At 46.1% G+C, this 91,475-nt stretch carries 64 protein-coding genes; 35 read left to right on the top strand and 29 right to left on the bottom strand.

The annotated features are described in order from the left end of the window. Positions 1-352: 352 nt before the first annotated feature. The 4 genes from psb27 to QUA25_RS08455 all read right to left on the bottom strand — a co-directional run bounded on the left by psb27 (position 353) and on the right by QUA25_RS08455 (position 6,340). On the bottom strand, positions 353-751 hold the full coding sequence (gene psb27 / locus QUA25_RS08470) for a photosystem II protein Psb27 (RefSeq protein WP_333037005.1): 399 nt from the start codon (positions 749-751) through the stop codon (positions 353-355). Positions 752-899: 148 nt separating this feature from the next. Next, positions 900-2,153, bottom strand: coding sequence for a DNA replication/repair protein RecF (locus QUA25_RS08465; RefSeq protein WP_333037004.1), 1,254 nt, complete (start codon positions 2,151-2,153; stop codon positions 900-902). Between the two features lie 296 nt (positions 2,154-2,449). Next, positions 2,450-5,272, bottom strand: a complete 2,823-nt coding sequence (locus QUA25_RS08460) for a cation-transporting P-type ATPase (RefSeq protein ID WP_333037003.1) — start codon at positions 5,270-5,272, stop codon at positions 2,450-2,452. A 942-nt stretch (positions 5,273-6,214) separates the two neighbouring features. Further along, positions 6,215-6,340 carry a hypothetical protein gene (locus tag QUA25_RS08455; protein ID WP_333037002.1) on the bottom strand — a complete coding sequence of 42 codons (126 nt, stop codon included), beginning with the start codon at positions 6,338-6,340 and terminating at the stop codon, positions 6,215-6,217. Positions 6,341-6,730: 390 nt separating this feature from the next. Between QUA25_RS08455 and QUA25_RS08450 the strand changes: the two genes are divergently transcribed. The 6 genes from QUA25_RS08450 (at position 6,731) to QUA25_RS08425 (ending at position 11,320) form a co-directional block, all read left to right on the top strand. Continuing rightward, a complete protein-coding gene (locus QUA25_RS08450; protein WP_333037001.1) occupies positions 6,731-7,249 on the top strand; it encodes a phycocyanin subunit beta in 519 nt (172 codons plus the stop codon). A gap of 102 nt (positions 7,250-7,351) precedes the next feature. Continuing rightward, positions 7,352-7,840, top strand: coding sequence for a phycocyanin subunit alpha (cpcA, locus tag QUA25_RS08445; RefSeq protein WP_006631256.1), 489 nt, complete (start codon positions 7,352-7,354; stop codon positions 7,838-7,840). 149 nt (positions 7,841-7,989) lie between these two features. Continuing rightward, positions 7,990-8,805, top strand: coding sequence for a phycobilisome linker polypeptide (locus QUA25_RS08440; RefSeq protein ID WP_333037000.1), 816 nt, complete (start codon positions 7,990-7,992; stop codon positions 8,803-8,805). 193 nt (positions 8,806-8,998) lie between these two features. Further along, positions 8,999-9,868 (top strand): phycobilisome linker polypeptide, encoded by an 870-nt coding sequence (locus QUA25_RS08435; protein WP_333036999.1) that lies wholly within the window; start codon positions 8,999-9,001, stop codon positions 9,866-9,868. 101 nt (positions 9,869-9,969) lie between these two features. Then, on the top strand, positions 9,970-10,254 hold the full coding sequence (locus QUA25_RS08430; protein WP_333036998.1) for a phycobilisome linker polypeptide: 285 nt from the start codon (positions 9,970-9,972) through the stop codon (positions 10,252-10,254). Between the two features lie 226 nt (positions 10,255-10,480). Continuing rightward, positions 10,481-11,320, top strand: coding sequence for a HEAT repeat domain-containing protein (locus QUA25_RS08425; protein ID WP_333036997.1), 840 nt, complete (start codon positions 10,481-10,483; stop codon positions 11,318-11,320). A 5-nt stretch (positions 11,321-11,325) separates the two neighbouring features. On the opposite strand, the gene QUA25_RS08420 is transcribed toward QUA25_RS08425, so the two are convergent. Further along, positions 11,326-11,508: a hypothetical protein gene (locus QUA25_RS08420; protein WP_333036996.1), complete on the bottom strand. Its 183-nt coding sequence runs from the start codon at positions 11,506-11,508 to the stop codon at positions 11,326-11,328. Positions 11,509-11,526: 18 nt separating this feature from the next. On the opposite strand from QUA25_RS08420, the gene QUA25_RS08415 reads away from it, so the two are divergent. Beyond that, positions 11,527-12,153: a HEAT repeat domain-containing protein gene (locus QUA25_RS08415; RefSeq protein ID WP_333036995.1), complete on the top strand. Its 627-nt coding sequence runs from the start codon at positions 11,527-11,529 to the stop codon at positions 12,151-12,153. On the opposite strand, the gene QUA25_RS08410 is transcribed toward QUA25_RS08415, so the two are convergent. Next, positions 12,142-12,435: a DUF2103 domain-containing protein gene (locus QUA25_RS08410; protein ID WP_190661665.1), complete on the bottom strand. Its 294-nt coding sequence runs from the start codon at positions 12,433-12,435 to the stop codon at positions 12,142-12,144. The genes QUA25_RS08415 and QUA25_RS08410 overlap by 12 nt on opposite strands. A gap of 100 nt (positions 12,436-12,535) precedes the next feature. Next, positions 12,536-13,003 (bottom strand): response regulator transcription factor, encoded by a 468-nt coding sequence (locus QUA25_RS08405; protein ID WP_333036994.1) that lies wholly within the window; start codon positions 13,001-13,003, stop codon positions 12,536-12,538. Between the two features lie 428 nt (positions 13,004-13,431). On the opposite strand from QUA25_RS08405, the gene QUA25_RS08400 reads away from it, so the two are divergent. After that, entirely contained in the window at positions 13,432-13,758 is a 327-nt protein-coding gene (locus QUA25_RS08400; protein WP_333036993.1) for an antibiotic biosynthesis monooxygenase, read from the top strand. On the opposite strand, the gene cas6 is transcribed toward QUA25_RS08400, so the two are convergent. Continuing rightward, entirely contained in the window at positions 13,759-14,640 is an 882-nt protein-coding gene (gene cas6, locus QUA25_RS08395) for a CRISPR-associated endoribonuclease Cas6 (RefSeq protein ID WP_333036992.1), read from the bottom strand. A 191-nt stretch (positions 14,641-14,831) separates the two neighbouring features. Then, entirely contained in the window at positions 14,832-15,914 is a 1,083-nt protein-coding gene (locus tag QUA25_RS08390; RefSeq protein ID WP_333036991.1) for a class I fructose-bisphosphate aldolase, read from the bottom strand. 224 nt (positions 15,915-16,138) lie between these two features. Here QUA25_RS08390 and QUA25_RS08385 point away from each other — a divergent pair, with 224 nt between their 5' ends. Then, positions 16,139-18,769, top strand: coding sequence for a M1 family metallopeptidase (locus QUA25_RS08385; RefSeq protein ID WP_333036990.1), 2,631 nt, complete (start codon positions 16,139-16,141; stop codon positions 18,767-18,769). Between the two features lie 288 nt (positions 18,770-19,057). After that, on the top strand, positions 19,058-19,474 hold the full coding sequence (locus tag QUA25_RS08380) for an NUDIX hydrolase (protein WP_333036989.1): 417 nt from the start codon (positions 19,058-19,060) through the stop codon (positions 19,472-19,474). Between the two features lie 195 nt (positions 19,475-19,669). Here QUA25_RS08380 and QUA25_RS08375 read toward each other — a convergent pair whose 3' ends face one another. From QUA25_RS08375 to petC, 6 genes are all read right to left on the bottom strand, one after another. After that, positions 19,670-20,152 carry a hypothetical protein gene (locus QUA25_RS08375; protein ID WP_333036988.1) on the bottom strand — a complete coding sequence of 161 codons (483 nt, stop codon included), beginning with the start codon at positions 20,150-20,152 and terminating at the stop codon, positions 19,670-19,672. Positions 20,153-20,203: 51 nt separating this feature from the next. Then, positions 20,204-21,256 carry an FAD-dependent oxidoreductase gene (locus tag QUA25_RS08370; RefSeq protein WP_333036987.1) on the bottom strand — a complete coding sequence of 351 codons (1,053 nt, stop codon included), beginning with the start codon at positions 21,254-21,256 and terminating at the stop codon, positions 20,204-20,206. Positions 21,257-21,571: 315 nt separating this feature from the next. After that, positions 21,572-22,018, bottom strand: coding sequence for a photosystem II protein PsbQ (gene psbQ, locus QUA25_RS08365; protein ID WP_333036986.1), 447 nt, complete (start codon positions 22,016-22,018; stop codon positions 21,572-21,574). A 111-nt stretch (positions 22,019-22,129) separates the two neighbouring features. Further along, positions 22,130-22,981, bottom strand: a complete 852-nt coding sequence (locus tag QUA25_RS08360; protein ID WP_333036985.1) for an alpha/beta fold hydrolase — start codon at positions 22,979-22,981, stop codon at positions 22,130-22,132. Positions 22,982-23,086: 105 nt separating this feature from the next. After that, positions 23,087-24,076, bottom strand: coding sequence for a cytochrome f (gene petA, locus QUA25_RS08355; RefSeq protein ID WP_333036984.1), 990 nt, complete (start codon positions 24,074-24,076; stop codon positions 23,087-23,089). A 165-nt stretch (positions 24,077-24,241) separates the two neighbouring features. Further along, entirely contained in the window at positions 24,242-24,784 is a 543-nt protein-coding gene (gene petC / locus QUA25_RS08350; protein WP_242717315.1) for a cytochrome b6-f complex iron-sulfur subunit, read from the bottom strand. 214 nt (positions 24,785-24,998) lie between these two features. Between petC and QUA25_RS08345 the strand changes: the two genes are divergently transcribed. Next, positions 24,999-25,316, top strand: coding sequence for a DUF3067 family protein (locus QUA25_RS08345; protein ID WP_333036983.1), 318 nt, complete (start codon positions 24,999-25,001; stop codon positions 25,314-25,316). A 410-nt stretch (positions 25,317-25,726) separates the two neighbouring features. Next, on the top strand, positions 25,727-26,035 hold the full coding sequence (locus QUA25_RS08340) for a carbon dioxide-concentrating mechanism protein CcmK (protein ID WP_332957925.1): 309 nt from the start codon (positions 25,727-25,729) through the stop codon (positions 26,033-26,035). A gap of 203 nt (positions 26,036-26,238) precedes the next feature. Here the strand turns inward: QUA25_RS08340 and QUA25_RS08335 are convergent, their stop codons facing one another. The 4 genes from QUA25_RS08335 to QUA25_RS08320 all read right to left on the bottom strand — a co-directional run bounded on the left by QUA25_RS08335 (position 26,239) and on the right by QUA25_RS08320 (position 32,625). Beyond that, positions 26,239-27,636, bottom strand: a complete 1,398-nt coding sequence (locus tag QUA25_RS08335; protein WP_333036982.1) for a calcium-binding protein — start codon at positions 27,634-27,636, stop codon at positions 26,239-26,241. Positions 27,637-28,306: 670 nt separating this feature from the next. Then, positions 28,307-29,152 carry a twin-arginine translocase subunit TatC gene (gene tatC, locus QUA25_RS08330; RefSeq protein WP_333036981.1) on the bottom strand — a complete coding sequence of 282 codons (846 nt, stop codon included), beginning with the start codon at positions 29,150-29,152 and terminating at the stop codon, positions 28,307-28,309. Between the two features lie 176 nt (positions 29,153-29,328). Continuing rightward, on the bottom strand, positions 29,329-30,273 hold the full coding sequence (locus QUA25_RS08325) for an NAD(P)-dependent alcohol dehydrogenase (protein ID WP_333036980.1): 945 nt from the start codon (positions 30,271-30,273) through the stop codon (positions 29,329-29,331). Between the two features lie 177 nt (positions 30,274-30,450). Next, entirely contained in the window at positions 30,451-32,625 is a 2,175-nt protein-coding gene (locus QUA25_RS08320; protein ID WP_333036979.1) for an EAL domain-containing protein, read from the bottom strand. Positions 32,626-32,870: 245 nt separating this feature from the next. Here QUA25_RS08320 and QUA25_RS08315 point away from each other — a divergent pair, with 245 nt between their 5' ends. The 4 genes from QUA25_RS08315 to QUA25_RS08300 all read left to right on the top strand — a co-directional run bounded on the left by QUA25_RS08315 (position 32,871) and on the right by QUA25_RS08300 (position 40,244). Continuing rightward, positions 32,871-36,731, top strand: a complete 3,861-nt coding sequence (locus tag QUA25_RS08315; protein ID WP_333036978.1) for a PAS domain S-box protein — start codon at positions 32,871-32,873, stop codon at positions 36,729-36,731. Between the two features lie 361 nt (positions 36,732-37,092). Continuing rightward, positions 37,093-37,851, top strand: coding sequence for an SDR family oxidoreductase (locus tag QUA25_RS08310; RefSeq protein WP_333036977.1), 759 nt, complete (start codon positions 37,093-37,095; stop codon positions 37,849-37,851). A gap of 136 nt (positions 37,852-37,987) precedes the next feature. Next, entirely contained in the window at positions 37,988-39,085 is a 1,098-nt protein-coding gene (locus QUA25_RS08305; protein ID WP_333036976.1) for a DJ-1/PfpI/YhbO family deglycase/protease, read from the top strand. 454 nt (positions 39,086-39,539) lie between these two features. Then, positions 39,540-40,244: a rhomboid family intramembrane serine protease gene (locus tag QUA25_RS08300; RefSeq protein ID WP_333036975.1), complete on the top strand. Its 705-nt coding sequence runs from the start codon at positions 39,540-39,542 to the stop codon at positions 40,242-40,244. Positions 40,245-40,500: 256 nt separating this feature from the next. Here QUA25_RS08300 and QUA25_RS08295 read toward each other — a convergent pair whose 3' ends face one another. From QUA25_RS08295 to QUA25_RS08285, 3 genes are all read right to left on the bottom strand, one after another. Beyond that, positions 40,501-43,455: an Ig-like domain-containing protein gene (locus tag QUA25_RS08295; RefSeq protein WP_333036974.1), complete on the bottom strand. Its 2,955-nt coding sequence runs from the start codon at positions 43,453-43,455 to the stop codon at positions 40,501-40,503. Between the two features lie 34 nt (positions 43,456-43,489). Beyond that, positions 43,490-46,801 carry an Ig-like domain-containing protein gene (locus QUA25_RS08290; RefSeq protein ID WP_333036973.1) on the bottom strand — a complete coding sequence of 1,104 codons (3,312 nt, stop codon included), beginning with the start codon at positions 46,799-46,801 and terminating at the stop codon, positions 43,490-43,492. Between the two features lie 380 nt (positions 46,802-47,181). Next, the gene (locus QUA25_RS08285; RefSeq protein WP_333036972.1) at positions 47,182-49,392 is read right to left on the bottom strand and encodes a recombinase family protein; all 2,211 of its coding nucleotides are present in this window, start codon (positions 49,390-49,392) and stop codon (positions 47,182-47,184) included. A 52-nt stretch (positions 49,393-49,444) separates the two neighbouring features. On the opposite strand from QUA25_RS08285, the gene QUA25_RS08280 reads away from it, so the two are divergent. Together QUA25_RS08280 and QUA25_RS08275 are read left to right on the top strand one after the other, a co-directional pair. Beyond that, positions 49,445-50,806: a proton extrusion protein PcxA gene (locus tag QUA25_RS08280; protein ID WP_333036971.1), complete on the top strand. Its 1,362-nt coding sequence runs from the start codon at positions 49,445-49,447 to the stop codon at positions 50,804-50,806. Positions 50,807-50,854: 48 nt separating this feature from the next. Then, the gene (locus QUA25_RS08275; protein WP_333036970.1) at positions 50,855-51,082 is read left to right on the top strand and encodes a hypothetical protein; all 228 of its coding nucleotides are present in this window, start codon (positions 50,855-50,857) and stop codon (positions 51,080-51,082) included. A gap of 281 nt (positions 51,083-51,363) precedes the next feature. On the opposite strand, the gene rodA is transcribed toward QUA25_RS08275, so the two are convergent. From rodA to QUA25_RS08260, 3 genes are all read right to left on the bottom strand, one after another. Then, on the bottom strand, positions 51,364-52,623 hold the full coding sequence (gene rodA, locus QUA25_RS08270) for a rod shape-determining protein RodA (RefSeq protein ID WP_333036969.1): 1,260 nt from the start codon (positions 52,621-52,623) through the stop codon (positions 51,364-51,366). Between the two features lie 316 nt (positions 52,624-52,939). Next, positions 52,940-53,287 carry a VOC family protein gene (locus QUA25_RS08265; RefSeq protein WP_190661613.1) on the bottom strand — a complete coding sequence of 116 codons (348 nt, stop codon included), beginning with the start codon at positions 53,285-53,287 and terminating at the stop codon, positions 52,940-52,942. 61 nt (positions 53,288-53,348) lie between these two features. Further along, positions 53,349-55,760 (bottom strand): tetratricopeptide repeat protein, encoded by a 2,412-nt coding sequence (locus QUA25_RS08260; protein WP_333036968.1) that lies wholly within the window; start codon positions 55,758-55,760, stop codon positions 53,349-53,351. Positions 55,761-55,974: 214 nt separating this feature from the next. On the opposite strand from QUA25_RS08260, the gene QUA25_RS08255 reads away from it, so the two are divergent. The 5 genes from QUA25_RS08255 to QUA25_RS08235 all read left to right on the top strand — a co-directional run bounded on the left by QUA25_RS08255 (position 55,975) and on the right by QUA25_RS08235 (position 58,310). Next, positions 55,975-56,181 carry an NfeD family protein gene (locus tag QUA25_RS08255; protein WP_333036967.1) on the top strand — a complete coding sequence of 69 codons (207 nt, stop codon included), beginning with the start codon at positions 55,975-55,977 and terminating at the stop codon, positions 56,179-56,181. A 29-nt stretch (positions 56,182-56,210) separates the two neighbouring features. Next, positions 56,211-56,399, top strand: coding sequence for an NfeD family protein (locus QUA25_RS08250; protein WP_333036966.1), 189 nt, complete (start codon positions 56,211-56,213; stop codon positions 56,397-56,399). A 79-nt stretch (positions 56,400-56,478) separates the two neighbouring features. Next, positions 56,479-56,661 carry an NfeD family protein gene (locus QUA25_RS08245; RefSeq protein ID WP_333036965.1) on the top strand — a complete coding sequence of 61 codons (183 nt, stop codon included), beginning with the start codon at positions 56,479-56,481 and terminating at the stop codon, positions 56,659-56,661. Beyond that, positions 56,662-56,850, top strand: a complete 189-nt coding sequence (locus QUA25_RS08240) for a hypothetical protein (RefSeq protein WP_333036964.1) — start codon at positions 56,662-56,664, stop codon at positions 56,848-56,850. 266 nt (positions 56,851-57,116) lie between these two features. After that, the gene (locus QUA25_RS08235; RefSeq protein ID WP_333036963.1) at positions 57,117-58,310 is read left to right on the top strand and encodes a response regulator; all 1,194 of its coding nucleotides are present in this window, start codon (positions 57,117-57,119) and stop codon (positions 58,308-58,310) included. A 194-nt stretch (positions 58,311-58,504) separates the two neighbouring features. On the opposite strand, the gene QUA25_RS08230 is transcribed toward QUA25_RS08235, so the two are convergent. After that, positions 58,505-58,840 carry a hypothetical protein gene (locus QUA25_RS08230; RefSeq protein WP_333036962.1) on the bottom strand — a complete coding sequence of 112 codons (336 nt, stop codon included), beginning with the start codon at positions 58,838-58,840 and terminating at the stop codon, positions 58,505-58,507. A 168-nt stretch (positions 58,841-59,008) separates the two neighbouring features. Then, a complete protein-coding gene (locus QUA25_RS08225) occupies positions 59,009-59,470 on the bottom strand; it encodes a transposase (protein WP_333036961.1) in 462 nt (153 codons plus the stop codon). Positions 59,471-59,715: 245 nt separating this feature from the next. On the opposite strand from QUA25_RS08225, the gene QUA25_RS29445 reads away from it, so the two are divergent. After that, a complete protein-coding gene (locus tag QUA25_RS29445) occupies positions 59,716-59,835 on the top strand; it encodes a polysaccharide deacetylase family protein (RefSeq protein WP_445242225.1) in 120 nt (39 codons plus the stop codon). On the opposite strand, the gene QUA25_RS29440 is transcribed toward QUA25_RS29445, so the two are convergent. Both QUA25_RS29440 and QUA25_RS08215 read right to left on the bottom strand, forming a co-directional pair. Beyond that, positions 59,821-60,027, bottom strand: coding sequence for a hypothetical protein (locus QUA25_RS29440; protein ID WP_445302057.1), 207 nt, complete (start codon positions 60,025-60,027; stop codon positions 59,821-59,823). The genes QUA25_RS29445 and QUA25_RS29440 overlap by 15 nt on opposite strands. 123 nt (positions 60,028-60,150) lie before the next feature. Beyond that, entirely contained in the window at positions 60,151-60,726 is a 576-nt protein-coding gene (locus QUA25_RS08215) for a hypothetical protein (RefSeq protein ID WP_333036960.1), read from the bottom strand. Between the two features lie 122 nt (positions 60,727-60,848). On the opposite strand from QUA25_RS08215, the gene QUA25_RS08210 reads away from it, so the two are divergent. The 11 genes from QUA25_RS08210 (at position 60,849) to QUA25_RS08160 (ending at position 91,338) form a co-directional block, all read left to right on the top strand. Further along, the gene (locus QUA25_RS08210) at positions 60,849-62,012 is read left to right on the top strand and encodes a GuaB3 family IMP dehydrogenase-related protein (RefSeq protein WP_333036959.1); all 1,164 of its coding nucleotides are present in this window, start codon (positions 60,849-60,851) and stop codon (positions 62,010-62,012) included. A 507-nt stretch (positions 62,013-62,519) separates the two neighbouring features. Further along, entirely contained in the window at positions 62,520-62,843 is a 324-nt protein-coding gene (trxA, locus tag QUA25_RS08205) for a thioredoxin (protein WP_006631199.1), read from the top strand. Between the two features lie 189 nt (positions 62,844-63,032). Beyond that, positions 63,033-64,100: an LOG family protein gene (locus QUA25_RS08200; protein WP_333036958.1), complete on the top strand. Its 1,068-nt coding sequence runs from the start codon at positions 63,033-63,035 to the stop codon at positions 64,098-64,100. Positions 64,101-64,286: 186 nt separating this feature from the next. Beyond that, complete coding sequence (locus tag QUA25_RS08195) at positions 64,287-65,492, top strand: urease accessory protein UreH domain-containing protein (RefSeq protein WP_333036957.1); 1,206 nt, start codon at positions 64,287-64,289, stop codon at positions 65,490-65,492. Beyond that, complete coding sequence (locus QUA25_RS08190) at positions 65,467-65,940, top strand: hypothetical protein (protein WP_333036956.1); 474 nt, start codon at positions 65,467-65,469, stop codon at positions 65,938-65,940. The genes QUA25_RS08195 and QUA25_RS08190 overlap by 26 nt, the downstream gene beginning before the upstream one ends. Positions 65,941-66,322: 382 nt before the next feature. Further along, complete coding sequence (locus QUA25_RS08185; RefSeq protein ID WP_333036954.1) at positions 66,323-67,765, top strand: cytochrome ubiquinol oxidase subunit I; 1,443 nt, start codon at positions 66,323-66,325, stop codon at positions 67,763-67,765. An 8-nt stretch (positions 67,766-67,773) separates the two neighbouring features. After that, positions 67,774-68,787: a cytochrome d ubiquinol oxidase subunit II gene (cydB, locus tag QUA25_RS08180; RefSeq protein WP_333036953.1), complete on the top strand. Its 1,014-nt coding sequence runs from the start codon at positions 67,774-67,776 to the stop codon at positions 68,785-68,787. Between the two features lie 499 nt (positions 68,788-69,286). Next, on the top strand, positions 69,287-74,665 hold the full coding sequence (locus QUA25_RS08175) for an AAA family ATPase (RefSeq protein WP_333036952.1): 5,379 nt from the start codon (positions 69,287-69,289) through the stop codon (positions 74,663-74,665). A 161-nt stretch (positions 74,666-74,826) separates the two neighbouring features. Next, positions 74,827-80,214: an AAA family ATPase gene (locus QUA25_RS08170; RefSeq protein WP_333036951.1), complete on the top strand. Its 5,388-nt coding sequence runs from the start codon at positions 74,827-74,829 to the stop codon at positions 80,212-80,214. A gap of 300 nt (positions 80,215-80,514) precedes the next feature. Beyond that, the gene (locus tag QUA25_RS08165; protein WP_333036950.1) at positions 80,515-85,881 is read left to right on the top strand and encodes an AAA family ATPase; all 5,367 of its coding nucleotides are present in this window, start codon (positions 80,515-80,517) and stop codon (positions 85,879-85,881) included. Positions 85,882-85,971: 90 nt separating this feature from the next. Next, complete coding sequence (locus tag QUA25_RS08160; RefSeq protein WP_333036949.1) at positions 85,972-91,338, top strand: AAA family ATPase; 5,367 nt, start codon at positions 85,972-85,974, stop codon at positions 91,336-91,338. Positions 91,339-91,475 lie beyond the last annotated feature (137 nt).

The following is a 91,475-nucleotide window of genomic DNA, read 5'->3' as shown; positions in this document are numbered from 1 at the left end:
TTAATTGGGTCAACAGGTAAAAGATGAGTAATTTGACTCATTGACAATAGTGCTTTTAGCTTAACTTGTGAGTAATGACCGCTGCTATGTTATACAAACTTACCTCTGCCTAAGTGTTTGCGCGCAGGAACGCGCCTTCGCGGACTCAAAAATAAAGGGGGTAAAAAGCCCGGATTTGATATCATATCCAGTTCGATCTTTCAGTATTTTTTCTCTAAATGCTGCATAAAAAAGCGCCTGGATACAGTGGGCGCTAAAAGCAGTTGATATTTCTACTAAAAATTGTTAACACTCAAATATCAAGGATGAAAGATGAATTATTAAAATTTATCCTCGATCCTAAATTTTGAGATTAAGCTCCTCTGTTAAGAGCAGCTTCAATCTGCTGAAATTCTGACTCAAGACGCTTTTTCAATTTTTCAGGAACGGGACGGTTTGGATAGGAACTGTAATGTCCGGCCAAAGAGTTTAATGCCGTCCGCATTGTCGTGAAAGAGGCCAGCTTGGTAAGAGCGGGATCGCGGCGGTATTCAGCAAAAAAATCGTTGATACTTGTGCGAGCCTGGGCTTGAGCGGCTGCTTTTTCCGGCGTGCCCTCTGGCAAAGTGAGCGCTGTTCTCAAGCTCTTCACTAATGCTAATGTGTCTTGGCCATAATCTCCACTCAGAGTGGCCGGAACATTGGTACAGCCCGCTACGCCGATGACAACAACTAATACCAGGGCTAACAGACGGGAAATGTAATGCTTCATAAGGTTTAGAAAAATGGAAGCGAAAGCGGCAATCAAAATTAACCTTTATCCTATCTCGAATTGAGCTAATAATGCCACTTTATACAATTTTTTTGTTTCAATACCATGAAACAGAAAATTTGTCAATCTAAAATCTAAAATCTAAAATCTAAAATTGATTGATTTGTCCAGCAACGACGGAGAGAATTTGGGTTTGTCGCAGCCACTGAGCATCAAAAGCGCCTAGGTGAGTTGTAGTAATCAGAGTTTGAAATCGTTCTTGAATTGTTTCTAAAAGTTGATTTTGGCGGCTCAGATCGAGTTCTGCAAGTACGTCGTCGAGCAAGAGTAAAGGCGCTTCGCCGACGACTTCTTCAATAAGCTGCAGTTCGGCTAATTTTAATGCTAATACCAGAGTTCGCTGCTGACCTTGGGATGCGTATTGACGAGCTGGGGTATTGTTAATTGTAAATATAATGTCGTCGCGGTGGGGGCCGACTAAAGTGGTTCCTTGAAACTGTTCTGCGATCGCTCTTTTTTGAATTTTCTCTAAAAATGCTTGTCGCACTCCTTCGAGATTATCTTTAGCGATTAATTCCGCCCCTACTTCAATATTAGCATCGTATTTCACATCTAAAACTTCGGCAGAACCGCTAATTGAACGGTGCCAATTTCGAGCTAAAGGCATCAAACGCTCCAAAATTCGATCGCGCCTGCGGATGACGCGAGCGCCCGCTGTCGCCAACTGCGCGTCCCACAAAGCTAATTCCGACCGGGGAATTGGGAATTGGGAATTGGGAATTGGGAATTGGGAATTGGGGATGGGTAAGTCTTCTGTATTTTCCGGTTCGGGACTTTCGGGTGTCATAAATCGCATCTTGTCAAAACTGTCGGAAAATTCAGCTTTGCGGATTTCTTTAGAACGTTTCAATAGAGCGTTTCGCTGGCGCAAAATTTGGTTGTACTGCTGCAAAATGTGAGCGTAAATCGGTTCTAACTGGATGACTAGGCGATCGATCCAATTGCGCCTTCCTTCGGGTCCGCCGCGCACTAAGTCCAAATCCAAACAAGAAAATTGCACTACATTTAAGACACTCAAAAAGTCTAAATGGCGACGCAGCGGTTCACCGTTGATCTTCAGTGTTCGACGCGCCGCAGAGCGAAGAGTTAAAGCTAAGTCGATCGCTCCGGTTTGACGTTCGAGTGTAGCATCAATTTGCCCGATCGGCTTGGAGTCGAGTATTAAATCGCGATCGCGCCCTACCCGGTGGCTTTTTAAGGTAGAAAGCAACTCTACCGCTTCTAACAAGTTAGATTTTCCTTGCGCGTTATTTCCTACTAAAATGGTTTTGGGAGCGTCAAAAGCTACCTTTTGATCGAAATAGTTCCGAAACTGCCGTAGATGCAGCGTTTTTAAATACATAATATTAGTAATTGGTAATTGGTAATACAGCCATCGTAGGGTGCACGACCGGGCGCACCTTACAGGTTGTCAACCGAGCGCTTTTACGATTGCGATTTTCGCCGCTCGTGGCCCTCTCAATGACATTATAACGAAGTAATAAATGTTTTATTGTTACACAATCTCTTTAGTCTTCATAGCGATGACTTTGGCAGTGTTCCAGGGGTTGAAACCCCTGGCGGCTGTACTTAAGAATATTGCGTGCGAGGGTGCTAGCTAATAATGAAACCTCGCTAATTCTTAGTCAGCCGTTAACACTATTTTCTAGATTTGTAAAAGCGCAAAAACAGTTTTTCCATTTCAATCCACACAAACATCAGGGCGCTGAAACCGAAGCAAACCATCAATTCAAACGCCGTCAAATAATGAGTGCCGAAAAATGCTCTCAGCGGCGGAACGTAAATCAGCATCAATTGCAGAATAGTAGTCACAATTACAGCCCCCCACACAAAAACATTAGTGAAGGGATTTAACTCAATAGTTAGCTGAGTGTTAGACCGAATTGCGATCGCGTGACCCATTTGTGCCAAACAAAGAGTTGTAAACACCATTGTTTTCCAAGCCTCGGGATCTCCAACATGGTTAGGGCTGGTGGTATATCCGTAAGCCCAGGACATCATTGCGATCGTCAAAATTGCAAAAATAATCCCGATCCGAATCATGTAAGAACCCAAACCCCGCGCAAAAATACTTTCTCGCGGACTGAAAGGAGGCTTTCTCATCACGTTCGGTTCCCCCGGTTCCACGGCCAAGGCCAAAGCGGGAACGCCGTCTGTTACTAAGTTCATCCACAAAATTTGGAGCGGCGTCAGCGGCACTCCTCCCAAACCCATTAAAGGTGCGGCCGCAATTGTCAACACTTCGCCGATGTTGCTGCCCAAAATGTATTTAATAAAGCGGCGAATATTGCTATAAACCACTCGCCCTTCTTCAGCGGCGGCGACAATAGTTGCGAAGTTGTCGTCGAGGAGCACCATATCGCTAGCTTCTTTGCTGACATCGGTGCCGGTAATCCCCATGGCGATGCCGATATCGGCTTGTTTCAAGGCGGGGGCGTCGTTAACGCCGTCGCCGGTCATTGCGACAAATTTGCCCCAACTTTGCAAAGCTTGGACAATCCGCAATTTGTGTTCCGGGGAAACGCGGGCGTAAACGCTAACCTGTTCGACTTGCTGTTTGAGTTCTTCTTGGCTGAGCTTTTCTAATTCTTGACCGGTGAGAACTCGATCGCCCTCTGTTGCAATACCTAAATCGTAGGCGATGGCTTTTGCTGTCAACTGGTGGTCTCCTGTAATCATCACCACCCGAATGCCAGCATTGCGGCACTTCACCACTGCTTCGCGCACTTCCGGGCGGGGGGCGTCCAGCATACTGACGAGTCCCAGCCAAATCATGTCTTGTTCGCTGGTTTCCTCAGAACCTTCGGGGGGCAAGTTTTCCCAGAGTTTGTACGCAAAGCCGAGGACTCGCAAACCGCCGCTTGCCATGTTGTTGTTTTCGACGAGGATGCGATCGCGCATTTCCTGGGTTAAAGGTTGTACTTGATCGCCGACTATAATGCCTTTGCAGCGCTCCAAAGTCAACTCTGGAGAACCTTTGGTCAGCATCAAATAATTTGACTGCTGTCCTTCTGCTGCGGGAAATCCCGAATTTCCCGATCGGCCCGGCACTTCGCAAATTACGCTCATCCGCTTGCGTTCCGAAGAAAAAGGAAATTCCGCCGTCCGCGGCAGCAATTGAGACTGTTTTTCCTTATAAATGCCTGCTTTTCCCGCTACACACAGCAGAGATCCTTCTGTGGGGTCGCCTAAAATCTGCCATTCTTGCTGTTCTTGTTGCAATACGGCGTCGTTGCAAACTGCACAGGCAATTAATAAAGATTCGAGTTCTGGATATTCCTCTAAATTATTAATTTTGGCCGATGTCAGGCGATCGGTAAAATCTCCGATCGGGGCATAGCCAGATCCTGCGACGGCGACAGTGCAGTCGCCCGTAGACACTAGCTGAACTACCATTTTATTTTGAGTCAGAGTACCTGTTTTGTCAGAACAAATGGTAGTAACCGATCCCAAAGTTTCTACCGCAGGCAGTTTGCGAATCAGGGCGTTTCGCTTCACCATCCGCCTAGTTCCGAGTGCCAGAGTAACTGTCACGACTGCTGCGAGTCCTTCGGGAACCACAGCCACAGCCATGCTTAGAGAAACTTCTAACAACTCTTCCCACCTGCTGGTATCGAACCCGATGCTGCCGTTTTGGAAGGTAATCATGCCGCCGATGACGACAATTGCGACTAAGCTTAGGGCTCCGGAGACTAGAACATTTCCCAACTGGCTCATCCGCTGTTGCAGGGGAGTCGGTTCGCTTTCTACTGACTGAAGCATGGTGGCAATTTTGCCCAGTTCAGTTTGCATTCCAGTGTTGGTGACGATCGCCTTTGCTCGTCCCTGAACAACTTCTGTCCCTTGAAAAATTAGGTTGAGTCGATCGCCCAAGGAAGCATCTTCGGGAAGTTCTAGCTCTGCTTGCTTGGTAACTGCTAGAGCTTCTCCTGTCAAAGCAGATTCTCTGACTTGCAGATTTGATGTTTCGATCAAGCGTGCGTCTGCTGCTATTTTTACCCCAGCCTCCAACAGCATCACGTCTCCGGGTACGAGTTCCTTGGCTGCTATTTCCGAAGTTTTGCCGTCCCGCACGACTCTGACTAGGGGGGAAGCGAGGTTTTTGAGTGCTGCGAGGGCTTTTTCAGCACTTTGCTCTTGGAAATAGCCGAGAATGCCGTTGAGTATGACGATCGCAAAAATGGCGATCGCATCTTTGGGAAAAGTATTCGACCGAAAGTCCAAAAAACCCGAAATCACGGCCACACCCATCAGCATCAACAACATGATGTTGGTGAACTGATCGACAAAAATCGACCACGGACTGCGGCCTCCTGTTTCTTCGAGTTCGTTGGGGCCGTATTGCTGCAAGCGTTCTGACACCTGTTTGCTGCTCAAGCCAGCGTCTTTGTTGCTGCTTAGCTGCTGGAGAGTTTGGTCAATTGCTACGGTGTGCCAAGAAGAGGGAGAATTTGAAGACATAAATTACGATCGTGGGGCATAAAGGTGGTTGCGGCCGGACAGCTACAGCCGATCGATCTGGCTGATTACAGTAAGAGAGTTTTAAGTTTTGAGTTCTGAATAAAAAACTGTTTAACTTGGGACTGGTTTTGGGCGGTTCGATGCCGGGGAAGCAAAAAGCTTTTAACTTCAATGCGTCTGGCTGCTCGATCGCGCCGTTTGTAGGCCTACGGCTGATAGCACCTATCCACCTTACCAAAAATAATGGGTTTAAAGCCCCGTCCTTCTAGGACGGAAGCCCAAGCAGTGATTCTTGGAATCTCCGCGCGTTCACGCCGGGAAGGATGTCAATACTAAAAATTAGCAATTACTTCGGCTATTAAACAGAAAAGAAGCCGAGAGCAAGAGTGATTTTAGTCCCGGGATGCAAGGGTGCGCTGCAGGTTAAAACCTACCTTAAAAAAAACGTAATAAAAGGTGCGTATCCGAACTCATCTATTTCCCTGTTTAATTTTAAAAGAAAGAGGGCGCTGCGGTAACAGGTCTCGATCGCCTCTGTTGATTTTCTCCCTATCTACAATGCTCAGCTTCCCACACGCTTCCGTGCGACTAGCCTCATTGAAGCAGAACACATAACAGATATATAGATGAAGAAAGTTTTTTGGCAACCGCAGCGGGGGACATAGTAGATGCTTGGTCTGGGGTCAAGTCCAAGGACTCCCCAGACCAAGCATCCCCGCGTTATGAAAGACCGGGCCCGGTCTTTCCACTTCCAACGGCTGAGTTTTGTCACTAAATGCTGATATTTCCGGTAAAAGCTGAGGCTGTGGCGAGGGGGTTGACAATCTTTTGGATTTTCCCCACACCGAATTCTGCAGAGATCCTGACATTGGGCAGAATTTTTGCTTTTTTGCCTATTCCCCCAGCCTTCTTTTACCAAAACTTTAATTTACTTAACACTTCTTAACAATTCCACTTTTCCAGAGAAAGCCAACAAAGGCGATCGGCCCACGGGACGGTTCCGGGCGCTTCTACCGCCACGGCAGGGCGATCGAAGCAAACTCTGCGTTTTTTGTTCTCATCTCGCATCTACCCTCAGAAGGAGATTTGTCCGCACTTGCACCCCAAATATTTACCTTCTTAGAGAGATAAGTTTCTGTAATAATTTGTAATAAACAAACGCAGGCGAGCGTTGTATAAAGATTATCAGAGGGTTGAAACGACAGGCCAAAGTTAACAAAAACCCTGATTGACAAGGTTTGTCGCATCTCATAAAAGGTGTAAAATTTTCTAAGGTTTCTTAAACCTCCGTTGCAATGTAACAATAGTGCAGGTAGCGGAAAGGGAGAGATCGATGGGACCAGCAGATTAGCTGGCATCAAATTTCAACCCTTGCAGGCACTCGTAGCCTGAACAAATTTAACTTAACGGTTTTATACCGCAACCAAACTCAATTAACTCAAATAGGAGAGTTCTTTCATGTTTGACGCATTTACAAAAGTGGTTTCCCAATCTGACGCTCGGGGCGAATTTCTAGCTCAGGGTCAACTAGATGCTCTCAGCAGCATGGTTTCCGACGCCAACAAGCGGATTGACGCAGTAAACCGCATCACCGGCAACGCATCCAGCATCGTAGCCAATGCAGCTCGCACCCTGTTCGCTGAACAGCCTCAACTGATCGCTCCTGGTGGCAATGCTTACACCAACCGCCGCATGGCAGCTTGCTTGCGCGATATGGAAATCATCTTGCGCTACGTCACCTATGCAACATTTGCAGGCGACGCCAGCGTTTTGGACGACCGCTGCTTGAACGGTCTGCGTGAAACATACCAAGCTCTGGGAGTTCCCGGTGGCTCAGTTGCAGCCGGCGTGCAAAAAATGAAGGAAGCAGCAATCGCGATCGCTAACGACCCCAACGGTGTTACCCGTGGTGATTGCAGCTCGCTGATGTCTGAAATCGGCAGCTACTTCGACCGCGCTGCTAATGCAGTCGGCTAAAAATAGCCAAGCGAACCTTTCTTGTAAAGAAGCGAGCATCGCATTTTTGCAAACAATCATTTTTGTACAAAAACAACACAACATTAGGGAGAAACCAGAACAATGAAAACCCCTTTGACTGAAGCAGTAACCGCAGCCGATTCTCAAGGCCGTTTCCTGAGCAGCACTGAACTGCAAGTCGCCTTCGGCCGTTTCCGCCAAGCAGCAGCAGGTTTGGAAGCAGCCAAAGCTTTGACCGCCAACTCTCAGCGCTTGATCGACGGTGCAGCTCAAGCTGTGTACAACAAATTCCCGTACACGCAACAAATGCAAGGCCCGAACTACGCTTCTACCCCAACCGGTAAAGCCAAGTGCTCTCGCGACATCGGCTACTACCTGCGGATGGTAACCTACTGCTTAGTTGCAGGCGGCACCGGTCCGATGGACGAGTACCTGATTGCAGGTGTTGACGAAATCAACCGGACATTTGAATTGTCTCCTAGCTGGTACGTTGAAGCTCTCAAGTACATCAAAGGCAACCACGGTCTCAGTGGCGACGCTGCAACTGAAGCGAATTCCTACATCGACTACGCAATCAACGCTCTGAGCTAGATTTGCGTGATGCCCGGAATTGTAAGCTGCTGTTAGCTTAAGTGTTAGCGGTTGTTTAGAATTCCGGGCATCTGCGATCTAAGCCTAGTTTTGCAAATACTTTTTTTAAGCAGTTTTCAGTTTTTAAAGCAAAAAAGGGAGAAGCGAAGATGGCGGGATTAGGTGCTGCAGAACGGTTGGGAATAAAAGCATTTGAAGAAGCGGGACGGGTAGAACTGCGTCCCCACTGGACGCAAGACGATGCGAAAGCAGTAATTCGCGCTGCTTACAGCCAAGTTTTCGGCAACGAGTATTTAATGTCGAGCGAACGACTTACCAGTGCTGAATCTCTGCTGATGCAAGGGCAGATTTCAGTGAAAGATTTTGTGCGGTCAATTGCACATTCCGAAACTTATCGGAAAAAGTTTTTTTATCCGAACTCGCAAACGCGGTTAATTGAGCTTAATTACAAGCATTTGTTGGGCCGCGCTCCTTACGACGAGTCGGAAATTGCTTTCCACGTTGATTTGTACAATGCAGAAGGCTACGAAGCTGAAATCAATTCTTACATTGACTCAGTTGAGTATCAAGAAAATTTTGGCGAAAGTGTAGTGCCTTACTATCGCGGTTTCGCGACTCAAAGAGGTCAAAAAACCGTCGGTTTTAACCGGATGTTTCAACTGTACCGGGGTTTTGCTTCTAGCGATCGCTCGCAAAACCAAACCCAAGCCCGGCTGACTTGGGAAGTAGCGAGAAATATGGCTTCGCCGATACACACAGCCTCCACCGGAAAAGCCCTTGGCGGGACTTCCGGCGGTTCTCGCGGCCAACTCTACCGAGTCACCGCAATGCAAGGTGCGGCTAAGTTTTCGCCCCAAGTGCGCCGGACTACTACCGAATATCTCGTGCCTTACGAGCAACTTTCGAGCCGCTTGCAGCAAATCAACAAACGTGGCGGCAAAGTGGTAAGTATTACCACAGCTTAAAGTTTGTGTATTGACGTTTTTTTGAAACGTCTTTAGCAAAGTAGGACTAAGGCTAAAAAATTCTTCAATTTTATGTGTATAGGTAAGGTGTGCAGTGTACACCCTACTTTGAGGCATATTATCCTTAGTCCTAAAAATTTCAAGTGCAACCAAGCATTAAACTTTTGTCATTAATAATTTAGGAGAAAATCTGGTGGCGATTACGACAGCAGCGTCCAGACTGGGAACATCCGCATTGAGCGATGCGCCGAAGGTAGAACTGCGCCCGAACTACACCAAAGACGACGTTGAAACTGTGATTCGTGCGGTTTACCGTCAGGTGCTGGGCAACGACTATTTAATGAAATCCGAGCGACTTACCAGTTCCGAGTCTTTGCTGCGGGACGGCAGTTTGACTGTACGAGAATTTGTACGGGCTGTAGCTAAGTCAGAACTGTACAAAACCAAGTTTTTCTACAACAGCTTCCAAACTCGGACGATCGAACTAAACTACAAACACTTGCTCGGTCGCGCTCCCTACGACGAATCTGAAGTAGTTGAACACTTAGATTTGTACCAAACACAAGGCTACGACGCTGATATTGATTCTTACATCGATTCAGTAGAGTATCAAGAAAACTTTGGCGAAAGTATCGTGCCTTACTACCGCGGCTTTAACACCCAGCGCGGTCAAAAAACCGTCGGTTTTACCCGGATGTTCCGGTTGTATCGCGGCTATGCAAACAGCGATACATCTCAACTAGAAGGCAATAACTCTCGCTTAGCTGTCGAACTCGGCACTAACACCGCTACGCCTGTAGTCGGTCCCTCCGGCGGTAACGAAGGTTGGGCATATCGGCCTTCTGCCAGAAACGTAACTCCCAGCAGCACTTTCGGCGGCGCGGCAGCTTACGGCAAAGAAGGGCGGCTGGTGCGCGTGGAAGTTTCGGGCATTCGCACGGGCGGCTATCCCAGCGTGCGCCGCAGCAGCAAGGCTTTCATCGTACCTGTGGAGGAGTTGTCCTCGCAAATGCAGAAATTTCAACGCCTGGGCGGGAAAATCGCCAGCATTACTCCAATTTAGTCAGTTGGCAGTTGGCAGTTGGTAGTTACTAGCTTCTAGTCAACAGTCAACAGTCAACAGTCAACAGTCAACAGTCAGAATTACCAATTACCAAGAAGCTTATGTTGGGTCAAATTGTAGCTGGAAAAAGTGGCAATACAGCTTCGGCTGGTCGCTGCTTTCGGTATGAAGTTGTCGGCTTGCGCCAAAGCGATGAAACAGATAATGTGGATTATTCGATTCGATCGAGCGCGAGTACATTTATCACCGTGCCTTACAATCGGATGAATCAAGAAATGCAGCGGATTACTCGCATGGGCGGGAAAATTGTCAGCATTCATCCTTTAAACGCGGGTGCAGAATCATCCCATGAATCATCCCATGAATCATCGGGCGATCACCAATAGTTTGGTGGGAGGGGCGATGAAAATCGCTCCGACAAAAGCTAGAAGGGGCGATGAAAATTGCTCCTAGACAAACAAAGTCCACTCCAAGCGGACTAAGAGTTAATGTAACCCGCCCAGGCGGGTTTTGTCTGTTTAGTAGCGATTTGAATCGGCGAGTGTCCCTAACCCTTGCTGGATAGCAGCGATTTAAATAGCCGAATAACTAATAACTAATAACTAATAACTAATGACTATGAATTATTACGAATCCGACTCACCGCCGGCGGGTGTAGCTGAGGGCGAGTCTTTAACAGTTGAACAGGCGATCGCAAATTTGCACTCCCAAGATTACAGTCTCCGGTATTATGCTGCGTGGTGGGTGGGCCGATTTCGAGTCAAGGAACCGGCAGCTATTGCAGCTTTAATTGCCGCATTGGAAGAAGAGTCAGAACAAACAAAAATCGGCGACTATTCCCTATTACGAAATGCGGCGCGGGCTCTGGGTAAATTGGGCGACAAACAAGCCTTACCGGCTCTGATTCGCTGTTTGGAATGCGCCGATTATTACGTGCGGGAAGCGGCGGCTCAAGCTCTAGAAATGCTGGGCGATATCGATTCTATTGAGCCGCTAATGAAGCTATTGGATGGGGGCGTAGCTGTGGCTGTACGAGTGCCAGGAAAATCGCACCTCGTGCAACCTTACGACTCGGTAATTGAAGCTTTGGGAACGCTGAAAGCCACAGAAGCAATACCCCTAATTTCACCTTTTTTGGAACATTCTGTGGAGCGGGTACAGTACGCTGCGGCGCGGGCGATGTATCAGTTAACTGGAGAGCGGGTTTACGGAGACCGGTTGGTAAGTGCTTTGAATGGGGATAATTTGCAGTTGAGACGATCGGCTTTGATGGACTTGGGGGCGATCGGCTATTTGCCGGGAGCGCAAGCTATTTCTGAAACTTTAGCAGAAAATAGCCTGAAATTGATTGCGCTCAAAGGAGTTTTGGAGCATCACCTCAATCAACAAGAATCTCTATCTTTGTCAGATGAAGCTATCCAAGTTATGAACTTAATGGATAGTTTACTTTAAAAAAATTAGTTCACAACTGCAATAGGATTGCTGTAGCGATTCTCAATTGTCTGCCGTATATTCAGGAGACAGCACATTTCAGGACAGAGCAGTGCTGTTTCCCTACCTATGTTGATGAGAATGTTGGTGGGTGAGGTGGCAAAAAGTTCGATCGCGCGATCGACCCAACCTACAATTAAAATGGTCACGGTAAAGCTTACAAATACATGGCATTAGAACTAATTCAGGCTGTCGAACAAGCAGATTCTTCCGAAGGCTTGTTAAACGCAGTCAAAGCACTGGCGGCGACTCCCTCAAAACAAGCAATTCCTACCTTAATTACAGTGCTCGGTTACAACAACCCAGGCGCCGCTGTTGCCGCCGTGGATGGGCTAATTCAGCTCGGAGAAGCTGCGGTGCTGCCGCTTCTAGAACAGCTTGACGGCTACAATTACGGGGCGAGAGCTTGGGCTGTTCGGGCTTTGGCGGGAATTGGCGACCCCAGGGGTTTGGAGATTTTGCTCGATGCGGCGGCGAATGACTTTGCTTTGAGCGTGCGGCGGGCAGCGGTTAGGGGTTTGGGGACGATTTGCTGGGAACTGATGCCGACAGAACAAATTGCAGATGCTCAACTTCGCGCTGTGAAAACGCTACTGCAAGCGTCCCGAGATCCAGAATGGGTGGTGCGCTACGCAGCAGCGGGGGGTTTGCAAGCTTTGGCGGGTGCTGCGACTGTTAAACCGGATTGGTTAGCGGAAGTTTCGGCCAGACTTGAGGAAATCACCCAAAGCGATGAAACTACTTCAGTTAAGGCTCGGGCTTTGCTTGCTAAGAAAATATTGTCACTTGGCTAGGGTTTGGGCGATAGTCTCTTCCAAGTCCCCTTGACTGAGAGTGGTTAATATAAAGACTTCTTGTACGGTTTTGCCCTGTCTGGCAATGATTTTAAATCCCCCGCGGATGGGTACTGACACTCTTAATGTCATGCGGGGGATGTGTCCTTTAACTTTGTTGATGACGCCCGGAGTGACAGTTTGAATTCCCATTTTTAGGGTGAGGCGCTCTAAAATTGGTATCAAACCGGGAAGGTGGGTAGAGTGATTCCAAACTAGGCGGCCTTTGGGTTGTGCGTGCATAAATATTTAACCAAATTCAACATACCCAGTCTAAGCCACCCCTGGCTGGAACCAATTTGAAATTCCCTCAACTTGTCTATCAATAACGTTACTGTGAGCGTCATTGCCAGCAAACCGAGGCAATCTCAAACCGAGATTTTTGATTCCTGGCGCGCAAGCTAAGATTTGATGCCGCAGAATTGTCCTGTACTTTTTGATGTTGTGGGTTGGCAACTGTCGGTTTTTCTAGTTGAGTGGCGATCGCCGCGAGCATTTCTGCGAGGCTGCAAGGTTTCTTGAGATAGCCGTCTGCTTTGAGTTCCAGGGCTTTTTCCATTTCGGAACCAGTCATAAAAATAAACGGAATGCTGGCGGTTGCAGGGTGCGATCGCACGGCTGCGAATACTTCTAAACCGTCGAGTTCCGGCATCATGACATCAGACAAAATTAAATCGGGAATTTGGGCAGCTAACTGGATACCAACTTTTCCATTTTCGGCGCCGACAGCTTCAAAACCGTGCGAGTCCAGAAGTTCTAATACCGTTTCTCGGATTAAGTTATCGTCTTCAATTACTAATATTTTTTTCATTTGTTTGAACTCGCTCTTTACGTTGTTTGTATGGCTGTGTTATAATTGTTACAAATTAGTTTTAAATAATTCAATAGGGTTATTGCAAAAAACCGCTTTTGACTGGCAAATTTTTACGGCTTTGTGTCTGCTCGCAGCTACGCACAACACTTGAGTTATCAGCAGCTTTACCCGGTGTACTAGCGCTAGAATTCGCTTCGGCGTACCTAGGATTGTGAAGGTCTAAAATCAGCGATTCAACAGTTTATTTAATAAAGATTCTAGCCGCCTGACTCAAAAAGTTTCTATTTGAGTGGCGATCGCAGTTACGTGTAATTAATAAATCCGCCGATGAGCTAAGCGCGAAACTCCAAGCTGTGCAGTTCACAAATTTCGGGCGATCGGGTAAAATATAACTTGCTGTATCGCTATTAAGTGAGGAAAAAGATATGTCAGAATTTCTAGACTTTCTCAGACATCAGTTTGCCTACGTTGCCATTGGCGAATTTAAACCGGGAAAATTTGAAGCTGCAGAACAACTTTTTGAAAAAGCCGTTGCAACTTATGCCACAGGTTTTAAGGGAGCCTACCTGCTGCAATTGCCCAATACAGACAAAGGTATTGCCATCATTTTTTGGGAAAGCGTAGAAGATATGGCAGCCAATCAAAGCGAAGCTTATCAGGAAATATTGAAGCAGATGACGCCTTTGTTTGCGAAAATACCAGACACAAATGTTTATGAAATTGTCAGTGAAATTCAGCCCAAAACTGAATAATTAAAAAACCTGCAACCTGCGCGTCATTCCCATACCCATCGGCGTTTTTCGCCCGACTCCGCTGTAAAGCGCAAAATCTGCTAAAGTGTTAATTTGCTTGATAGTAGCAGGAGCTATATCTCCCATAATTCGGTAACTAATATCGCCGACGCAGCCAATAAATTTACTGCGAGAATCTGTACAAACTTCTGTTCGGATATCGAAGAAACTCGGGAAAATAGCTTCTGTGAAATTAGGTTCGATCGCAATCCTGCTGTACTTGTTCCAGCGATTCGCTAAACTGCCGAAAATACTTTCTCTAGTTGGCATAGCACTATCGTATACCCCTTGCCGAAAATTAGTAGGAGTGCAAAAAGTAAAAGCAATTTGGCGCTCAGTTTCGGAAGCTCTATCGAACAATTCGGCGTAAGTACAAAAGTTTACCCAAGGCTGGTTTGATTGCGGTTGGCTCAAAATATTAGTAATGTATATATTTGTCGGCCCGAGATGCCAAGGACTCTCGAAATTAAGTTGCTGCCAAAGTTGAGTTAGGCGATCGAACAAACCGTCATCCAGCAGAGAAATTCGCCACCAAATCGGCGTATTTTCCTGAATTGCTTGTTTGTGTTCCCATTGTACAGCCTGCGAAATTGTGCGCGAAGCAGGAGGCAAAACTCTCTTTTGCGGCTGTGGCGTACTGCTTTTGTAAGGCTCTTTTCTCCTTACTTGGAAAGGGCTTAAAGTGAAAGCTTTTTCCTGAGATTGGTCGTGCAGGTACGCGCTCAAATCGGTGTCTACAGCACTCACAAGGTTCAAAAATAAAGCGTGGAGATGCCGCCCCGTTAAAAACTGGGATGGAATTGGCGCGACTGGTCGCAGGTTTAAAACAAGGCTGTAGGGCATTTTTAAATTTATATACGGTGTCTGTATAGACGTTCAGCTAGTATTAATACTACAGCTAAGTTGCAACTTAAATTAAGGAATTTAAATCACATAAGGTGCACAGTGTGCACCCTACGTTTACGACGATTTGTGGGTCGTGTCCACCTACGTTTAGGTTGTAATATTGAGGCAAATCTCTGTCGGGTAAGTTTTTAGGCGATCGAGATTTCTGGCGACAAATAAACGTCTTGGATGGCGTGGAACAATTTTACGCCTTCTTCAAAGGGACGCTGAAAAGTTTTGCGACCGGAAATTAAGCCGCAGCCGCCAGCGCGCTTGTTGATTACCGCTGTGCGAATTGCTTCTGCAAAATCGCTTTTCCCGGAAGCACCGCCGGAGTTAATTAAACCCATCCTTCCCGCATAACAGTTGAGCACTTGATAGCGAGTTAGATCGATCGGGTGATCCGTTGTCAAATCAGAATAAACTCGCTTGTCCGTTTTGCCGTAACTGTGATCACTTGCTTTAGCAACTGCTGCATAGCCGTTGTTGCATTCGGGCAATTTCTGCTTGATAATATCAGCTTGAATTGTCACTCCCAAGTGATTTGCTTGCCCGGTCAAATCTGCTGCAACATGATAATCTTTGTCTTGTTTAAAGATATCGTTGCGGAGATAGCACCACAAAATTGTCGCCATTCCGTATTCGTGAGCGTGGGCAAAAGCTTGACTGACTTCTTGGATTTGTCGCGTCGATTCGGGAGAACCAAAATAAATTGTTGCTCCGACTGCAACTGCTCCCAAATTCCAAGCTTGTTCGACGGTCGCAAACATTATTTGGTCGAATTGATTGGGATAAGTTAGCAACTCGTTGTGATTGAGCTTGACAATAAAAGGGATTTTATGCGCGTATTTGCGAGATACGCTTCCCAAAACTCCCAGCGTTGTCGCGACCGCATTGCAGCCAGCAGAAATTGCTAATTTAATGATATTTTCGCTGTCGAAATAGATGGGATTCGGTGCAAAAGAAGCGGCGGCCGAGTGTTCGATTCCTTGGTCTACCGGCAGGATGGATAAATAGCCGGTATTTGCCAAGCGTCCGCTAGAATAGAGTTGCTGAAGCGATCGCAAAACTTGGGGAGAGCGATCGGTTTGAGCAAAAATGCGATCGACCCAATCCGGGCCCGGCAGGTGCAACAAATCTTTAGAAACTTTCGCTTGATGGGTGAGCAAGTCTTCGGCTTCGTCGCCAAGCCAAGATTCGATCGAACTGGGAACTGATAGTGTAGCTGTCATACAGATTTCCCTCTCAATTTCAATTGCAGGCTGATGATTGCAGACATTAACCTTGCTGATATTGTAGCGAAAAAATCATATTTTCCATCCCTTCAACGCTAGACCCAGTTTTTAACAAGTTAGCGACAACAGCAGCTAGGACGCGCTACTCTATAATAAGCTGGCAGTTCAGCCGGATCTGCGCTGCCAGCGATCGCCGATCGACTCACAACTTTGCCATCACAATGTCACACACTTACTTTGATTCTGAAAACGCTCACAAATCCTTCGAGATGCCCGGTGCCAGGCCCCACTACAACCCCGATCGCCCCGGTCAAGTAGAGCATATTTTCCTCGACTTAGTGCTGAATATTCCCAAACAAAGCTTTCGCGGCACTTGCAGCATCCGCATCAATCCAATCCGCAGCGGCATTGACAAATTAACCTTAGATGCGGTCAACCTGAATATTAAATCAGTAAAAGTCGGCGAAATTGAGCAAAATTTCGACAGCGATGGCGAAGTGCTGCAAATTCAACTACACGAACCAACCGAAGCTTACCAACCAATTACAATTGCGATCGAATACTCGGTAGAAAAACCTCAGCGTGGCCTTTATTTCGTCGGCCCGGACAAACACTATCCAAACAAACCAACACAAGTTTGGACTCAAGGCGAAGACGAAGATTCCCGCTTCTGGTTTCCCTGTTTCGACTATCCTGGACAACTCGCTACTTCAGAAATTCGAGTCCAAGTTCCGAGACAACTATTTGCTATTTCCAACGGCGAATTAATTAGTACAAAAAACGAAGGCGACGATAAAATTTATCACTGGTCTCAAACCCAGGTACACCCGACGTATTTAATGACATTAGCAGTCGGAGATTTTGCCGAAATCAAAGACGAATGGAACGGCAAACCAGTTAATTATTACGTGGAAAGAAGCCGCGAAGCAGACGCTAAGCGCAGCATGGGCAAAACGCCTCAAATGATTGAATTCTTCTCTCAAGCATTTGGCTATCCTTACCCTTTTCCCAAATACGCTCAAGTCTGCGTCGATGATTTTATCTTCGGCGGTATGGAAAATACTTCGACAACTTTGCTAACAGATAGGTGCTTGTTAGATGAACGTGCCACCCTCGACAATCGAGGTACTGAAAGCTTAGTTGCTCACGAATTAGCTCACCAGTGGTTCGGGGATTTAGTAGTAATTAAACATTGGTCTCATGCTTGGATAAAAGAAGGCATGGCTTCTTATTCCGAGGTGCTGTGGACTGACAAAGAATACGGTAAAGAAGACGCGGCTTACTATATGTTAAATGAAGCCCGCAATTATTTAGCTGAAGATAGTTCCCGCTACCGCCGCCCGATCGTTACTCACGTTTACCGCGAAGCAATCGAATTGTACGATCGCCATTTGTACGAAAAAGGCGCTTGCGTCTATCACATGATTCGCGCCGAGTTGGGCGACGAATTATTTTACAAAGCAATTCACACTTTTGTGCGGGATAACGCTCACAAAACTGTAGAAACCATCGATTTGCTCAGGGCGATAGAAAAGGCTACTGGCCGCAATCTCATGTTTTTGTTTGACCAGTACGTTTATCGCGGGGGTCATCCAGATTATAAAGTTGCTTATTCCTGGGATGGCGACAGCAAATTAGCAAAAGTGACTGTCACCCAAACTCAGGTAAAAGACAGCAAAAATGGCAACGGCAACAGCAAAGATGTATTCGATTTGAAAATCCCGATCGGCTTCGGTTACAAGCCAGACAAAGAATCAGACGATGACAGTTGGGCACGTTCAAACCAGAACCTAAAAACTTTCACCGTCCGAGTGCATGAGCGCGAGCAAAGCTTCTATTTTCCCCTAGAAGAGAAGCCGGCGTTCATCAGTTTTGATGTCGGCAATAAATACTTAAAAACTGTTGCGTTAGAGTATGGAGTTGCAGAACTAAAAGCTCAGTTGCAATTCGATCCAGACCCAGTTTCCCGGATTTACGCTGCCCACGCTTTGGCGAAAAAGGGAGGGCTGGAAGCGGTGAAAACGCTGTCAGAAGTTCTCAAGAAAGAGCCGTTCTGGGCAGTACGGGCCGAAGTTGCCGGTCAGTTAGTTGAAATTAAACTCGACCAAGTTTTTGAAGGTTTAGTAACTGGTTTAAAAGATAAAGATGCTCGTGTTCGTCGCGCTGTGGTGAATGCGCTGGGGAAAATCCAAACTCACGAAACTTATAAAGCGCTGAGGTCGATCGTGGAAAAAGGCGACGACAGCTATTACGTAGAAGCAGCAGCAGCGAGTGCTATGGGCTCCATTGCAGGGGCTAACCCCGACGAAAAACCGACCGACGAACAGGTACTGAAAGAGTTAAAATTGGTGCTGAAAGAGCGTCAGGGCTGGAATGAGGTAGTGCGATCGGGTGCGATCGCCGGTTTGGCGCAGATGAAAACTTCTGAAGATGCGCTGAATCTAATTTTGAAATACACAGCCGCCGGTACTCCGCAAGCTTTGCGCTTGGCTGCAATTCGAGCTTTGGGCACAATTTCGACTGGTCAAACGAAGGTCAATTTAGAACGGATTTTGCAGCGATTGGCAGAATTATCTAAAGAGACGTTTTTCTTGACTCAAGTCTCTGTAGTAGTGGGATTAGGACAAATGCAAACTCGCAAAGCAATTCGCATTTTGCGTTCTTTAGCTGACCAAACTCCCGATGGCCGCGTTCGCCGCATGGCTGATGAAGCTGTGCAAAGAGTGCAGAAAAATGTTGGTTCTGATGCAGCGGTAAAGCAGTTGCGGGAGGAGTTAGACCAGGTGAAAAAGGAGAATCAAGATTTGAGGAGTCGGATGGAAAATTTGGAGGCTAAGGCGAAGAAAGATTAGGTGTAAAACCCCAGACCGGCGCAGATAAAGGCAGATATTGGCGATCGGCTTTTATCTGCTTGTCGGTAGAGGATTGTGCGCGGTTATTATAATAATATTATTGTTCAGTGGGAGTGCATGGGAATTTCCTCTTTTCGACAAGCAGGAAAAGCCAAATATGTTTATTCTCCACTTTATTGCTGTCTTAACTTGGGAAGTGTCGAGACTCAGGATGCTGTTTTTATTTTTTAGTTGTAAACCGTTCATGAGGTTACAGCAGCTTTTGTAGCCACAAATATTGCCGAAATCATGAGTATAAAAATCGCTTTACTGGTTGATCAATCGGGGGTAATTCCCTATCGCATTCAAGACGGACAAATTGAAGTAATGCTGATTACTTCTTCGGCTAGCAAGCGCTGGGTGATTCCCAAAGGATTAATTGAACCTGACATGACTCCCCAAGATTCCGCTGCCAAGGAAGCTTGGGAAGAAGCAGGTTTGTTGGGTAAAGTGTTCCCGGATTTGCTGGGAACTTACGAGTATCAAAAGTCCGGCTACACTTGTCAGGTAGAAGTATTTTTAATGCAAGTGCAAGCTGTTCTAGAAATTTGGCCGGAAGCTAGCAGGAGAAAGCGACAGTGGGTAAGTATTCCTAAAGCAATTAAGCGGGTTAATGAACCGGAACTCAAACTCATTTTAGCGGATTTGCCGAATAGGTTCTGGTGATTCAGTCAGGGATGTAGCACCTAATTATCTAATGTGCGCCGAGGCGCATATTACCGCCATAATTCGCGCGTCAAACCACTTTTTGGTCTTAGTATAAACTTGTAGGGTGCGTCCGTAAGCTAAATTTTTGGAAAATCGAGCTATGATTACTGACGTACCCTACAAACTTATGATATCAGTGTAAAAAGTTTCCCCTTAAGCGTTAGCTGAGAGGAAAGGAATGCTTTCGGCTAAGTTATCCTTAACTTCAACTCCCTGTTTTCTCGCCCAAAACTGACTCAAAAAGTGAATTTGTCGCAAGCCGACAACTAAATTTAAACCGGGTACAAAAATCCACCAAACTGTTAGTGGCTCTTTGATTCCTTCTTGACGGTACAATTCGTTAACTGTCTTGTAAAGTTTGAACTGCACGATGTAAATCCAAGCAATACCCAGGAAGGAAAACCAACCAAACCATCCGGGAACGTCAGGGTCGAATATCCGCAAAGCTTGGGGGACGGCTACTCCTAAAACAAAGGGAAGCAAGCAAAGGGTTCCCGACCAACCGCTGCCGTTATAGCGACGCAATTCTTCTTGAATAATCCATTTGTACCATCCGTAATATAGCAGCAAGCTGACTCCAGACAGCAAAATTACTCGCCACAAAGAGCGGGGTTTACCTAAAGGTTTGTCGGACATATTTAGCTGTAAGATATGAATTGCTATCTTGATTGTATTAACATTTATTAATTATTGCAAAATCATTTCTCGAATCGATCGCGCGGTTGCAGGGGCCAGCAGAACACCGTTGCGATAGTGGCCGCTGGCGATCAAAACGCGATCGTTACCGGGAAGCGTCTCGATAATTGGGGCCGGCCGCCCTTCCGGCCGCGGGCGCAATCCAGACCATTTCCTGATGATTTCAGCTTCTGCTAAGGCGGGACAAAGTGATCTCGCCCTCGCCATCACTTGCCCCAACATATCAGCATTCGGCTGAATTTCCCCGCCATTTTCGGAAAACTCCACCGTCGCCCCCACCCAAAATTCCCGATCGCCCACAGGCACAATGTGAACGTCATCGCAAGTAATTACCGGCCTAAAATCTGGGTTTCCTAAAGGCTTAGCCGATCGCAAATGCAGCGCTTGTCCCAACACCGGGCGAATGTCAACCAACTGATTTAACGATGCAGTCACAGCAGCAGAACCCAAACCAGCAGACACAATTAGTCGATCAAACTTTAAACTAGCAGCAATCTCCGCTGCTTCAACGGGCACGCCAAACTCAAAAATCACCCCATTTCGTTCAGCAGCATCAACCAAAGCCAAAGTTAGCGCCGTCGGATCGACTTGCCGGTCTTGAGGCGAATAAATCGCAGCAATAATCTTATCATTTAAATAGAGATGAGGGCAGCGATCGCGCACTCGTTCCACATCCCAAAGTTCCAATTGCCAACCTTGAGAACGGCGAGTTGCTATCAATTTTTCCCACTTACTTAAATCCTCTCCCTCCGAACAAAGCATTAAAATTCCTTGTTTGTTAAAAGGAATTTTTCGCCCCGTAACTGCTTCCAATTCAGGAATCAAAGTTTCGTAGCGCTGAAGGCTGGTTTCCCTCAACTGCCAATTTCTACCCTTAGTTTTGTGGCTGATAACTCCCATCAAAACACCGAGTGCAGCGCCAGTAGAACCTTGTGCCGGCGGCTGTTTGTCGAACACAGTAACTTTCAGTTGGGGCAATTGACTTAGTTCAAAGGCGATCGAAGCCCCAACAATACCGCAACCAATAATTGCAACGCGAACCATTCAATTTTAGATTTTAGATTTTATATTTTATATTTTATAGAAGTTTTTCGTAGGGTTCTGAGCGCAAAGCGTGTCAAATCAACAGTAAAACCCTCTGTTTTTATCGTTTGTGTCAAAGTCTAGATCCCCCTAAATCCCCCTTAATAAGGGGGACTTTGAATGCTCTGCCCCCCTTTTTAAGGTGGAGTTTGAATACTCTTTTCCCCCCTTACTAAGGGGGGTTAGGGGGGAGCTAGACTTGACTACAAGCGATATTTATTATGGGTTTCAGTCTTAATTTGACACCCATCAATTGCCAAGCCTACAAACCCCAAGCTATGAAGCTTTAGGAATTAGCTGCAAGAAGGTATCGAAATCATTGACAGCTTTTTGATAGCTGGCCGTGACTTTTGCATAGTCAAGCTCTTTAGCAGCAAGATCAATGTTAACCAAATCGGTAAACAAACTCTTAGTTAAATCAACAGCTTGTTGTTGAGCACTAGGCAACAAACTCGCAGAGACGGTTTTCATGGTGTTCCGCAAGTCGCCTAGAGGCCCGTGAATGTAAGTTCTGGTATCAACCCAATTCCGTTTTTGAATTAGGGTGCCCAGTTTATCCATGCGCGAGCGGAACTCTGTCAGAGTAGGAACATAGCGCTGAATTTGCTGGGTCTGGGCTGCTGTGTAAGTCGTTGGAACTTTTGCTTCGACACTGCTGCAACTAACCAGAAATGCCATCAAAAACGCCATCATCAAGGCAAAAATTGAACGGGGACGAGTCATATCGATTTTAGATTTTAGATTTTAGATTTCTCGTTCTCAGGCTCTGCCTGGAAATGCAGCTCGGCGAGGAGCTGGTTCACTGACCTAGCACCGAGAGTTATGTACAAAATATTATTTTACCTCCTGGCGGCGCAGAAAAGTTATCACAGCATCGCCAACTTTTTCTGACCAATGTTCTTGAGGATAATGCCCCGCTTGTTCCAGTGTGACTAACTCTGCATTTTGCAGGGAACCGACTAGCTTTTTAGCAGGTTCAACACTCAGCCAAGGATCTGTCAAACCCCACACAAATAAAGTTGGTCGAGTCCATGCTTTCAAGCCGGATTCAATTTCGGCCATTGACTGGGGCAATTGAATATTGCGGACAGTATTCATCAGGGATCGACCTGCATCCGAACTCTTCAAAAACGGGCGGCGGTAAACATCTAAATCCTTGTCTGATATTGTCTGCCGGCTGCCGCCTTCGAGAGTTCTGTCAACCAAAAGCGGGTCTTGCGTCATCATGTCGCCAATAAAAGGCAGCCCCAACTGCTGCATTTTCCAAGGCAATTTGATATCTGGTGAAACTGGTGTATTTATGATGGCTAAACGCTCAATTTTATCGGGATTGCGTAAAGCGTATTGAATGCCGGCTGAAGCTAAAAATCCTTGGACAACGAGGGAAAAGCGCTCTAATTCTATAGCTTGAATAAAGCCAGCGAGGGCGTCAACAAAAGCATCGGGAGTGTAGGCAAAGTCGCGCTTGTCTGGTTTTGCCGATCGCCCGTAACCCACCCAATCAGGGGCGATCGATCTAAATCCCTGGGCCGCCAAATCCGGCATCATTACAGTCCAGGTAAAACTCTGGGACGGCAAACCGTGCAGCAGCAGTACGGGCGGTTTACCAGTTTCGTTAACCGGATTTGTTTCCCGATAAAACCATTGCAGCGGGCCTACTTCAACTATTTTCTCATCAATTGACATTATTTTACTGGTTATTTATCAAACAATAAGGCGGGTATTCCCCGCCCTACTTACCTAATAGTTGGGTGTACACAGAGTACCTTACCCAACTAATTACAGCCGCGTTTAGAAATTCATTTCAGCAGCTTGAACTTTTTCGACCTGTTTCTTCTTGAGAACGAGCATAATTTGAGCCAGCATGGTTATAGCCACGAAAGCCATCAATCCTTTAACGCGATCGGCACTTTGCAGCACAATCTCCACGTCTTTTTGACCGAAGCCGCCCACATTAGGATTGTTGGTCAAAAGTTCGCCTGCTGCAACTGTTTGTCCTTCGGAAACAATCAGTTCTGGGCCTGCAGGAATCGTATCAACAACCGCTGCACCTTCGGCAGGTTGAATTGTCACTTGATAACCGCCATCTTCAGGTTGAGCAATCTTAGAAATGGTGCCAGCTACCGAAGCATTGTAAACAGTATTATTGCTCTTTTCGCCAGTAGGATAAACCTGACCGCGGCCGCGGTTGCCACCAACATAAATTTGGTATTTGCCGTAGTGAACCGACTTGTCTGTTTCCGGATTCGGCGACAAAACGGGGAATACCAATTCTTTGTATTGTTCTCCCGGCAGTGGGCCCACTAAAACAATATTTTCTTGGGTTTCGCTGTAAGGTTGGAAGTAAAGATCGCCGACTTTTTCCTTCATTTCTTCGGGAATTCTGTCAGCGGGAGCAATCTTGAAACCTTCGGGCAACATCACAACTGCGCCGACATTCAAGCCGGTTTTGCTGCCGTCGCCGCCAACTTGTTGAACGTTAGTATCGTAGGGAACTTTGACAATAGCTTCAAACACCGTATCTGGCAAAACAGATTGCGGTACTTCAACTTCAGTCGGTTTTGCACCGAGGTGACAGTTAGCGCAAACAATCCGGCCTGTTGCTTCGCGGGGAGTAGCGGGTGCTGTTTGCTGAGCCCAGAAAGGGTAAGCAAATGCTGCTTGGGGAAGTGCGATATCGCTGGTGAGGAAAAATCCTGCAGCTGCGATCGCAATTAAGGCTGTTTTCGCGATCGTCCTGGCACTGCGGCGAAATATCGCAGATAAATTAGTTTGTGGCATTAGAGTATTCAATCTCAAAGGTCAGACAATTTTGGATTTTGGATTTTGGATTTTGGATTTTGGATTTTGGATTTTGGATTATTAGACTGGTTTAGGGATGCACTTATCTGTGGTTTTCACCATTCACCCCCTATCTAAAATCTCAAATCTAAAATCCAAAATAGTTTAAGACCACCAAGGTGCTTCGCCGGTGCGGAAATCAGTTTCTGTCCAAGTTGTAAAAGCGATCTTGTCATCTGCGACAGTGGCGTGGGCCAGGGCCAGAGACAAAGGCGCGGGGCCGCGTACCACTTTGCCCTCATTGTTGTATTGAGAACCGTGGCAAGGACAGATAAACTTGTTTTCGCTAACATTCCAAGGCACGACGCAACCCAAGTGAGTGCAGACTGCATTGATGCCGTAGTCGGCGATAGATTGGTCTTCTTTCACCACAACATAGGTGGGGTCGCCTTTGAGACCTTGGGCTAAGCTGCGATCGCCCGCAGGGTGCGAAGCCAAATATTCGCTAACGATGATGTCGTTACCCAAAGCATCTTTAGCTGTCACTCCGCCCCCAACTGCCCCACTCGACGGAGGAACAAAATATTGGACAACGGGATAGAGTGCGCCCAGTGCCACACCTGTGACTGTACCGAACGTCAGCAAATTCATAAATTGGCGACGCCCCATATCGGGGACATCGGGATTTCCAGCAGAAGATTGAGCCATGACCTGCCTTTACGGTTTTAAGTTACGTTTGTTTGTTAGCTGTTAGCGAACCTGTACGTGCAGAGGAAGGAGGATAATTGCCGTTAATCTGCTCGCACAAATTTTAGGCCGCGAAAATTCCTTTTAAGAATGCGCCTTCCAGCCTTTATTAGAGTATTATTACATTTTTTGAACTTTGTCTTTTATTGTTTAATGGATTAACTCAGGAGCAACCATGACGGGCCAGGATTTACACCAGCTACTGCTAGAAAAATGGGGAAAGTCTTACGATATCAGATTGCGGCGAACGCGGGGCAAGATTTTTGTGCAAGTTATGTGGAAATATCTAGAACAGGCATCTTTTCCGATGACGGAGGCTGATTATTTCGAGCATTTGGATGCGGTGGCCAATTACCTCAACGGCTGGGGGAGCACAGAACAGGTGAGAGAATATATCGTAACTACTCGCGATCGCCCGCGCTTGGGTAAAGCTGTCAGCGTTCCTCTAGATTTGGGTGAAAGAGCCTCCGAGTGGTTGCTAGACGAGTTTTGAATCACTCCGTCGATTTTAGATTTTAGATTTTAGATTTTAGATTGACTCCACAGCCGGGATCTGGCGGAGTTCCCTAAAGTTTTGTGTCGCGCCGCGGCTGGATTAGTTGAGCCCAAAGTCCCGAAAATCGATCGGCGAGCTTGTCATACGAGTTGCCGCTGGTGAGAAACTAAGCTGTGGCGCATCTAATTTGCACAGGTGTTTTGATTCAAAGTCTTGTGTGGCGGGCTTTGCTGCGCGCGCCCAACTGTGGGATTTAAAGCGACAACAGTTTCTGGGGCTTTTTAGAGGCTTTTTAAATTTTCGGCGATCGGACTTCTAGCTTACCAAAATCATCCGAACCAATTTCTGTCAACAATTTCACATACAATGAAGGTCAGATATCTTGTGAAACTTAGGAGAATGTTGTAATGGGTGTTGCACTGGGAATGGTTGAAGTCTTAGGATTTCCCGCTGCAGTAGAAGTTGCGGACTCAATGGTGAAAGCAGCCCGTGTTACTTTAGTTCGCTATGAGAAAATAACCCGCGCCTACTGGACAATTATAGTGCGAGGAGATGTTTCTGAAGTGCAAGCAGCCGTTGCTGCTGGAGTTGAATCAGTTAAAAAGGTCGATGGCGGAAAGTTGCTATCGTATCACATAATTGCTCGTCCCCACGAGAATCTGGATTACGTTTTGCCGATCGGCTATACTCCCGAAGTCGAACAGTTCCGAATGTAGTCAAAGTTTTGACAAAACTTTGGTGTGGAATTTTAACTTTTAGTGATTATAGAGGCGCGGGCGATCGCGTCTCTATATTTTTTGGCTGGGAGTCGATATATTTTTGTGCTGTGTTTATCTGCGGTATATTTTGCCGAAGCAGGAGGCAGAATAATTTGGAATTCTTAACCGCAGATAAACGCAGATAAACGCAGATAATACAATCACCCAAAAATCAAATCACTGGCGGTGATTGTGATCTGAACTCCCTTCAGAATTCCGATGATTTGGCCATTCTGAAAAATCCCGGTATCGATATCTAAACCATTACTCACAGACTTAGAAGTTATGTCTTTAAACGGAATTTGTTCAGACGGAGCGGGAGACGGAGCGGGAGACGGAGCGGGAGACGGAGCGGTAGAACGTACCAAAAGTTTATCTTCACCTTGTTTGAAGTCAGCAATAGTATCTATTCCCGAACTCCTCCAAAGCCTAAACTTGTCAGCCCCCCTGCCACCAACCAGATAGTCATCACCGCTCAAGCCAAACAACAAGTCGTCGCCCCCCCCGCCAATCAACGTTTCGCTGCCGTATCCGCCAAGCAGAGTATCGTTATACCTAGAACCTATCGCTACTTCGATGCCCGAGAGCGAGTCTATGCCACCGAACCCGTCGGAAGCCCGACCTAACCCAGACGCGTCACCGACTGGGCCCAACTGGAGATAGACGCCAGTTCCTACAATACTGTAAGATACTGTGTCGATGCCATCCCCACCATTGAGCAAGTCATTCCCAGCACGACCCGACAAAGAGTCATTACCGCGCCCGCTCAAGAGCGTTTCATTGTCGCTCCCGCCAACTAAGGTGTCGTCTCCGTTAGAACCGATAACGACTTCAATGCCCGAAAGCGAGTCTACAAAGTTTGATAATTGAGAACTGGAACGTAGCCCGCCGAGAACAATATCAAAGCGCCCTGTAGCCCTGCCTAACCCAGAACCGTCGCCGACTTCGCCTAACTGAAGATTGATACCAGATCTTATGTCCTCATCGCTGTAAGATACTGTGTCGATGCCATCGCCGCCATTGAGCAAATCATTGCCGCCACCCCCCAAAGAGTCATTACCGCGTCCGCCCAAGAGCGTTTCATTATTGTACCTCTTGCCAACTAAGGTGTCGTTGAAGTTAGAACCGATAACGACTTCAAGGCCCGAAAGCAAGTAGTCTACACCGCCCAATCCATCGGTACTCAAGGCGGGCACAGAATAGTACCGTCTGCGGAGCTCGTCTAAGCGAAGATTGATACCAGTTGTCGCACTCGTGTAAGATACTGTGTCGATGCCATCGCCGCCATCAAGCGAGTCATTGCCACTCCCGCCATCAAGCGAGTCATTGCCACTCCCGCCATCAAGCGAGTCATTGCCAGTCCCGCCATCAAGCGAGTCATTGCCAGTGTCGCCTTTTAGCCAGTCATTGCCAATTCCCCCTGTTAGCCAGTCATTGCCGGCCCAGCCCCAGAGACTGTCATTGCCAGCTTCGCCAGAGATGATGTCATCGATAACTGTGGAAGCGGGAGGGCCGACGAAGAAGTAGTCAGGGCCCGGAGTGCCAGTTGTTGTTGCCATATATTTAATTTCCGATTGAGATTAAGAAACTGAAACCGTCAAAAAGGTAAAAATCTACAGGGTGAATTTTTTAAATGAACTTACTAAAAAATCCACCCAAAAAACCAAGAAGTCTCCTATCTTAGGCAGCCAGGAAACTCAAAAGATATAGCTAGACTTCAGTGAGCCAGGTTGACTCTCTTGCTGAATTTTTACGTTCTTGTTCAGTAATTTCACTCTGTTGGTATGTTATCTCTAAGTCGAATACTAAGGATCGGCTCGTGTCAAATCTTCATGAAAACCTTAAAAACCAACTTATTAAAATAACTTATGATTGCCCGCCCGATCGCCTAAAAAATAGTGTGAATTAAGGCTCAAAACCTTGACCCCAGACACCTAATACTAAACTTTGCTAATGTGAATTTTATATTTTATATTAAATACTTATCAAAGTGATCCTAAATCAGCAAAGATTATCATATAAAACAATCAACTTACTCAAATAGCTGAGAAGCTTAGCTTTACACAATGTTTATAAGCTTACTTAAGTAAATAGGGAATTCGCCCTCAAAATAGCTGAAGCAATGTTTTTAAGATAAGTTGACAACAATCCCAATCTCGGCTAAAAATAGCAGACAATTTTAAAATTCAGATGTTCGGTAACTTTTACATTGTCTGCTATTCTTAATTCTCATCGTCCTAAAAGCTTCACCAAACCAACCCCGCCAAAATACAAGCTCAGCACCGCACCTCCTAAAAGACTTTGAGTCAAAGGGTCAGTAGAAGGCGTTAACACCGCTCCCAAAACTGCTGCTCCCAAGACTACATACCGCCAGCCGGAGAGCATTTGGTTGGAAGAAAATATGCCCAAAACACCGAGCAATACTAGGACGATCGGGATTTGAAAAGCTAAGCCGGTGCTGAACATTAACAGCAGCACAAATTTAAAGTATTTGTCGATCGACCACAACTCCTCTACAACATCCGCTCCATAGCTAACAAAGAAGTTGAGCGCCGCCGGAATCAGAGCGATGTAAGCAAATACTAAACCGCCCAAAAATAAGAAACTCGATCCTAAAAACACAGGCCCCAGCAACCTGCGTTCTTTCCGAGTCAAACCGGGGAGAACAAACATCGCTATCTGGTAGAAAATAAACGGACTGGCGATGAGCAAACCGCTGTATCCTGCTACTTCGATAGAAACAAAGAAATACTCGCCGGGAGCTAGTTGCAGAAACTTGACCGGTCCCGCCGGTACTTCTAGCAGTTGCACGATGGGCTTAACTGTGAAAAAGCAACCGATTACAGCGATTACTACGGCAATGAGCGAGTAGAAAATTCGCAGACGCAATTCTTCTAAATGCTCGAACAAAGACATCTCCACTTCGTCGGGAAGTTCGTCGAGAAATTCGTTTTCTAAGTTGCGGGAACCCATCGCACCGCCTGCGATTGGTGCAATGCTGTTTTCCGGGCTAATTGCTTCGAGATTGTTGTCGGAACCTTGTTCGGGTGTCTCCAAGTTTGAGGGAGCAGTCATAGGGAATGGGTAATTGGTAATGGGTAATTGGAAATTGGTAATTGGAAATTGGTAATTGAGAATAGTTATTTCATAATTGCTCAGACTTCCTTCTTCATTCTTTATTCTGACTTCAGCAGAAGGAACGATCGATAATTAATCCGTGTAGCGGTGTCAAAAGCCGTGTCGTGCCTTCATTATTCAATCACGATCGCAATTTTGCCGATCGCGCGGCAGGTTTCGCTGTAAGCGTGGGCTGCTGCTACTTCTGCTAAGGTGTAAGTGCGATCGACAATCGGCTCAACTTTATCGGATTCTATTAACTCCCGCAAAGCCCCTAAATCGCTGGTGTTGGCATTGGCGACAATTAATTTAGCTTTTTTCCCCGATATAAACCAGCTTGTTACCATCGGTGCGAGGTTGTCTAAACTCGGCAAAGTCGAGATATAAATTCCCTCTGGTTGCAGCACTTTTTCGCATTCAGCAAATGTTCTTGTCCCCACAGCATCTAAAATTATATCATATTTATCGGTTTGTTGAGTAAAGTCAATTTGTTCGTAATCCAGGACAAAATCGGCTCCCAAACTCTTGACCAATTCTCTATTTTTAGCACTGCAAACTCCCGTTACTTCCGCATTCATTGCTTTCGCAATTTGCACCGAAAACGTGCCGACTCCGCCGGAAGCGCCGTTAATCAATACTTTATTTCCTGCTTGAATTCCACCCAAATCCCTGAGCGATTGCAAAGCAGTTAAACCTGCGATCGGTACTGCTGCTGCTTCTGCATGAGTGATGTTTTTCGGTTTAATTGCCGCATCGGATTCTGGCACGGCGGCGTATTCGGCGCAAGCACCCCCATTGATGGGATTTAAGAAAGTATAAACTTCATCTCCGGGTTGAAATTTGGTGACTTCCCGGCCGACTTCCACTACAACTCCCGATATGTCAGAACCGACTATGCGAGGAAAGTTAAATCCTGTCAATAGTTGCAGGTGTCCGTGCCGGATTTTCCAGTCTACGGGATTGACGCTGCTAGCGCGAACTCGCACTAACAATTCGTTGGATTTGGCGATCGGCTTTTCCAACTCTCGGTACTGCAATTCCTCGGCTGAACCGTAGCGATCGAACGCAACTGCTTTCATGGCAAATTTTCCGGTTTATTTCCAATAGAACATTCAATCCTTTACAATTACAGCACATTCGATCTAAATGTGACACAGCAAATTTAGCTAGCCTTGTAGCAGCGGGCGATCGACTCTTGCTAATCTCCAGACAAGGCGCAGGCGTGAGGCAATGGGTTCGCTGGCCCAGTGCGATGGCTAGCGATTAAAATTAATAGGGACGGGGCGGGCGATCCCATAACCCTGAGCATAATCTACTCCAATCTCCCGCAATTTTTCTAAGATAGCCTCGTCTTCGACAAACTCAGCTATAGTTTCAAGATTCATCGCATGGGCAATACGATTAAAGCCTTCCACCAGCGCTTGAGAAATCAAATTATGACTAATATTCTTGACAAAAGCACCATCAATTTTTAGATAATCAACTGGTAAATTTATCAGATATGCAAAGGAACTCAACCCACTGCCAAAATCATCTAAAGCAAAGCAACAGCCAATTTTTTTGAGTTCGCTCATGAAATATCTGGCTTGCTCAAAGTTTGCGATAGCTGCGGTTTCGGTGATTTCAAAGCCAATGCTTTGTGGGGGGACTTGGTAGCGAGAAAATTGTTCGATTAAAAATCTCAGAAACTGATTGTTACTAATGCTAGCCCCAGAAAGATTGATCGTATACAAGCCTTTGCTAAGAACATCTTTCTCCGGCAATTTGTGATAATTAGAGAAAAAAGTTTTGATTACCCAACAATCGATCTCAGTTATCAAGCCGTAACGCTCGGCGGCGGGAATAAACTCATTGGGAGATACTATTTTTCCATTTTCGTCCAGCATTCTGAGCAAAATCTCATAATGCTCTACTAATGGTTTAGAGGTAATAGAGACAATCTTTTGGTAGTAGAGACAGAAACGATTGGTTTCCAGCGCTCGGCTGATTTGGGAAATCAACTGCCTCTCACCACGTTGTTTAATTAGTTCGCTATCATCTAGACTATAAATATGAACACAGTTGCGGCCTCTGGCTTTGGCGGCATAACAAGCTGCATCAGCCGATCCCAGAAGCTCCCTCAAATCTTGGCTGGTTTTGTCAATAGCAACAACTCCAATGCTGACTCCGATGATAAAGGTTTTGCCATTCCAAATAAACCGAAACTGATGCACTAGGTCTTTGAGGTTTTCCGCAATCTGAGTTGCTTGAGAGAGCGAACATTGAGTGAGCAAAATACCAAATTCATCACCTCCCAAGCGAGCCAGCATATCATGAGCACGGACTCCCTGTTGAATAAGTGCGGTGATTTGGCGCAGTAGCTCATCGCCAGCAATATGACCTACGGTATCGTTAACGACTTTGAACTGATCTAAATCTAAATAACAGAGAGCGTGCTGCTCATTGGTATCTTTAACAGAGGCGAGCGCCTCAACTAGGTGCTGCTCAAATCTTCGACGGTTGATTAACCCCGTTAGGGCATCGTGACTGGCTTCCCAAGATAGTTGACGGGTGAGATAGCGCGATTCAGTAACATCATGAAAGACGATTACTGCCCCGATAATTTGACCTTGGCGGTCTCGAATAGGTGCTGCCGAGTCAGCAATGGGATACTCGGTTCCATCATCGGCAATCAGAATAGTATTGTTAGCTAAGGTGACAATTCGCTGCTCTAATAGAGCCTTGTTTATAGGATTCTCTACTGGCTCTCGCGTTACTTGATCAACAATTAGGAAGACTGTCGAGAAAGGAACTCCTTGAACCTCCTGAGTTTTCCAGCCTGTCAGTCGCTCAGCTATAGGATTGAAATATTTCACCCTACCTTGGGCATCAGTAGTAATGACCGCATCGCCAATGGATTGCAGTGTCACTTGAGCCAATTCCTTTTCGGCAAAGAGAGACTCTTCGAGACGTTGCCGTTCTTCAATTTCTATCAAGAGACGTATATTCTGCTTTTGGAGTCTTTGTTGCAGCCTTCGGATCGTTAGGTGGGTTTCGACACGAGCTAATACTTCTTCCACTTGAAATGGCTTAGCAATATAATCTACCCCTCCAGCAGCAAGCCCTTGCACCTTATTAAAAGTTTCATTTAGCGCACTCAAAAAAATTATTGGAATGTCTGCGGTGCTCTCGTCAGATTTTAATTGTCGGCAAACTTCATAACCATCAATATCAGGCAATTTAATGTCTAGTAAGATTAACTCTGTCGATGGCGATTGGGCCGCTCTGATCGCCATTGACCCTGTTATAGCACTGCGAACTTTATAACCCTCTTCCCTCAAAGTATCCCTGAGTAGACGCAGGTTATCAGGCAGATCGTCAACAATTAAAATATTGCCTCGGTAGTTTGTAGCTCGCTCGCTAACCCTATCGCTAGTTCTATCGATAATCATACTGATTTCCCTAGTTTTTTGCTAGACGACTATAAACATATGCACAAATAGTATAGTTGAATTATTAGCCTATCAAGCTCACTTTACGCAGAAAGAAGTCCTGCGATCCCCGATATATTGGGGTGGCAAGGGGGCGCAGCCCTACACAATCTGAATAGTTCGGTTAGGGGCAGTCCCCCCGTGGTTGCCCTTCTTCGCTTCGCCTAACATCAGAAGAAGAGTATTTCAACCCCAGCAGCCGATTTATGAACAAGCGGATTTCTCAAATGGCAAGTCTACTCGTCATGGCGATCGGGTGTCTCGTGCTACTGGGTTGGCAATTTGACATCTCGCTACTCAAAAGCGGTTTTCCCGGTATGGGTTCGACCATGAAAGCAAACACGGCAATTTGCTTTTTGCTGGCTGGAGTGTCTTTGAGATTGTTGCAGTACCAAAGAACCCGACTGCAAAATCGCATCGCTCAAGGGATGGCAGGATTCATAATCATCATCGGTTTGCTGACGCTGAGCCAGTATATTTTTGGTTGGAAGCTGGGTATTGATCAGTGGCTTTTCCCAGATTTCGTATCTTCAGCGACTCCTTATCCGGGAAGAATGGCAGTAAATACCGCCCTAAATTTTGTGCTGATGGGACTAGCACTCTTACTATTAGGGCAAAATTCCCAACGCGATACTTGGTTTGCTCAGATTTTTAGTAGTGTTGCAACTTTAATTTCTTTACTAGCTTTATTTGCGCACCTATTCCATGTCGATGTTCTTGAACGTTTGGCCACAATTACGACGACTCAACCCGTAAACACGATCGCCACCTTTTTCATCCTCTATGGAGGAATTTTATGGCTCCGCCCCAAACAAGGATTAATGCAAGTAGTAAACAGTCCTCTGGTGGGCGGAGTAATGGTTCGGTGGTTGCTGCCTTGGGGGACAATCTTTCCCGTGACACTGAACTGGTTGACTCTTCAGGGACAAAATTTAGGCTGGTATAACGTTAATTTTGGCTATACATTGCGTTCAACTGTTATGGTTGTCACGTTCTCAATTCTCATCTTGGGGACGGCTCGCTCTTTAAACCAGATAGATTACAGGCGCCAAAAAGCGGAAAAAGAAATTAAAAAACTTAACGAAACTTTAGAAATTCTTGTGGCTGAACGAACAGATGCTTTACAAAAATCGCAGGCTCGTTTTGCGGGAATTCTAGAAATCGCCAATGATGCAATTATTTCAGTCGATCGCACTCAACGCATTACCCTGTTTAATCAAGGGGCCGAAAAGATGTTTGGCTATAAAATTGAGGATATTTTAGGGAAGCCACTGAATTTACTGCTGCCAGAACAGTTTAGAGATGCACATCCGCAGCATATCAAACAATTTGCACAGTCTTCTACCAGAGCGCGAAGGATGGGAGAACGAGGCGAGATTTTGGGTCGTCGTCAAGATGGAACGCAGTTTTCGGCTGAAGCCTCTATTTCTAAGCTGGAAATGGGAGACGAAACGGTATTTACTGTTATTATGCGCGATATTAGCGATCGCAAACAAATTGAAATGGCTTTACGAAACAGTGAAGAGCAGTTTCGCCATGCGTTTGAAGATGCCTCTATCGGGATGGCGATCGTTTCACTTGATGGGCACTGGGTTAAAGTCAATCCTGCCTTATGTCAGATTCTTGGCTACTCTTCAGAAGAGTTGTTAGCGTTAACTTTCCAAGACATTACCCATCCTGATGATTTAGACGCGGATCTTAGTTATGCAAATCAACTATTAGCAGGAACAATTTCAACTTACCAACTGGAAAAACGGTATTTTCATAAACAAGGACATATTATTTGGATTCTTCTTGATGGCTCGCTAGTACAAGATGGACAGGGAAATCCACTGCATTTTATTGCTCAGATCCAAGACATTACCGCTCGAAAAGAAGCTCAAAAGACGCTAGAGCTTCAAAGCGTTATCATGAATAACATGGCAGGAGGAGTGTGTTTAATCAAAGCCTCAGACCTCATGCTCGTCTACACCAATCCTACCTTTGACGCTATGTTTGGCTACACAGAGGACGAACTCGCAGGTCAAGCCCTTGGTGTCTTGAATTATGTCGATACAAATTTTACACCAGATGTAACCGTTCTAGATATCGTCACTCAAATTGAACAGACTGGCGAAGCGAAATATGAAGTCCACAATAGAAAGAAAGATGGAACTCTCTTTTGGTGCAGAGTTCATACATCCAGGTTTGAGCATCCTGAATACGGAACTGTATATGTTGCCGTTCAGGAGGACGCAACAGAGCTAAAACTGGCTGAGCAAGCCTTGCAAGCTACCACAAATCGCCTCAATTTTCTTCTAAACTACAGCCCCGTGGTCATTTCTAGCAGTAAACCTGCTGGCGATTATGGAGCCACGTTCATCAGCGAAAATATCAAAGATATATTGGGCTACGAAAGCAGCGAGTTTTTAGAAGATTCTAAATTTTGGGTGAATCACTTACACCCAGATGATGTAGAACCCGTACTTAATGACTTACCAAATGTATTGGTTAATGATTTTTATTTACACGAATACCGTTTTCGTCGCTCCGATGGGGTTTATCGCTGGATGCTCAGTCAGCTTAGGCTAATTCGAGATAATTCAGGTACACCAGTAGAAATCTTGGGATATTTAATTGACATTAGCGATCGCAAACAAGCTGAGTTGGAATTTCATCAGGCAAATGAAGCAAACCAAGCCAAGACTGTCTTCCTCGCCAATATGAGCCACGAACTCCGCACCCCCCTCAACTCAATTTTGGGCTTCACGCAATTGATGAGCTATGAGAGAAATCTGGCTCCTTCTATTCAAGAACGTTTACAAATTGTCAATCGTAGCGGTAGACATTTATTGGACTTGATTAACGATATTTTAGATTTATCCAAAATAGAGAGCGGACGGATGACACTCAATCTTTCTGACTTTGGTTTGACAAATTTGCTGGCTTCTATTGAAGAAATGTTCCAAGTTAAAGTCCAATCTAAAGAATTGCAACTAATTTTCGATCTAGCTCCCGACATTCCTAGATTTGTGCATAGCGACAATAAAAAACTCTACCAAGTCCTTGTCAATCTGCTCGGTAATGCGATTAAGTTTACCAACAAAGGAAGCGTCACCCTACGGGTAAGAGCAACACAAAGAGACAAAACATCTTGTCACCTATGTTTTGAAGTTGAGGATACAGGCGTGGGAATTGCGCCCAAAGAAATTGATAAATTATTTAAGATTTTCGTGCAAACGCAAGCTGGGAATAATTTGAGTCAAGGTAGTGGGCTTGGTTTAGCCATCAGTCAAAAACTCGTCAAACTCATGGGCGGTCAAATTCGCGTTAAAAGCACTTTGCGCCGAGGTAGCACTTTTTCGTTTGAGATTCCTGTACAGTTACCTCAAGCAGACTCCTTACCCCCAGAATCAAGTAATCAAAGAGTAATTGGTTTAGCTCCCGGACAACCGACTTACCGCATTCTTATTGTTGAAGATTTAGAAGACAATCGTCGCTTGTTAGTCGAGTTCATTACCTCGGTTGGTTTTGAGGTGAGAGAAGCAAAACAGGGAGTGGAGGCACTCTCGCTGTGGGAGAGTTGGCGGCCGCACCTGATTCTGATGGATCTACGAATGCCGATCGTGGATGGCTACACAGCTAGTAAATATATTAGAGAACGCCCTCAGAGCAAAGAAACTGTCATTATTGCTTTAACTGCCAGTATTTTTGAAGAAGAGCGAGAGAAAGTTGTTATGGCTGGCTTTAACGACTTTATAAGCAAGCCATTTCAGCAGAGAGACATCTTTGACAAAATCGCTAAATATTTGCCAGTGCAATATATCTACGAAGTCGTAGAACAAACTCCACAAAAACAATTAGTTGAAACGGTGTCTGGAGAAGATCTATCCATGATGTCCCCTCAGTGGTTAGAACAAATGTATCAAGCCGCTTACTATCTCGATACCGAAGTTATGAATGAATTAATTGGACAAATTCCAGAATCCAAAGCAAGTTTGGCTCAAGCACTAACCGATTATATCAATAATTTTAATTCTGATCGAATTATGGAGTTAATTCGACCTCTGCTGCCGAATCCACTGTAGTTATAGCGGTTCTCAAGTAAATGAGGTACGTAGTTGGGCTTTAGCCCTCTTCTTTAGTCGTTATATAAGTTGTCAGTCATACCTCATCTACCTGAGAAGAGCTATATCGAGTTTAAGGACAAAAAAGCTATAGTGCTTTCAGCAGTGGCTATATTTCCAATAGAAATCCACATGGAAAAGGATTTGGAAGTTTTTGGAGAAGTCTATTGCAGATATCCATCAGCTTGATGAAATGGCATACACATTGCATGGAATGTGCTGTATCATATAGCAATTCTATTTCGTATGTGAAGGAGATTTATTCTTTTTATTAAATGCAGAGGGTGCTGAGGGGGCAGAGAAAGAGAAAAGAGATAGAGAAATGATTGATTTAACCGGAAAGGTAATTTTAGTAACTGGTGGCTCGAAAGGGATTGGTGCAGTGACGGTGCGGACTCTGGTTAATGCTGGGGCCGAGGTAATTTTGCATTACTTTCGCAGTCAGAAAGAAGCTGAAGCGATCGCAGCAAGTGTTGCGCGCGATCGCTGTTATTTATTGGCAGCGGATTTGAGGGTGGAAAACGCGGCCTCGACTTTGTGGCGAGATGCTTTAAAATGGCGCGGTCATATTGATATTTTAGTTAATAATGCGGGGATTATGCAGTCAGCGGGTATAGAGGACGAGTTCGATATTTGGTCTTCAGCTTGGCAGCAAACTCTACAAGTAAATTTAGTTGCCGTTGCCGATTTGTGCCGCGAATCTATTCTGCATTTTAAAACTCGCCGAGTCGGTACAATTATTAATATAGCAAGTCGCGCTGCTTTTCGCGGCGATGACCCGAATTATCTGCACTACGCCGCTTCTAAAGGTGCTATTGTTGCTTTAACTCGCAGCATTGCTAGAGGGTTTGCGGCTGATAATATTTTGGCATTTACAGTCGCACCGGGATTTGTCAGTACAGAAATGTCTAATCAGTTTATTCAGGAGTTCGGTGAAGCTGATATTATTCGCGATATCCCGATCGGCAAAATCGCTCCTCCTCAAGATGTTGCCAATGTTATCGCGTTTTTAGCGTCGGGTTTAGCTGCACACGCAACCGGGACTACGATCGACATTAATGGAGCCTCTTACGTGCATTGACACAGTTCTGTAAAATACCTCTCAAGGCTCACGCTGATAGCTTTTAAAACCAACTAATTTATCACTTTAGCAAGACGCTAAAAACATCATAAATGACTTAATGTTAGATGAAAAGACAATCTGAGGAAAGTTGATTATGACAACAGATAACGGCACCAACACCAAACGAGTTGCCATACTCATCGAAAATGGAGTAGAAGATTCGGAATTTCTAGTTCCTTACAACGCCTTAAAACAAGCAAACTTTGATGTAGTTGTCCTCGGTTCGCGCACAAACGAAAAGTATGCAGGGAAACAAGGAAAAGTTGCCCAGCAGGCTGACGGAACTACCACTGAAGCAGTACCCGCAGAATTCGATGCAGTGATAATTCCCGGCGGTATGGCTCCCGATATGATGCGGACTAATCCCAATACAGTACGTTTTGTACGAGAAGCATTTGAGCAAGGAAAAATCGTCGCTGCTGTTTGCCACGGCCCGCAAGTTTTGATTGAAGCCGACTTGCTGAAAGGCAAAAATGCGACTGGTTTCTTGGCAATTAAAACAGACATGATTAATGCCGGAGCTAACTACATTAACGAAGCTTTAGTAGTTGACGGCAACTTGATAACTTCCCGCCAACCGGGAGATTTAGCAATATTTACCACTGCAATTCTGGCTCGCCTCGGTTACGGCGGAAAAGAAGTCGGTTTGCCAGAAGAAACTGACACAAATGCAGAATGGTGGAAATTAGCTAATGGTTGGGGAGGCTCTACACAAGGCGACATCGTAAAAGGTTTGAATACCGCCCTCGCAGGGGAACGCTATGCTTGCGAAGCGTTTCAAAATTATGCGGAAAAAACCCAAGACAGCGATTTGCGATCACTCTTGAGAGAAATGATTCAAAACAAACAGAACCACATCCTCGCTCTCGAAAAACGCCTCAACGATTTCGGTGAAAAACCCTCAATTCCTGCCCAAATTGCTGACAAATACGCTAAATTAAAAGCTTCGATGCAAGGAACAGATGAAACGTTCTTGCTGCGGAGCACTCTAGGTGATTTGCAAACTGGTGTTGTCGATATCAATAACCTGCGGGTGAAGTTCACAGATCCGGTATCAACTGCGATTTTGACAGAGATAGAATCGGATTTGTCTAAGTGTGAACAAGTCGTTGCTAAAATCTTCCGCGCCCGTGCAGTTTCCCAGGAAATTAAGTCGCCTAAACCTTCGACTAGCCCCGCTGTAAAAATGTAATCAGCAAGGGGACAAATAAGTTTGTAGTTGTGTTGAGGTGTTAAAACCCCACCAATATCGCAACTACAAACTTGCTCTGCAATCCTACTATATAGGCCTTTGCGGTCAAATAAAACCCAACACTAAAAAGCAGATATTCAACTAACTGCAAGGTGGAGGGTTTTCTTAAATGGGTTTTATTTTTGTTTCAGCGGAATACGGCGGATTTGAAGGAAGCTTGCGGCACCCAGGGGCGTTACCAGCCCCCGGGTTCATTCGTGCAGAAAAAAAAATCTAGTATCCGATAACCAGCCCCCGGATACATCCGTCAAGTCGCTTTCTTCAATTCTAAAATCTCAAATCTAAAATCTCAAATCTAAAATCGATTGACTTGTTCCCTCTTCCTTTAGACAGGAGACACCTGGGCTATAAATGCGCTACTGTGTTGCCAATATTTTGATGAGGAAAAAAGGCCGTGGTTCCCTTACGCGATGAAAATCCCATTACTATCACTCCCTATGTCACCTACGGGCTGGTTGCCGCAAACATATTAGTATTTTTGTACGAACTCAGTTTGGGCGATCGACAATTAACCCAATTCTTCTACTCTTGGGCCGTAATTCCTTGCCAGTTAAGCAATATGTGTCGGGTTGCTCTGCCAGTTTCGCCATTTCCCGAATGGACAACACTAATTAGCTCCCAATTCCTGCACGCAGGCTTTCTCCACATTGCCGGAAATATGTTATTTTTGTGGATTTTTGGCAACAACGTAGAAGACCGTTTAGGACACGTCAAATTTATAATATTTTACCTTACTTGCGGCGTTTTAGCATCACTAACTCAGTGGTTTTTTTCCTCAGCATCTGCCATTCCTTCCCTAGGCGCTAGCGGCGCGATCGCAGGCGTCATGGGAGCTTACATTCTCAGATATCCCCAAGCCAAAGTTCTGACACTGCTTCCATTGGGAATTTTTATTACCACTGTCAGAGTCCCCGCTTTCTTCTTTTTAGGATTTTGGTTTGCACAGCAAGCATTGAGTGGCTTGGCTTCTTTAAATGCCCCGGCAAGTGTCGGCATGGAATCCGGGGGAGTTGCCTACTGGGCCCACGCTGGCGGCTTTGTTTTCGGCGCTATTCTCGGCCCTTTGTTGGGGCTTTTTTCTGAAGATAATCGGATTTAATTTTTCACCGCAGATGAACGCAAATTAACGCAGATAAAGTACCCAGGAAATCGGCGTTTATCTGCGTTTATCTGCGGTTTCAAACCTCTAATTTTTCTAAAAGTTTGGTGCTATGCTTGGCTCTTTGTTGGGATTGTTTTCTGAAGATAATGAGATTTAATTTTTCACCGCAGGTGAACAAAAATTAACGCAGATAAACTGCCAACAAAATCGGCGTTTATCTGCGTTAATCTGCGGTTTCAAACCTCTTATCTTCCTAGATAAACGTCAAATCAAATTCCGAAAGAGAAGAAACCCCAGTTACACCATTTAACTTCGCCAAAATGCGAGAATCGCTGCCGGTGAGGTTATTGCCATTGCCGTCATAAATGATGTAAGTATTGCCACCGGAATCGTAGGCAAACAAGAAAGCACTTCCTCCCAGAATATTTGCAGAAACCGTTGTCTGCACATTCAGCAGAACTTGGGTGTTACCGCTGAGATTCGCAAATCCGGGGGCAAAATTAAACTGATCGGCGATCGGCACACCGAGACCGCTAAAATCAGTAATCACATCGTATCCGCCCGCCGCGATCGCAGCCTCGATCGCCGCCGAAGAAGCCGCATCAAAGGCAGGGCCACCTTGTGCAGGGCTGGTATAGCGGAATTGATTGTTGCCGCCGCCCCCTGTCATGGTATCTGCGCCGAGGCCCCCTACGAGCACGTCGTTATCCACACCGCCGTTAATCGTATCGTTGCCGCCTTGACCATCAATAGTATCGCTGCCCGCCAAACCGTCCAAATTGTCCGGCAAAGAACCCCCAACTAAATTGTTAGGCCCGCTATCTGCAGGCAAGATTTGAACGGTGACAGTACCTACGCCCGGAATTGTCCCGAATCCGTCGCTGACGCTGTAGGTGAAAGCAGTTGTACCCGCTACGTTGCCGGGGATGAATTGCACTTGAGAGACAAGATTTACAGCTGCCCCCAGTTGTGGTGTGCTGACATTGATAATGCTAAGCGTCCCTTTTTGCGGGCTGGAATCGTTCGCCAGTACGTCGATGAAAGTGGGCAGCAAATTATTCGTATTGGTAAATACGATGCCGTCATCCACAGCAATCGGCGGCAGGAGAGTTGGAACAGTTACGGAGGTATCAAAAGAATTGATGTTAATTGCGACTGAGGCTGCTGCCGTGCCGCCTTGGTCGTCAGCTACGCTGTAGCTGAAAGAACCGGCTTGCCCGATCACGTTTGTTCCAGGTTGAAATTTCAGCCCGAGTAAATCCTGAACGGTTAGCTTTTGGTTCACGGTGACGGGGTTCGTACCCGTAATTACCTGACCAAAAGTAGGATTGGGAAGTCCGACTACCGCGATCAACAGTGGCTGGCCCTCCGGGTCGCTGGGCGCCGAAATGCTCAGAGACAGAGGCAAATTCTGCAAACCAGTCACCGTCTTGCCCGCTTCCACGAGCGGCGGCTGGTTAGGAGTCGGAGATGTAAAACTCGGCGGAGTCGGCCCGCCACCCAAAGGCGGAGGAGTTGGGGGCACCGCAGTTGGAAGCGGGACTATCGAAGGACTCGGACTCGGAGTTGTTGCGCCCGCAGTCGGACTCGGACTCGTACCCGGAACCTGTATCGGCAATGGCTCTGTGGTTGGAGTTGGATTCGGACTTGTCCCCGGTGAGGCTGCCGGACTTGTCCCCGGTGAGGCTGCGGGTGAGGCTGCCGGACTTGTCCCCGGTGAGGCTGCGGGTGATGCTGCCGGACTTGTCCCCGGTGAGGCTGCGGGTGATGCTGCCGGACTTGTCCCCGGTGAGGCTGCGGGTGATGCTGCCGGACTTGTCCCCGGTGATGCTGCCGGACTTGTGCCGGGTGATGCTGCCGGACTTGTGCCGGGTGATGCTGCCGGACTTGTGCCGGGTGATGCTGCCGGACTTGTTCCCGGTGATGCTGCCGGATTCGGACTTGTCCCCTCAATGGTGAAGGGATTGTCGTTGACGCGCGGTATTTGAGCTGTAGTGAACCGAGATTCATCTAGCGAGTTCGATCGAACATCAATCAACACCGCCAAAAATTCCCCAGTTCGCCTGTCCCTAATAATCGTGTTGCTAGAATTCGAGCCTTGACCCTGGAAAATTTCTAACTCTGTAAAGTTCAGACCTCCAGCCAGACCGATCGAATCGCCGGCATTAAAATCTCTAATTACATCAGCATCGCCGATTTCGCGGCCGCCAGTAGTGAGAAACCCGTTGCCAGCCGACGTGCCCACCCTACCGAGAACAAAGATATCCGATCCCTCGCCTCCTGTCAGAGTATCAGACCCGCGATCGCCAGAAAGAATATCATCCCCAGCATCTCCCGACAAAGAATCATTGCCGTCGCCCCCGAAGATTAGGTCATCACCCTCGCCGCCATCACCAGTATCGTTACCAACACCCCCGCTGATAACATCCCCGCCCTCGGAGCCCAACAAAATATCATTGCCCCCAGCGCCAATCAGGCAGTCGTTACCCGTGTCGCCAAAAACAGTGTCACTGCCCTTGTCGCCAAAAATCAGGTCGTCCTCGCCACCTCCGCGCAGACAGTCATTGCCTTTACCGCCGTACAGCGAGTCGTTGCCTTCTGAACCCAAGACAATATCATTGCCCTGGTCGCCAAAAGCTACGTCATCGCCTTGGTCGCCAGAAACCAAGTCATCGCCTTTGCCACCCCGCGCCGTGTCATTGCCACGCCCGCCCTCAACGATATCTTTACCAGCGCCACCGTTGAGAGAATCGTTACCGTCTTCGCCCCTGACTATATCGTCCCCGTCCCGACTCAGAAGCGTGTCGTCGCCGGCACGCCCGGAAATCGTGTCATTGAACAAGCTGCCGATTAAATAGTTACTGCCGTCATTTGCGACAACTAAGCCATCGACAAAAAGTGGCTCTGGGGGAGGCGTGGGAACTGTCAGAGGTGGCCGGGGCACCGGGGTGATCGAAATGTCCGGCTGCGTCCCCGTCATCATCGGCTGCGTTCCCGACGACGGCGTAGGCTGCGTCCCCGTCATCATCGGCTGCGTTCCCGACGACGGCGTAGGCTGCGTCCCCGTCATCATCGGCTGCGTCCCCGTCATCATCGGCTGCGTTCCCGACGACGGCGTAGGCTGCGGCACGGTGCCGCTATCCAAACTATCCTCGTTCTCATCGGGTAGCCGCCCTTCGAGAAAAATTAGTGGTACTGCACCTGGCATTGTTCCGCCTCCTTGCGACGCTACTCAAAAACTACTAAATAAACTTAAAGTCAGATGCAGTAATGACGGTGCTGAGCGCTCCCGGCACTGTAGGAATAGAATTCAACACTCCCAAATCGAAAGCTGGGAGACTGTCATCTGCCACATTCGGGTCAAAGCCGAGAACGTACTTGTTAAAAGTATTGTTCAAGTACACGAAGAAAGCTCCCGTTTTGCTCGAACCCTTTTGATTCTTCAACACTGCATTTATTGCTTGAGCGTTATCAAATTTAGATTCAAACAAAATGACTGATTGCTTGCTGATGTCGTCGCCGCTAGACCCGATATTCCTGACGATAAAACTGGTGAAATCGAGAGTAGTTCCTGAGTTGGTTAAACCTGCGAAATTTGACGACCTGAACAAAAATCTGTCGGTCTCGCTGCCGTTAGCGTTAAAGTCAGCAATCACGTCCACGCCTTCGCTGGGAGTTTCGTAGTAGAAGAAATCATTGCCAACATCGCCCGTGAGCAAGTCAGAACCGTTGCCACCACCCAAAATGTCATTGCCTGCACCGCCGGAAAGCGAGTCGTTGTCATCGCCGCCCAATACCAAGTCATTGCCGAAGGCGCCGCTGAGACAGTCGCTGCCGGCACCGCCGTCGAGAGTGTCGTCGCCCGCTTGGCCGTCGAGGGAGTCGCTGCCGGCCTCGCCCAACACGTAGTCATTGCCCGAACCTCCGAGTCCAGTGTCGTTGCCTTCTCCACCCAACATCGTTTCATCGTTGTCGCCGCCGGAGATGGAATCGTTATTGATACCGCCGTCGACCAAGTTTCTGCCAAGTCCACCGTCGAGGATGTCGTCGCCTGCACCGCCCTCGAGGGAGTCGTCGCCAATGCCACCAAGTAAGGTGTCGATCCCAGCGCCACCAAGTATCGAGTCGTCGCCGGATTCTCCCAACATCGAGTCATTACCTGTTCCGCCCTCAATGGTGTCGTTGTTGTCACCGCCCAAGAGGTTGTCATTGTCATTGCCACCGAACATCAGGTCGTTGCCCAGTCCGCCGATCAGCGAGTCTATGCCGTCTTCGCCGTCAACGGTGTCGTTGCCCAGTCCGCCGTCAACGGTGTCATTGCCGATCGCACCCACCAGCGAGTCGTTGCCTGCTTCACCGAATTCGAGGTCGTTGCCGACACTGCCATCGATGATGTCGTTGCCGTCGCCCCCAGCGAGGGTATCATCGCCGGCCCCGCCGAGAATGAAGTCGCTGAGGTTGCTGCCTGTAAAGCTGCTGGCCGGGAGTGCGCTGCGATCGACAATATTATCTACCACCGTGATGCTGAAGGATGCCGGCCCGATAGTTGCAGATCCGTCGGAGGCTGTAAACGTGAAAGTGTCGCTGCCACCTGCTGCCAGCAAGTTGTATTTGACGATGTTGTTGTTGATATCGTCTTGGGTGAATTTGCCGCCCACGTTGAGAAAGGTGCTACCCCTTTGGACAAAACCTCTGGTAGCATCGGGGGCTTTAGTAATCGTGTAAACGATTTCCAAGGGGCTGTTGTCGGGATCTGTGACTAACAAATCGGCGGCGGTGATTGTCTGGGTAGGATTACTTTTGGCAACCACCACACCGTCGTTAATTATTAGCTGGGGCGGGCTACTGACGTTGAGGGTTACTACCGCCTTACTTGTGCCGCCGCTGCCGTCTGAGATCGAGTAGCTGAAGCTGTCAGTACCCGAGAAGCCCGGATTCGGGGTGTATTTGAATACGCCGCCGCCCACGGGAACCAGGCTCCCTTTGCTTGCTGGAGCAAAAGTCGTGACAGTCAGAGCGCTTTGTTCCTGGTCAGTGTCGTTCAACAGAACGTTGAAACTGAGTTCTTGACCCGCAACCGTGGTGAAGTTGTCGTTAACTGCTCTTGGAGGTTGGTTAAAGATGGGCGTCGGCGGTGTCGGCGGCGTCGGACTTCCTGTCGGCGTCGGACTTCCTGTCGGCGTCGGCGACCCCGGGAACGTAGGCCGCGGCTCGTCTGGCGTCGGACTGGTTGTCGGCGTCGGACTGGTTGTCGGTGTCGGACTGGTTGTCGGTGTCGGACTGGTTGTCGGCGTCGGACTGGTTGTCGGTGTCGGACTGGTTGTCGGCGTCGGACTGGTTGTCGGCGTCGGACTGTCTGTCGGCGTCGGCAGGGGAAGCGGAGTTGCGCTGCCGGGAACTGTGGGTGCAATTACAAATGAGCTTCGCCCTAGGGTTCTGCTGTCTACTCCGGGCAATACTGCTAAAAAGTCGCCGCTGACGCCGTTGCGAATAATTGTACTGCCAGCTTTGGTCTCAGTGCTTTGGAAGATTACCAAATCTTCAAACTTGAGGTCGCCACTTAACCCGATTAAATCTTCGCCTTGGCGAAAGTCTGTGAAAATGTCGGCATCGGCGAGATCTGGCCCGCCTGTGGTGAGAAATGCCGGGTTAGTGCCGTCGCTGCTGCTGCCGCTGGGGGAACTGAATGCACCGATGACGAAAACATCTCTGCCTTCGCCTCCTGCCACTACGTCTTTGCCTGTTTCGCCCCAAATAACGTCGTTGCCAGCACCAGCGTCCACGATGTCGTCGCCGTCACCGCCGAATACGATGTCGTCGCCGTCGCCGGAAAAAAATGTGTCCCCGCCGGCGTTTCCGTAGAGCCAGTCGCCTCCTTCGTTGCCAAATAGCAAGTCTTCGCCGTCGCCGCCGAAGAGCGAGTCGTTACCTTGGTCGCCCCACACGATGTCGTCGCCTCGATCGCCCAAAAAGCTATCGTCGCCAGAGCCTCCCCGCAAGCTGTCACTGCCTTTGCCGCCGTAAGCCGTGTCTCTGCCTTCGCCTCCGATTACCGTGTCGTTGCCGTCATTGCCATACAGCAGGTCGGGGTTATTTGCCCCGTCGAGGCAGTCGTTGCCTTTGCCTCCGTACAGCGTATCGAGTCCTAAACCGCCGTCGAGAACGTCGTTGCCGGGTGCGCCGAACAGCACGTCGTCATCATCTGCCCCGAATACTAAATCGTCGCCGTCGCCTCCTTGCAGGTTGTCGTTGCCTTGCAGCCCGGAAATCACATCGGGCCCGGGACTGCCAACTAAGGAGTCGTTGGTTTCTCCGCCACGGACTACGCCGCCGATGATTCCGGGCGACGTAGCTTGGCCTCCGCCCAATGTGTCGTCTATGCCACCAAATGTGTCGTCCCCAGAGGGAGTTGGCGTCGGCGGTTCTGGTGTTGGGGTTGGCGGTTCTGGTGTTGGTGTTGGCGTTTCTGGTTCTGGTGTTGGCGTTTCTGGTTCCGGTGTTGGCGGTTCTGGTGTTGGTGTTGGTATAATTACTACTGGCACTGCACTGGGCATTATTTTGGCTCCTTTAAACGACGATCCCGATTAACTTTAAGAACTGATTAGTATCAGTTTGTTGCCACAAATCTGGCTTAAAATTGATTAATAACCCCATCATTTCTAACATACTAAATCAAAACTGCAACGGCTATGGATATTTTTTAAGCTGGGCATCTTTTGATCTCAAAATATTAATGATTGCAGGTTTTGCTGCCTATCTTGGGTATACTTTAATATCGCGCCATTTCGATAGAACCTAGAAGTCTGGCTGCGAGTCAGCCCGGTGTATTTATCCAGAATCAGAAAAAATAAAAATCTTCGCCGTCATAATTTTTTCTTTCCGAATGTTCAATGACGAATACATCTCTGCCTCTTGCCTTCAGAAGCCGACTGTCTTATGCTGACTGCTGACAAGAAACAGAGCTGTTAATTAGGGGCAGAAGCGGCCCGGTTTGTTCTTGTCCACTGACGGATAGTTCGCTGTGGCAAAGGTAAAGCAGGGAACAGCGACTTAACAAATCTAGCAGAATTCGCCGCAGTCGCTGTTGGTCGGCCGCTGTTTCCTCTTCGGTTTCCCAGGGACGCCCCAGTTGCGATCGCAAAAATAAGGGAGCGCCAAACAATGTCGCGGCACCACCGCTCAGCCACAGGGGCGAGCCGGCATCCAGCCAAAAGTGCCATTTGTGGGAGCGGCGGCTGCTGCGGTACTGGAAAATGTTGGCGAGGGTGACGGCTCTGGCTGCTGGGCCTTCTGGACGCACTGGAAAGGGGTTGGCGGTGACAGTTCCTTGGCGCAACAACTGGATGAACCGGGCGATGGTTTCTGAGTCGCCGCCGTTTGTTGGTTCTACGCGCTGCATTCGCCCGTTGATTTCCCAGTAGTGGGTGGCGGTTTCCATTAACTCGCGCAGGGCTGCTAGCCGATCGTAGGGGAGGTATCTGTCGTTCATGAGAAATTTCTGGATGGCTCGATCGAGCAGGGCAATTGGACTCGGCAACAGCCGCTCCTGCTGTTGCGACCGCTGTTGTTCGATCCACTCGACAATGTGCTTGTAGGCCCCGGCTGCTCGGTGTCCCAGTCTGTCCCACCGGGGAAAAGCTGTAATTTCCAGCAATTTAGGTCGCTCGAGATCGGGACGAAAACAGTGATCGGCAATTAAACCTGCTCTCACTTGGTCGATCGATTTTTGATTGTGGATTTGAGATTGTAGATTGAACGTCGAGTTGGAATCTTCTGTTTCCAATGAACGGTGTTTCTGGCTGCCCAACACTACCAGCATTTCGGCTGCGCCATCTCTATCGACTAAACGGCCGAGTCCCGGATAAACTAACGCTAACAAAGTGAGTAAAGCTCGAATCTCTGGGGTAGTCGAGAGGGGGCGCTGATCGTTGAGAGATACGGCGGCGATACCATCTCGCGCTAGAATTTCCGTTAAACTGTAACGGGCGATCGCATCCATCCCGGGGGCAATTACGGCGATTTCCTGCGGTTCCACGGCTTGTGACTTCACCGCATCCACGATGATTTCGGCGGTTTCTCGCAGCAGTTGAGCCCGGGAAGTGGTTTGGAGCGATCGAACCGATCCGGGCAAACTCAAGCCTAAAGGATAAAAACCCTCAGTATTAACTGCTAAACTTACCGCTAAATCTCCAATCTCTGGGGCTAAACCGGCTTGTGCGTCCAAATTTTCCACGCTTTGACAGCGGTCTTCGAGTCTGGCTAGGTATTCCGTGTCAGCCCCCAAGCCCAAACGCACTCCTCCATCTGGATTGTAGGAGAACGCCCCCGCCGCACCTTGGTCGAGCATTCGATCGAACAAATGGCGACTTATCGCCGGATAATCGTCAACATCGTCTGCGATCACAGCTTGGTATCTAGAGGCCAAATGCTGCTGGTAACTGCTATCCGGCAACAAATAGCGCCAGTAGAGTTCGCAAACAATCCCGTAAGTCAGGAACCCCCGCGTCAAGCACCATTCCCGCCACCTTTCCAGCAACTCTCCCATGCTAATCCACAGGTTGGTCGAGCCGCCTGAGATAGCAAATCCCTGTTCCAGAATGCTGGGAATCTCTTCTCTAGGCGTACCGCTGACAGCAGCAAGTTGTAATAAGTCTAGTGTTCGACGCACCATTCGGTTTGGACTTACCCCTGTTTGTTGCAAAATGCCTTCGTCTAGTTCGCGACGCCAGAGTCTCGCGGCAAGTTCCAGTTCTGTTTCAGGTTGCAGTCGCAGGGGAAATTGAGCCCTCAAATTCAGCGACTGAACTAGCAGGGGCCAAAATAACAATACCTCCTGCTCAAAAAAACCGAAGGGCGTTGTGGAGTGAAAGGTATATTTTCCTTCGGTAGCGACGGCGATGCGATCGGCCAATTCTAGCCGGTTGTCTCCGTTAGCTGCTAAGACTAAAATTGCTGGGGCAGTTTGTCCGGCCCGCCGCCGCCCAGAACTTGATCGCCCTGAAACTTTTGTGGGCAGGGGTTTGACAGTTTTGCTCCAAATGCAGAACTGCTCGACTAAACGAGTGGTTTTCCCACTGCGGGCAGATCCGACAATCCAAATTGAATCCTCGCTGGCCGTTCTCAGTTCATGTAAATTTGTTACCATACCGTGAATACTTTAATCACTAATGTCTACAGCCAACTAACCAGCTTTAGCTATGAATACTTCTTCGTGGAACAGGATTGTAAAATATCTCTACAGCCTTCACCAATGGTATCGAGAAACGCCTGAGAGGGCTCTAGAACAGGCCTACGATGCTGCGTTAGCAATTAAGGCGATCGAAGACGAGCATTTTGGCGGTCAAGGAATCTCTGATCGATCGGGAGATTACGGACAAAGCACCCTGTCGTACTTTAAATCCGAACTGCAAAAATACCTCAAGGTCATCCAAACCCGAATGGTTGAGTTTAATGCTAGCCGTTCTTTTTTGGAACTGCCGGAGCGAGTTGGAGCCAAACCGAAAACGGGGCACAGCGCTGATTATCACCAGCATGGATTACATCTCAACAATAAAGATAGAGCATCCCTTATATTTGAGAAGCTAGAGTTTATTGATGGAGTCATCGACAAGTATATTAATAATAGTAGAGCGACGGCAATTGTTCCGGTTGTCACTTCAGTAAATGTGCAGGCTAAATCTACCAATAGCAGCTCTCCACTTGACCAAAATAAAGGTTCAGCTAATTCTGTTAAGATTCACGATGGTGAGGTTGACACTAACTATGAAGAAGTCAATTTATTACCGCGCTCGCTTTTGGGAACTTTGAATCGCATCACTAAAGATTTAGACCCTGGAGCAGAAAAAGAAGTAGTTAAGAATTTTCGCAATTCCAAAGTAAAAACAATTATTTCTCTCAGATTTATTTTGCTTTTGATTTTAGTTCCGCTGTTGACGAATCAAATCTCCAAAAACTTTTTAGTCGGCCCGGTGGTGGACCATTTTAGAGGAAAAGAAAATGCTCCTCTTTTCATAAATGTTAACCTGGAAGAAGAAGCATTTCAAGAACTGGAGAGATTTGAGCAGCACCTCAAATTTCAAAGGTTAATAGGCACGGCTCCGTCGCTTTCTTTAGAGGAAACGGAAAAGAAGATTGCCGAGAAAGCAGTTGAACTAGCGGAGGAATACCGATCTGAAAGTGGTGGAGCTATTAAAAATATTTTTGCCGATTTGATTTCCTTGATTGCCTTTGCCGCGATTATCGTCACTAACAAGAAAGAGATTGAGATTTTAAAGTCTTTCATGGACGATGTGATTTACGGGCTCAGCGACAGTGCGAAAGCTTTCGTAATTATTTTGTTTACAGATGTGTTTGTGGGATTCCACTCGCCTCATGGTTGGGAAGTAGTTCTTGAAGGTGTATCGAGGCATTTGGGACTGCCAGAAAATAGGCAGTTCATATTTTTGTTCATTGCAACGTTTCCAGTGATCTTGGATACGGTATTTAAGTATTGGATATTCCGTTATTTAAACCGGAGTTCGCCTTCGGCTGTTGCTACGTACAAGAATATGAACGAATAATCAGAGGCGAAGGAAGTTCGGCAACGAGCAATGTACGGGATGTAACGGATGTTAGGAAGAAGGAAGAAGGAAGTTCGCCAACGGATTCGCTCAACGGATGTAGCGGATGTCAGGAAGAAGAAAGTTCGGCAACGGATTCGCTCAACGGATGTAACGGATGTCAGGAAGAAGGAAGCAGGAAGAAGGAAGCAGGAAGGAAGAAGAAAAAAAGATGTAATAATAGCAATGGTTTCAGGCATTGATCACGTCCTCAGTAGGGCGTCCACTGCACACTGAGTGGCTTACCCATAGCGCACAAAAGCATTTATTGTTTGCGTCCGGAGTGGTTTAATTAAGTTGATATACTTAAGCTGTTGGGCCTCTAAATTTTATTTTGGGGCGGGTTCTCGTGGGCACCCCACAAGAATTTTATCAAACTTGACAGTCATAAAGCTTCCGCTCAGGAAGCGTAAAATTTAGATGCGCCTAGGCCGATGCAAAAAAAATGCGCTCGCCCGCAGAATCTCTCGAAAGAAATCAAAAGCGCGATCGCATTCCCAGAACCAATTACCAATGACCTAATTCCAACGCTTCTTGCGCTGTCGCTGGCTTGCCACCGCCTCCACCAGTCCCAGGCCGAGAAAATTACTCAGCAGCGACGCATTCCCGTAACTCAGGAAAGGCAGGGGAATGCCCGTAACTGGAGCCAAGCCAATGTTCATGCCAATATTTACGAACACCTGAAAAATCAACATTGACAGTACGCCGATCGCTAGCAAAGAACCAAAATTATCGTTAGCAGTTTGAGCGATCGTCACCAACCGGAAACAAATGATCCAGAACACCAACAGCACGCAAATGCAGCCAATAAACCCCAATTCTTCGCCAATAGCTGAAAAGATAAAGTCCGTATGCTGTTCGGGAATAAAGTTAAGCTGAGTTTGCGTTCCGTGAAATAAACCCCTGCCTTTGAGCTCCCCGGCCCCAATAGCAATCCGAGATTGAATCAAGTGATATCCGCTGCCTAAAGGGTCTTTCTCGGGGTTTAAAAACCCTGTCAGGCGCATTTTTTGATAATCCTTGAGCACATTCCAAAAAATATGTCCCAGGTGTCCAGAAACAACGTTCACCAACACAGCACCGAAAGTCCCCAACCACGGCCAAGGCAGGGTTCGCCAAGCGATAATACCCGCAACAACTACCCAGGCTATCCAAATCGGTGTAGACAGGTTATTAAAGAGAACTGAGATTAGAGGAGAGAATAGCAATATTAGCCAGCCGGGATTGACATTACCCCAGTAAAACATCCCCATTGTGATCGCGCCGAAGACTAAGGAAGTACCTAAATTTGGTTCGGCAAAGATCAATCCCCAGGGTACAGCCATAATCGCCAGCATCCTCAACATATTACCCACCGTGGGAACAGTCTTGTCGTGCAGGAGAGCTGCTAAAGTGACAATCATGCCTACTTTGGCAAATTCTGACGGTTGCAGGTAGAAGCCGCCGATGTTGATCCACCGCTGGGCACCGAGCCCTGTAGTACCGATAAAGCGCACTGCGATCAGGGACAAATTGATTAATATGTAAATCGGCCATTTCCACTCAAGCAGTGTTTGGTAACGGCAGCGGGAAATGATGATGGCGAGGAACAAACCGACTGCCCCAGTTACCCAGTGCCGCCACCAGTCGATCAGCCCCTGGTTGATTTCGACGCTGCGGATCATGATGCCCCCGAAGATGGTGAGGCCGATGCAAGCGGCAAACAGCCAAGGGTCTGCTTCTTCCCAGGGTTTGAAGATGAATTTCCAGCGGTTTCTGACTTGTATTCTCTGCAACATGAGGATTTTAGATTTTAGATTTTAGATTTTAGATTATCGAGCTGATTTTCGGAACTTGTGGATATATTTCGGATTCACAGCCTGCACCTTACTGTAGAAGCGTCGGTGTGAGTACCTCACATTATTCGGGGAGTTGCAGCGAGGTTCCGGGCCGTCAGCAACGGGCTAGGGGTTCCGTGCCCAAAAATCTCCATGTAGGGTGCGCCGATGGGTACCTTACCAGGATGTGGAACGACAAATCAAGGTTTGAGGTGACAGGGGGCGGTTCCCGATCGCACAATAGCCTGATCGTCGCGATCCGCAAGTCCGAAAATAGTCAGGCCGGTTCGTAAAGGTACTCGAAGCCGTTCCCATCTGGATCTCTGCCGTAGAAGGATGCTGTACCGTCGCGGTGTTCGTGGATGTGGGTGACGGAAACACCATCAGCTTTGAGTTGTTCGTAAGCGGATTCCATTTCGGTACGATCGTCAAATACAAACCCAAAATGCGGCCCTGCTTGGTCGTAACTCGGACTCAACAGCGCCAATCCGTCCTCTCCTGCTTTCAAATAAGCCCAGTCTGCATCTTTCCAGACTAACTCCATACCCAAGTTGCGGTAGAATTCAGCAGACTTCTCTATGTCTTGCACGCAGACGGCTACGTGTCCCAATCGTTTTAGTTTCATATCTACAAAGTTTACGGTTGTTCTTTCATTTATTGTATCTATTTTCGGATTTTTTGCTCGATTAATTAGCTATTTTTTCTGTTTTTTTTGTTGCGGCTAACTGTACTTTTTCTACTTGTTTGCTAGCGTCCATTTCGCTGAACAGTTGAATGGCACGCTCAAAATTTTCTTCACTTTTCTCGGTGTTACCAAGTTTTTGTTCTGTTAGTGCTAGTTGATAGCAAGCTTGGGCTCGGTCTAATTTGGCGCTAGCTCGATCGAGTATTTCTATTGCTTCTGCATGGTGCTGCAGGGCTTGGTCAATTTCTCCCCCTTCTCGGTACAGCGCTGCTATAGCGCTGAGAGCTTTGGCTTTGATGGTGTTGTACTGGTTTTGGTCGGCTTGGGCGATCGCTTGGCGGTACAAGCTCAAAGCTTTCTCTGTCTCTCCCAGGTTTTGATAGGTGGCGGCGAGAAAAACTAACTTGTATCCCGTACCCACCAACTGACTGTTTTCCCGATCGGCATACAGTTTTTCGGCGAGCTCTTCCGCCTCTTTTTTGGCTCCGACACAGGAGTTGAGGAAAGCTAACCCGACATCGATCGAATAGCTATTAATCCCGATTTCGTCCCGCGAATTTTTCAGCTTTACAAATATCTCCATAGCTGATTCTAATTCGCCCATTTCTATTTGACAAAAACCTATATTAATTGCAGCGTTAACTTTCCAGAATTCCAGATTAGCTTGTTTGCCGTTTTCCGGTTCGCCGCTTTTAGCTAAAATTTGCAAAGATTTAGTGGCTTTTATTTCTGATATTTGATGGCATTCTATGGCTTGATTTATTTCACCTAAGATCCTGTGACAAATACCTAAAATACTGTATAACCCGCTCAAATAATAATCAGAAGTCACATTGTTAACGATCCGAGTAGTTGCTGAAATTATTGGCTGCAAGAAACCTAATTTGTAGAGCGCTCTACCGAGATTGTAATCTTTTGCAAACTGGATATTGATTTTTTTGAGGATAACGCTCGCGGCCTGCTCGAAACAGCTAATTGCTACATAATGATAGTAAGCTTCAAAAGCTTTCAGCGCATCTTCTACAGTCTCAATATTTTCAACACTCTCGCTCCAGAACTCGGCGGCTTTGCGGTTTGCAGTTTCCCAGTCTCCGGGCGAGAGCCGATCGACCGCTTCTTCGCGAATTGCTGGATGCAGCCAGTATTCGCCCTTCTGAGACTCGACTAGCGATCGGTGCAACAGCGATTTAATGATTTGTCGCCGTCCGGCTTCCGGCACGTCCCACAGCAAACACAAAAGTCCGTCAGTAGGGACTGTCGGTACATCTTGATAGCGGTAACAGCCCAAGCGACAGAGGAGTTGATAGGCTTCCGAATCGAGTTCGAGGAGGCGGTTAAATTGACTGGTAACTAAATTTTTTAAGTCTGTTTCAACGAGTGGATGGTCGCTGTTTTCCAGCCAGTAAGCCGCCATGTCTCCGTCAAAATCTTCTCGGATCGTGCCGCAAATAATGCCCATTGCTTTGGCATTGCCGCCGTAAACTTTGTGCATTTCCTTGAGGGCGACATCATCTATATTGATGTTGCGGCAGCTAAAAAACTGCCGCCAAACTTCCACCTCTAATCCCGGAAGCAAGTAGTGTTCGACGGTGACATCAGAATCGCAAAGTCGATCGCGACTGGTAATCAGCGTTACCGACTGCACCGCTGCGTCAGCCAAAACTCGCAACAGTTCCACGTAAAGCCGGTGCGGTTCAATAAACTTACCTTGTCCGTCGAGTGCGGCTTCCAAATTGTCAATTAATACGCCGACTTTATGAGTCTGAAGCTGCCGCTTCAGCCGCCCCAGGGTGACGCCAAAGTCTGGCCCTGGTTCTTCCTGAAAGTCTTGCTTGAGCCATTCTTCGATCGCGCTTTCCAAGGCCGTGATGTTCTCTGTCTCTTTTGCCATCAACAGTTCAATTACCCGATCGAACCCTTGAGATTTGAGATACTGTCTGGCCAAAGTTGTTTTGCCGATACCGCCGGCACTTTGGATGACAATCACTTTTGCACCTTGGGCGACAAGAGTATTGAGATCTTCGATCGCCCCGAAGCGGCCCAAAAAATTCGGGTTTTCGATTTCCAAATCCGCATCAAGTCCAGGAGATACTTGGGCCGGAACAGTTTGTCCCGACTGCGGTTCTAGTTTCGAGTAGCTGCGCCAATACCTCTCTACAACCGCTTGAAGGTTGTCTCTTTTGACTTTTTCGCCTTCTCCAAACAGCGCTGAAAGTCGCTTCCACAAATTAGAGGCAGCGTCCTTAACAGTCCCTACTCCATACCCTTCACTATCTGCAACCTGTTGGTACGTCCTGCCTTGCACGCCTTGCCAAGCTTCGCGAAAGATCGCGCTGTCAAGGTTGTCGAGAGTTTTCAGGTTTCGAGCCACAAGTAACGAGTTGGTAAAATCCAGTGCACGATCGGCTTCCATTTAGTCACCAGGTTTAGCGTTACCTATCTGACACAACTTTAACAGACTTTTTCCGACTCGCTTACACGCTCAAACAGTGGACTTGTATAGACTTTTCCCGACTGACACGGCCGAGGTTGGCCGGGGATACTGTTGAGTGTGGAGGGGAAGTTGACAGGCAAGCTTCTAACTTACACACCAATCAAGTCGAGTTTATATTCAGGAGAAAGCAGCTATGTCTATTAACGATGTTGAAACAGCGATCGTAGATGAACAAATTCGCCCTCAAGAATGCGGCCGCGTTCGTTTCCAAAATAGTTGGTGGCCGGCGAAGTGCGATCGAGACATGACTTTTGAACCCGGTGAGGTGGTTCGGGTCGTGGGGATTGAAAATATTACTTTGATCGTTGCAGCGTCGTTTGCCATCAATTCTGAAAGTTAAGGCAAATCTACAATCGGGAGTAAGCAATCATGAATTTTGAGAATTCCGAAAAAGCGATCGTGGATGAAGAAATTCGACCTAATGAGTCCGGTCGCGTTCGTTTCCAAAACAGTTGGTGGCCGGCGAAGTGCGATCGAGACCTGACTTTTGAACCTGGTGAGGTGGTTCGCGTAGTCGGAATTGACAATATTACTTTGATAGTTGAAGCGTCGTTATAAATCAATGGCTTAGGGAGTCGAGCTATAGGTTTATAGCCTCCCAACGTTCAGGCCAACCTAGAAGCAGGAGAAAGTAATCATGACTGTCAGCCATTTGGAAAGAGCGATCGTTGAAGAAGAAATTAAACCAAATCAGTCCGGCAGTGTGCGATTTCAAAGCAGTTGGTGGCCTGCCAAGTGCGTTCGAGAAATAACTTTGCAACCCGGTGAAGTTGTTCGCGTCGTGAGCCTTGACAACATTACTCTGATAGTTGAAGCGTAGTTGGAAAGCAATCTGGAGGTGGGGAGTTATCGGAGGGTAGAACAAATAAATTTGCGATCGCGTTTCTATCTCGATACATTTCTCTTCAAGCGCGCGATCGTACTTCTCGCCTCTGTTAATTTCCAGATTCTAGAGTTTGACCTCAACCACAACTCACCGCTGACAGTTTTGTCGGCGGTTTTTTTGTAGGCGTTCAGGGGGTGACACGCAACTTAAAAGCCTTGTGCTGAAAAGGGTTTAAGGCGATCGCCCTCAAAAGAATTAGGCTGCCGCGAGCTTCTTTTGCATATCTCGACAAGGTGGAATCAGGATCGAGGGCGATCGCCCCGGAGCGTAATTGTCAATAAGTCTGTCATAATAGCTATTAGAAATTTCTCCACCGAGTTAGTACGGTGCATAACTCAAAATTAGGGTGTAAAACTGGAAAAACCTTACCCGATGAGATCGATTTGTACATGACTTTTCAAGAAGCCCTAGAATTTATCGAATCAGCCTTAGAGTCCAAGACCAGTAAAACGTTAAGTTTGCTTGAAAAAGAAATCTTAAAAGCTGCTTGGGAAAACGCAACTTATAGTGTACTTGCTGACAGCTTGTACCTGAGCATAGGACATATCAAAGATTTAGCTGCCATCCTGTGGCAGCGGCTTTCAGACGTAATGGGAGAAAAAGTTACTAAAAATAACTTCCGCTCTCTGCTAGAGAAGCAAAACACCACAAGTGCGATCGTCGATGCCAAAGTCCAAGGCGAACCTATGACGATGGCTTCGGTAGGAGAAAGTGACATCAATGAATTACAAACTTACAAAGGAAACATTTTAATTGTTGATGACATCCAAGAGAATCTGCGTTTTCTAACAAGAATTCTAACTAACGAGGGGTACAAAGTTCGCGGCGTCACCAAGGGTGCGATGGCCTTGAGGACGGTTCGTCATTATCCCCCCGATGCTATATTGCTGGATATTAAAATGCCAGACATGGATGGCTATCAAGTCTGCGAAGCCCTAAAATCGGATGAAAACACCTCAGAAATTCCGATTATTTTCTTAAGCGCGCTCGATCAAGTTCTGGATAAAGTCAAAGCTTTTAAGGTAGGGGGAGCTGACTACATCTCTAAACCTTTTCAGTTGGAAGAAGTGCTAGTTCGCCTCGAAACTCAGGTCACTATCCAGCACCAAAAACGCCAGCTTAAAGAAGCAATCGAGCGACACCAGCAAACCGCAGAAATTGCCTACCAATCTCGCACCCTGTTGGCAAACTTGCTAAACTCATCTCTGGATGGAATAGCTGCAGTGGAGGCGATGAGGGGGGATATCGCTGGAGAAATTGAAGATTTTCGCTGCTTGATAGTTAACCCTGTCTTTGCCAGACTCTTAGGAAAAAAACGAACCGAACTCGCGGGCGAACCCGTTCTGAAAAAACTGCTTAATCAATTGAGTCCAGGATTGTTTGATTTGTTAGTAGAAGTTGTTGAGACTGGAGAATCGCTTGAAGGAGAGGTTCATCTAGAAACTAATTACGGCAAATGCTATTATTTCACTGCTGTGAGATTGGGAGACGGTTGCTCAATTACCATCCGTGATCTTACGGACTTAAAACAGTCGGCATTAAAGTCAATGATCGAACAGAACAAACGGCGTGTTATCAAATAGGATAAACGGCGCTTACGCAATCTGACCCAGAAACCGGGTTTTTTACCGAATCTACGGGCTGCACTGCGTCTTTTCGTCAGGACTTACGCAATCTGATCCAGAAACCGGGTTTTTTAGGGAATCTACGGGGTGTAACCAAGTATTATCCTAAAAAAAGCCGGTTTCTGACTACCCCTGTGTAATTCCTAAAAATATCAATATTCACCAACCAAGGGTTCACTTAAATCGAGAATCTTCTCAAACTGAAACTTCCTCACCCAATTTCTGAGAGTTTGAAGCTCGAAAGCGTGAGATTCAAGAATCTCCTCTAGGAGTTGAAAAACTAATTCCCAATCAGCGTCAATAGCTGCTTCATATAATTTTACCATCCATTTTTTTGACATCGCTGCTAATAAACGAGTGAAATTTAACAGTTCTCCAGTCACATTAGAAGGGGGACAGGGTAGCTCTTGATCCTGATAAATATAAAGGATTCCCCAATGTTTAGCCATGATGTCAAAGATGGCTTCTGTGTGGAACGGTTTTGGCACAAAAGTCTAGTGAGCGATTCATCCTGCCTGTTTGTTGGGGGGAAATATAAGTTAATGTCCCTTCTAGAATATTAGGACTTTTGAGGGTGGGATTCTCTTGGGATAGGATGGTAGATAAGCCAAAGTCAATAATTTTTAATTGTCCTGTTTCAATACTCCGGACAGTTTTTAAGCAGCCAGAGTACCATAAGACAAGACTGAAGGAAGGTTAGGGTGATTTAAAATCAAATCCGGGTCTAAATCTAACTTATCAATAAAGCTAGAAAGTAGATGCTTATTTAATTCCAGACGTTTATAATAGGCCATAGAAAACACAAACGACTTGGCAGATGAATGACAACTATAGAGTTGATGTTTGGCTAAATTTAAGGCAATAAGACTGGCATTAAAATGAAAATCAAGCCGTGGTAGATGACGAGCTTGACAATCAGACAATCCCGTAAATTGCTTGGCATCCCGAAAAATAAATTCAATCTGGAAGCGAGCCTGATAATATTCAACAATTTGCTCAGGTGATAGGTGAATATCAGTGCTAAACAATAAAGCATTTTTGATTTTGCCATTGGCTTGAACCTCAGAAATACAAGCCAAACTAATTTGACAGTTTAAACAACAACGACCGACCTCCAATGTATATAATGAAACTCCAGGTTTTCAATACTTCGGACAGTTTTATATCTAATCGAGTGTCCGAAACCCAGACTGGCTATATGGTGGACTATTATTTCAAGGTTTAAGTAAGCGCCCTAAGTTTCCTAAAATGCGTTAAAAATGGCAGGGCTTTCTCGCGATCGGCTTACAGGGCCGTTAAAAAACTGTCCGAAGTATTGTTATATGATGACTCTTATCAACTCCTTTTGTAAAGCTTGATTGAGATGCTCTTACCCTGCATCAACCGCGCCGATACTGAAGTGAAAGTTGTTGCCCTCACCTACGACCACGGACCCTATTCTCCCTATACAAATCAGCTTTTAGATATCTTAGACCGCTATTAAGTTAAAGCAACTCTTTTTGAAATCGATCGCAATATTGAGAAACATCCCGAAATCGTGAAAATGATTGTCGCGAGGGGAGATGAGTTGGCAAACCATTCCTAATCTCACAAATCGCATTTGCCATGCTGCTCTGGCTGCAAGAAAATCTAATTCAGGCATCAAAGTCGGAACTAAAGCTGCCCAAAACTGCACCTGTAAAGCAGAGTTAGTAGCAATTTTTTTAACCAGTTCCAGGAGCAAAACGAGGTTCTAGGTGGTTTCCGGGAGGCGAGAACCGGGGAGAAGGGCGATCGTCCGAACTCCGGATATTAATTCCTAATCTTTGCCCGTAGAATTGAGGTTGTCCATGACAGGATTGCCGACAAACTGAGCTTTCTTTAAACCCTGTCGGTTTAAGTCAGTAGCAGCCAAAGCATCTCTAGTAAAAACCGCCAGACATTTCTCTGAGCAAAGCAACTGCCACAAGATTAAACCCAAATCGACTCGCCCCTCGTAATAACTAGAATGAGCCGATAGAAAAATTATATAGGGGCGGTTGCTGGCATGGGCGATCGCCGCAGCGACAATATCCCCAGTTGGCACCACCCAATCGCAGTGGCGCGAATGCGTCCAAACAGCCTGCAATTGCTGCCAAGTCAAAGCAATTAGGCGCGCCCCAACATCTTTGAGGAAAAACAGGGGATTCATGTAAAAAACTCCCCCAGACCGCATTTGACTGGTGGGCCCAATAATTGGCACGGTCGATCGGCGGTAAGCAGCCCCGTCACCTACAATCGGCATTGCCGAAACATCAACATCCGCGCCAGATACTCTTAAAGCTTTGAGAATTTGACAGTTAATCGAGTCTTCCCCGTGACTGTTGCTGAGGAAAAGTATCCTCTTCGATTTCATATAATCGGAATACAATCAGAATCAGTGCCGAGCTTTTTTTAAAGACAGCCGTGCGATAGCTAAACTCGGGCGGGCTAACTTTTTGTTAGTCTAATTTAAATACATTGTGGAAGTGAAACAGCGTGAATATTGAAATTGGGCGGGGCAAAAGCGCTCGCAGAGCTTACGGCATAGATGAAATTGCGCTTGTACCCGGACAGCGCACCCTCGATCCGAGTTTGGCAGATACCAAGTGGCAGATTGGCGGGATCGATCGAGAAATCCCGATCATCGCCAGCGCCATGGATGGAGTAGTCGATGTCCGCATGGCCATTTTGCTGTCGGAATTGGGAGCAATGGGCGTGCTCAACCTAGAAGGAATTCAAACCCGCTATGCCGACCCCCAGCCAATATTAGAGCGCATCGCCAGTGTCGGGAACCACGAATTTGTTTCCCTGATGCAGCAACTCTATGCCGAACCCATCAAGCCAGAATTAATCGACCTGAGAATTAAAGAAATTAAAGCAGGAGGAGGGATTGCCGCCGTCAGCGGTACACCGGCCGGCGCGAGCAAATACGGCCGGGCGGTTGCTGAATCGGGAGCCGATATATTTTTTGTGCAAGCAACAGTAGTCTCGACTGCTTTCCTTTCCCCTGAATCAATCTCATCTTTAGATTTGACACAATTCTGTCAAGAGATGCCGATACCAGTAATTTTGGGTAACTGCGTCACCTACGAAGTCGCTCTGAATTTAATGAAAACTGGCGCTGCGGGCATTCTCGTGGGCATTGGGCCGGGGGCTGCTTGCACATCTAGGGGCGTATTGGGTGTCGGCGTTCCCCAAGCCACAGCGGTAGCAGACTGCGCCGCCGCGCGGGACGACTACTATCGCGAAACTGGCAAATACGTGTCGGTGATTGCTGACGGCGGTTTAATTACCGGCGGCGATATCTGCAAGTGCATTGCCTGCGGTGCCGATGCAGTGATGATTGGTTCGCCCTTTGCCAGGGCCGCCGAAGCTCCCGGCCGCGGCTTTCACTGGGGGATGGCGACTCCGAGCCCGGTTTTGCCGCGCGGCACTCGCATTCGTGTGGGGACTACGGGTACTGTGGAGCAAATTTTGCGGGGGCCTGCGGTGCTAGATGACGGTACGCACAACTTGCTCGGAGCTCTGAAAACTAGCATGGGTACCTTGGGCGCTAAGGATATTAAGGAGATGCAGCAAGTGGAAGTGGTAATTGCTCCTTCTCTGCTGACGGAGGGTAAAGTCTATCAAAAAGCTCAGCAGTTGGGCATGGGTAAGTAGATTTACCGATCAAATACCAGCATACCTTGACAAAATTTGTTCAAGAGTCTCGAAATTTACAGAATATTGTGGAATTATCGAGAAGGAGATGTCACAATAGAAGAAGCGGAGACGCATGTTTCCGTTCACTCCTCACACCACACTCCGCCCGGACTACTGTTCGGGCGGTTCCTTTTTTGCCGGACATCTTGGCTCTTGCTTACTAGATACAGAACTGAGGCTTGTAGCTCCGGAGAGGGGGAGAGTGGGAGAGGGGGAGAGTCTGGGAGTGGGAGACTTTTTCTTCTATATAAGTGCATTCTGCCTTCGGAAACATCAGTGCCTTCGGAAACATCAGTGCCTTGTTCCTTCAGAAACCTTGTGCCTTCTTCCTTCTACCGTCTTCCCTCTTCCCTCTTCCTTCTACGGTCTCCTTCAGAAGCCTTCTCTTAAAATGGTTGACGCAAGTGGTTACATTTTTTGCTAGACTTGTTATCCGAGAAATAGTATTTACAAGGATGGCTAGGGATGTCAGCAGCCGCGCAAGTAACCGACTCTACCTTTAAGCAGGAAGTGCTCGATAGCGAAGTTCCAGTTCTAGTGGATTTTTGGGCTCCCTGGTGCGGGCCCTGTCGGATGGTGGCGCCCGTCGTAGACGAAATTGCCCAGCAATATGAAGGGCAGGTCAAGGTAGTAAAAGTTAATACCGACGAGAATCCTAACGTGGCCAGCCAATACGGTATCCGCAGCATTCCGACGCTGATGATATTTAAGGGCGGTCAACGTGTGGATATGGTGGTTGGGGCAGTTCCGAAAACTACTCTGGCCAACACTCTGGAAAAGTACATTTAACCCAACTGCGAGCAGTTTCGCGCTGTTCTTTGTGGGCCGCGAAAGCTAACTCGCTTCAGAACCGGGGCAAAGCTACGGGAAAAGTTATTAGTCGCCAGCATGGCAATTTGCTGGTGGCTATTAGCTTATAACTTTGGCTTGCCCCTTAATTTTTATTAGCCACAAATTGTTACCGTTTCGGAAAAATTCATGATTCGTTCTCGGTCTGGTCAAGGTTTTGAGTCCCTCCAAGCTGAAGTGATGGATTTGCTCGATCGCTTGCCAATGTTGAAGCACTCTGAGTGGATCGAACGATCGCTCTCTACTATAGTGCAAATGGCCAGAGAGGATCTCGATCGCCTAGACTTGAAGATTATTGCGGCGTCGCTCCGAGATATGGAGAGCGCTTTTGAGATGTTTTATCCTTACCGCCATGTTCGCAAAATTGTGATTTTTGGTTCGGCGAGGGTGTCACCGCAATCTGTGGAATATTTGCTGGCCAGAGACTTTGCACGCGCGATCGCCCAGCAGGGGTTTATGGTGATTACTGGCGGCGGCGGCGGAATTATGCAGGCGGGGAACGAGGGGGCGACTGCTGAACGTTCTTTTGGGCTGAACATTCAGTTACCTTTCGAGCAGAGTTCTAATCCTTTCATTGCCGGCGATCCCAAATTGCTCAATTTTAAATATTTTTTCACTCGTAAGTTATTTTTTCTCCGGGAGAGCGATGCTTTAGCTCTGTTTCCGGGCGGTTTTGGCACTCTGGACGAGGCTTTTGAGTGTCTGACTTTGATTCAAACTGGCAAGTTCGGGCCGGCTCCTGTGGTATTGATCGATCGACCGGGAGGAGATTATTGGCACGATTGGAATTATTTTGTGCAAAAACAATTGCGGGGCCGGGGTTTGATTTCACCCGACGATCGCAGCCTGTATACGATTACTGACGATATAAATGTCGCTTGCGAGGCGATCGGTAGTTTTTATCTGGTTTATCATTCCTGCCGCTACGTGCGCGAAAAATTGGTAATTCGATTGAAAACAGAGCTTTCTGATGATAATGTCGATCGCCTAAATACTGATTTTAGCGATATTGTTGTCACCGGAAAAATTGAAAAAAGTCAAGCTTTGGAACCGGAAATAGGAGATGCAACTTTCGATATGCCGCGCCTAGTTTTGCATTTCAACCAGCGGGATTTGGGGCGGCTTTATCAGCTAATTGCTGCTATTAATCAAATGGGTGCAGCTTCGCCGGCGGCGGCGCATCCAGAACAAAAGTAGTTATTAGTTATCAGTCATTAGTCATTTTAAATATGGGTGAGATTAGATAGAAGTTGGACAACTTGTATTTTGACAAAAGCGCTCTGCTGAGATAAGTTTTTGTAAAAAGTAAAGAAAAAAGCGTCCAAAAGCCAAAGAAAATCTTGTCAGTACCTTGATGGCGTTGTTTGGGAAAAAAACAGCAAAATGCTAGACCTGCTGCTAATTGCAATTTTGGGATTTCTCGGCAGTTTCGGTCACTGCGCCGGAATGTGCGGCCCGCTGACAATGGCGTTTTCTCTTTCTAATTCCCGCAACGATAAATTAGCGACTTTCCGCTTTCATTTGCTGCTAAATTTGGGGAGAATTACTGCTTACGCTTTGGTTGGTGCTGCAATTGGCGGACTGGGTTCGGTGTTAATTGCTGGCGGACTTTTGGCAGGTACGGGTAGCGAATTGCGGCGGACGATCGCACTTCTGACGGGCACGATGCTGATTTGGTTCGGAGTAGGGCAAATTAAACCGAACTTGCTGCCGGGATTGCCCCGATTGCACCCGCTGTCGCACGATCGAGTCGGACAAGCAATGAGCAAGCTTTCGGCACAAAAAAACTGGTGGGTGCCGATTGCTTTGGGTTTGCTTTGGGGTTTGATTCCCTGCGGTTTCCTCTACGCAGCCCAGATTAAGGCGGCGGAAACCGGAAACCCGGTTTTGGGTGCGGCGACGATGCTGGCTTTTGGACTCGGCACGCTGCCAACGATGCTGGGAGTGAGTTTTTTTGCTGGCAGATTGAGCGCCGACAAGCGCAGTCAACTGTTTCGTGCGGGTGGTTGGGTGACGGTGGCGATCGGAATTCTTACCTTGCTGCGAACCGATGAAATGGTTGATTTTACTGGGCACGCAGCGCTGCTGTGCTTGATGCTAGCACTGTTGGCGCGTCCGGTTAGCAAGTTTTTGCCGCAACTGTTGCGCTATCGCCGCGTCTTGGGTGTGGGCGCGTTTGTCTTAGCAGTCGCCCACACGTTTCATATGCTGGATCATACGCTGCAATGGAATTTTGATGCTGTGTCCTTCATGTTGCCGCAACATCAGTTGGGAATGGCGGCTGGGATGCTGTCGCTGCTGTTGATGCTACCGGCAGCGGTTACAAGTTGCGATCGCATTCAAAATTATTTAGGCCAACTGTGGCGAATGCTTCACCTGTTAAGCGTTCCAGCTTTTTTGCTGTGCGCTGTACACGCTGCACTCATCGGTTCCCACTATCTCGGCGGTTTTGAATGGAAGTTGCACAATCAACTGCTGACAGCCGTTTTAGCGGTGGTTACGGTGTTAGTTATGTTTGTGCGATCGCGCTTGTTTTGGTCACTTTTATCACTAGAGAATTTCTATGTTTCCCCTCTCAAACAAAAGTAAAAGTTTAGGATTGTTAGTATTTTTGGGATTGCTAATTGAAGCAGCAATTCCCAGTGCGCCGCAGTTAAACTCGATTTCAGTTTTAGCCCACGAAGTCGAAGTATCCGGAGATGTAGCCGCTACCTTTCACCTAGAACCAAACCACAACCCTCGCGCCGGACAGTCTGCGAGAGTGTGGTTTGCGCTGACTCGCCGGGGCGGCAAAATTATCCCCTTAGAGCAGTGCAATTGCAAATTAGCGGTTTATCCAAAAGAGCGCCCAGAAGGCGATAAGCCACTAATGCAGCCGCCTTTAAAAGCCATATCAGCCGAGAAATATCAAGGGATTCCGGGGGCTGATATCGTATTTCCCAAGGCTGGCATTTACCAGCTTAACTTGAGCGGAACAGCCAAAAACCCAGCTAATTTTAAACCGTTTAAACTGAGTTACACTGTCACCGTTAGGTAATACCATTTGAGATTTTAAGGACTGATTCGGTAGAGATTTTATGTAAATTAACCGCCGAGAGCGCAGAGAGCGCCGAGAGGAGAAAATAAGAGGAAGATTGAGAGCAAGTTTTCTATTTGAAGTTAAGGGGGACACGCGACCTATAATTTAGTTAAATTACTATTATAGCAACTACCAAGAGGCTTAGGACGTGCTTAATTGCTGAAACCATTGATTTTATTGCGCTTTGCTTCTTCATTCTTCCTTCAAACAGCAAATCTTAATTTTTAATAAAGATAAGTCGGTGCATTCTGCACTAAGTAAATTTCTGCGTTACCTTGTCAGTGTCCATTATGAGATTTGTGCAAGCTAACGTCTCTTGAACTGACCAAAGGATATAACGATGGATATCTTATCTAACACCGTGGCCCTATCGCGGATGCAATTTGCGCTAACCGCCATATTCCATATGCTGTGGCCAGTTCTGACAACTGGAATGGGGATTTATCTGGTAATTGTTGAAGGAATGTGGCTGAAAACTCGCAATCCCGACTACTACCATCACGCTCGTTTTTGGTCTAAACTCTACGTCCTTAACTTCGGTATTGGAGTAGCTTCAGGAATTCCGATGGAATTTCAGTTTGGCACGAATTGGGCACCATTTTCTGAAGCGGTTGGTGACTTTTTTGGCAGCATTTTAGGCTTTGAAGCTTCAATGGCGTTTATGCTAGAAGCCGGCTTTTTAGGCATTATGCTGTTTGGTTGGGAGCGCGTTCACCCGATCGTCCATTATTTCGCTACAATCATGGTAGCCTTCGGCGCTAACCTATCCACAGTCTGGATTTTAGTCGCTAACTCTTGGCTGCAAACTCCTGCGGGCGGAGAAATGGTCAATGGCAAGTTTATTGTCAGCGATTACTTCCAAGCAATTCTGAACCCGTTCGCATTAAACAGCATTCTCCATATGTTTTTTGCGACGTTAGAAACTTCGCTGTTTGTCATTGGGGGAATTAGCGCTTGGTACATTCTCAATAAGCGCAACCAAGCCTTTTTTTCCAAGTCTTTAAAAATTGCCATAGCGACAGCAATCGCCGTTGCACCTTTGCAAATATACATCGGACATTTGAGCGCTGAACAAGTTTATCACTATCAACCCACTAAATTAGCAGCAATCGAAGCTAAGTGGGAAACCTCACCAGCGGGAGAGTCAGCCGATTGGACTTTGCTAGCTTTGCCTAATGAAAAAGCCCAAAAAAATGACTGGGAAATTAGCGTACCCAATGGCTTAGGATACGTTCTGGAATTTAAGCGAAAACTATCAGAACCCGTCCTCGGATTGAAGGAATGGAAGCCAGAAGATAGACCCCGGATGGTGGGTTTAATCTACTATTGTTTCCGCATCATGTCCGGGATTGGATTCTTCTTTTTAGGACTGATGCTGTTCAGTATAATTCAGTGGATGCGAGGGAAACTTTCTGCTGAAAATATTAGCAATCAACCTTGGCTGATGCGCGCTTGGGTATTAGCTGCTCCCCTGGGATATATTGCTGTAGAATCGGGTTGGATTGTGCGCTGTGTCGGCCGACAACCTTGGGCTTTATACGGGCAAATTCGCACTGCTGATGCGGTGTCAAATATCCCCGCCAGCAATGTTTTAACTTCTCTAAGTTTCTTTGCAGTTATTTACAGCTTTTTGTTTGTTTGTGCCTTGTATTTTGGCAGCAGAATTATCCGCAAAGGGCCGAATTTAAGTCTGCCTGTGCCAGGTTTAGACAATGAACCTGCAATCGAAAGTCAACCTGCAGAACACATTCCCGATCAACGTCCCGTAGAAGCACAACAATAGGAGATTTTATGCAAGCTTTGGAGCATTTTCTCCCACAAGTTTGGTTTGTAGTTTTGGCTTTGTTTCTCCTGCTATATGTCATGCTAGACGGTTTTGACTTAGGAGTAGGCATCCTGTCTCTGACTGCTTCCGACGAGGAACGCCGGGGCATTTTAATGACGAGTTTGGGCAACGTTTGGGATGCCAACGAAACTTGGCTGGTGTTGATGGGAGGCGCTTTATTTGGCGCATTTCCCCTCGCTTACGGTACGATTTTGACAGCGCTCTACATACCGATTTGCATGATGCTTTTTGGTTTGATATTTCGGGCTGTAGCCTTTGAATTTCGCGAGCATTCTAATCGCAAATTACTCTGGAATTATGCTTTTGGTGCTGGCAGTTTTTTAGCAGCTTTAGCTCAAGGATTTGCCTTGGGTGCCGTACTCGAAGGCATTGCGGTTGATGAAGCCGGTCACTTTGTAGGTTCTACTTGGGATTGGCTGGATTGGCGATCGATCTTGGTGGCTTTGACGCTGATTCAAGGCTATGTTTTGATCGGTTCAACCTATCTAATTATGAAAACAGAGGGCGAACTGCAAACAAATCACTATCGCACGGCTAAAATTGCGGCGGTGACAACTTTAATCGGAGCGATTTTAATTACGATCGCCACTCCGATTTTTTACGAAAGTGCTAGATCCAGGTTGTTTGAGAAACCGCTAGTTTATGTCTTTGCCGCGATTCCTTTGCTGGGAGTGCTGTTGGTAGGACTGCTGCTAAAAAGTCTTGCAAATAAAGAAGAACGCACGCCGTTTGTCTGGACGATTCTGATTTTTCTGCTTACTTTCATCGGCTTGGGATTGATTGTTTTTCCCTACATTATTCCCTCACAAATCACGATTTACCAAGCCGCAGCTTCGCCCAGCGCCCTGGTATTTATGATTGTGTTTATGGGCGTTCTGCTCCCGATTATGATTTTTTACAACATCTACAATTATGTTGTGTTTCGGGGTAAGGTTGTCGGCGGCCACTACGGCGAATAAAGCATAATACAACCGCAGATCACGCAAATATACGCAGATAAGCTCAACACTAGATCCGGGTTTATCTGCGTATATTTGCGGTTGAAAATTACAAATTATTGTTTTCCAAAACCATCACAACTTACGCAACCATACTATACATAACTTAGCGCCAATAGTGCAGAATAGGGAAAGGAACTGGTCGAGAATTAGCGATCGCACGCCATGCACTTTGAAATTTGAAATTTGAGATTTGAGATTTGAGATTGCTCGCACGGATGAGTCCGGGGGTTATGATCAGGATGCGGAGCTGTTTTCAAAGATCCACGGATGAATCCAGGGGCCCCGGAGCAAATTGCTTTCTGTCAAATAATAGTTGAGAAACATTGGGAAAAAATTACAGTTAATTCTGTCCCTACCCAGGATGCAGAGTTTGCGATCGCTATCTTTGTCACATAATAAAATATAATATAAGAGAAGGTTTTAATTTAACTTTTTTATAAGAGAGGGTTAACCAGTTATGGATGCGATCGCCAATTTATCAGGTTACGAGATTACAGAGAAACTTTATGTAGGTACACGTACCCTAGTCTATCGAGGCATCCGTACCCGTGACCAATACCCAGTCGTCATCAAACTGCTGCGAAACGAATACCCCTCCTTCAACGAGCTCGTCCAGTTTCGCAACCAATATACCATTGCCAAAAATCTAGACTTCCCTCACATCGTCAAACCCCTAACGCTGGAAGTATACCAGAATAGCTATGCCCTAATAATGGAGGACTTTGGCGGAGTCTCCCTAGCTACTTATCTCAAAACAGCAACAAATGAAACCCAACCATCTCAAGCTTTACCTTTAGCAGAATTTCTCCAACTCGCCATACAACTAACAGACATTATTCACTATCTCTACCAAAACCGAGTCATTCACAAAGATATTAAACCCGCTAATATTCTCATTAACCCCGACACCCAAGAAATTCAACTAATTGACTTTAGTATTGCATCCCTCCTACCACGAGAAACCCAAGAAATCCAGAATCCGAATATTTTAGAAGGTACATTAGCCTATCTCTCCCCCGAACAGACAGGACGGATGAATCGAGGCATTGACTACCGCAGTGACTTTTACTCCCTGGGTGTAACTTTTTATGAATTGTTGACAGGAAAGTTGCCATTTATCTCGGATGATCCGATGAAAGTGGTGCATTTTCATCTCGCCAAACAGTCGAAACCGAGCCATCACATTAATCCTGAAATTCCCCCGATCTTATCGGAAATTGTCAGTAAACTGATGGCAAAAAATGCCGAAAATCGCTATCAGAGTGCATTAGGACTCAAGCACGATTTAGAGATTTGTTTAGTTCTACAAAAAACCGCCCATATAAAATCTTTTGAACTCGGAAAGCGAGATATTAGCGATCGCTTTACTATCCCCGAAAAGCTCTACGGTAGAGAAAAAGAAGTTGATAAACTATTAGCTGCCTTTGAGCGAGTCAGCACAGGTAGCACCGAAATGATGCTAGTAGCAGGTTTTTCGGGAATTGGGAAAACCGCCGTTGTCAATGAAGTTCATAAACCCATTGTCCGTCAGCGCGGTTATTTTATCAAAGGCAAATACGATCAATTTCAACGCAACATTCCATTCAGTGCCTTTGTGCAAGCCTTCCGCGACTTAATGGGTCAATTGCTATCAGAATCGGATACCGAACTGCAAACATGGAAAACCAAGATTTTAGCAGCAGTGGGAGACAACGGACAAGTCTTGATTGACGTGATTCCTGAGCTAGAACGTATAATTGGCGCTCAACTTCCTGCAACAGAATTGTCAGGAAGTGCCGCCCAAAATCGCTTTAATCTGTTAATGCAGAAATTCGTGCAAGTTTTCACGAGCAAAGAACATCCTTTAGTGATGTTTTTGGATGACTTGCAATGGGCGGATTCAGCCTCCCTGAATTTGCTACAATTATTGATGATGGATACAGGATATTTATTAGTATTGGGTGCCTATCGAGATAATGAAGTTTCGCCAGTGCATCTATTTATCCTAACAGTTGATGAGATAGTTAAAAATGGGGCAATAGTGAATACGGTTACTTTGCAACCGTTAAGCCAACCAGATATGAATTTGTTGGTAGCAGATACACTGAATTGCGAATCATCTCTGGCGCAACCTTTAACAAAATTAGTGTATCAAAAAACTCAGGGTAATCCTTTCTTTGCCACTCAGTTTCTCAAGGCATTACATGACGCTCAGCTAATTAGCTTTAATTGGAATATTCGGCATTGGCAGTGTGATATTGCCCAAGTCAAAGCCTTAGCCATCACTGATAATGTCGTTGAATTCATGGCTTGGCAATTGCAGAAGTTGCCGCCAGAAACTCAGGAGGTTCTCAAATTAGCGGCTTGTATAGGAGCGCAGTTTGATTTGAATACGTTAGTAATTGTCAGTGAGCAATCTGCGGGAATGACGGCTACTGCTTTATGGAAAGCATTGCAGGAAGGTTTGGTGATTCCCACGACAAAAGTCTATAAGTTCTTTACGGAATCGGATAGTGATGAAGTTTTCAAGGCTTCAGCTAATCCAACTTATCGATTTTTACACGATCGCGTCCAGCAAGCCGCATATTCACTCATTCCCGATTCACAGAAAAAAGCAACTCATCTCAAAATCGGACAATTACTTCAGCAAAATTGTTCAAAAATAGAGCAAGAAGAAAAACTGTTTGATATTATCGGGCATTTGAATCGAGGAATTGAGTTAATTACCCAACATAGCGAACGAGAAGCCTTAGCTAAACTGAACTTGGCAGCCGGTTGTAAAGCCAGAAATTCTACCGCCTACACGGCAGCCAGAGTTTATCTGCAAATAGGCATTAATCTACTAACAGCCAACTGCTGGCAAAGGCAGTATGAATTAACCCTGAACCTCTATGTTGCTGCTGCTGAAGCCGCCTATTTGAATGCTGACTTTGACGGCATGGAAGAGATAGCAGTACAAGTGTTGCAAGCAGCCCAGACAATCTTAGACAAAATCAAAATTTACGAGATTCAAATCGCCGCCCAGACAGCACAGAGCAAGTCACTAGAAGCCATTGCAGTAGCAAGAGATGCACTCTGGCAATTGGGGGTTGAACTCCCCACCGAAGCTGACGAAGCCTTGATTGGTAAAGCGCTAGAAGCCGTTGCCAGCCAACTCCAAGGTAGACGGATTGAAGAGCTAGTTAATCTGCCGGTGATAACTGATGCCAAGGCTCAGGCTGCCATGCCACTATTAGCAACATTATATTCTCCTATCTTTCTGGGAATGCCCGGTTTGCTGCCCCTACTTAGCTGCAAGATGGTGAGTTTATCGCTCTCCTTTGGGAATGCGCCAGCATCGACGGTGGGGTATGGCATTCACGGACTGGTGTTGTGTGCCTTTTTGGGAGATGTGGAAACGGGGTATGCCTTTGGTAAATTGGCACTCTTATTGCTTGATAGGTTCAATGTCCGGGAATTCAAGTCCATGATTCTGAATCTATTTGGAGCCTTTATTCAGCATCGCAAAGAAGCAATGAGGGCAGTGATGCTGACGACGAAAGATAGCTATAGGTTGGGCATGGAAACTGGCGATTTTCTAAGTGCTGGCTACAGCATGGTCACTTACAGCTATATGAACTTTTTCAGTGGAGTAGAACTGAGCAATTTGGAATCAGAAATAGCAAGTTACAGCACCGCCTTGGCTCAGGTAAAGCAATATTCTGCTCAGATTTATGTAGATATGGTGCGCCAGACGGTGAATAACTTAAAGGAAGTCGAGATTCTGTCGGATTGCTTAATCGGCAAAGCCTACGATGAAACAGTGATGATGCCTAAGCATAATCAGGATTATGAATTCACTGCCATCGCCGAGGTTTATATCTACAAACTGTTGCTTGCTTACTTTTTTGGTAACTACCAAGATGGGAGCAATTACATTAGCCAAGCCCAGCCATATTTGATAGCAGTACCAGGATGTATTTTTATTCCCATTTTCCATTTCTATGCAGCCCTGACGCATCTGGCCGTGTTTCCCACGCATCCTGAAATTGAGCAAGCTGATATTCTCACTCAGGTGAAAACCCATCAAACGACTCTGCACCAGTGGGCGCAAAATGCTCCGATGAATCATCTGCATAAGTGGTATTTGGTTGAAGCAGAACGGCAGCGGGTTTTGGGTTACAAGGCAGATGCACTGGAAATGTACGATCGCGCTATCCAACTCGCTAAAGAAAATCTCTTCATCAACGAAGAAGCCCTCGCCAACGAACTAGCAGCTAAATTCTACTTGGAATGGGGCAAAGAAAAAGTAGCTCAAGCCTACATGATTGAAGCGTATTATTGTTATGCCCGATGGGGAGCTAAAGCCAAAATTGAGGATTTGGAAAAACGTTATCCTCGCCTACTCGGTATTATCCTTCAGCAAGCTCAAGCCTTTAGTTCATTAAAGGAAACGATCGCCCGCGGAACAATTACTTATAATACCAACTCTTCTAGCAGCAACTCTGAATTTCTCGATTTGCCTACTCTGATCGACGCCTCTCAAGCCATTTCTGGGGAAATTGAACTAGATAAACTCCTGACTACTCTTTTAAAAATAGCGATCGCGAATGCTGGGGCAACTAAGTGTGTCTTATTGCTCAAACAAAAACAGTATTTACAGGTAGCGGCTCTTGTAGCAGAGGGACAGGAACCTGAGCTATTACCAGCAATACCTCTAGAATCTAGTCAGGATGTAGCGATTAGTTTGGTTAACACTGTCAAGCGTAGTTTGAAACCTTTGGTAATAGTCGATGCTAGGGTAAGTTCCCAGGTTGCGGGCGATTGCTATATTGAACAGCACCAGCCGATAAGTGTTCTGTGTATTCCAATTCTTAATCAAGGGCAGTTGATAGGAGTTCTCTACCTGGAAAATAATCTGACGGTTGGGGCATTTACGAGCGATCGCATTGAAGTGCTAAATTTGCTGGCTTCTCAAGCTGCTATTTCCTTAGAAAATGCCCGTTTGTATCAAGAATCTCAACAAGCATTTACCGATCTGAAGCAGGCACAAATAAAAATAGTTCAAAGCGAAAAAATGTCAGCATTGGGAAACTTAGTGGCTGGCGTTGCTCACGAAATTAATAATCCAGTTGGTTTTTTGGTTGGTAATATTCAACCAGCCTTAGATCATATCAAAGATTTGTTTGGATTGCTCGATTTGTATGAAGAAAAATATTCGCCACTCGACCCAGAAATTCAAGAAGAAATCGAGAACATCGATCTGGAATACATCCGGGAAGATTTACCGAAATTAGTAGGTTCGATGCGGGAAGGCGTGAAGCGGATTCGGGATATTAGTACCAGTCTACGAACCTTCTCCCGTGCCGATACTAACTATCCCGTAGTTTGCAATATCCACGATGGCATCGATAGCACCATTATGATCCTGAAACATCGGCTCAAGGCTAACGAAACTCGTCCAGAAATCAAAGTGATTAGGGAATATGGAAATTTGCCACAAGTGGAGTGTTATCCCGGACAGTTGAATCAAGTATTTATGAATTTGTTAGGTAATGCGGTCGATGCTTTGGATGAATCAAATCAAGGACGACATTATGCAGAAATTGTCAATAAGATTACCATTAAAACCGACCTTTCTCTGGACAAAAAACAAGCGATTATTTGCATTAAAGATAACGGTGTGGGCATGAATGAAGCAGTGCAAGAGAAGATTTTTGATGAGTTATTTACTACCAAGGAAGTAGGGAAAGGGACGGGGTTGGGATTGGCGATCGCTCGTCAAATTGTGGTTGAGAAACATGGAGGGGCGATCGAGGTAAATTCTCTATTGGGAGAAGGGACGGAGTTTACAATTTTATTGCCGATGAAAGGATAAGACTATCTTGATAGCTCGCTATCTTTCTCTTCAAAAAAGAAAATAAATAAAAGCGGTAGAGTCTGTCGCCTGGGGATTTCGCAGTTCTATTTTCCTCAGACTAAACCTATAAAAGTGTATAATTAGTTACAATATTCAATGTCTGAGATGGGGTAATCCAGATGAGTGCAGCAGTGGATTTGACGAAGCGAGTTTCAGGATATCATCTGGTTGAGCAATTATACTGTGGTTCGAGAACCCTAGTTTATCGAGCTATCCGAGAAACAGATCAGCTTCCAGTTGTCATTAAACTATTAAATCGAGACTATCCCAGCTTCAGCGAACTGCTGCAATTCCGCAACCAGTACACCATCGCCAAAAATCTACGTCTGCCGGGAGTCGTTGAACCCTACAATTTGGAATCCTATCGCCACAGCTATGCCCTAGTGATGGAGGATTTTGGCGGTATTTCTCTACGAGACTACGCCCAAAAGCAAGCGCTGACTCTGGCAGAAATATTGGAAATTGCCATTCAAATAACTGACATCCTTGACGGATTGTACCGAAACCGAGTCATCCACAAAGATATTAAGCCAGCTAACGTCCTAATACATCCGGAAACCAAACAAGTCAAACTAATTGACTTCAGCATCGCCTCCCTACTGCCGAGAGAAACTCAAGAAATTCAAAATCCCAACATCTTAGAAGGAACCCTCGCCTATATTTCTCCCGAACAAACCGGAAGAATGAACCGAGGCATCGACTACCGCACCGACTTTTATTCTCTGGGAGCCACATTTTACGAACTGCTGACAGGAAAACTGCCATTTGAATGTGACGACCCCATGGAGTTGGTTCACTGCCATATTGCCAAACAACCTCTTGCAATAAACAGCCAAGAAATCCCGCAGGTAGTTTCGGATATGGTGATGAAGCTGATGGCAAAGAATGCCGAAAAACGCTATCAAAGTGCCAAGGGATTGAAGTATGACTTAGAACGGTGTTTGCAGCAGTACCAAGAAACTGGAAAGATTGAAACATTTGAGTTAGGAACGCGAGATATATGCGATCGCTTCCTGATTCCCGAAAAACTCTACGGTCGAGAACGAGAAATACAGCAACTTTTAGAAGCCTTTGAACGAGTAGCAGAAGGCAACAGCGAAATGATGCTCGTTGCAGGCTTTTCCGGCATAGGAAAAACCGTTGTGGTTAATGAAGTTCAAAAACCCATTGTCCGACAGCATGGCTATTTCATTAAAGGTAAATTTGACCAGTTCAATCGCAATATTCCCTTTTCGGCATTTGTGCAAGCATTCCGCGATTTAATGACACAATTGCTCAGTGAAAGCGATCTCCAACTCCAAGCATGGAAAACCAAAATTTTAGCAGCCCTTGGTGACAACGGACAAGTCATTATTGAAGTCATTCCTGAACTAGAACGGATTCTCGGACAACAACCCCCAGCCCCAGAATTGTCAGGGATGGCTGCTCAAAATCGGTTTAATTTGCTCTTCCAAAAATTTATCTCTGTTTTTACCACAAAAGAGCATCCCTTAGTGATGTTTCTGGATGATTTGCAGTGGGCTGATTCGGCATCTTTAAAGTTGATGCAGTTGCTCATAGGTGAATCCCAGTCAAGTCACCTGCTACTAATTGGAGCCTATCGAGACAATGAAGTTTCCGCTGCCCATCCCTTAATGTTGACTTTAGATGAAGTCACAAAAATCGGGGCAATAGTAAATACCATTACACTAGCACCTCTGGCTCGAACCAGTTTGAATCAATTAGTAGCAGATACGCTGAATTGTTCTCCTAAGTTAGCAGAACCGCTGACGGAGTTGGTGTATCAGAAGACAAAAGGAAACCCATTTTTTGCGACGCAGTTTCTCAAGGCATTGCATCAAGATGAATTGATCATTTTTGATATTAAAGCAGGATATTGGCAGTGCGATATTAGCAAAATTACCGAAGCAGCACTGACGGATAATGTAGTTGAATTCATGGCGCAGCAGTTACAGAAATTGCCAGTTGAAAGTCAGGATATTTTAAAATTAGCAGCTTGCATTGGCAATCAGTTCGATCTGACAACATTAGCAATTGTTTCGGAAATCTCGGAGACGGGAACGGCAACGGCTTTGTGGAAAACTTTACAGGAAGGTTTTGTTTTACCTCAGAGTGAGATTTATAAATTTTATGTAGGGGAAGAAGAAAAAATCGACGATGATCGAGCTACTTCTCAAACGGTTGCCTATCGCTTCTTGCACGATCGCGTCCAACAAGCCGCTTATTCTTTGATTCCGGAAGCAGAACGCGCGATCGCCCATTATCAAATCGGGCAACTGCTGCTGCAACAGATTTCAGCAGAAGCCAGAGAAGAACGCATTTTTGAATTAGTCAATCAGTTGAACTACGGCACGACGCTGGTTGTAGAACAACAGGAAAGGGAGGAACTCGCCCAACTCAACCTCATAGCTTGCCGCAAAGCGAGATCGGCAACTGCCTATCAAGCAGCCCGCGAATATGCCACAGTGGGGCTGCAACTGCTGGGAACAGACGCTTGGGAACGGCATTACGAAATGACCCTATCCCTGCACGACTTAGCTGCCGAGGTGGCTTTTTTAGCCGGCGATTTTGAGCAAATGCACCAGTGGATTGAAGCCGTGATCGATCGTGCGAAAACACCTTTAGAACAGGTGCAAGTCTATCAAGTTAAAATCCAGGCATTGGTCGCCCACAATAAATTTATCGAGGCGATCGCGATCGGTCAATCGGTCTTCCAAATGTTAGGCGTAAACCTACCAGATGAACCAACCCTAGACGATATTCGGCAGGTGAAGCAAGAAATTGATGCCCTAATTGAGGGTCGCTCCATTGAGTCATTCTTTCATCTGCCGAAAATGACCGACCCCCAGCAATTAGCCATTATGCAAAATGCGGCTCGGCTGACACCCGTCTGTTATATGTCAGGAACAAAGCTTTATTTCCTAGTCGTAGCGCTCCAAGCCAAGCTGTCTATTCAATTCGGCAATAGTCCGGTTTCCGCTTTTTGCTACGTGGGTTACGCCTTCCAACTGAGGATGCTGTGGGGCGACATGACAATGGTGCCTCAGTTTGGGCAATTAGGATACCAACTCGCCTTAGAACCCGATGCCAAAAACATTCGAGCCGCAACCGCCATGTTAATGGGGGCCTATGTGGGTTCTTGGACGATCCATTTGCAAGAAACGCTGCCGATTCTTCTCGATGGCTATCAAGCTGGATTAGAAACAGGCAATCTAGAATTTATGGGCTACGATGCCCAGTTGTACTGTTTCAATGCTTATTGGTACGGTCAACCGCTAGCTGAACTCGAACCGCAAATTCGCGCCTATTACCAACAGTTGTGCGACCTCCACCAAGTCACAGCAGCAAACTGTGTGTTGGCCTACTTGCAGGCGGCTCAAATTCTCTTGGGTCAGTCAGAGGACGAGATTCCTTTACGCCAGGATGACTATGAAGAACAAGTCCTGGCTCAGGCAAAAGTCGATTTTTACCGACTATCCTTCTTCTACTTGTATCGATTCACATTGAATTACTGGTTGGAAGACTTTGCTAAAGCAGAACACGATGCCGCTCAAACGCGACACTATTTGGCTGGAGGGATGGGAAGTATTGTTGAACCGATCTTCTACTTCTATGATTCTCTGAACCTGCTGGCCACTCTTGGTGAATCGATGTCCCAGTCAGAGCCGCGATGGCAGCGCATGGAAGAAAATCAAGCCAAGCTCAAAGACTGGGCAGATTATGGCCCGATGAATTACTTGCACAAATATCATTTAGTTGAAGCCGAAAAAAATCGCGTTCTTGCTCGCAAAACAGAAGCTCTAGAATTTTACGATCTAGCAATTAAAGGAGCCAAGGAAAACGGTTTTATCCAAGAGGAAGGATTAGCCAACGAATTAGCTGCCAAATTCTACTGGGAGTGGGGCAAAGAAAAAGTTGCCGCCAGCTATATGCAGGAGGCATATTACTGTTATGCCCGTTGGGGTGCACTAGCCAAGGTTGAAGACTTAGAACAACGCTATCCCCAATTACTTCATCCCATCCTGAATCAGCCCAAACTTCGCTTTAATCCTCTAGAGACGCTAGCAACGATTAGCCACTCTTCGCAGACTTCCAGTAATAGCAGCACCAGTATTTCCGAGGCCCTAGATTTCGCATCTATTGTGCAAGCTGCTCAAGCTTTATCCAGTAAAATTCAGCTTGATGAATTGCTCGACACCCTCAACCAAATTATTTTAAAAACTTCGGGCGCCGAAACTTGTGCTTTGCTACTCCCCCATCAGGATGAATGGCAAATCCGGGCAATAACTCACATCAACCCAGATAACCAGACACCCACTACCCTGCTGCAAACCCAATCTATAGACGGCTCGGCGGTGATTCCGCTCAAGCTGGTTTATTATGTCAAACACACCCTGGAAACTGTGGTTGTTGAAGGTGGCAAGACCGATATTCCGGGTTTAATGAATGATTGTACGCTCCAGTATCACTCTCAGAGTATGCTATGTACTCCGATTCTCGATCGCGGGAACTTAGTTGGCATACTTTATCTCGAACATAGCTCGACGAAAGGAGTGTTTACTCGCGATCGTCTCCTCATCCTCAACTTCCTCTGCACCCAGGCTGCCATTTCCCTAGAAAATGCGCGATTGTATCAGCAAGCCCAGGACTACGCTCACCAGGTGGAACAATCTCAACTGCAATTAGTGCAGAGCGAAAAAATGTCGGCTTTGGGGAATTTAGTGGCCGGAGTTGCCCATGAAATTAATAATCCAGTCGGATTTATTTCTGGCAATATTCATGAAGCGATCGCCGCCGTCAAAGATATTACAGAATACTTGCAACTCTATAAAGAAAAATTTCCCAGTCCGGGTGAGGAGATTGAAGAAAAAGCTGAAGAGAGCGATATCGAATATATCTTAGAAGATTTACCCAAAATGTTGAATTCGATGCAAATCGGGTGCGATCGCATCCAAGGCATCAGCACCAGTCTTCGTACCTTCTCCCGAGCCGACAAAGATTACAAAGTGCCTTTCAATATTCATGACGGAATTAACAGTACGATTTTGATTCTCAAACACAGATTGAAAGCGAACGAACAGCGTCCAGCGATTGAAGTTGTGAAAGAGTACGGGAACTTGCCCTCAGTGGATTGCTTCCCCGGACAATTAAATCAGGTGTTTATGAATATATTGGCAAATGCCATTGATGCACTGGAAGAATCAAATCGGGAACGGAGTTTAGAGAAGATTAAAGCCCCAGCCAATTGCATTACGATTCGGACAGAAATGAAGTCTAAGGAGTGGGTGACGATTCGCATTTCTGACAGCGGGCCAGGGATATCAGAGGAGATAAAAGGTCAGATTTTTGACCACTTATTTACAACTAAAGGTGTGGGTAAAGGCACGGGGTTGGGTTTGGCGATCGCACGGCAGATTGTAGTTGAAAAACACGGCGGTACAATCGAGGTAAATTCTGTATTAGGAGAAGGGACGGAGTTTACGATATCATTGCCGATGAAAGGATAAGACTAGGGAGCCTCTCATATTGGTAAAAACACTTCTTCTGGCTCCTTCCTTCTTCTTTTTTCCTCCTGCCTCCTGCCTCCTCTCTCCTGCCTCAAAATTCCAATTTCTAGTTAGGTTGCTTTCATTGAGATGCTCCCTAAGACTATCTTGATAGCTCGCCATCTTTCTCTTCAAAAGTGAAAAGAATAAAAGCGGTAGAGTCTGTAGGCTGGGGATTCCGCAGTTTTATTTTCCTCAGACTAGATCAATAAAAGTGTATACTTACTTACAAGAGTCAATATCTGAGATGGAGTAATCCAGATGAGTGCAGCAGTTGATTTGACTAACCGAGTTTCAGGATATCATCTGGTTGAGCAATTATACTGTGGTTCGAGAACCCTAGTTTATCGAGCTATCCGAGAAACAGATCAGCTTCCAGTTGTCATTAAACTATTAAATCGAGACTATCCCAGCTTCAGCGAACTGCTGCAATTCCGCAACCAGTATACCATCGCCAAAAATCTACGTCTGCCTGGAGTCGTTGAGCCCTACAATTTGGACTCCTATCGCCACAGCTATGCCCTAGTAATGGAGGATTTTGGCGGTATTTCTCTACGAGACTACGCCCAAGAACGCAAGCTGACTCTAGCAGAAATCTTGGAAATTGCCATTCAAATAACTGACATCCTTGACGGACTGTACCGAAACAGAGTCATCCACAAAGATATTAAGCCAGCTAACGTCCTAATACATCCGGAAACTAAACAAGTCAAACTGATTGACTTCAGCATCGCCTCGCTACTGCCGAGAGAAACTCAAGAAATTCAAAATCCTAACATTTTAGAGGGAACCCTCGCCTATATTTCTCCCGAACAAACTGGACGAATGAACCGAGGCATCGACTACCGCACCGACTTTTATTCTCTGGGAGTTACTTTTTACGAACTGCTGACAGGAAAACTGCCATTTGAATGTGCCGATCCGATGGAATTAGTTCACTGCCATATTGCCAAACAACCTCCTGCAATAAACAGCCAAGAAATCCCGCAGGTGATTTCGGATATTGTCATGAAGCTGATGGCAAAAAATGCCGAACAGCGCTATCAAAGTGCCTGGGGATTGAAGCATGACTTAGAAAAGTGTTGGCAGGAGTGCCAAGAAACTGGAAAAATTGAAACTTTTGAGTTAGGAACGCGGGATGTATGCGATCGCTTCCTGATTCCCGAAAAGCTTTATGGTCGAGAAAAAGAAGTACAAACCCTGTTGAATGCCTTCGACCGCGTGGTAAATGGCACATCAGAATTAATGCTAGTCGCTGGCTTCTCCGGGATTGGTAAAACGGCAGTCGTCAACGAGGTACATAAACCCATTGTCCGGCAACGGGGATATTTTATTAAAGGCAAATTCGACCAGTTCAACCGCAATATTCCCTTTTCGGCATTTGTCCAGGCCTTCCGCGATTTTATGGCACAATTACTCAGTGAAAGTGATGCCAAAATCAAAGAATGGAAAACTAAAATTCTCGAAGCGCTGGGTGACAACGGACAAGTCATTATTGAAGTCATTCCCGAACTAGAACGGATTATTGGACGGCAACCCCCAGCCCCCGAAGTATCGGGGATTTCTGCTCAAAATCTCTTTAATTTGCTCTTCCACAAATTCATTGCTGTCTTCACCACAAAAGAGCATCCATTGGTGATATTTTTGGATGACTTACAATGGGCAGATTCGGCATCGTTGAAGTTAATGCAATTGCTTGTCAATGAGTCGCAATTGGGTTATCTGTTGCTGCTGGGAGCCTATCGGGATAATGAAGTATCACCCGGCCATCCCCTGATGTTGACCCTAGATGAAGTGAGGAAGGCAGGAACCACACTCAACACTATTACATTAGCACCGCTTGCCCAAATCAGTTTAAATCAATTGGTAGCGGATACGCTAGTTTGCGATCCGAAGTTGGCACAACCGCTGACAGAATTGGTCTATCAAAAAACTCAAGGCAACCCATTTTTTGCAACGCAGTTTCTCAAAGCCTTGCATCAGGATGAATTGATTACTTTTGAGATCCAATCGGGACATTGGCAGTGCGATATTAGCAAAGTGAGAGAGGCAGCACTGACAGATAATGTAGTGGAATTTATGGCGCAGCAGTTGCAGAAATTGCCCCGAGAAACTCAGTCTGTTTTGAAATTAGCCGCTTGCATTGGCAACCAGTTTGACTTAGCAACATTGGCAGTTGTTCTAGAAAGTTCTGAAACTGAAACTGCAACGGCGCTATGGAAAGCGTTACAAGAAGGTTTGGTTTTGCCCCAAAGTGAAGTTTATAAGTTTTATGTAGGAATAGAACAGAATGTTTCTCAACCGATTTCTCGAACGGTTGCCTATCGCTTCTTGCACGATCGCGTCCAGCAAGCGGCTTATTCCTTGATTCCCGATGACAAAAAGCAAGCCACTCATCTCAAAATCGGGCAGTTGCTACTACAAAATTCCTCAGACATAGAGCAGGATGAAAAAATATTTGAGATTGTCAGACACTTAAATCAGGGTAAAGATTTAATCGCTCAACCAAGGGAGCGCCAAGAATTAGCCGAATTAAATTTAGTGACAGGGCGGAAAGCCAAAACTTCTAACGCTTATGCTGCCGCAACGGTATATTTACAAACAGCGATGGAGTTACTGACAACAGACTGTTGGCAAAATCAGTATGAACTGACCCTAAATATTTACATTGCTACTGCCGAAGCTGAATATTTAAACCTTAACTTTGAGAAATCATTAAAATTAGCTGAATTGGCGCTGACAGCAGTCAAGAGTTTACTCGAAAAAGTGAGAATTTATGAATTACAAATGCAAATTCATATTGCTCAGCAAATAGAAATGCTTGCGGCAGTAGAGATTGGGTTAGAAGTGTTAGAAAAACTATCAATCTCTTTACTAACAATTGACTTGGAAAAGGATTTAATAATTGATTTACCCAATCTTGACGATTTAGATAATTTGCCACTTATGACAGATCCATATAAGCTGGCAGCTATGCAAATTTTAAGAACACTCTGTACTCCTGTATTTGTAGCAAGGCCAGAGATTTTTCCGCAATTAATCATCACTATGATTAAGTTGTGTATTAAATATGGAGATTCAGCAATATCATCTTTTGCCTATGGTTTTTACGGGTTATTATTAGTAGGATTGGGTCAATTAGATAGAGGTTATTATGCAGGTTTAATTGCCTTAAACTTATTAGATAAGTTCAACGCTAAAGAGCTAAAAGCCCAAGTTTATAACTTGTTTAATGGCAATATTCGCACTTGGAAAGAACCAGCAAAAAATAGTGTGGAACCTTTGCGAGAAGGACTACAAGCAGGGCTAGAAGTAGGTGATTTTGAATGGGGTGGATATTGTGCTGCAAATTTGTGTAGTTACTTATTTTTTACGGAAGATAACTTAGAAGCAGCCATCCAGCAACAAGAATTTTATGGTAATTTTTGTATTAACTTTAAACAAGAAAGTTCTACGCATTTCTCGCAAGTATGGCGACAATTAGGTTTGAATTTACAGGGTCATGCCGCAGATCCCCTATTATTGATCGGTAAAAGCTTTGATGAAGATAAAAATTTGCCCCGCATTATTGCTGCTAAATCGGGAATAGTTTTATTTATGTTTTATCTGGCTAAAACTATTCTAGGTTACTTGTTAGGCGATAGTAGCCAAGCCTTAAAAAATGTGAGTCTAGCACAGGAGCAATCCGGCTCGGCTTTTGGTTTTATGCAAGTCATAGTTCTCAATTTTTACCATTCGCTAACATTGTTAAATCTGTATGCTGAAGTCACGGTAGATGAAAAAATAAGCTACTTGGAACAAGTCAATGTTAATCAGGAAAAAATGAAGTTTTGGGCAGAAAATACACCCGAAGTAAATCGGTATAGATATGAATTAATTGAAGCGGAAAAGGCTAGGGTATTAGGGATTAATTGGCAAGCATTAGAGTTATACGATCGCGCGATAGCAGGAGCCAAAGAAAACGGATATTTCCAAGAAGAAGCGATCGCCAACGAATTAGCTGCCAAGTTCTACCTTGATTGCAGCAAAGAAAAAGTCGCCGCCAGCTATATGCAGGAAGCATATTACTGTTATGCCCGTTGGGGTGCACTAGCCAAGGTTGAAGACTTAGAAAAAAGGTATCCCCAATTACTTCATCCCATCCTGAATCAGCCCAAACTTCGCTTTAATCCTCTAGAGACGCTAGCAACGATTAGCCACTCTTCGCAGACTTCCAGTAATAGCAGCACCAGTATTTCCGAGGCCCTAGATTTCGCATCTATTGTGCAAGCTGCTCAAGCTTTATCCAGTAAAATTCAGCTTGATGAATTGCTCGACACCCTCAACCAAATTATTTTAAAAACTTCTGGGGCCGAAACTTGTGCTTTGCTACTCCCCCATCAGGATGAATGGCAAATCCGGGCAATAACTCACATCAATCCAGATAACCAGACACCCACTACCCTGCTGCAAACCCAATCTATAGACGGCTCGGCGGTGATTCCGCTCAAGCTGGTTTATTATGTCAAACACACCCTGGAAACTGTGGTTGTTGAAGGTGGCAAGACCGATATTCCGGGTTTAATGAATGATTGTACGCTCCAGTATCACTCTCAGAGTATGCTATGTACTCCGATTCTCGATCGCGGGAACTTAGTTGGCATACTTTATCTCGAACATAGCTCGACGAAAGGAGTGTTTACTCGCGATCGTCTCCTCATCCTCAACTTCCTCTGCACTCAGGCTGCCATTTCCCTAGAAAATGCGCGATTGTATCAGCAAGCCCAGGACTATGCCCACCAGGTGGAACAATCTCAACTGCAATTAGTACAGAGCGAAAAAATGTCGGCGTTGGGGAATTTAGTGGCCGGGGTTGCCCATGAAATTAATAATCCAGTCGGATTTATTTCTGGCAATATTCATGAAGCGATCGCCGCCGTCAAGGATCTGACTAAATACCTGCAAGTCTACCAAGAAAAATTTCCCCATCCTGGAGATGACATCGAGCAAATAGCAGAAGAACTTGACATTGAATATATCTTAGAAGATTTACCCAAAATGTTGAATTCGATGCAAATCGGGTGCGATCGCATTCAAGGTATCAGCACCAGTCTTCGTACCTTCTCCCGAGCCGACAAAGATTACAAAGTTCCTTTCAATATTCATGACGGAATTAACAGTACGATTTTGATTCTCAAACACAGATTGAAAGCGAACGAACAGCGTCCAGCGATTGAAGTTGTGAAAGAGTACGGGAACTTGCCCTCAGTGGATTGCTTCCCCGGACAATTAAATCAGGTGTTTATGAATATATTGGCAAATGCCATTGATGCACTGGAAGAATCAAATCGGGAACGGAGTTTAGAGAAGATTAAAGCCCCAGCCAATTGCATTACGATTCGCACCGAAAGACAGTCTAAGGAGTGGGTGACGATTCGCATTTCTGACAGCGGGCCAGGGATATCAGAGGAGATAAAAGGTCAGATTTTTGATCACTTATTTACAACTAAAGGTGTGGGTAAAGGGACGGGATTGGGTTTGGCGATCGCACGGCAGATTGTAGTTGAGAAACACGGCGGTACAATCGAGGTAAATTCTGTATTAGGAGAAGGGACGGAGTTTACGATATCATTGCCTACAAACGGATGAAATTAATTATGCGATAGCCGCCTTTAACCCTTACACATAGAGGCGCACATTAATTTTTAGCAGTCAATATTTGAGATGAGGATAGCCAAAATGAATGCAGGTATAGATTTAACCAGTCCAATTGCCGGATACCGTCTAATCGAGCAACTGTACAGTGGTTCTAAAACCCTAGTATATCGAGCTATCCGAGAAACAGACCAGATTCCGGTTGTCATTAAACTATTAAATCGAGACTATCCCAGCTTCAGCGAACTGCTGCAATTCCGCAACCAGTACACCATCGCCAAAAACCTACGTCTGCCGGGAGTCGTTGAACCCTACAATTTAGAGTCCTATCGCCACAGCTATGCCCTAGTGATGGAGGATTTTGGCGGTATTTCTCTACGAGACTACGCCCAAAAGCAAGCGCTGACTCTGGCAGAAATCTTGGAAATTGCCATTCAAATAACTGACATTCTCCATGGACTCTATCGGCATCGAGTCATCCACAAAGATATTAAGCCAGCTAACGTCCTGATTCATCCGGAAACCAAACAAGTCAAACTGATAGACTTCAGCATCGCCTCCCTACTTCCGAGAGAAACTCAAGAAATTCAAAATCCCAACGTTTTAGAAGGAACCCTCGCCTATATTTCTCCCGAACAAACTGGACGAATGAACCGAGGCATCGACTACCGCACCGACTTTTATTCTCTGGGAGCCACATTTTACGAACTGCTGACAGGAAAACTGCCATTTGAATGTGACGACCCGATGGAGTTGGTTCACTGCCATATTGCCAAACAGCCTCCTGCAATAAACAGCCAAGAAATTCCGCAGGTGGTTTCGGATATGGTGATGAAGCTGATGGCAAAGAATGCCGAAAAACGCTATCAAAGTGCCTGGGGATTGAAGTATGACTTAGAAAAGTGTTGGCAGCATTACCAAGAAACTGGAAAGATTGAAAAATTTGAGTTAGGAACGCGAGATATATGCGATCGCTTCCTGATTCCTGAAAAACTCTACGGTCGAGAAACTGAAGTACAAACCCTGTTGAATGCCTTCGACCGCGTGGTAAATGGCACATCAGAATTAATGCTGGTTGCGGGTTTTTCCGGGATTGGTAAAACGGCACTCGTCAACGAGGTACATAAACCGATTGTCCGGCAACGGGGCTATTTCATTAAAGGCAAATTCGACCAGTTCAACCGCAATATTCCCTTTTCGGCATTTGTCCAGGCCTTCCGCGATTTTATGGGACAATTGCTATCAGAATCGGATGCTGAGTTACAAATCTGGAAAACCAGGATTCTGTCAGCAGTTGGAGACAACGGGCAAGTCATTATTGAAGTCATTCCTGAAGTAGAAAGCATTATTGGCACTCAACCTCCTGCACAAGAACTATCAGGAAGTGCGGCACAGAATCGCTTCAATATGCTAATGCAGAAATTTGTGCAAGTTTTTACCACAAAAGAACATCCCTTGGTGATGTTTTTGGACGATTTGCAGTGGGCGGATTCAGCATCACTAAAGCTGTTACAACTGTTGATGGAGGATACAGGGCATTTATTGGTGTTGGGTGCTTATCGGGATAATGAAGTGTCGCCAGTTCATCCGTTGATTTTGACAGTGGATGAGATTGTTAAGTCTGGGGCGAGGGTGAATACGATTACGCTACAACCGTTGAGTTTAGGGGATATGAATCAGTTGGTGGCAGAGACGCTGAACTGCGATTTGCCTATTGCTCAACCCTTGACAGAATTGGTGTATCAAAAAACTAAGGGTAATCCCTTCTTTGCCACACAGTTCCTTAAGGCATTACATGACGATGGGTTGATTACCTTTGATGGGAATATACGGTATTGGCAGTGCGATATTGCTCAAGTCAGAGCTTTAGCTATCACCGATGATGTGGTGGAGTTTATGGCACTGCAATTGCAGAAGCTACCGATCGCAACTCAGGCTGTCCTGAAGTTGGCGGCTTGTATTGGCGCTCAGTTTGATTTAGCTACTTTGGCGATCGTTTCCGAAAAGTTACCCGAAGAAACGGCGGCTGATTTGTGGAAAGCGTTACAAGAAGGCTTGCTCGTCCCCACCACCGAAATCTATAAATTTTTCACCAACCTTGATAATTTAGCTACTGTCAACCAAGCTGCTAATGCAAATTACAAATTCCTACACGATCGCGTCCAGCAAGCTGCCTATTCGCTAATTCCTGATTTAGATAAAAAAGCAACCCATCTCAAAATCGGACAATTACTTCAGCACAATTATTCAGAAATAGAGCAAGAGGAAAAACTATTTGATATTGTCGGTCATTTGAATCGAGGAATTGAGTTAATTACTCAACCGAGCGAACGGGAAAAATTAGCTCAACTAAATTTAGAAGCCGGACGCAAGGCCCGAAATTCTACAGCTTATGCTGCGGCAAGAGTTTATCTGCAAACGGGGATTGGGCTATTATCACTGGATTGTTGGCAAAGCCAGTATGAATTGACTTTGAACCTCTATGTTGCCTCCACCGAAGCCGCCTATTTGAATGCTGACCTTGATGGCATGGAAGAGATGGCAGCACTGGTGTTGCAAGAAGCTGAGACAATTTTAGAGAAAGTTAAAATTTATGTAATTAAAATCGCCGCACGGTCAGCCCAAGGCAAGGTGTTGGAAGCGATCGCAGTAGCAAGAGATACACTCTTGCAATTGGGAGTTGAATTCCCTACGGAACCTGACGAAGCCACGATTGGCAAAGCGCTACAAGCCCTGGCTAGCCAACTAAACGGCAGACGGATTGAGGAACTGGCTGACCTGCCACCAATCGCCGATCCCCAAGCGCCAGCAGCCCTCCAACTGTTAGGACTGTTGTTTACACCCATTTTCCAGGGAATCCCCGGTTTGCTGCCCCTACTGAGTTCCACGATGGTGAGTTTATCGCTCCAATTTGGGAATGCACCCGCATCGACGGTAGGGTATGCGATTCACGGACTGGTGCTGTGTGCCTTTTTGGGAGATGTGGAAACCGGCTATGCCTTTGGTAAATTGGCACTCTCATTGCTAGAGCGGTTGAATGTGCGGGAATTCAAGTCTATAATTCTGGTTCTGTTTGGGTGTTTTATTCAGCATCGCCAAGAAGCTATAAGGGCAACGATACCGACTCTGAAAGATGGCTATCTAGCTGGCATGGAAACTGCCGCTTTTCTCTACGCTGGCTACAACATAAATGTTTACTTTTATGCCCATTTCTTCGGTGGGGTAGAACTAGACACTTGGGAAACTGAAATAGTAAGTTACAGCGCTGCCTTGGCTCAGGTGAAGCAATATTCTGCCCAGGCTTTGTTGGATATGACGCAGCCGTTGGTTTATAACTTGAGGGAAACTGTAAGTCAACCGGATTGCTTAATCGGCTCTGCCTACGATGAAACGGTAATGATTCCTCAGCACCATCAGAATAATGAACTCACCGCGATCGCTTGTGCCTACATATACAAACTGTTGCTTGCTTACTTATGGGGTAATTACACGGCTGCCCTAGACCACATGGCTCAAAGCCAACAGTATTTGATGGCAGTATCGGGATTGGTTTTTGTTCCCGCTTTCCATTTCTATGCCGCCCTCACCCACCTAGCACTTTTCCCCACACAGCCAGAAATTGAGCAACCTGAAATTCTTGCCTCTGTGGAAACCCATCAAACCACTCTGCAACAGTGGGCGCAAAATGCTCCGATGAATCATCTGCATAAATGGTATTTAGTTGAGGCTGAACGGAAACGTGTTTTGGGCAATAAAGTAGAAGCAATAGATTTGTACGATCGCGCAATCTCCCTCGCTAAAGAAAATCAATTCCTCAACGAAGAAGCACTAGCTAATGAACTAGCAGCGAAATTTTACCTGGAATGGGATAAAGAAAAATTTGCCCAAGTTTATGCGATTGAGGCTTACTACGCCTACAGTCGTTGGGGAGCAAAAGCTAAAGTTGACGATCTGGAAAAATGTTATCCCCAACTCCTCGCTCCCATCTTTCAGCAATCTCGTTTCTTGACCTCGTTCCAGGGAACTATCTCTCTGGGAACGATCGCTTCAAGTCACACTTCTAGTAGCGTCTCTGAAGTTCTAGATTTGGCTACTCTAGTCAAAGCCTCTCAAGCCATTTCTGGGGAGATTGAACTAGATAAACTCCTGACTACTCTCCTAAAAATAGTAATTACGAACGCTGGGGCCGATAAGTGTGTCTTATTGCTAAAACAAGATGTTGAGTTACAAGTAGTAGCCCTTGTAGAAGAGGCACAGGAACCGCAACTATTACCATCAATGCCTCTACAATCAAGTCAGGATGTGGCGATTAGTTTGGTTAATACTGTCAAACGGAGTTTGAAACCTCTGGTACTTGTCGATGCGAGGATAAATCCTCAGTTTGCAGGCGATCGCTATATTGAACAGCATCAGCCGAAAAGTGTTCTTTGTAGTCCAATTCTTAATCAAGGCAAGTTGATTGGAATTTTATATCTGGAAAATAACCTGACGGTGGGGGCATTTACCAGCGATCGCGTTGAAGTGCTGAATCTAATTTGCTCTCAAGCTGCCATTTCTTTGGAAAATGCCCGTCTTTATCAAGAATCCCAACAAGCCCTTACAGACCTCAAACAGGCACAACTAAAAATAGTCCAAAGTGAAAAAATGTCGGCATTAGGCAATTTAGTAGCTGGGGTGGCTCACGAAATTAACAACCCTGTAGGCTTCCTTGCTGGCAACATTACCCCTGCTTTAGATTACATTAATGATTTGTTTGGATTGCTCGATCTATTTCAGCAAGAATATCCTAATTACACTGCGGCCATTAAAGAGGAAATTGAAGCGATAGACCTCGATTATATCCGGGAAGACTTACCAAAGTTAGTGGGTTCCATGAGCGAAGGAGTGAAGCGAATCAAAGGCATCAGCACCAGTCTTCGCATCTTTTCCCGTGCCGATAGCGATCGCCCCGTTGCCTGCAATATCCACGACGGGATTGATAGCACAATTATGATCCTCAAACATCGCCTCAAGGCAAACGACACTCGCCCTGAGATTCTGGTAATTAAAGAGTATGGTGATTTACCGGAAGTAGAATGTTATGCAGGACAGCTCAATCAGGTATTTATGAATTTGTTGGCTAATGCGATAGATGCTTTAGAAGAAGCAAATACGGGACGTAGTTATGCAGAAATCAAAATTAATCATAATCAAATTATTATCAAGACTGAATTATCGGAAGATCGGCAGAAAGCAATAATTCGGATCAAAGATAACGGTATTGGCATGAGTGAGACGGTGAGGCAGAAGGTTTTTGATGATTTATTTACTACCAAGGGAGTAGGGAAAGGCACGGGATTGGGATTGGCGATCGCGCGTCAAATTGTAGTTGAAAAACATCACGGAGAAATCAAAGTTGATTCTGTCCCTAGCGAGGGGACTGTGTTTTCGATCACTATCCCTGTCATCTAAGGGAATAGAATAGAACTAAATATTATATCAACACATTTGAAACACTACTAAATTAACGATGAAATCAAAGTTGATTCTGTCCCTAGCGAGGGGACTGTGTTTTCGATCACTATCCCTGTCATCTAAGGGAATAGAAT

Source organism: Microcoleus sp. Pol17C6 (assembly GCF_036701145.1).
GTDB lineage: Bacteria > Cyanobacteriota > Cyanobacteriia > Cyanobacteriales > Microcoleaceae > Microcoleus.
This window is presented reverse-complemented; position numbering and strand designations above follow the sequence as displayed.

What these genes read in the sequence shown, in the direction of transcription:
- psb27 (WP_333037005.1), bottom strand. Translation starts at nt 751, where the DNA reads ATGAAGCATTACATTTCCCGTCTGTTAGCCCTGGTATTAGTTGTTGTC.
- QUA25_RS08465 (WP_333037004.1), bottom strand. Translation starts at nt 2,153, where the DNA reads ATGTATTTAAAAACGCTGCATCTACGGCAGTTTCGGAACTATTTCGAT.
- QUA25_RS08460 (WP_333037003.1), bottom strand. Translation starts at nt 5,272, where the DNA reads ATGTCTTCAAATTCTCCCTCTTCTTGGCACACCGTAGCAATTGACCAA.
- QUA25_RS08455 (WP_333037002.1), bottom strand. Translation starts at nt 6,340, where the DNA reads ATGCGAGATGAGAACAAAAAACGCAGAGTTTGCTTCGATCGCCCTGCC.
- QUA25_RS08450 (WP_333037001.1), top strand. Translation starts at nt 6,731, where the DNA reads ATGTTTGACGCATTTACAAAAGTGGTTTCCCAATCTGACGCTCGGGGC.
- cpcA (WP_006631256.1), top strand. Translation starts at nt 7,352, where the DNA reads ATGAAAACCCCTTTGACTGAAGCAGTAACCGCAGCCGATTCTCAAGGC.
- QUA25_RS08440 (WP_333037000.1), top strand. Translation starts at nt 7,990, where the DNA reads ATGGCGGGATTAGGTGCTGCAGAACGGTTGGGAATAAAAGCATTTGAA.
- QUA25_RS08430 (WP_333036998.1), top strand. Translation starts at nt 9,970, where the DNA reads ATGTTGGGTCAAATTGTAGCTGGAAAAAGTGGCAATACAGCTTCGGCT.
- QUA25_RS08425 (WP_333036997.1), top strand. Translation starts at nt 10,481, where the DNA reads ATGACTATGAATTATTACGAATCCGACTCACCGCCGGCGGGTGTAGCT.
- QUA25_RS08415 (WP_333036995.1), top strand. Translation starts at nt 11,527, where the DNA reads ATGGCATTAGAACTAATTCAGGCTGTCGAACAAGCAGATTCTTCCGAA.
- QUA25_RS08410 (WP_190661665.1), bottom strand. Translation starts at nt 12,435, where the DNA reads ATGCACGCACAACCCAAAGGCCGCCTAGTTTGGAATCACTCTACCCAC.
- QUA25_RS08405 (WP_333036994.1), bottom strand. Translation starts at nt 13,003, where the DNA reads ATGAAAAAAATATTAGTAATTGAAGACGATAACTTAATCCGAGAAACG.
- QUA25_RS08400 (WP_333036993.1), top strand. Translation starts at nt 13,432, where the DNA reads ATGTCAGAATTTCTAGACTTTCTCAGACATCAGTTTGCCTACGTTGCC.
- cas6 (WP_333036992.1), bottom strand. Translation starts at nt 14,640, where the DNA reads ATGCCCTACAGCCTTGTTTTAAACCTGCGACCAGTCGCGCCAATTCCA.
- QUA25_RS08390 (WP_333036991.1), bottom strand. Translation starts at nt 15,914, where the DNA reads ATGACAGCTACACTATCAGTTCCCAGTTCGATCGAATCTTGGCTTGGC.
- QUA25_RS08385 (WP_333036990.1), top strand. Translation starts at nt 16,139, where the DNA reads ATGTCACACACTTACTTTGATTCTGAAAACGCTCACAAATCCTTCGAG.
- QUA25_RS08380 (WP_333036989.1), top strand. Translation starts at nt 19,058, where the DNA reads ATGAGTATAAAAATCGCTTTACTGGTTGATCAATCGGGGGTAATTCCC.
- QUA25_RS08375 (WP_333036988.1), bottom strand. Translation starts at nt 20,152, where the DNA reads ATGTCCGACAAACCTTTAGGTAAACCCCGCTCTTTGTGGCGAGTAATT.
- QUA25_RS08370 (WP_333036987.1), bottom strand. Translation starts at nt 21,256, where the DNA reads ATGGTTCGCGTTGCAATTATTGGTTGCGGTATTGTTGGGGCTTCGATC.
- psbQ (WP_333036986.1), bottom strand. Translation starts at nt 22,018, where the DNA reads ATGACTCGTCCCCGTTCAATTTTTGCCTTGATGATGGCGTTTTTGATG.
- QUA25_RS08360 (WP_333036985.1), bottom strand. Translation starts at nt 22,981, where the DNA reads ATGTCAATTGATGAGAAAATAGTTGAAGTAGGCCCGCTGCAATGGTTT.
- petA (WP_333036984.1), bottom strand. Translation starts at nt 24,076, where the DNA reads ATGCCACAAACTAATTTATCTGCGATATTTCGCCGCAGTGCCAGGACG.
- petC (WP_242717315.1), bottom strand. Translation starts at nt 24,784, where the DNA reads ATGGCTCAATCTTCTGCTGGAAATCCCGATGTCCCCGATATGGGGCGT.
- QUA25_RS08345 (WP_333036983.1), top strand. Translation starts at nt 24,999, where the DNA reads ATGACGGGCCAGGATTTACACCAGCTACTGCTAGAAAAATGGGGAAAG.
- QUA25_RS08340 (WP_332957925.1), top strand. Translation starts at nt 25,727, where the DNA reads ATGGGTGTTGCACTGGGAATGGTTGAAGTCTTAGGATTTCCCGCTGCA.
- QUA25_RS08335 (WP_333036982.1), bottom strand. Translation starts at nt 27,636, where the DNA reads ATGGCAACAACAACTGGCACTCCGGGCCCTGACTACTTCTTCGTCGGC.
- tatC (WP_333036981.1), bottom strand. Translation starts at nt 29,152, where the DNA reads ATGACTGCTCCCTCAAACTTGGAGACACCCGAACAAGGTTCCGACAAC.
- QUA25_RS08325 (WP_333036980.1), bottom strand. Translation starts at nt 30,273, where the DNA reads ATGAAAGCAGTTGCGTTCGATCGCTACGGTTCAGCCGAGGAATTGCAG.
- QUA25_RS08320 (WP_333036979.1), bottom strand. Translation starts at nt 32,625, where the DNA reads ATGATTATCGATAGAACTAGCGATAGGGTTAGCGAGCGAGCTACAAAC.
- QUA25_RS08315 (WP_333036978.1), top strand. Translation starts at nt 32,871, where the DNA reads ATGAACAAGCGGATTTCTCAAATGGCAAGTCTACTCGTCATGGCGATC.
- QUA25_RS08310 (WP_333036977.1), top strand. Translation starts at nt 37,093, where the DNA reads ATGATTGATTTAACCGGAAAGGTAATTTTAGTAACTGGTGGCTCGAAA.
- QUA25_RS08305 (WP_333036976.1), top strand. Translation starts at nt 37,988, where the DNA reads ATGACAACAGATAACGGCACCAACACCAAACGAGTTGCCATACTCATC.
- QUA25_RS08295 (WP_333036974.1), bottom strand. Translation starts at nt 43,455, where the DNA reads ATGCCAGGTGCAGTACCACTAATTTTTCTCGAAGGGCGGCTACCCGAT.
- QUA25_RS08290 (WP_333036973.1), bottom strand. Translation starts at nt 46,801, where the DNA reads ATGCCCAGTGCAGTGCCAGTAGTAATTATACCAACACCAACACCAGAA.
- QUA25_RS08285 (WP_333036972.1), bottom strand. Translation starts at nt 49,392, where the DNA reads ATGGTAACAAATTTACATGAACTGAGAACGGCCAGCGAGGATTCAATT.
- QUA25_RS08280 (WP_333036971.1), top strand. Translation starts at nt 49,445, where the DNA reads ATGAATACTTCTTCGTGGAACAGGATTGTAAAATATCTCTACAGCCTT.
- QUA25_RS08275 (WP_333036970.1), top strand. Translation starts at nt 50,855, where the DNA reads ATGTTAGGAAGAAGGAAGAAGGAAGTTCGCCAACGGATTCGCTCAACG.
- rodA (WP_333036969.1), bottom strand. Translation starts at nt 52,623, where the DNA reads ATGTTGCAGAGAATACAAGTCAGAAACCGCTGGAAATTCATCTTCAAA.
- QUA25_RS08265 (WP_190661613.1), bottom strand. Translation starts at nt 53,287, where the DNA reads ATGAAACTAAAACGATTGGGACACGTAGCCGTCTGCGTGCAAGACATA.
- QUA25_RS08260 (WP_333036968.1), bottom strand. Translation starts at nt 55,760, where the DNA reads ATGGAAGCCGATCGTGCACTGGATTTTACCAACTCGTTACTTGTGGCT.
- QUA25_RS08255 (WP_333036967.1), top strand. Translation starts at nt 55,975, where the DNA reads ATGTCTATTAACGATGTTGAAACAGCGATCGTAGATGAACAAATTCGC.
- QUA25_RS08250 (WP_333036966.1), top strand. Translation starts at nt 56,211, where the DNA reads ATGAATTTTGAGAATTCCGAAAAAGCGATCGTGGATGAAGAAATTCGA.
- QUA25_RS08245 (WP_333036965.1), top strand. Translation starts at nt 56,479, where the DNA reads ATGACTGTCAGCCATTTGGAAAGAGCGATCGTTGAAGAAGAAATTAAA.
- QUA25_RS08235 (WP_333036963.1), top strand. Translation starts at nt 57,117, where the DNA reads ATGACTTTTCAAGAAGCCCTAGAATTTATCGAATCAGCCTTAGAGTCC.
- QUA25_RS29445 (WP_445242225.1), top strand. Translation starts at nt 59,716, where the DNA reads ATGCTCTTACCCTGCATCAACCGCGCCGATACTGAAGTGAAAGTTGTT.
- QUA25_RS08215 (WP_333036960.1), bottom strand. Translation starts at nt 60,726, where the DNA reads ATGAAATCGAAGAGGATACTTTTCCTCAGCAACAGTCACGGGGAAGAC.
- trxA (WP_006631199.1), top strand. Translation starts at nt 62,520, where the DNA reads ATGTCAGCAGCCGCGCAAGTAACCGACTCTACCTTTAAGCAGGAAGTG.
- QUA25_RS08200 (WP_333036958.1), top strand. Translation starts at nt 63,033, where the DNA reads ATGATTCGTTCTCGGTCTGGTCAAGGTTTTGAGTCCCTCCAAGCTGAA.
- QUA25_RS08195 (WP_333036957.1), top strand. Translation starts at nt 64,287, where the DNA reads ATGCTAGACCTGCTGCTAATTGCAATTTTGGGATTTCTCGGCAGTTTC.
- QUA25_RS08190 (WP_333036956.1), top strand. Translation starts at nt 65,467, where the DNA reads ATGTTTCCCCTCTCAAACAAAAGTAAAAGTTTAGGATTGTTAGTATTT.
- QUA25_RS08185 (WP_333036954.1), top strand. Translation starts at nt 66,323, where the DNA reads ATGGATATCTTATCTAACACCGTGGCCCTATCGCGGATGCAATTTGCG.
- cydB (WP_333036953.1), top strand. Translation starts at nt 67,774, where the DNA reads ATGCAAGCTTTGGAGCATTTTCTCCCACAAGTTTGGTTTGTAGTTTTG.
- QUA25_RS08175 (WP_333036952.1), top strand. Translation starts at nt 69,287, where the DNA reads ATGGATGCGATCGCCAATTTATCAGGTTACGAGATTACAGAGAAACTT.
- QUA25_RS08170 (WP_333036951.1), top strand. Translation starts at nt 74,827, where the DNA reads ATGAGTGCAGCAGTGGATTTGACGAAGCGAGTTTCAGGATATCATCTG.
- QUA25_RS08165 (WP_333036950.1), top strand. Translation starts at nt 80,515, where the DNA reads ATGAGTGCAGCAGTTGATTTGACTAACCGAGTTTCAGGATATCATCTG.
- QUA25_RS08160 (WP_333036949.1), top strand. Translation starts at nt 85,972, where the DNA reads ATGAATGCAGGTATAGATTTAACCAGTCCAATTGCCGGATACCGTCTA.